Annotated in this window: 110 protein-coding genes, 1 pseudogene and 1 riboswitch (2 of these 112 only partly in view); of the genes and pseudogenes, 53 read left to right on the forward strand and 58 right to left on the reverse strand. The window is 64.5% G+C overall.

Annotation, left to right across the window (positions count from 1 at the left end; translation table 11 throughout):
• The 16 genes from ACYG9R_RS01125 to ACYG9R_RS01200 all read right to left on the reverse strand — a co-directional run.
• Positions 1–1,306, reverse strand: the 5' portion of a protein-coding gene (locus ACYG9R_RS01125) for an AAA family ATPase (protein ID WP_023824468.1). It extends 1,856 nt beyond the left edge of the window; the window shows 1,306 of its 3,162 coding nt (coding positions 1–1,306); its start codon is at positions 1,304–1,306; the stop codon falls past the left edge of the window.
• Positions 1,307–1,608: 302 nt separating this feature from the next.
• Positions 1,609–2,592: a substrate-binding domain-containing protein gene (locus ACYG9R_RS01130; RefSeq protein WP_023689831.1), complete on the reverse strand. Its 984-nt coding sequence runs from the start codon at positions 2,590–2,592 to the stop codon at positions 1,609–1,611.
• Positions 2,593–2,712: 120 nt separating this feature from the next.
• Positions 2,713–3,765, reverse strand: coding sequence for an ABC transporter permease (locus ACYG9R_RS01135; protein WP_031199588.1), 1,053 nt, complete (start codon positions 3,763–3,765; stop codon positions 2,713–2,715).
• Positions 3,765–5,282: a sugar ABC transporter ATP-binding protein gene (locus ACYG9R_RS01140; protein ID WP_023824467.1), complete on the reverse strand. Its 1,518-nt coding sequence runs from the start codon at positions 5,280–5,282 to the stop codon at positions 3,765–3,767. Before ACYG9R_RS01140 ends, ACYG9R_RS01135 begins: the two co-directional genes overlap by 1 nt.
• On the reverse strand, positions 5,279–6,292 hold the full coding sequence (locus ACYG9R_RS01145) for a LacI family DNA-binding transcriptional regulator (protein WP_023821226.1): 1,014 nt from the start codon (positions 6,290–6,292) through the stop codon (positions 5,279–5,281). Before ACYG9R_RS01145 ends, ACYG9R_RS01140 begins: the two co-directional genes overlap by 4 nt.
• Before the next feature lie 262 nt (positions 6,293–6,554).
• Positions 6,555–7,019, reverse strand: coding sequence for a GFA family protein (locus ACYG9R_RS01150; RefSeq protein ID WP_023824466.1), 465 nt, complete (start codon positions 7,017–7,019; stop codon positions 6,555–6,557).
• Positions 7,020–7,051: 32 nt separating this feature from the next.
• Positions 7,052–7,588, reverse strand: coding sequence for an isochorismatase family protein (locus ACYG9R_RS01155; protein WP_031198053.1), 537 nt, complete (start codon positions 7,586–7,588; stop codon positions 7,052–7,054).
• An 80-nt stretch (positions 7,589–7,668) separates the two neighbouring features.
• A complete protein-coding gene (locus tag ACYG9R_RS01160) occupies positions 7,669–9,675 on the reverse strand; it encodes an amidase (RefSeq protein ID WP_031198054.1) in 2,007 nt (668 codons plus the stop codon).
• Between the two features lie 234 nt (positions 9,676–9,909).
• Positions 9,910–11,292: an SEL1-like repeat protein gene (locus ACYG9R_RS01165; RefSeq protein ID WP_155921579.1), complete on the reverse strand. Its 1,383-nt coding sequence runs from the start codon at positions 11,290–11,292 to the stop codon at positions 9,910–9,912.
• Positions 11,293–11,372: 80 nt separating this feature from the next.
• Entirely contained in the window at positions 11,373–12,944 is a 1,572-nt protein-coding gene (locus tag ACYG9R_RS01170) for a WD40 repeat domain-containing protein (protein WP_023824465.1), read from the reverse strand.
• A 106-nt stretch (positions 12,945–13,050) separates the two neighbouring features.
• Positions 13,051–13,821 carry an exodeoxyribonuclease III gene (locus ACYG9R_RS01175; RefSeq protein ID WP_023821231.1) on the reverse strand — a complete coding sequence of 257 codons (771 nt, stop codon included), beginning with the start codon at positions 13,819–13,821 and terminating at the stop codon, positions 13,051–13,053.
• 7 nt (positions 13,822–13,828) lie between these two features.
• On the reverse strand, positions 13,829–14,473 hold the full coding sequence (locus ACYG9R_RS01180) for an alpha/beta hydrolase family protein (RefSeq protein WP_023730397.1): 645 nt from the start codon (positions 14,471–14,473) through the stop codon (positions 13,829–13,831).
• Positions 14,474–14,494: 21 nt separating this feature from the next.
• Positions 14,495–15,622, reverse strand: coding sequence for a tetratricopeptide repeat protein (locus tag ACYG9R_RS01185; protein ID WP_023821232.1), 1,128 nt, complete (start codon positions 15,620–15,622; stop codon positions 14,495–14,497).
• Positions 15,619–16,524 carry a non-homologous end joining protein Ku gene (gene ku / locus ACYG9R_RS01190; RefSeq protein WP_023685883.1) on the reverse strand — a complete coding sequence of 302 codons (906 nt, stop codon included), beginning with the start codon at positions 16,522–16,524 and terminating at the stop codon, positions 15,619–15,621. Before ku ends, ACYG9R_RS01185 begins: the two co-directional genes overlap by 4 nt.
• A gap of 448 nt (positions 16,525–16,972) precedes the next feature.
• Positions 16,973–19,465: a DNA ligase D gene (gene ligD / locus ACYG9R_RS01195; protein WP_023824464.1), complete on the reverse strand. Its 2,493-nt coding sequence runs from the start codon at positions 19,463–19,465 to the stop codon at positions 16,973–16,975.
• A 117-nt stretch (positions 19,466–19,582) separates the two neighbouring features.
• Positions 19,583–19,807 (reverse strand): hypothetical protein, encoded by a 225-nt coding sequence (locus tag ACYG9R_RS01200; protein ID WP_023673483.1) that lies wholly within the window; start codon positions 19,805–19,807, stop codon positions 19,583–19,585.
• Positions 19,808–19,852: 45 nt separating this feature from the next.
• On the opposite strand from ACYG9R_RS01200, the gene ACYG9R_RS01205 reads away from it, so the two are divergent.
• The 6 genes from ACYG9R_RS01205 (at position 19,853) to ACYG9R_RS01230 (ending at position 25,893) form a co-directional block, all read left to right on the forward strand.
• Positions 19,853–20,209 (forward strand): hypothetical protein, encoded by a 357-nt coding sequence (locus ACYG9R_RS01205; protein ID WP_155921580.1) that lies wholly within the window; start codon positions 19,853–19,855, stop codon positions 20,207–20,209.
• The gene (locus ACYG9R_RS01210) at positions 20,206–21,213 is read left to right on the forward strand and encodes an aldo/keto reductase (RefSeq protein WP_023819071.1); all 1,008 of its coding nucleotides are present in this window, start codon (positions 20,206–20,208) and stop codon (positions 21,211–21,213) included. Before ACYG9R_RS01205 ends, ACYG9R_RS01210 begins: the two co-directional genes overlap by 4 nt.
• A gap of 407 nt (positions 21,214–21,620) precedes the next feature.
• On the forward strand, positions 21,621–22,568 hold the full coding sequence (locus tag ACYG9R_RS01215) for a substrate-binding domain-containing protein (RefSeq protein WP_023673481.1): 948 nt from the start codon (positions 21,621–21,623) through the stop codon (positions 22,566–22,568).
• Positions 22,569–22,739: 171 nt separating this feature from the next.
• Positions 22,740–24,371, forward strand: coding sequence for a sugar ABC transporter ATP-binding protein (locus ACYG9R_RS01220; RefSeq protein WP_460221801.1), 1,632 nt, complete (start codon positions 22,740–22,742; stop codon positions 24,369–24,371).
• The gene (locus ACYG9R_RS01225) at positions 24,368–25,384 is read left to right on the forward strand and encodes an ABC transporter permease (protein WP_460221802.1); all 1,017 of its coding nucleotides are present in this window, start codon (positions 24,368–24,370) and stop codon (positions 25,382–25,384) included. The genes ACYG9R_RS01220 and ACYG9R_RS01225 overlap by 4 nt, the downstream gene beginning before the upstream one ends.
• 11 nt (positions 25,385–25,395) lie before the next feature.
• Positions 25,396–25,893, forward strand: a complete 498-nt coding sequence (locus ACYG9R_RS01230) for a GNAT family N-acetyltransferase (protein ID WP_023814844.1) — start codon at positions 25,396–25,398, stop codon at positions 25,891–25,893.
• 66 nt (positions 25,894–25,959) lie between these two features.
• On the opposite strand, the gene ACYG9R_RS01235 is transcribed toward ACYG9R_RS01230, so the two are convergent.
• The gene (locus ACYG9R_RS01235; protein ID WP_031193476.1) at positions 25,960–26,193 is read right to left on the reverse strand and encodes a hypothetical protein; all 234 of its coding nucleotides are present in this window, start codon (positions 26,191–26,193) and stop codon (positions 25,960–25,962) included.
• A 145-nt stretch (positions 26,194–26,338) separates the two neighbouring features.
• The gene (locus tag ACYG9R_RS01240) at positions 26,339–26,968 is read right to left on the reverse strand and encodes a glutathione S-transferase family protein (protein WP_023703088.1); all 630 of its coding nucleotides are present in this window, start codon (positions 26,966–26,968) and stop codon (positions 26,339–26,341) included.
• 210 nt (positions 26,969–27,178) lie between these two features.
• Here ACYG9R_RS01240 and ACYG9R_RS01245 point away from each other — a divergent pair, with 210 nt between their 5' ends.
• The 7 genes from ACYG9R_RS01245 (at position 27,179) to ACYG9R_RS01275 (ending at position 34,672) form a co-directional block, all read left to right on the forward strand.
• Positions 27,179–28,165 (forward strand): tagatose kinase, encoded by a 987-nt coding sequence (locus tag ACYG9R_RS01245; RefSeq protein WP_023814845.1) that lies wholly within the window; start codon positions 27,179–27,181, stop codon positions 28,163–28,165.
• Positions 28,162–29,439 carry a D-tagatose-bisphosphate aldolase, class II, non-catalytic subunit gene (locus ACYG9R_RS01250; RefSeq protein WP_023673474.1) on the forward strand — a complete coding sequence of 426 codons (1,278 nt, stop codon included), beginning with the start codon at positions 28,162–28,164 and terminating at the stop codon, positions 29,437–29,439. The genes ACYG9R_RS01245 and ACYG9R_RS01250 overlap by 4 nt, the downstream gene beginning before the upstream one ends.
• 52 nt (positions 29,440–29,491) lie before the next feature.
• On the forward strand, positions 29,492–30,082 hold the full coding sequence (locus ACYG9R_RS01255) for a DUF922 domain-containing Zn-dependent protease (RefSeq protein WP_023673473.1): 591 nt from the start codon (positions 29,492–29,494) through the stop codon (positions 30,080–30,082).
• A gap of 194 nt (positions 30,083–30,276) precedes the next feature.
• Positions 30,277–31,362, forward strand: coding sequence for an ABC transporter ATP-binding protein (locus ACYG9R_RS01260; protein WP_023673472.1), 1,086 nt, complete (start codon positions 30,277–30,279; stop codon positions 31,360–31,362).
• Between the two features lie 39 nt (positions 31,363–31,401).
• Positions 31,402–32,727 (forward strand): ABC transporter substrate-binding protein, encoded by a 1,326-nt coding sequence (locus ACYG9R_RS01265; protein ID WP_023693796.1) that lies wholly within the window; start codon positions 31,402–31,404, stop codon positions 32,725–32,727.
• 141 nt (positions 32,728–32,868) lie between these two features.
• The gene (locus tag ACYG9R_RS01270; RefSeq protein ID WP_460221873.1) at positions 32,869–33,768 is read left to right on the forward strand and encodes a carbohydrate ABC transporter permease; all 900 of its coding nucleotides are present in this window, start codon (positions 32,869–32,871) and stop codon (positions 33,766–33,768) included.
• 1 nt (position 33,769) lies between these two features.
• Positions 33,770–34,672 (forward strand): carbohydrate ABC transporter permease, encoded by a 903-nt coding sequence (locus tag ACYG9R_RS01275; RefSeq protein ID WP_023824463.1) that lies wholly within the window; start codon positions 33,770–33,772, stop codon positions 34,670–34,672.
• A gap of 31 nt (positions 34,673–34,703) precedes the next feature.
• Here the strand turns inward: ACYG9R_RS01275 and ACYG9R_RS01280 are convergent, their stop codons facing one another.
• Entirely contained in the window at positions 34,704–35,408 is a 705-nt protein-coding gene (locus ACYG9R_RS01280; RefSeq protein ID WP_023673468.1) for an SDR family oxidoreductase, read from the reverse strand.
• Between the two features lie 131 nt (positions 35,409–35,539).
• On the opposite strand from ACYG9R_RS01280, the gene gcvA reads away from it, so the two are divergent.
• A complete protein-coding gene (gcvA, locus tag ACYG9R_RS01285) occupies positions 35,540–36,439 on the forward strand; it encodes a transcriptional regulator GcvA (protein ID WP_023824462.1) in 900 nt (299 codons plus the stop codon).
• A 57-nt stretch (positions 36,440–36,496) separates the two neighbouring features.
• Here gcvA and ACYG9R_RS01290 read toward each other — a convergent pair whose 3' ends face one another.
• Together ACYG9R_RS01290 and ACYG9R_RS01295 are read right to left on the reverse strand one after the other, a co-directional pair.
• The gene (locus ACYG9R_RS01290; protein WP_023699144.1) at positions 36,497–37,600 is read right to left on the reverse strand and encodes a flavin-containing monooxygenase; all 1,104 of its coding nucleotides are present in this window, start codon (positions 37,598–37,600) and stop codon (positions 36,497–36,499) included.
• Positions 37,601–38,057: 457 nt separating this feature from the next.
• Positions 38,058–38,474, reverse strand: coding sequence for a winged helix-turn-helix transcriptional regulator (locus ACYG9R_RS01295; RefSeq protein WP_023712523.1), 417 nt, complete (start codon positions 38,472–38,474; stop codon positions 38,058–38,060).
• A 136-nt stretch (positions 38,475–38,610) separates the two neighbouring features.
• Here ACYG9R_RS01295 and ACYG9R_RS01300 point away from each other — a divergent pair, with 136 nt between their 5' ends.
• Complete coding sequence (locus ACYG9R_RS01300) at positions 38,611–39,198, forward strand: dihydrofolate reductase family protein (RefSeq protein ID WP_023699142.1); 588 nt, start codon at positions 38,611–38,613, stop codon at positions 39,196–39,198.
• 95 nt (positions 39,199–39,293) lie between these two features.
• On the opposite strand, the gene ACYG9R_RS01305 is transcribed toward ACYG9R_RS01300, so the two are convergent.
• Complete coding sequence (locus ACYG9R_RS01305; RefSeq protein WP_155923302.1) at positions 39,294–39,722, reverse strand: VOC family protein; 429 nt, start codon at positions 39,720–39,722, stop codon at positions 39,294–39,296.
• 247 nt (positions 39,723–39,969) lie between these two features.
• On the opposite strand from ACYG9R_RS01305, the gene ACYG9R_RS01310 reads away from it, so the two are divergent.
• Positions 39,970–41,178: an MFS transporter gene (locus tag ACYG9R_RS01310; RefSeq protein ID WP_023824461.1), complete on the forward strand. Its 1,209-nt coding sequence runs from the start codon at positions 39,970–39,972 to the stop codon at positions 41,176–41,178.
• A 30-nt stretch (positions 41,179–41,208) separates the two neighbouring features.
• On the opposite strand, the gene ACYG9R_RS01315 is transcribed toward ACYG9R_RS01310, so the two are convergent.
• Complete coding sequence (locus ACYG9R_RS01315) at positions 41,209–43,503, reverse strand: cation:proton antiporter domain-containing protein (protein WP_023735438.1); 2,295 nt, start codon at positions 43,501–43,503, stop codon at positions 41,209–41,211.
• Between the two features lie 238 nt (positions 43,504–43,741).
• On the opposite strand from ACYG9R_RS01315, the gene ACYG9R_RS01320 reads away from it, so the two are divergent.
• Positions 43,742–44,473, forward strand: a complete 732-nt coding sequence (locus ACYG9R_RS01320) for a DUF2270 domain-containing protein (protein ID WP_023673885.1) — start codon at positions 43,742–43,744, stop codon at positions 44,471–44,473.
• A 37-nt stretch (positions 44,474–44,510) separates the two neighbouring features.
• On the opposite strand, the gene ACYG9R_RS01325 is transcribed toward ACYG9R_RS01320, so the two are convergent.
• A complete protein-coding gene (locus ACYG9R_RS01325; RefSeq protein ID WP_023673886.1) occupies positions 44,511–44,855 on the reverse strand; it encodes a PQ-loop domain-containing transporter in 345 nt (114 codons plus the stop codon).
• Positions 44,856–45,138: 283 nt separating this feature from the next.
• On the opposite strand from ACYG9R_RS01325, the gene ACYG9R_RS01330 reads away from it, so the two are divergent.
• Positions 45,139–45,444, forward strand: a complete 306-nt coding sequence (locus ACYG9R_RS01330; RefSeq protein ID WP_023689804.1) for a hypothetical protein — start codon at positions 45,139–45,141, stop codon at positions 45,442–45,444.
• Between the two features lie 52 nt (positions 45,445–45,496).
• On the opposite strand, the gene ACYG9R_RS01335 is transcribed toward ACYG9R_RS01330, so the two are convergent.
• Together ACYG9R_RS01335 and ACYG9R_RS01340 are read right to left on the reverse strand one after the other, a co-directional pair.
• Positions 45,497–46,129, reverse strand: a complete 633-nt coding sequence (locus ACYG9R_RS01335) for a Vgb family protein (protein ID WP_023730380.1) — start codon at positions 46,127–46,129, stop codon at positions 45,497–45,499.
• Between the two features lie 29 nt (positions 46,130–46,158).
• Complete coding sequence (locus ACYG9R_RS01340) at positions 46,159–47,379, reverse strand: hypothetical protein (protein WP_023685490.1); 1,221 nt, start codon at positions 47,377–47,379, stop codon at positions 46,159–46,161.
• A 389-nt stretch (positions 47,380–47,768) separates the two neighbouring features.
• Here ACYG9R_RS01340 and ACYG9R_RS01345 point away from each other — a divergent pair, with 389 nt between their 5' ends.
• The 3 genes from ACYG9R_RS01345 (at position 47,769) to ACYG9R_RS01355 (ending at position 49,933) form a co-directional block, all read left to right on the forward strand.
• Entirely contained in the window at positions 47,769–48,521 is a 753-nt protein-coding gene (locus ACYG9R_RS01345; RefSeq protein WP_023695474.1) for a DUF899 domain-containing protein, read from the forward strand.
• A gap of 86 nt (positions 48,522–48,607) precedes the next feature.
• A complete protein-coding gene (locus tag ACYG9R_RS01350) occupies positions 48,608–48,880 on the forward strand; it encodes a hypothetical protein (RefSeq protein WP_023672530.1) in 273 nt (90 codons plus the stop codon).
• A 48-nt stretch (positions 48,881–48,928) separates the two neighbouring features.
• Entirely contained in the window at positions 48,929–49,933 is a 1,005-nt protein-coding gene (locus tag ACYG9R_RS01355; protein WP_023672529.1) for a zinc-dependent alcohol dehydrogenase family protein, read from the forward strand.
• An 18-nt stretch (positions 49,934–49,951) separates the two neighbouring features.
• On the opposite strand, the gene ACYG9R_RS01360 is transcribed toward ACYG9R_RS01355, so the two are convergent.
• The 3 genes from ACYG9R_RS01360 to ACYG9R_RS01370 form a co-directional block, all read right to left on the reverse strand.
• Positions 49,952–51,814, reverse strand: coding sequence for an ATP-binding cassette domain-containing protein (locus ACYG9R_RS01360; RefSeq protein WP_081726142.1), 1,863 nt, complete (start codon positions 51,812–51,814; stop codon positions 49,952–49,954).
• A 71-nt stretch (positions 51,815–51,885) separates the two neighbouring features.
• Positions 51,886–53,031, reverse strand: coding sequence for a sugar ABC transporter substrate-binding protein (locus ACYG9R_RS01365; protein WP_032886623.1), 1,146 nt, complete (start codon positions 53,029–53,031; stop codon positions 51,886–51,888).
• Positions 53,032–53,189: 158 nt separating this feature from the next.
• On the reverse strand, positions 53,190–53,846 hold the full coding sequence (locus tag ACYG9R_RS01370) for an SGNH/GDSL hydrolase family protein (protein WP_023705133.1): 657 nt from the start codon (positions 53,844–53,846) through the stop codon (positions 53,190–53,192).
• A 166-nt stretch (positions 53,847–54,012) separates the two neighbouring features.
• Between ACYG9R_RS01370 and ACYG9R_RS01375 the strand changes: the two genes are divergently transcribed.
• The 3 genes from ACYG9R_RS01375 (at position 54,013) to ACYG9R_RS01385 (ending at position 58,362) form a co-directional block, all read left to right on the forward strand.
• Complete coding sequence (locus ACYG9R_RS01375; RefSeq protein ID WP_023824459.1) at positions 54,013–55,248, forward strand: ROK family protein; 1,236 nt, start codon at positions 54,013–54,015, stop codon at positions 55,246–55,248.
• A 244-nt stretch (positions 55,249–55,492) separates the two neighbouring features.
• Complete coding sequence (locus tag ACYG9R_RS01380; protein WP_023824458.1) at positions 55,493–58,042, forward strand: caspase family protein; 2,550 nt, start codon at positions 55,493–55,495, stop codon at positions 58,040–58,042.
• 14 nt (positions 58,043–58,056) lie between these two features.
• Positions 58,057–58,362: a hypothetical protein gene (locus ACYG9R_RS01385; RefSeq protein ID WP_023824457.1), complete on the forward strand. Its 306-nt coding sequence runs from the start codon at positions 58,057–58,059 to the stop codon at positions 58,360–58,362.
• Positions 58,363–58,386: 24 nt separating this feature from the next.
• Here the strand turns inward: ACYG9R_RS01385 and ACYG9R_RS01390 are convergent, their stop codons facing one another.
• Entirely contained in the window at positions 58,387–58,749 is a 363-nt protein-coding gene (locus ACYG9R_RS01390) for a hypothetical protein (RefSeq protein WP_023824456.1), read from the reverse strand.
• A 134-nt stretch (positions 58,750–58,883) separates the two neighbouring features.
• Here ACYG9R_RS01390 and ACYG9R_RS01395 point away from each other — a divergent pair, with 134 nt between their 5' ends.
• On the forward strand, positions 58,884–60,980 hold the full coding sequence (locus ACYG9R_RS01395; RefSeq protein WP_032886696.1) for an alpha/beta fold hydrolase: 2,097 nt from the start codon (positions 58,884–58,886) through the stop codon (positions 60,978–60,980).
• 9 nt (positions 60,981–60,989) lie between these two features.
• On the opposite strand, the gene ACYG9R_RS01400 is transcribed toward ACYG9R_RS01395, so the two are convergent.
• Positions 60,990–61,607, reverse strand: a complete 618-nt coding sequence (locus tag ACYG9R_RS01400) for a TetR/AcrR family transcriptional regulator (protein ID WP_032886693.1) — start codon at positions 61,605–61,607, stop codon at positions 60,990–60,992.
• Positions 61,608–62,066: 459 nt separating this feature from the next.
• Between ACYG9R_RS01400 and ACYG9R_RS01405 the strand changes: the two genes are divergently transcribed.
• Genes ACYG9R_RS01405 through ACYG9R_RS01415 form a run of 3 tightly spaced genes read left to right on the forward strand, consistent with a single transcriptional unit; the run spans position 62,067 to position 65,820 of the window.
• The gene (locus ACYG9R_RS01405; RefSeq protein WP_023742406.1) at positions 62,067–62,543 is read left to right on the forward strand and encodes a (2Fe-2S)-binding protein; all 477 of its coding nucleotides are present in this window, start codon (positions 62,067–62,069) and stop codon (positions 62,541–62,543) included.
• Positions 62,540–63,523, forward strand: a complete 984-nt coding sequence (locus ACYG9R_RS01410) for an FAD binding domain-containing protein (protein WP_023805585.1) — start codon at positions 62,540–62,542, stop codon at positions 63,521–63,523. The genes ACYG9R_RS01405 and ACYG9R_RS01410 overlap by 4 nt, the downstream gene beginning before the upstream one ends.
• The gene (locus ACYG9R_RS01415; RefSeq protein WP_023824454.1) at positions 63,520–65,820 is read left to right on the forward strand and encodes a xanthine dehydrogenase family protein molybdopterin-binding subunit; all 2,301 of its coding nucleotides are present in this window, start codon (positions 63,520–63,522) and stop codon (positions 65,818–65,820) included. The genes ACYG9R_RS01410 and ACYG9R_RS01415 overlap by 4 nt, the downstream gene beginning before the upstream one ends.
• 183 nt (positions 65,821–66,003) lie before the next feature.
• Here the strand turns inward: ACYG9R_RS01415 and ACYG9R_RS01420 are convergent, their stop codons facing one another.
• Positions 66,004–67,014: a zinc-dependent alcohol dehydrogenase family protein gene (locus tag ACYG9R_RS01420; protein WP_023712504.1), complete on the reverse strand. Its 1,011-nt coding sequence runs from the start codon at positions 67,012–67,014 to the stop codon at positions 66,004–66,006.
• Positions 67,015–67,120: 106 nt separating this feature from the next.
• Between ACYG9R_RS01420 and ACYG9R_RS01425 the strand changes: the two genes are divergently transcribed.
• Positions 67,121–68,068: a LysR family transcriptional regulator gene (locus ACYG9R_RS01425; protein ID WP_023824453.1), complete on the forward strand. Its 948-nt coding sequence runs from the start codon at positions 67,121–67,123 to the stop codon at positions 68,066–68,068.
• Between the two features lie 95 nt (positions 68,069–68,163).
• Complete coding sequence (locus ACYG9R_RS01430; protein ID WP_245260094.1) at positions 68,164–68,664, forward strand: hypothetical protein; 501 nt, start codon at positions 68,164–68,166, stop codon at positions 68,662–68,664.
• Positions 68,665–68,804: 140 nt separating this feature from the next.
• On the opposite strand, the gene ACYG9R_RS01435 is transcribed toward ACYG9R_RS01430, so the two are convergent.
• Genes ACYG9R_RS01435 through ACYG9R_RS01445 form a run of 3 tightly spaced genes read right to left on the reverse strand, consistent with a single transcriptional unit; the run spans position 68,805 to position 71,565 of the window.
• Positions 68,805–69,695, reverse strand: a complete 891-nt coding sequence (locus tag ACYG9R_RS01435) for a ribokinase (protein WP_023824452.1) — start codon at positions 69,693–69,695, stop codon at positions 68,805–68,807.
• Positions 69,692–70,567, reverse strand: a complete 876-nt coding sequence (locus ACYG9R_RS01440) for a MurR/RpiR family transcriptional regulator (RefSeq protein ID WP_023824451.1) — start codon at positions 70,565–70,567, stop codon at positions 69,692–69,694. The genes ACYG9R_RS01435 and ACYG9R_RS01440 overlap by 4 nt, the downstream gene beginning before the upstream one ends.
• A complete protein-coding gene (locus ACYG9R_RS01445; protein WP_023824450.1) occupies positions 70,564–71,565 on the reverse strand; it encodes a sugar phosphate isomerase/epimerase family protein in 1,002 nt (333 codons plus the stop codon). The genes ACYG9R_RS01440 and ACYG9R_RS01445 overlap by 4 nt, the downstream gene beginning before the upstream one ends.
• A 238-nt stretch (positions 71,566–71,803) precedes the next feature.
• Here ACYG9R_RS01445 and ACYG9R_RS01450 point away from each other — a divergent pair, with 238 nt between their 5' ends.
• Genes ACYG9R_RS01450 through ACYG9R_RS01475 form a run of 6 tightly spaced genes read left to right on the forward strand, consistent with a single transcriptional unit; the run spans position 71,804 to position 77,690 of the window.
• Entirely contained in the window at positions 71,804–72,406 is a 603-nt protein-coding gene (locus ACYG9R_RS01450; protein ID WP_023824449.1) for a CDP-alcohol phosphatidyltransferase family protein, read from the forward strand.
• Between the two features lie 41 nt (positions 72,407–72,447).
• Complete coding sequence (locus tag ACYG9R_RS01455) at positions 72,448–74,229, forward strand: bifunctional alpha/beta hydrolase/class I SAM-dependent methyltransferase (RefSeq protein ID WP_031199579.1); 1,782 nt, start codon at positions 72,448–72,450, stop codon at positions 74,227–74,229.
• A 4-nt stretch (positions 74,230–74,233) separates the two neighbouring features.
• Complete coding sequence (locus tag ACYG9R_RS01460) at positions 74,234–75,604, forward strand: phosphatase PAP2/dual specificity phosphatase family protein (protein ID WP_023824447.1); 1,371 nt, start codon at positions 74,234–74,236, stop codon at positions 75,602–75,604.
• A 10-nt stretch (positions 75,605–75,614) separates the two neighbouring features.
• Entirely contained in the window at positions 75,615–76,049 is a 435-nt protein-coding gene (locus ACYG9R_RS01465) for a hypothetical protein (protein WP_023751873.1), read from the forward strand.
• A gap of 3 nt (positions 76,050–76,052) precedes the next feature.
• On the forward strand, positions 76,053–76,721 hold the full coding sequence (locus ACYG9R_RS01470) for a lysophospholipid acyltransferase family protein (protein ID WP_023672504.1): 669 nt from the start codon (positions 76,053–76,055) through the stop codon (positions 76,719–76,721).
• Between the two features lie 39 nt (positions 76,722–76,760).
• Positions 76,761–77,690: a phosphatidate cytidylyltransferase gene (locus ACYG9R_RS01475; protein ID WP_031199577.1), complete on the forward strand. Its 930-nt coding sequence runs from the start codon at positions 76,761–76,763 to the stop codon at positions 77,688–77,690.
• Positions 77,691–77,700: 10 nt separating this feature from the next.
• Here the strand turns inward: ACYG9R_RS01475 and ACYG9R_RS01480 are convergent, their stop codons facing one another.
• The 6 genes from ACYG9R_RS01480 to ACYG9R_RS01505 form a co-directional block, all read right to left on the reverse strand.
• The gene (locus ACYG9R_RS01480) at positions 77,701–79,308 is read right to left on the reverse strand and encodes an FGGY-family carbohydrate kinase (protein WP_023824445.1); all 1,608 of its coding nucleotides are present in this window, start codon (positions 79,306–79,308) and stop codon (positions 77,701–77,703) included.
• Positions 79,309–79,434: 126 nt separating this feature from the next.
• On the reverse strand, positions 79,435–80,163 hold the full coding sequence (locus tag ACYG9R_RS01485) for an SDR family oxidoreductase (RefSeq protein WP_023672501.1): 729 nt from the start codon (positions 80,161–80,163) through the stop codon (positions 79,435–79,437).
• 28 nt (positions 80,164–80,191) lie between these two features.
• Complete coding sequence (locus ACYG9R_RS01490) at positions 80,192–81,451, reverse strand: sugar ABC transporter permease (protein WP_023742395.1); 1,260 nt, start codon at positions 81,449–81,451, stop codon at positions 80,192–80,194.
• The gene (locus ACYG9R_RS01495) at positions 81,448–82,272 is read right to left on the reverse strand and encodes an ATP-binding cassette domain-containing protein (RefSeq protein WP_023824444.1); all 825 of its coding nucleotides are present in this window, start codon (positions 82,270–82,272) and stop codon (positions 81,448–81,450) included. Before ACYG9R_RS01495 ends, ACYG9R_RS01490 begins: the two co-directional genes overlap by 4 nt.
• Positions 82,273–82,423: 151 nt before the next feature.
• Positions 82,424–83,488 carry an ABC transporter substrate-binding protein gene (locus tag ACYG9R_RS01500; protein WP_023672498.1) on the reverse strand — a complete coding sequence of 355 codons (1,065 nt, stop codon included), beginning with the start codon at positions 83,486–83,488 and terminating at the stop codon, positions 82,424–82,426.
• 229 nt (positions 83,489–83,717) lie between these two features.
• On the reverse strand, positions 83,718–84,602 hold the full coding sequence (locus ACYG9R_RS01505) for an AraC family transcriptional regulator (protein WP_023824443.1): 885 nt from the start codon (positions 84,600–84,602) through the stop codon (positions 83,718–83,720).
• A 309-nt stretch (positions 84,603–84,911) separates the two neighbouring features.
• Here ACYG9R_RS01505 and ACYG9R_RS01510 point away from each other — a divergent pair, with 309 nt between their 5' ends.
• From ACYG9R_RS01510 to ACYG9R_RS01525, 4 genes are all read left to right on the forward strand, one after another.
• Complete coding sequence (locus tag ACYG9R_RS01510) at positions 84,912–85,973, forward strand: maleylacetate reductase (protein ID WP_023824442.1); 1,062 nt, start codon at positions 84,912–84,914, stop codon at positions 85,971–85,973.
• Between the two features lie 301 nt (positions 85,974–86,274).
• A complete protein-coding gene (locus tag ACYG9R_RS01515) occupies positions 86,275–87,156 on the forward strand; it encodes a metal ABC transporter solute-binding protein, Zn/Mn family (protein ID WP_032886616.1) in 882 nt (293 codons plus the stop codon).
• 26 nt (positions 87,157–87,182) lie between these two features.
• Positions 87,183–87,977 carry a metal ABC transporter ATP-binding protein gene (locus ACYG9R_RS01520; RefSeq protein ID WP_023685455.1) on the forward strand — a complete coding sequence of 265 codons (795 nt, stop codon included), beginning with the start codon at positions 87,183–87,185 and terminating at the stop codon, positions 87,975–87,977.
• A complete protein-coding gene (locus tag ACYG9R_RS01525; protein ID WP_023685454.1) occupies positions 87,961–88,788 on the forward strand; it encodes a metal ABC transporter permease in 828 nt (275 codons plus the stop codon). The genes ACYG9R_RS01520 and ACYG9R_RS01525 overlap by 17 nt, the downstream gene beginning before the upstream one ends.
• Positions 88,789–89,481: 693 nt before the next feature.
• Here ACYG9R_RS01525 and ACYG9R_RS01530 read toward each other — a convergent pair.
• Positions 89,482–89,835, reverse strand: a complete 354-nt coding sequence (locus ACYG9R_RS01530; protein WP_023824440.1) for a cupin domain-containing protein — start codon at positions 89,833–89,835, stop codon at positions 89,482–89,484.
• Positions 89,836–90,294: 459 nt separating this feature from the next.
• Between ACYG9R_RS01530 and ACYG9R_RS01535 the strand changes: the two are divergent.
• A pseudogene (locus ACYG9R_RS01535) lies at positions 90,295–92,249 on the forward strand (acyltransferase family protein).
• Positions 92,250–92,441: 192 nt separating this feature from the next.
• Here the strand turns inward: ACYG9R_RS01535 and ACYG9R_RS01540 are convergent.
• Positions 92,442–93,287: an HNH endonuclease gene (locus ACYG9R_RS01540; RefSeq protein WP_031199575.1), complete on the reverse strand. Its 846-nt coding sequence runs from the start codon at positions 93,285–93,287 to the stop codon at positions 92,442–92,444.
• Between the two features lie 243 nt (positions 93,288–93,530).
• Here ACYG9R_RS01540 and ACYG9R_RS01545 point away from each other — a divergent pair, with 243 nt between their 5' ends.
• Complete coding sequence (locus tag ACYG9R_RS01545; protein WP_023824439.1) at positions 93,531–94,805, forward strand: DUF763 domain-containing protein; 1,275 nt, start codon at positions 93,531–93,533, stop codon at positions 94,803–94,805.
• 147 nt (positions 94,806–94,952) lie between these two features.
• Positions 94,953–95,720: a COG3904 family protein gene (locus tag ACYG9R_RS01550; protein WP_155923295.1), complete on the forward strand. Its 768-nt coding sequence runs from the start codon at positions 94,953–94,955 to the stop codon at positions 95,718–95,720.
• A gap of 57 nt (positions 95,721–95,777) precedes the next feature.
• Here the strand turns inward: ACYG9R_RS01550 and ACYG9R_RS01555 are convergent, their stop codons facing one another.
• Entirely contained in the window at positions 95,778–96,662 is an 885-nt protein-coding gene (locus tag ACYG9R_RS01555) for an NmrA family NAD(P)-binding protein (protein WP_023819108.1), read from the reverse strand.
• A gap of 202 nt (positions 96,663–96,864) precedes the next feature.
• On the opposite strand from ACYG9R_RS01555, the gene ACYG9R_RS01560 reads away from it, so the two are divergent.
• Positions 96,865–97,173: a hypothetical protein gene (locus tag ACYG9R_RS01560; protein ID WP_023693854.1), complete on the forward strand. Its 309-nt coding sequence runs from the start codon at positions 96,865–96,867 to the stop codon at positions 97,171–97,173.
• 65 nt (positions 97,174–97,238) lie between these two features.
• Here ACYG9R_RS01560 and ACYG9R_RS01565 read toward each other — a convergent pair whose 3' ends face one another.
• Together ACYG9R_RS01565 and ACYG9R_RS01570 are read right to left on the reverse strand one after the other, a co-directional pair.
• Positions 97,239–97,838 (reverse strand): DUF6456 domain-containing protein, encoded by a 600-nt coding sequence (locus tag ACYG9R_RS01565; protein WP_023824438.1) that lies wholly within the window; start codon positions 97,836–97,838, stop codon positions 97,239–97,241.
• Positions 97,839–98,166: 328 nt separating this feature from the next.
• Positions 98,167–98,859, reverse strand: coding sequence for a GcrA cell cycle regulator (locus ACYG9R_RS01570; RefSeq protein WP_023824437.1), 693 nt, complete (start codon positions 98,857–98,859; stop codon positions 98,167–98,169).
• An 80-nt stretch (positions 98,860–98,939) separates the two neighbouring features.
• On the opposite strand from ACYG9R_RS01570, the gene ACYG9R_RS01575 reads away from it, so the two are divergent.
• Complete coding sequence (locus tag ACYG9R_RS01575; protein ID WP_023709399.1) at positions 98,940–99,140, forward strand: hypothetical protein; 201 nt, start codon at positions 98,940–98,942, stop codon at positions 99,138–99,140.
• Positions 99,141–99,397: 257 nt separating this feature from the next.
• Complete coding sequence (locus ACYG9R_RS01580) at positions 99,398–100,060, forward strand: LexA family transcriptional regulator (RefSeq protein ID WP_023672482.1); 663 nt, start codon at positions 99,398–99,400, stop codon at positions 100,058–100,060.
• A gap of 172 nt (positions 100,061–100,232) precedes the next feature.
• Here ACYG9R_RS01580 and ACYG9R_RS01585 read toward each other — a convergent pair whose 3' ends face one another.
• The 4 genes from ACYG9R_RS01585 to ACYG9R_RS01600 form a co-directional block, all read right to left on the reverse strand.
• Positions 100,233–101,240 carry an ABC transporter substrate-binding protein gene (locus ACYG9R_RS01585; RefSeq protein WP_023693858.1) on the reverse strand — a complete coding sequence of 336 codons (1,008 nt, stop codon included), beginning with the start codon at positions 101,238–101,240 and terminating at the stop codon, positions 100,233–100,235.
• Positions 101,237–102,019 (reverse strand): ABC transporter ATP-binding protein, encoded by a 783-nt coding sequence (locus ACYG9R_RS01590; protein ID WP_023824435.1) that lies wholly within the window; start codon positions 102,017–102,019, stop codon positions 101,237–101,239. Before ACYG9R_RS01590 ends, ACYG9R_RS01585 begins: the two co-directional genes overlap by 4 nt.
• Positions 102,016–102,858, reverse strand: a complete 843-nt coding sequence (locus ACYG9R_RS01595) for an ABC transporter permease (protein ID WP_023693860.1) — start codon at positions 102,856–102,858, stop codon at positions 102,016–102,018. The genes ACYG9R_RS01590 and ACYG9R_RS01595 overlap by 4 nt, the downstream gene beginning before the upstream one ends.
• 255 nt (positions 102,859–103,113) lie before the next feature.
• A complete protein-coding gene (locus tag ACYG9R_RS01600; protein ID WP_023824434.1) occupies positions 103,114–103,722 on the reverse strand; it encodes a YkoF family thiamine/hydroxymethylpyrimidine-binding protein in 609 nt (202 codons plus the stop codon).
• A riboswitch (TPP riboswitch) is annotated at positions 103,713–103,825 on the reverse strand. It overlaps the preceding gene by 10 nt.
• Before the next feature lie 357 nt (positions 103,826–104,182).
• Here ACYG9R_RS01600 and ACYG9R_RS01605 point away from each other — a divergent pair.
• On the forward strand, positions 104,183–104,434 hold the full coding sequence (locus ACYG9R_RS01605; protein ID WP_023824433.1) for a hypothetical protein: 252 nt from the start codon (positions 104,183–104,185) through the stop codon (positions 104,432–104,434).
• A 156-nt stretch (positions 104,435–104,590) separates the two neighbouring features.
• On the opposite strand, the gene ACYG9R_RS01610 is transcribed toward ACYG9R_RS01605, so the two are convergent.
• The 4 genes from ACYG9R_RS01610 to ACYG9R_RS01625 all read right to left on the reverse strand — a co-directional run bounded on the left by ACYG9R_RS01610 (position 104,591) and on the right by ACYG9R_RS01625 (position 106,212).
• A complete protein-coding gene (locus tag ACYG9R_RS01610; protein ID WP_023684825.1) occupies positions 104,591–104,830 on the reverse strand; it encodes a DUF2934 domain-containing protein in 240 nt (79 codons plus the stop codon).
• 92 nt (positions 104,831–104,922) lie between these two features.
• A complete protein-coding gene (locus ACYG9R_RS01615; protein WP_023670360.1) occupies positions 104,923–105,138 on the reverse strand; it encodes a hypothetical protein in 216 nt (71 codons plus the stop codon).
• Between the two features lie 98 nt (positions 105,139–105,236).
• Complete coding sequence (locus ACYG9R_RS01620; RefSeq protein ID WP_023670359.1) at positions 105,237–105,566, reverse strand: DUF1236 domain-containing protein; 330 nt, start codon at positions 105,564–105,566, stop codon at positions 105,237–105,239.
• Positions 105,567–105,909: 343 nt separating this feature from the next.
• On the reverse strand, positions 105,910–106,212 hold the full coding sequence (locus tag ACYG9R_RS01625) for a hypothetical protein (RefSeq protein ID WP_023730342.1): 303 nt from the start codon (positions 106,210–106,212) through the stop codon (positions 105,910–105,912).
• A 161-nt stretch (positions 106,213–106,373) separates the two neighbouring features.
• On the opposite strand from ACYG9R_RS01625, the gene ACYG9R_RS01630 reads away from it, so the two are divergent.
• Positions 106,374–106,700 carry a hypothetical protein gene (locus ACYG9R_RS01630; protein WP_023730341.1) on the forward strand — a complete coding sequence of 109 codons (327 nt, stop codon included), beginning with the start codon at positions 106,374–106,376 and terminating at the stop codon, positions 106,698–106,700.
• Between the two features lie 140 nt (positions 106,701–106,840).
• The gene (locus ACYG9R_RS01635; protein WP_023702926.1) at positions 106,841–107,071 is read left to right on the forward strand and encodes a hypothetical protein; all 231 of its coding nucleotides are present in this window, start codon (positions 106,841–106,843) and stop codon (positions 107,069–107,071) included.
• A gap of 20 nt (positions 107,072–107,091) precedes the next feature.
• On the opposite strand, the gene ACYG9R_RS01640 is transcribed toward ACYG9R_RS01635, so the two are convergent.
• From ACYG9R_RS01640 to ACYG9R_RS01650, 3 genes are all read right to left on the reverse strand, one after another.
• Positions 107,092–107,313, reverse strand: coding sequence for a hypothetical protein (locus ACYG9R_RS01640; protein ID WP_023693867.1), 222 nt, complete (start codon positions 107,311–107,313; stop codon positions 107,092–107,094).
• 266 nt (positions 107,314–107,579) lie between these two features.
• The gene (locus ACYG9R_RS01645) at positions 107,580–107,987 is read right to left on the reverse strand and encodes a heme-copper oxidase family protein (protein WP_023693868.1); all 408 of its coding nucleotides are present in this window, start codon (positions 107,985–107,987) and stop codon (positions 107,580–107,582) included.
• Between the two features lie 154 nt (positions 107,988–108,141).
• Positions 108,142–108,378: a hypothetical protein gene (locus ACYG9R_RS01650; protein WP_023824432.1), complete on the reverse strand. Its 237-nt coding sequence runs from the start codon at positions 108,376–108,378 to the stop codon at positions 108,142–108,144.
• A 233-nt stretch (positions 108,379–108,611) separates the two neighbouring features.
• Between ACYG9R_RS01650 and dinB the strand changes: the two genes are divergently transcribed.
• The 4 genes from dinB to ACYG9R_RS01670 all read left to right on the forward strand — a co-directional run bounded on the left by dinB (position 108,612) and on the right by ACYG9R_RS01670 (position 110,559).
• Complete coding sequence (gene dinB, locus ACYG9R_RS01655) at positions 108,612–109,853, forward strand: DNA polymerase IV (RefSeq protein ID WP_023824431.1); 1,242 nt, start codon at positions 108,612–108,614, stop codon at positions 109,851–109,853.
• Positions 109,854–110,137: 284 nt separating this feature from the next.
• Positions 110,138–110,236 carry a hypothetical protein gene (locus ACYG9R_RS01660; protein WP_023824430.1) on the forward strand — a complete coding sequence of 33 codons (99 nt, stop codon included), beginning with the start codon at positions 110,138–110,140 and terminating at the stop codon, positions 110,234–110,236.
• A 58-nt stretch (positions 110,237–110,294) separates the two neighbouring features.
• Positions 110,295–110,393 (forward strand): hypothetical protein, encoded by a 99-nt coding sequence (locus ACYG9R_RS01665; protein ID WP_023684816.1) that lies wholly within the window; start codon positions 110,295–110,297, stop codon positions 110,391–110,393.
• Positions 110,394–110,466: 73 nt separating this feature from the next.
• Positions 110,467–110,559: a hypothetical protein gene (locus ACYG9R_RS01670; RefSeq protein ID WP_023689018.1), complete on the forward strand. Its 93-nt coding sequence runs from the start codon at positions 110,467–110,469 to the stop codon at positions 110,557–110,559.
• 91 nt (positions 110,560–110,650) lie between these two features.
• On the opposite strand, the gene ACYG9R_RS01675 is transcribed toward ACYG9R_RS01670, so the two are convergent.
• Positions 110,651–111,086 carry the 3' end of a hypothetical protein gene (locus ACYG9R_RS01675; RefSeq protein WP_023824429.1) on the reverse strand. 740 nt of this gene lie beyond the right edge of the window, so only the last 436 of its 1,176 coding nucleotides appear in the window; the start codon falls outside the window, past its right edge; it ends in the stop codon at positions 110,651–110,653.

Below are 111,086 nucleotides of genomic sequence, written 5' to 3' on the forward strand. Positions count from 1 at the left end.
GCGGCTTTAGCGAGATATGCCTTGGATTCGATGCTGCCAGCCAGCTCCCGGATTCAGGGCGCGTGGTCACGATGACAAGCGCCCGGAAGTGACGGGCCGACTGTGCAAGCTCAGCCAACAATTGTCTAGACGTCAGGTCGATCCAATGGATGTCCTCGACCACCAGGACGATCGGTCCGCTGGCGCACAGGGCTTCGAGCGAGTGGCGAACCGCCCAATTGGCTTTCGCGCGCATCGCCTCGGCGTCGATTTCCTTAAGCATCGGATCGGCTCCCGCAGCGCCGAGCAGGAACGAGAAGACGTCTATAATTTCAGGATCGCGGACGTCATGATCGCGGAATACTTCTGCCACAGCGGCAGCGCTCAGCTGTCCTTCGTTGCCGGCGAAATCGCCGCGTACGTTCTGTAGCAGCGGATGCAGCGCCGAGCGGAAGCCGCCGGGCGTGCACTGGAAGAGCAGCAGTTTCGCGCGCTGGTGACGCGTGCGCCGGCGCACTTCGTGAAGAATGCGCGACTTGCCGATCCCGGCCTCGCCCTCGATCACCACCACGCCGCCGTTTCCTGCAACGGCGCTGTCCCATGCTTCGGCGATCGTGGCAAGTTCGGCCTCGCGATCGACGAGCGGACTGCTCAGCCGCCCGAAGGCGAAGAAGCGGTCGACCTCGCGCTTGTGACTCAGCGCGCGCCAGACCAGCTCCGGCTCGGCAAAACCCTTGATCGTATGGCTGCCCCTAAAGCTGAACACATGCGACCGTCGCGCCAGGTTGCGTGTCGCCTCCGAGACTAACACCGTATCCGGCTGCGCGATGGCCTGGAGCCGCGTGGCCATCGCGAAGGCAGGGCCGGTGACATTGTCACGACCCGTCTCGGCGTCACCCTTCTGGATCAGGGTCATCGATGTCGCGATTCCGACCCGGACATGCAAATCGGCGCGGCCTTGGTTCGAACCGACGCGCCTGCAGGCGTCGATGATTTCGAGCCCGGCCCGGATCGCCAGCGATGCCGCATCCTTGGCGTCTATTTCGGCAGGAAACAAAGCAACGCCGCCATCGCCGACCTCGACCTCTACGGCACCCGAGCACGACGCGACCGCCTGTCTCGCCGCCCGCTGGAAGGCTGATATCAGTTCCTCGAACTCTTCAATGTCCAGGATGCCAAGAAGGTCAGTCGATCCGACCAGGTCGTAGCAGAGCGCGGTCAGGATCCGGCGCTCATGCCGGGCTTCCGACGCATTGTTACCGTTGCCGCCCAGAAAACCTGTTGCCACCGACGCCGCCGGCAACGCGACCGGACTCTTCTCCGACATGCTGGGATTTCCTCGCCGAGCACAGTGACGGCAATATTAGCAAAGTGCGATGCTGTTCACAAAACACTTGATCAGTAGGGAGGGCAGGAAAAAGCCGATGCTGGGATCATTATGGAGAGAAATGCTCACGGCGCAAACTCCCCATGGCGTTGACACCAACTGTGACCGCTTTTGGCGGGCGGCCGGGATGACTTCGATGACCGAGATGAGGCGCGAAGCGGCCGTTCCCATACGTTGCCGCAATGCAACAAGGCCCCTCGGGGCCTTGCGCATCACCTCAATAGACGCGCTCTGCCCGCCCCTCACTTCCCCATCAGCTGCTTGGCATTCTCGGCCGTGATCGCGGTGGTCTCCACCGTCACCGTCTTGTCCACCTCGGTCGCGCAATCGAGCAGGATCTTTTTCGACATCTCGATCGCTTCCTTGGCGCCCGTCGGGTAGGTGAAGGTTGCGACCCAGTCGCCCTTGGCCACCGCCTCGATGCCGCCAGCCGGGCCCGGCAGGCCGTCTGTGCCGATGATCTTGACGTCCTTGCCCGCCCCCTTGGCGGCGAGCAGCGCGCCGGCGGCCATCATGTCGTTGGAGGCGTAGAGCACCTTGATGTCGGGGTGCGCCTGCAGCATGGCGGCGAAGGCGACTTGCGCCTTGTCCGGCACCCAGTCGGCGGCCTGCTCGGCGACGATCTGGACCTTCGGGTTGCCTTTCACGCCTTCCTTGAAGCCGTTGAGGCGCTCCACCGCCGGCGTCGAGCTCGGCAGGCCTTGCAGCACCGCCGCCTCGCCGCCATCGGGCAGCAGCGTCTTGGCGGTGTACTTTCCGGCTTCCTCGGCGATCTTGAAATTGTCGCCGCCGATGAAGGCGGTGTAGTCCTTGCCGGGGTCGCCGACCGTCTTGCGGTCAAGCTCGATGACCGGGATGCCGGCATCCATGGCGCGCTTCACCGCCGGCGTCAGCGGTGCGGCCTCGAAGGGCGAGATCAAAAGGATATCGACCTTCTGGGTGATGAAATTGTCGACCTGCGAGGTCTGCGTGTTGACGTTGCCGGCGCCGTCGGCGATCTGCAGCGTGAAGCCGGGCACTTCCTTGGCCGCCGCCTCAAGCTCGTCATTGACGTGCTGGCGGTAGGGCTCGGCATTGTTGGCCTGCGAAAAGCCGATGACGAACTGGCCGTCCTTGGCGCAGGCTTTCACCAGCGGCTCGGCGGCGTAAGCGGAGCCTGCAATGCACAGGCCAGCGCCTGCCAGCAGGACGGCCTTGAGGGTCGATCCTCTTAGTGTCGTTTTCATAACTCACTCTCCTCCTCGTCTGGCCGGGGGGCCAGACCTTGGTTTGACGTTCACGTGTTGCCGTCTCCTCCTTGTTTGTTGGTGCATGTCGTCATCGCAAAACCTTTTGCGCGACATGCACTAACGACCCAACCCCTCGCGGCGGCGAACGAGGGATTGAAGCACTGCCGCCAGCACGATGATCGCGGCGGTCGCGAGCAGCTGCATGGCGGGCGTGATGTTGTTGAGCTGCAGGATGTTGGCGAGCGCGCCAAGCATGATGGTTCCGGCGACGGTGCCGACCATCGAGCCGGCGCCGCCGAACAGGCTGGTACCGCCGATGACCACGGCGGCGATGGCCGTCAGCTCATAGCCCATGCCGTCATTGGCGCTGCCGAAATTGAACTGGCCGGCATGGACGATGCCTGCGAGTGCAGCGGCAAAGCCGGTGATGGCATAGACCGATATCTTCACCATCGAGACCGGCACGCCGGATATGCGCGCGGCGCGCTCATTGCCGCCGACGGCAAAAACATAGCGGCCGAAGCGCGTGGTGTTGAGCACGATGGTGGCGATCGCGGCAAAGACGACGAACACAAGCGTTGCCACCGGCACGGTGTTGTTGAACAGCCGCTCGCCCAGCACGGCGAACACCGGCGGCGCCAAGCCCGGCCCTTCGCCGTAGGAAATGTTGATGTACTGGTTGCCGGAGACGACCAGCGCCAGCCCGCGCGCGGCCTGCAGGCCAGCCAGCGTGACGATGAACGGCTCCAGCCGGAAGCGCGTCGAGATGGTGCCCTGGATGGCGCCGAAGACGATGCCCAAAGCGAGCACGGCGAGGATGGTGGGGATCAGGCCGAAGCCGCCGGAGATCATCATCGATGCGGTGACGACGCTGGACAGGCCAAGCACCGCGCCGACGGAGAGGTCGATGCCGGCGGTGATGATGACGAAGGTCATGCCGATGGCGATGATGCCGGTCTCCGACACCGCGCGCACGATGTTGGCGATGTTGTCGGGGTTGAGGAACAGGATCTCGCCGTGGCGGCGCGGCGAGAAGATGATGCCGCCGATCGCCACCAGCACCAGGCCGATCAGGCTCTGGAAGCGCACGATCAGCGCCAGCGGGTCGCGATGCTTTTGCGCTGCTGCTGTGACTGGGCTTGCTGCCACGGAAATCTTCTCGTCAGACATCAGGCCTCCCTGCCGTTAGCCGCGGCAAGCACCGTGTGCTCGTCGACGCCGCCCAAAAATTCCGCCACATTGCGCCCCTGGCGCAGCACCACGATGCGGTCGCACAGACCGATCAGCTCCGGCATCTCGCTGGACGCCACCAGAATGCCCAGCCCTTGCGCGGCGAGTGCCCTGAGCCGCTGGTAGATCTCGCCCTTGGCGCCGACATCGACGCCGCGTGTCGGCTCGTCGAGAAGCAACAGGCGCGGGTTGCCGAGGATTTCCTTGGCCAGCACCACCTTCTGCTGGTTGCCGCCCGAGAGCGCGCCGACGGCGATATCGGGGTTCTTCGGCCGGATATCGAACTGACCGAAGGATTCCTTCACCGCCTCGGCCTGGCGGCGCGGCGAGACCAGCCAGTTCGGCGAGATTCGGGATATGACCGACATCACCAGATTGAGGCCGACGGCCATGCGCAGCATCAGGCCCGAGCCCCGGCGGTCGTCGGTGACGAAGGCGATGCCGGCGTGGCGGGCAGCACTGATCGAATCCAGTTTCACCGGCTTGCCGCCGACAGCGACCTCGCCCTCCCAGCGGCCGGACAGGCCGGTGCCGTAGAGCGCGGACAACAGTTCGGTGCGCCCTGCCCCCATAATGCCGGCCAGGCCGACGATCTCGCCTTCATGGACATCGAGCGAAACACCTTGCGGCGCCTGCCAGCCGGCGCTGTCGCGGGCGAGCTTGAAGCTGGCGTTCCTCAGGCTGAGCAGCGGCTTGCCCGCGGCCTTGGCGCGTTGCGGATAGAGTTCGTCCAGCGGACGTCCGACCAGCAGCCTGACCAGCTCGGCCTGCGGCGCGTGCGGCTCGGTGATGCCGGCGACACGGCCGTCGCGCATTACCGTCACCCGGTCGGCAATGCCGGGCACTTCCTCCAGCCGGTGCGAGATGTAGACGATGCCGACGCCGGTGGCGGCGAGCTTGCGCATGATATCGAACAGCCGCTCGACTTCGCCGACGGTGAGTGCGGCCGTCGGCTCGTCCATGATCAGCACGCGCGAGGCGTAAGACAGCGCCTTGACGATCGCCACCACCTGGCGCTGGCCGATCGACAGATCCGCCACCATGGCGGCCGGATCGATGGCGATCTCGATGGCTTCCAGCCGCTTCTTGGCCTCGCGGCGCATTGCCGGCACGTCGAGGAAGCCGCCCGGACGCATCAGTTCGCGGCCGAGGAACAGATTGGCGGCGACATCCAGCGACGGCACCAGGTCGAGCTCCTGGAAGATGGTGGCGATGCCGGCCGCTTGCGCCTCACGCGGGTTGTTGAAACGCACGGGTTTGCCGTTGATCTCGATCGTGCCTTCGTCCGGCGTGTAGACGCCCGACAACAGGTTCATCAGGGTCGACTTGCCGGCGCCGTTCTCGCCGAGCAGCGCGTGGATCTCGCCCGCCTTGAGGTCGAAGTCGACACCGCGCAGCGCCTGCACGCCGCCGAAGCGTTTGACGGCGCCGGTCATCACCAGCAGCGGCGCGGTCATGTTAGCCTCGTGTGGGTCGGCCTCCCGCAGGAGGCGCGCGCCCGCAGCGTCGCCTGCAGCCGCACCGAACGCGGCGCGGAACCGGTCGCCGCGATGCGGGCGCTGAGCAGGGCCGCGGCCTGCCTGCCTATCTCGGTGCAGGGCTGCGCGACCAGCGTCAGGCGCGGTTCGAAACAATCGGCCCATTCGAAATCGTCGAAGCCGGCCAGCGACAGATCGCCCGGAATGGTGAGGCCTTTTTCGCGGATGGCGCGGACGGCTCCGATCGTCGTCATGTTGTTGCCGGTGACCAGTGCGGTTGGTGGCGACGGCAGCGACAGGATGGCGTGGGTGGATGCGGTCGCCGCCGCCGTGTCGACATTCTCGGCCGAGAGATAGTGCGGCACGCTTTCAAGTCCATTGGCGGCGAGCGAAGCCTGGAACGCCTCGATGCGCTCGCGCGTCGTCGTCAGGCCCGGCTGTCCGGCGATATAGCCGATGCGCTTGTGGCCGAAGGAGGCGACATGGTCGATCAGCGCGCGCATCGACGTTTCGTTCTCGACGCCGATCTGATCGAAGCGCTGGTCGGCGAAACGGTCGATCAGAACGCATGGCATCTTCTTGTCGGCGAGGTAATCGATGGCGCGCTGCGGCGAGCCCGACGGGGCCAGGATGACGCCGTCGACGCGGCGCTGATGGAAAGCGCGCACCACCTGCAGTTCGCGGTCGGGATCCTCCTGGGTATCCGACAGAAACACCATCAGCCCAAGCCGTGCGCATTCGGCCTCGACCGCGCAGATGATGTCGGTGAAATAAGGGTTGGAGATCGCCGAGATCGCCAGGCCGACGCTGTTGGTGGTCGAGGCCTTCAGCGAGCGCGCCAGCTCGTTGGGCTGGTAGCCCATGGCGGCAATGGCGTCGTTGATCAGCCTCGCCTTTTCCAGCGAAACGAAGCGCGTGTTGTTGACGACATGCGAGACGGTCGACACCGACACGCCGGCGCGCCGCGCCACTTCAGCCATTGTCGGCAAGACATATCAGCGCCTGCAAGCGCTCCTCCCTTCTGCGTTCCCGTCCGCTCTGATGGCGGATTTCAAGGGAGCTTAGTGCGATCGAAACGTTTGCGCAATCGATTCGATGAAATTGTTAGCGGGGCTTATCTCCCCCCTCGAGGGGGAGATGTCGCCGAAGGCGACAGAGGGGGTCGGTTCGACTAGGCTCGGCCTCATGCGGCAGATGGAGGTTGGCGCTTCACGCGATGCGACCCCCTCTGGCCTGCCGGCCATCTCCCCCTCAAGGGGGGAGATTCGCAGTTTCACCGAACTCCGCCACCAGCCCCTCATATTCCTCAAAGGCCGGCAGCGCCTCGTAACTGTGCACCGCAGGCGTCGTTGCCCAGGGGAGTTTCTCGCTGGTCCATGTCTCGATTAACGGCGTGAACCAGCCGGGCTCGTCGAGCATGGTGGGGCGCAGATTGACGAACCAGTCGAGCTCTTCGGGCTGGGTGAACATCCAGCTCATGCAATGCGGGCAGAAGTAATGACGCGAGGCGCCGTGCAGCCCGCCGATCACCGGCTCGCCTTGCATGATTTCGAAGCCGTCCGAGGGAATGGCGGCGCTCAGTGAATAGGCGCTGGCCGACATGCGCTGGCAGCCGGTGCAATGGCAAGCCATGGTCAAAAGCGGTTTTGCGGAAATCTTGAGCCGCACACGTCCGCAGCGGCACCCGCCTTCGGCCGGCAATTTCAGGGTTGGCACGGTAGTCTCCCAGTATTCGAAGCGCCGGCGCTTCAGTCGCCGGTCAGCGCCTTCGTCGTCACCAGCGTGACGCCGGCATCGGTGAAGTCCGCATTGTACCGGGCGATGATCTCGGTCGCGGTTTCGCCTTCAGTGTCCAGCGTCGAGTGCGCATCGGAAACGACAGTGACGCCGAAGCCTTCGGCCAGGGCGCCCTTGACGGTGCCGGCGATGCAGAAATCGGTTTGCGCTCCGGCAAGCACGACTTCGCCGGCCCCTTGCCCGGCCACCCAGGCGCCAAGCTCGGCATTCGAGAAGGCGTTACGGACGGTCTTGGAGAATGTCGGCTCGTCCTTGGCCTGGCCGAGTTCCGGCCATACCGGCCAACCCGGCTCGCCCGGCGCCAGCGGATCGCCGGCCGGCCCGTCATGCCGCACGAACGCTATCCGGCGCCCCTCGCGCCGCGCCCAGCCGACCAGCGAGCGGGTACGCTCGGCTATGCCCGGCGCATCATGGATCGGCGGCTCGACGCGCCCGTCGAACATGTTGGTCTGGAGATCGATGACGATGAGGGGAGCGAGGTTTGACATGGCGCGAAGATAACGCGGGCGATGGGAGGGTCAAGACGGCGAAGCTGCTGATCTCCCCCTTGGGGAGATTACCTGTACCCTCACCCGATTCCACCCGCGACCACGTAAGCACCAGCCGTGCGTCCATCCTCCAGCCGCATGACGGCCGTAACGATCGACCCGTAAGCGCCTCGCCACACACTGTGCATTCTTTCGTGCTCGCCGGCCGGCACCAGGATGCGACCGTGAAAGCTTGTGCCGCTGCGCCGCAGAGCGACCGGTTCGCCATTGACGTGAACCTTGACGCCAGCGGTCTCCGCATCGAGTTCAACCGTCACGGCGATCTCGGCCTGGTCTCCTCGCCGCATCGTCTCGGCAACAAGCGTAAGCCTCGGCGCCGGCGCATCGCTGGCCCGCAATCCACCAGGCCGCCCCGCAAAGACATCGTCCGGCAATTCCGGCGTGCGCGGCGGGCTGGTGCGGCGTTGGGTGGCGCGCTCGTAGTCGCCGGCGAGCCGCAGCAACTCCGCATCATCATAGACCTTGCCCGCAAAGGTCAGCCCGACCGGCATGCCGATATCGGCCATCGTTCCCATCGGCACGGTGACGGTCGGGATGCCGAGATGACGCCAGACCAGATTGCCGTTGGCAACCCAGGTGCCGTTGCGCCAGGCGATTGCTGCAGAGGTCTCGTTGACGTCGGCATCGGCCGGCCCGACATCGGCGACCGCCGGCAGCACGACGGCGTCGAGCCGGTTCGCGTCCAGCCAGTCCTCGAAGTCGATGCGCCGCGTCGCCTCCAATCCCTTCAGACCTTCCGCCAGCGTTGGGATATCCAGCAATGGCATCACGCCCTGCTTGGCGCTCGTGACGTAGTCGGCCAGATCGAAACCGTCGTCGCCATAGCGGTCCGGCAGCGCGCCCGGCGGCTGCGGGAAAATCTTTGGGCCGTCGACCGCAGCCAGATCGGGGATCGCCGGATCGGCATTGGCGCGCAGGAAATCGTCCCAGCCCCAGAGGCAGAGATCCCAGATTTCGCGCTCGGCGAAGGCTTCCGGCACCAGCCCGCGTTCGACCATGGTTTTTGTGCCCGGACGGTCGCGCTCATAGTTCGAGACGACGGGGAAATCGACCTCGACCACCTCCGCGCCGAGCTTTTCCAGGTCACGCGCTGCCTGCCGCCAGAGGTCGAGCACCGGGGCGCGGGTCTCGATCGGGCGTTCAGCGCCGCTATCCCTGCCGATATACATTTTCGGCACGCCGAGGCGTTTGCCTTGTAATGAGCCCTCCAACGCGAGTGTAGTGTAGCTTGGCGGCCTGAGATCAGCGCTTTTCGCGATCGACACCCAAGGCTGCACACGCCAGAAATCGCCGCGCGTCTCGGTATCGTCGGCGACGATCACATCCAGCAACTCCAGCATGTCGGCAATGCCGCGCGTGTGCGGCACCACCACATCCATGGTCGGCACCAGCGGCCAGTTGCCCCTGACCGAAATGACGCCGCGCGACGGCGTGTAGGCGACAAGTGCATTGTTGGACGCCGGCGCGCGGCCGGAAGACCATGTCTCCTCGCCCAGCCCGAAAGCGGCAAAGCTGGCGGCGGTCGCGGTGCCGGAACCGTTGGACGAGCCGGAAGCGAAGGCGGCGGTCAGGTAATCTGCATTGTAGGGGCTTTCGGCCCGGCCATAGACGCCGCGCTGCATGCCGCCATTCGCCATTGGCGGCATGTTGGTCAGCCCGATCAGCACAGCACCACCGGCCCTCAGCCTGGCAATGGTGAAAGCGTCCTCATTGGCGACGAGATGCTCGAAGGCGGGCGAGCCAGCAGCCACCGTCAGGCCCTTCACCTTATAGCTGTCCTTGGCGGTGTAGGGGATGCCGTCGAGCGGCCCGAGGGTGGCGCCATTGCGCCGCCGCAGGTCGGACGCCGCCGCCTCCTCGAACATTGCCGGGTTAAGCACCGGCACGGCATTGAGCGCGATGCCATGGCGGTCGTAATGCGCGATGCGCCTGAAATACGCGCCGGCCAGCTCGACGCTGGTGACGGTACCGTCTTCCAACGCGCGCCGCAGATCGGCAATCGAGGCTTCGACGATGTGGAGGGGCATGGGATTCTCGAGATGCAGCGGCAAATGAGTCTTCGCATCGTGCGATACGAGTGTCACGCCTCAAACGGAAGGCGTGACGGCGACGCTGCTGGTCTCCCCCCAATTTAGGAGATGGGCCGGTAGGCATAAGTGGCCTCCGAAATTGACTGATGAAAGACAGTTTTGGTGTCCGCTGCTGCATGTCCGTTATATGACACGATCTCGGCGATTTCAGCGGAGTTGCCTGACCTCAGCTCACAGCGTCTTGCTGTCGAACTGGCCTTTTTCCTTCATCATTTCGAGGAAGATCCTGGCCTCGGCGTTTCCGTGGCTTGCCGATGTGGAAAACCACTTGGCAGCTTCCGGATAGTTCGGCTTGCCGTCGATGCCGGTGTAATAAAGCTTGCCAAGGTTGAGTTCTGCTTCGACATTTCCCACCTTGGCTGCCTCCAGCAACCAGAATTCGGCGGATTTGTCATCCTTGGCTATCCCTCTGCCGCGGGCATAGGCAACAGCCAGGTACAGTTCAGACGAAACGTCCCCCTGCTTTGCGGCCTTGAGCCACCACGAAACGGCATCGGCGTCGCTCTGGATCAGTCCGGCGCCCGTCCAATATGCAAGGCCGAGGTTCGCCTGCGCATAAGCGTCTCCCTGGCTCGCCGCCTTCAGCCACCAGGACGATGCTTCGGCATCACTTTTGGCAGTGCCCTTGCCCGTAGCATAGGCATAGGCCAGCGCAGACTGCGCCGGGACATTGTCCTGTTCCGCCGCCTTGACCAACCAGGCGAACGACTGGGCGTCGTCCTTGCCGATGCCTTTTCCCAATTCATACGCGTTTGCTAAGGAGTATTGCGCTTCCGGCACACCGGCGACCGCGGCCTTCATCCACCATTCGAAGGCCAGGCGGTCATCCTGACCGACGCCGTGGCCAAGCGAATACAGCGTGCCCAACAGAGACTGGGCATTCGGCTCACCCTTGTCGACCGCCTTTCGCACCCACGTCACGGCGAGCTGATCGTCCTTCTCAACGCCTTCACCGAGATAATAGGACCGACCGATGCAGTAGGCAGCTTCGGTACTGCCGCCATCGGCTGCCTTGCGCCACCAGGAGAGAGCTTGCTCATAGCTTTGCGGAACACCTTGGCCCTGCGCGTACAGGGTGCCGATGGCATAGTAACCATTCGCGTTGCTCTTGTCGGCCGACTGTGTGGCAAATTTTAACGCCAGTTGGTCGTTTCTTTCGACACCTCGGCCATGGGAATAGGCCTGGGCGAGCAAGGATGCCGCATCTGCATTTCCTTGCTCGGCTGCTTTGCCCCACCAGTAGGTCGCCTGCCTGTCATTTTGGGCAATACCCTGGCCACGCCAGTACATTAATCCCAGATTGTACTGTGCGTCAGCATTTCCCATGTCGGCCAGCACGGAGATCTGATGGAATTGCTCGCGATAATCCTTTGCCAGGACAGCCGCTTGAATCTTCTTAATGGCTGACCACTGCACATAGTAATTTCGGCCAGGACCGAGCAGCACAAAAGCCGCCAGCAACACCAGAACGACGGTAAGGACCCCTCGGCGACGCGACGTGGGCGGGCTGTAGACAGGTGTATCCACTTTGGGCGCCCAGTCGTTGTTGCTCACCGTCCCCAATCCATTTGCAGCCACCAGTAATCCATAGCGCAAGCCAGGCTGTTCTGGAATATCCAAAGCATTTGATGTCGCTACTGCGGTGCGCCGGCGAACAGGATTTCGCCATCGCCGCCAGCCGCCGGCCAATCCCTGATGGTGCGATCGTCGCCGCCGGTGAGCAGCGTGCCGTCGGTGGCGAAGGCAACGGCGTAGATCGGGCCGGTGCGGCTGTCGAACATGGCGATCTGGTTTCCAGTGCCGAGATCCCACAGCCGCGCAGTGCCGTCGAGCGAGCCGGAGGCCAAGCGCTTGCCGTCGGCCGACAGCGCCAGCGTATAGACGGTGCCTTCGTGACCCTCGAAGCGGCGCAATTCCCTAAACGTGTCGAGGTCCCAGAGCTTGATCGTGTAGTCGCCGCTGCCGGTGACGACATGATGGCCGTCGGCGGTGAAGACGGCGCCGTAAGTGCCCTGCTCGTGGCCGTGCCAGCTTCGCAATTGCTTGCCGCTTTCGACGTCCCAGAATTTCAGCGTGCCGTCGATGGAGCCGCTCAGCGCGCGCGTGCCGTCGGGCGAGATTGCGACCGTGCTGATCGGCCAGTCATGTCCGGTCATCACATGCAGCACCGATTTGTTGACGAGATCCCAGACGATGACGTTGCCGGTGTCGTGGCCACTGACGGCGCGCTTGCCGTCCGGGCTGATCGCCAGCTTACGCACGCCGCCATTCGCGCCCGACGAGAAGACATGCAGCACCGCGCCGTCGGCAAGCTTTCGCAGCACGATCTCGCCATCGTCGCCGGCGGTCAGCGCGGTTGCGCCGTCGGGCATGAACAGCGCCGTGCGCGCCATGTCCTTGTGTTCGCCAAGGTTGCGGATCAGCCGCTTGCCGGCGATGTCCCAGAGCTTGATCATGTGGTCGGTGCTGGCGCTCATGACGTCGCGGCCATCGGCCGAGACGGCGAGCCAGACGACGGCGTCGCGGTGGCCGTCGGGCTGGGTCGGCAGCGCCGGCGGAGGCGGCGGCAACGGCGCGACGGTTTGCGGTGGCGGTGTCGCCGGAGCGAGTGCGACTTGTGGCGGCCGAGGGGGAGCAGCCGGAGGCGTAGGCTGCGCCGGTTCCGGCGGTTTGGCAGCCTGCTCAGGCGGGGTTGGCTCGGGAGGCGTGGCGAGCGGCGGCGAACTCGGTGGAACCGCCGGCGTCGCCAGGTCCGGTGGGACGCCGGCGATATCCTGGCCCTTCGGCTCGGCTTTGGGCTCCCTCGGGGCGACGACCTCAGCGCCCGGGCCGGCGTCACGCGCCCAAGGGAAGTGGTCGGCCAGCAGCGCCAACACGGCGAGCACCGGCAACATGAGGAAGGCGCGCCGCCAGCCCGGGCGACCCTTGGATTCCATCTCGGCGTCGCGGCCAAAAAGCGGCGTTCCAGCAGGCTGGCTTCGCCGACCCGGCAGCAGTCCGGCCCAGAACAACAGGGCGCCAAGCAGGCAAAGCCCGCCGACGGTCAGGAACACCACCGGTCGCAGCGTGGCTGGGCCGTGCAGCATGTGGTCGATCCCGCTCCAGCTGAAATCTCTGTCGCCGAGCAGCAGATACGCCCGCACCAGACAAGCCAAAGCGGCCGCCAGCAGCGGAAGCGCAAACAGCCTTTCGGCCAACCTGTCCATCGGACTCCCCCTCCGGTGCCGCACCTTGCTCATCATGCGGCCGCCGCAGCGAAACAAATAGCGCAAAACTGCGCCCACGAAAGTGGGCGCGATCACGCAGCCAAATTCACTTCAATTCGACCCATACCGGCGCGTGGTCGCTGGCGCCGTCCTCACCTCTGACATCGCGGTCGATGCCGGCAGCGGTGAGGCGGCGCGCCAGTTTCTTCGACAGCAAGATGTGGTCGAGCCGCAGCCCGGCATCGCGCGGCCAGCGGTTGCGGCGGTAGTCCCAGAATGTGTAGAGCGTTTCCTTCGGATGCTTCTTGCGCAGCGCATCGGTCCAGCCCTGCTCGAGCAGACGCTGGAACGACGCCCGGCTTTCCGGCTGCACCAACGCGTTGTCGTCATAGGAGCGGGTGGCGTAGATGTCGCGCGGCTCGGGCACGATGTTGTAGTCGCCGACCAGCGCCACCGGCAGGCCGGTGTCGAAGAGTTCTGCGGCATGCGCCTCCAGCCTTTCATGCCAGGCCAGCTTGTACTGGAATTTCGGCCCCGGCTGCGGGTTGCCGTTGGGCGCGTAGAGACAGGCGATGACGACGCCCGACACCGCCGCCTCGATGTAGCGGCTCTGCTTGTCGGCGGTATCGCCGGGCAGTTCGTCACGGGTCAGCACCGGCTCGGCTCCTCGCGCCAGTATGGCAACGCCGTTCCAGGTCGGTTCGGCCTTCCACACCGCGCCATAGCCGGCCGCCGCAAGCGCCGTGCGCGGAAACTGCGTGTCGCGCGCCTTCAGCTCCTGCAGGCAGACGACATCGGGCTTGGCTGCCGCCAGCCACGCCAGCAGGTTTTGCAGCCGGCTGTTGACGTTGTTGATATTGAAGGTGGCGATTTTCATTTGGCGATCAGGAAACGATCCGCCCTGTCCACGCCTTCACCGTCCCGGCCAGCGTCTTCAGATGATCGGCGGTCGAAAACCCCGACACGCTCTTGCGCGGCTTCAGGTCGTGGTCGCCATCCTCCAGCCAGATCACCTCGATGGCTTTGGAAAGGCCGTAGGTCGCGACCTCTTCTTTCGTGCCGAACTCGTCGCGGGTGCCCTGGAAGATCAGCGTCGGCGTCTTGAGGTCGGCGAGATGTTTTGTCCTGAGTTGCTCGGGCTTGGCCGGCGGATGAAAGGGATAGCCGAGGCAGACGAGGCCCGAAATCTCGCCCTTGGCGAACATCTCGTCGGCGACCATCGAGGCGACGCGCCCGCCCATCGACTTGCCGCCGATGATGAGCGGACCAGCGACGCCCCTCGCCCTCAGATCGGCGATGGCCTTGATGTATTCCGGGTTGACCGTTTCGGCGCGCGGTGGCGGCTTGCGCTGGCCATAGCGGCGGGCCGCCATATAGTGAAATTCGAAGCGCGCGACCTGGAAGCCGGCGGTGGCCAGCGCCTTGGCGGTGGCGGTCATCGAAGGCGAATCCATCGACGCGCCGGCGCCGTGGGCTAGCAAGATGGTGACCGCGGCGGTTTCGTTACCGTCGAAGAGGAAGGCGGTCATGGGGTGCGCTGCCATTGCGCCTCACCCCGCCGTCCGCGCCAGCTGCAGATCGACGAACTGTATCCCCTTTTGCGCAGTGCGCGCCCATTCGCTGTCAGCATCGAGTTCGAGATAGCGCACCCAGTGGCGGCGGGCTTCGGTCAGATTGCCGGCGTCGAACTCCAGCCGGGCAAGGTTGAACACCGGATCGGCGTAGCTCTTGTCGAGCGCGATGGCCTTGACCAGATGCCGGCGCGCCGAGGCGATCTTGCCTTCGTCGCTCATCAGCCCGGCGAGGTTGAACCAGGCCTCGACGAACGCCGGATCGAGCTTGATCGCTCTTGCATAGTCATGCGCCGCGTCGGCCACGCGACCGGCGCCACGCAAGCAATTGGCGCGGTTGAACGCGGCGATGGCGTCGCTCGGATCGATGCTGAGGCAGCGTTGGTAGAGCGCCGCGGCATCGTCGTGCCGGCCCTCCTGTTCCGCGCTTTCAGCCTCGGCGAACAATTCTTCCAGCGTGTCGTCGCCGGCGGCGCTTGCGCTGCCGAGATCGAACAGCAGCTGGCCGTCGAGTTCGCTCTGGCCATCCTCGAGATAGATCTGATCGGGCCGGCCATGCTGCGAGCCGACATTGAGCGATTTGGCGGTGAGCGAAGCGACCGGACCGGAGCGATGCACGGAGCGCGCGATCGCGCCCCAGGATGCACCGCCGGCGACCAGCCCGGCATATTTGCGGGCAAGGATCAGATCGCGGAACGAGTAGGGTTCACAATCGTGCTCGAAGGCGTCGAACAGGCTGAGCAGGTCGAGGTCGGCACCGGACAGTCTGGACTGGTCGACGAGAGACTGCCTGGACAGCGAAGACGCCTCCGGCGCCTTCATCAGACCAAGCAGGCGCAGGAAGCCATTTTCGCTAAGGAGTGTTCGGCCAGCGGAGCCCTCGGCTGCAACCCGGCGCTCGATCTCGGCATCGCCGCCCTTCGCCGTGCCGGCCTTGGCGATCAGCGTTCGGCCGAACACAACATGGCTGGTGCGCCTGGTGACGCCGCGCCGCAACTGGCCGTGCTGACGCTCCACCTCACGGGCCGCGAGCCGCAGCGGAAATGCCGCCAGCGCGCCGATGGCGCCGAAAACGGCGCCCGGGATTATACCGGTCGGCGCCGTCACCCCTTGCTCTTGCCGACGGCCTTGAGCAGATTGGCCTTCAACGGGTTTTCCTTGGCCGCACCCGCCTTACCCTTGGCGGCAGGTTTTTCAGCGTCGTCGGCCTTGCTCTTCGACTTGGCCGGCGGCTTGGCTGATTGCGACAGGCTCGCCTTCAACGCGTCCATGAGGTTGATGACATTGCCACGCTCGGGCGCCGCCGCAATGATCGGCTTATGGCCCTTCAGTTTCTCGCGGATCATCGTCATCAGCGCGATCTCGTAGCGGTCCTCATAATTCTTCGGATCGAAGGTGGTTTCCTTCTGCTTGATCAGCGCTTCGGCCAATTGCAGCATTTCGGGATCCGGCTTGCCAGCCGGGATGTTGCCGAAATATTCAGCCGTGCCGCGCACTTCGTTCGGGTTCCTCAAGGTGCAGACGAACATGCCGTTCTCGCGCGCGCCGATCGTCACCACGCGCTCGCGGCTGGACAGGACAAGGCGGGCGATGGCCAGCTTGCCGGATTTGCGCATGGCCTCGCGCAGCACAGCGAAGGTTTCCTCTGCCATGGCGCCATCCGGCGCCATGTAGTACGGCGCATCCTGATAAATGACGTCGACCTCGTCTTCGTCGACGAAGGCCTCGATGTTCATCGTGTGATTGGATTCGATGCGCACTGCTTCGAGGTCCGCCTCATCGATGATGATGTACTGCTTGTCCTCGTATTCGTAACCCTTGACCAAGTCCGCGCGCTCGACGAGGCCGAGTTCAGGGTCGACCGGCTTCATGTTGATGCGGTTGTGGGTCTTCTTGTGCAATTGGTTGAACGATATGCGCTCGCTGGTCGTCGTTGCCGGATAGAGCCGGACCGGACAGCTGACGAGGCTGAGCTTGAGGTAACCTTTCCAACTTGCCCTGGGCGCCATGATACTCTCCTACGCGGCCACGCACTGACATTTCAGACTGAGCATGATCTTAACCGAAAATCGGTTCCCACGTTTCGGGATCATGCTTACTGCAGCGCTTCGTCCAAAGGACGAATGGTGCTGCGGAAATCCTACACCGGCCCCAAACATACCGGCAAATTCCTGACGAAACCTTCCAGGTGAGCTGGAGGGCACCGACGGAGGATAATTCAAATTGTCCGCATGGTCGATGGACTTGGGGAAGTAAGTCATGCCGGAGGGACAGCACCCCCCTCTGTCCTGCCGGACATCTCCCCCGCAAGTGGGGAGATTGGCAGCTTCAACCTTATCGCTCCTCTTGCAAGGTTTGCGATTGGCGAAAGCAGAGGCGACATCCGATCTCCCCCCTTGCGGGGGAGATGTCCGGCAGGACAGAGGGGGGTGTGCCGGATCGCCAACACCTCCCGATCTACTTCCCCGAAAACAACGGCAAATCTCTTGCGAAATCCTCCATGTCCGCCCACGGATCGCCCGACGTCGCCAACAGCCCCGGCAAGGACGAATAGTTCAGATCCTGCGGCGCATCGATCGTCTCAAGGTCTGCCCAACTCACCGGCGTCGACGCCGGCAGGTTGGTGCGGGCGCGCAGCGAATAAGGCGCCGCGGAGGTGTGGCCGCGCGCGTTGCGGTGATAGTCGATGAAGATGCGGCGCTTGCGGTTTTCCTTGCCCATTGTGGTGGTGAAAGTGTCGGGCGCGGTGGCCGCCAGGTGCGTGGAGATGGCGCTGGTCGCCTGGTGCAGCTTCTTCCAGTTCTGCTTTTGCGTCACCGGCACGGTTATGTGGATGCCGCTGCCGCCGGATGTCTTGGCGAACGGCACCAGGCCGAACCGCTCCAATTCGCCCTTGATGTGGACGGCGGCCTCGACCACCTCGCGCCAGGCGATGCCCTCACCCGGATCCAGATCGAAAACGATCTGGTCGGGCTTGTCGAGGCTCAAGCGATGCGTGCCCCAGGTGTGGAACTCAACGACGCCGAACTGCGCGAGTGCCAGATAGCCTTTTGCTCCCTCGACCGACAGATAGGATTTGGTTTCACCTTCGGAGTTGGTGGCGTCAAAAGTGACCACCGACGGCGGCATGCCGGTGAAGGCGTGGCGCTGGAAGAAACAGTCCTTCGGCAGGCCCGTCGGGCAGCGCACCAGCGACACCGGGCGGCCCATAATGTGCGGCAGCATGAAATCGCCGACCAGCGCGTAATAGACGGCGATGTCGAGTTTGGTCGGTCCGGTCTTGCCGAACAGCCGCCGCTCCGGATTGGTCACCCAGATGGTTGCGAGATCAGCTTCGGCGATCAGCCGCTTGCGCTTCGGCGACACCGGCGTCGACAGGCCGACATCGCGCAAGCCCCGAAACACACCGTGGCGCAGCGAATTGTCCGCCGTTCGGTTGGCGTAGTGGATGCGGGCCGACAGCATCGGCCGCACCCATTTCATCTCGCGCATGATCTCGCGCGGCACACCCTCGGGTGCTGTCGCGCCGTCGCGCAGCGGCTGCAGCCGGGCCAGCAAGTCGCCCGCCGTAGCGGCATCGAAGCCGGTGCCAACCTTGCCGCGATAGTGCAGTTCGCCATCCGCGAATTCAGCCATGCCGAGTGCCGCCAGTCCTTCGGCCGCGTCGGAAACGGTGTAGCCGGCGATGATGAAATCGCCGGTCTCCAGCGCCTTGACCTTGGTCCAGCTCTTCGTGCGGCCGCTCTGGTAGATGGCGTTGGCGCGCTTGGAGACGACGCCTTCCAGCCCAAGGATCGAGGCCTGATCGTACAGCCCCTGTCCGTCGCCTTCGACATGGTCGCTCAGCTGGATGGCGGAGTTGGCGCCCTGTCCGGCTAGCAGTTCGGCGAGCAGGGCCTTGCGCTTTGCGAGCGGCGCCTTGCGGAGGTCCCAGCCGTCGAGATGCAGCAGGTCGAAGGCATAGAAATGGAGCTTGCTGCCCGCACCCGCCGACAGCGCATCCTGGAGCAGCGCGAAACGCGAGATGCCCTTCTCGTCCAGCACCATGATCTCGCCGTCGATGATCGCCTGGCTGAGGGGCAGCCGGGCGAATGCCTGCGGCAGGTCGCCGTAACGCTTCGTCCAGTCGATGCCGCCGCGGGTGATCAGCCTGACCTCGCCATCGGCGATATGCGCCATGGTGCGGTAGCCGTCGAATTTTATTTCGTGCAGCCAGAGTTCACCTGTGTCTTCCACTGGCCCACCCGGTGGCTTCGGCACCTGCGTGGCGAGCTGCGGCTCGATGCGCGACGGCGGATCGCCCCTGGCCGCACCGGGCAGCGCGCCGGGTTTCAGCGCGCCGGGCTTGGGCGGCAGGCGGGCCGGCTTCTTCGGCGGCGCCACCAGCTCCTCGATCCGCTTGCCGGACTTCACGCTTTCCGGCCGCGCTTCCAGGATGTCGAGGCCGGTATCGGCGGCGAGATCGCGCTCCTTGAACAGCAGCCAGTTTTTCTTCTCGCTGTCTTCGCTGGGCTTGGGCTTCAGACGGGTCAGCATCCAGCCGCCATTCAACTTGTCGCCGGCCAGCCGGAACTTGAAGGCGCCGGTGCGCAGGCTCTTGTCGACATCGTCCATCGGTGCCCAGGTGCCGGTGTCCCAGACGATCATCGGCCCACCGCCATATTCGCCTTCGGGAATGACGCCCTCGAAGTCGATATATTCGAGCGGATGGTCCTCGGTCTCGACTGCAAGCCGCTTGTCGGCCGGGTTGAGCGAAGGCCCGCGCGGCACCGCCCAGCTTTTCAGCACGCCGCCGACCTGCAGGCGCAAATCGTAATGGTCGGCGGTGGCGTGATGCTTGTGGACGACGAAGCGGTTGCCGTCGCCTGAAATGAGCCCGCCAGCCGGTTCCGGCGTCTTCGTAAATTCGCGCTTGGCGCGATAGGCCTTGAGTTTTGGCGGGGTTGGCATGGGTCAGGCGGGAGCGGCGGCGGCGGACGAACCTTCCCTGCGCCGCGTTCCTGCACAGTGCTGTCCCGCCAACATTTCAGATTTCCCAGCGTGGTGCGAAGAATGTGGAGATCACGCTCAATCGTCTGAGGCGGGCGTCAGGTCTAGCTCGGCCGGGGACAGCCCTTGTTGGAGCTGGCTCAGCCGGAACTCGTCGACCCAGTAGGCCTCGCCGTCGACCAGCACGCGGGCCGAGTAGACGCCGCCGGAAAAGCTTTGCGCGGTGACGTAGACCTTGTGGCGGTCGAGCGCCTTGCGCACCGCGGCGCGCTTGGAATTCTGGCTGGTGACGGAACTGGCCATGGCTCACTCATACACAAGACCGCAAGACATGGCGGCGGCATAAGGATGCTGGAGATCGGCCGCTCTGTCAATTTTGACCGCCTGCTTCTGGCAGCGCTACGATCCGACGGCAGCAAAAAACCGCTGCGCCTCGGCAGCGGACTTTGCAATGGCGACGACAATATTCGGTTAGTGGTCCGAAGGAATTATGAGCGCGGTGACGCGCGAGAGCTGCTGACGCCGGTTCAGCGTCGGCTTCTCGTAGATCTTCTTCATTGGTATCCCATGGCCCCCAATGGCCGCCGGCAAAGGCGCTTGCGGCTGGGTTTTGTCAAGGGAAGCGCTGTTCTTCCGCCGAACAGCTATGGAAACTGGAGGAGCGGCCGCTACAGTTTTCCTCAGCCCCAAGGAGAACGGCAATGACCCTCAGCACCCGCAAACTCGGCAGCCAGGGGCTGCAGGTCTCGGTGATCGGCCTCGGCTGCATGGGCATGAGCCAGTCCTACGGCCCTGCCGACGAGGCGGAATCGATCGCCACCCTGCACCGAGCCATCGAACTCGGCTGTACCTTCCTCGACACGGCGGAAGTCTACGGCGCCTATGCCAATGAAGAACTGCTCGGGCGGGCGCTGAAGGGCCGGCGCGATGAGGTGACCCTTGCCACCAAATTCGGCTTCCGCATCGAAAACGGCAGACAGGTCGGCACGGAGCGTGACAGCCGGCCCGACCATATCCGCGAGGCGCTGGAGGGCTCGCTGAAGCGGCTCGGCACCGACCATATCGACCTTTACTACCAGCATCGCGTCGATCCGGCGGTGCCGATGGAAGACGTCGCCGGCACGGTCGGCCGGCTGGTTGCCGATGGCAAGGTGCGCTTCTTCGGCCTGTCGGAAGCGGGCGCGGCGAATATCGGCCGTGCGCATGCCGTGCACCCTGTCTCGGCGCTGCAGAGCGAGTATTCGCTTTGGGAGCGCAATCTGGAGCCGGAGATCATCCCGCTGCTCAAAAAGCTCGGCATCGGCCTGGTGCCGTTCGCGCCGCTCGGCCGCGGTTTCCTCGCCGGCGACGTCAAGCGCGCCGAGGATTATCCGGAAGGCGATTTCCGCCGCGGCGACCCCCGCTACCAGGGCGCCAACTACGACGCTAATGTCGCGGCTGCGGCTGCGGTGCAGGAGGTGGCCGCGGCCAAAGGGGCAAAGCCCGCACAGATCGCGCTGGCCTGGGTGCTCGGCAAGGGCGACGGTTTCGGCATTGACATCGTGCCGATCCCGGGGACAAAGCGGCGCAAGTATCTGGAGGAAAATGTCGCTACCGCAGCGATCACGCTCGAAGCCGCCGAGATGGCTGCGCTCGACGCGGCACTTGCGCCGGGCAAGGTCTCAGGGCCGCGCTACAATGAGCGGGTGATGACGACCATCGACAGGTAGAGGCGTCTAAGCTGCCAATCTCCCCCCTCGTGGGGAGATGCCTGGCAAGGCAGAGGGGGGGCGCGAAGGATCGCCCGCATCAAGTATTCTGCGTAGAGGTTAGCTCAAAGATGTAAGTGAAATTGGCCAATGTCGGCGGGACAGCGCCCCCCTCTGTCCTGCCGGACATCTCCCCCACAAGGGGGGAGATTAGCAGTTTCAGCCCCTCGCCTCACCTTGCGTAATCGATTTTCCTTGGCTAGCATCCTCCGGTCGGCGCCGTGCGGAGGAGAACGTTGCGGCGGACCGGCTGGAGCGCCTCGCGTCCCCTCGGGGCGTTCACAGGACACTCCATTTTTGAATTGACGCAAGGACCGTCCCGAGCCGCTCCCGGTTTCGGGCTCCTGCGTTCATGTGGAGGATATCTGATGAACAGACGCGAATTCCTGTTGTCGACCGTGGCGACCGGCGCCATGGCGCTGGCCGCGCCCATGGCCTTTGCCGCCGACAAATTGACCATATTGGGCTCGGTGCCCAATCTCGGCTTTCCGTTCTTTGTGCACATGCTGAACGAGATCAAGGCGGAGGCGCAGGCGCAAGGCGTCAATCTGACCGAGAGCGACGGCCAGAACTCGGCGCCGAAGCAGACCGCCGACATCGAGGCCGCACTTGTGCAGAAGGTCAACGCCATCGTGATTTCGCCGCTTGACGTCAACGCGCTGGCGCCGGCGATCGAGGAAGCGGTCAAGGCCGGGGTTCCCGTGGTCACTATCGACCGCCGCGTTGACGGTGTCGAGGGCATTCTGGCCCATGTCGGCGCCGACAATGTCAAGGGCGGCGAGGCCGAGGCGCAGGCCATGGTGGCGGCGTTCCCGAACGGCGCCAAGCTGTTCCATTTGCAGGGCCAGCCGGGTGCCGGGCCCGCGATCGACCGCAACAAAGGCGTCCACAATGTGCTCGATCCGCTCAAGGACAAGTACCAGATCATCTTCGAGCAGACCGCTAATTTCGCCCGCGCCGAAGCGCTGTCGGTGACCGAGGCCGGGCTTGCCGCCAACGGCAAGCCGGACGCCATCATCTGCGCCAATGACGACATGGCGCTCGGCGCGCTCGAAGCCTGTGCCGCGCGCAACTTCACCGACGTCAAGATCTACGGCTTCGACGCGCTGCCGGAAGCGCTGGTCGCCGTGCGCGACGGCAAGCTCGCCGGCACGGTCGAGCAGTTCCCCGGCGAACAGTCGCGCAAGGCGGTGCAGATCGCGGTCGCCTTCGCCAGGGACAAGACCGAGCCGAAGGAGAAGCTGGTGCTGTTGACGCCGATCGTCATCGGCAAGGACAATCTCGACAAGGCGGAGAGGTTGAACGAGACGAAGTGAGAGTAGGGCCCATGACGGGTGGAGGTCGCGCTCTGTCGCGCCCCCCTCTGTCCTGCCGGACATCGCCCCCACTTGGGGGGAGATTGGCCGTCACGTCTGCTTTCGCCAATCGCCAACGTTATAGAAATAGTGCTGCCGGCAAAACTGCTGATCTCCCCCCGTGTGGGGGAGATGTCCGGCAGGACAGAGGGGGGCGCTGTCCCGCTGCCTATCGCAATCCGGGAGCAATGCTTGTCCGCCGTTGAACCCACCGCATCATCGCCCCCGCTCCTTTCCGTCGAAGGCGTGACCAAGCATTTTTCCGGCGTCACCGCGCTCATCGACGTTTCGCTCGAGGTGCGGCCCAGTGAGATCCTTGGCCTGCTCGGCGAGAACGGCGCCGGCAAGTCGACGCTGTTGAAAATCCTGTCCGGCGTGATGCCGCAGTCAAGCGGCCGCATCGTCTTCGACGGCGCCGACTACGCGCCGTCCAGTCCGCAGGATGCGAAGCGGCATGGCATCGTCACCATCTATCAGGAACTGAGCCTGATCCCGACGCTGACGGTTGCGGAAAACATTTTCATCGGCCGCGCGCCGCTCGGGCCGCTCGGGCTGGTCAGCTGGCGCAGGATGGAGGACGCCTCGCGCGCGATCATCGCCCGCGTCGGTCTCGACATCGATCCGGCGACGCCGGTGTCCTCGCTGTCGGTAGCCGAACAGCAGCTGGTCGAAATCGCCCGCGCTCTGTCGCTGGAAAGCCGCCTGATCATCATGGACGAGCCGACCTCGGCGCTGACCGAGACCGAGGTGCAGAAACTGATGTCGATCATGGACAGGCTGCGCAAGGACGGTGTCGCCATCATGTTCGTCACCCACCGGCTGGAAGAAGCGTCCGCCATTTGCGACCGCATGACCGTGCTGCGGGACGGCAGGCTGGCCGGTCATCTCGACCGCGACGGCCGGCCGATCCAGATTCCGAAGATCATCGAGAAGATGGTCGGCCGCGCCGCCTCCGAACTCTACGCGCGGCCGACGCAGCGCGACGTCGCCGGCGAGGTCCGGCTCTCGGTGCGCGGGCTGCGGACGGTGCGCGATCCGCTGGCGCCGCACGCCATCGTGCTCGAAGGTGTCAACCTCGATCTGAAGGCCGGCGAAATCCTCGGCGTTGCCGGTCTCGTCGGTTCCGGCCGCACCGAGCTTGCCCGCGCCATTTTCGGCGCCGACCGCATCGCGGCTGGCACGATTGCGCTCGACGGCAAGCCGATCGCCCTGGCTTCGCCCGCCGACGCCATCAAACTCGGCATCGGCCTGGTGCCGGAAGACCGCAAGCACCAGGCGATTTTTGCAGCACTTGGCATTCTCAACAATTTCTCCATCGCCTCGCTCGGCCGCTACAGCAATGGGGCCGGCTTCATGGCCGAACGGCGCGAGCGCGAGGCGCTGGCCGGCTATCGCAAGGCACTGTCGATCCGCATGGCCTCGCCCGAGCAGGCGATCGAGGGCCTGTCCGGCGGCAATCAGCAAAAGGTGATCCTGGCCCGCTGGCTGGCGCGCGACCCGAAAGTACTTATCGTCGACGAGCCGACGCGCGGCGTCGATGTCGGCGCCAAGGCCGAAGTGCACCAGATCCTGGTGCAGCTTGCCGCACGCGGCATCGCCATCATGATGATCTCGTCGGAGCTGCCGGAGGTGCTGGCGGTATCGGATCGCATCGTCACCATGCGGCGCGGCCGTATCACTGGCGAAATGCCGGGCATCGAAGCGACCGAGGAAAAACTGATGGAACTGATGGCGCTCGACCGCAAGCAGGACGCAACGCAATGACCAGCACCACCGAACAGACCCAGCGCAGCGGCATCAACATCGCGCGGCTTCTGATGAGTTTTGGGCCGCTGATGTTCCTGGCGGTGTTGATCGTCATCTTCACCGTGCTGAAGCCTAGCTTCATCGATCCAATCAACCTGTTCAACATTTTGAGGCAGATCTCGATCACCGGGCTGATCGCGCTCGGCATGACCTTCGTCATCCTCACTGCCGGCATCGACCTGTCGGTCGGCTCACTGCTCGCCTTCTGCGGCATGGTGGCCGCGGTGGTGGCCAAGGGCGGCACCGCCAACACGCTGTCGCTGTCGACCACGGGCACGCAAGGCTATGGCTGGTTCGCCGCCTTGCTTGCCGCCGTCATCGTCGGGGCGCTGGCCGGCGGCGTCCAGGGCTTTGCCATCACCCGGCTGAAAGTACCGCCCTTCGTCGTCACGCTGGGTGGTCTCACAGTGTTTCGCGGCCTGACGCTGACCATCTCCAATGGTGGACCGATCTCCGGTTTCGACGCCTCGATGCGCTGGTTCGGCACCGGGCTCATCGGACCGGTGCCGGTGCCGGCGATCATCTTCGCGGCGGCGGCCATCCTGTGCCACATCGTGCTGCGCTATACGCGCTATGGCCGCGCCGTCTATGCCGTCGGCGGCAATGCCGAGGCCGCACGCCTGTCGGGCCTGCGCGTCGACCGCATTCTGATCTCGGTCTATGTCGTCGTCGGCTTCTTCGCCGGGCTGGCCGCCTTCGTTTTGTCAGCACGGCTCAACTCCTCCGAAGCCGTGGCCGGCATCGGCTACGAGCTTACGGTGATTTCGGCCGTGGTCATCGGCGGCACCTCGCTATTCGGCGGCATCGGCTCAGTCGGCGGCACGGTGGTGGGCGCAGCACTGATCGGCGTGCTGCAGAACGGGCTGCAGTTCAACAATGTCTCGTCCTACACACAAAGCATCGTCATCGGCCTGATCCTGATCCTCGCCGTGGCCTTCGATCGTTGGCTGAAGTCGCGGGTGAGGCGGTGAGGATTTAGGCCATGGTTCAGATCAGGGCGATGACCGAGAAAAATATAGCGGCGGTGTCGCGGCTGTTGGGGGAATCCTGGCGGCGCACCTATTCGGCGATTATGGGGCCAGAGACCACTGCGCGGCTCTCGGACGACAAGCATGCGCCCGAGCGGCTGGCCGAGGAACTTGCGGACGACAACAAGATGTCGTTCGTGGCCGAACGGCCGGACGGTTCGATCGCCGGCTACGCGATGGCGGCGATGGACGATCGTGGCGATGTCCTGCTCGACCGGCTGCACATCGACAAGACAGAGTTCGGCAGCGGGCTCGCCACCGACCTGCTGCACGCGGTGCTTGTCGCGCATGCCGGCATCCCCAGCATTGCGCTGGAAGTGATCGAGGGCAACGACCGGGCGATCGCCTTCTATCGCAAGCACGGTTTCGAAGTGGTCGAGCGCCGCACGGCCGCGCACGGCGTTGGCGGCCACGCCTCGCTGATCATGCGCCGGCTGCTGTCGAGGGCGTAAGGGGAGGGAATAGGCCGTAGGGAATAGGGAATAAGGTGGCGCAGACCGATACCCTACGCCTACAGCCTACTGCGCCGCCGCTTGCCGGCCGTCCTCGTCGTCCGGCATATCGAGAATTTCGATCAGCCGCGCCACCTTCGTTCCCGGCAAGGGGCGGCCCTCGTTGACCAGCGCCTCGTCGGCACCGAGCCAGGCGAACGCCTCGCGCAGTTCTTGAAGGGTGGCGCCGGTCAGCGCGATGTCGGCTATGACCGCCTCGTCTACCGGCCCCAACACCGAAATGATGTCGTCGCGTGTCATGGTCACCTCCATGCTAAGTGCCGGCAGGTCGTCGAGTTGACGCCGGGATCCGGCCATCCAGTCAACGGATTGCGAGCGAAAGCCGCCGACAAAGCAGAATCTGGGTCTTCTTTTCGACTAAGCAAGGTGAACGCGCCTTTTGCCTTCAAGCAGCCGAATGCCGATCGATGCTGTAGAGATGCACGGGATAGCCGGGACCGATGGCGTCGCGTACCCGGCCCGTCCAGGCACGAACCGCCGGATAAGCCGCCAGCGCAAAGCCGCAATCTTCGGCACGGTGGCCGTAGGCATAGACAGCAATGTCGGCGATGGTGAGCATGTCGCCGACAAGGAACGGCGTGTCGTTCAGGCTGCGCTCCAGCGCTGCCAGCGTGCGGGCGCCGGCTTCGCGCTTGGCCGGAAGCGTCGCCTGGTTGCGCTCCAGCCTTCCGGCCAGCGTCCAGAAGCGCAGGGAGCCGATGACCGGCTCGACATGGTACTGTTCGAAGAACAGCCATTGCATAACTTTCGCGCTGACATAGCGATCCGCCGGCAGCAAGGGCGTGCCTTCGGCGAGATAAATGAGGATCGCATTCGATTCGGCGATAGCACGGCCATCCTCGAGTTCGAGCACAGGAACGGCGCCGGCCGGGTTGAGCTTCAGGAAGGCGTCGGTGTGGCTCTCGCCCTCGAAAATCGACACCAGGCGGCTTTCATAGGGAATGTTGAGCAGGCCGAGCACGACCCTCGCCTTCCAACCGTTTTGCGACGGCAAATAATCATGAAGCGTGAGCATGGCTGTCCTTTCGCTGCGGTCGACGCCTGATTTGCACGGTGCCACGATACCAGCCACCCGAATCCTGCAATGTGTACGCGCGGAAACAGATAAACTATACGCATGTAGAGTTTTATTGACTTCGCTGTATGTGCGATTTACCCGATAAACACTTGCGTCGGATAACTGCGCGGGCAAGCAATCAGTTTGCGTGTGAGAGGAATCGCAAGCATGAGCCTTTCGCGCCGAAGCGAGATCGCCGCCGAGGCCGTGGGGCCAACGATTGTCGCCGGCGAAATCCTGGTCGAGATCATGGCGACGGAACGGGGTTTCGGCTTCCTCGAGCCGCAATCGCTTGTCGGGCCATTCCCCAGCGGTGCGCCGGCGATCTTCATCGATCAGGTCGCCCGGCTGGGAGGCGGCGCCGGCATTATCGGCTGCGTCGGCCGCGACGATTTCGGCACGCTCAACCTGGACAGGCTGGAGCGCGACGGCGTCGACGTCTCAGCCGTCGATATCAGCGACCGCTTCCCGACGGGATGCGCCTTCGTGCGCTACCGGCCCGATGGTATCAGGGACTTCGTCTACAACATCGCCGAATCCGCCGCCGGGCAGATCCACCTGACCACTGCTGCGCGCCTGCTGGCGGACAGGGCCGGCCATCTGCATATCATGGGATCGACGCTGTCGGTGGCAGGGCTGAAGGAGATCGTCAGCTACGCAGTGAAGGCGGTTCGTGCCCGCGGCGGCTCGACCTCATTCGACCCGAATGTGCGCAAGGAGCTGATCGACGGCTCCGACGGCGCACTGTTTTCCGCACTCATCGACGATGCCGACCTGCTGCTGCCGTCCGGCGACGAATTGCTCGCTACGGCGGGCGTCGATGACGAGCACCGGGCGGTGGCGGCGCTGTTTGCCAGGGGCGTCGGCGAGATCGTGCTGAAGCGCGGTGCTGACGGCTCTTCCTGGTTCGGCGCCGACGGCGCCAGGATCGACTGCGCCGGTTTTCAGGTCGAGGAAGTCGACCCGACGGGCGCCGGCGATTGTTTCGGCGCCACCTACCTGACCTGCCGCCGCCAGGGGATGGAGCCCGGCAAGGCGCTGCTTTATGCCAATGCCGCCGGCGCCCGCAACGTCACCCGGCGCGGCCCGATGGAGGGCGTCACCAGCTTCGACGGACTCGATCAATTCATCAAGGGAACAGCGAGACGGACATGAGCGCCAACCCGCTTGCAGGCCTCGCCAGCGCGCGCAAAAACGGCTCGCCCTACGGCATCACCTCGATCTGCTCCGCGCATCCGCTGGTGATCCAGACGGCGATCAGGCGCGCCGTTGCCGACAGGGAGAAAAACCTGCTGATTGAGGCAACCTGCAATCAGGTCAACCAGTTCGGCGGCTATACCGGAATGACCCCGGCGCTGTTCGTCGCCTTCGTGCTGGAGATCGCCTGCCGCGAGGGGCTGGAAGCCTCGCGTATCATCTTCGGCGGCGACCATCTGGGACCGAACCCGTGGCGCGCAGAGCCGGCGGCGCAGGCGATGGACAAGGCCGAGGCCATGGTCGGCGCCTATATCGCGGCCGGCTTCACCAAGATCCATCTCGACGCATCGATGGGCTGCGCCGGCGAGCCGGCGGCGCTTGACGACGAGACCATCGCCACCCGGGCGGCGCGGCTGGCAAAGGCGGCCGAAACGGGCGCGCACGCCGCAGGCAGCACCTTGCCGGTCTACATCATCGGCACCGAAGTTCCCGCCCCCGGCGGCGTCGACCATGCGATCAGCGAGTTGAAGCCGACCGAGGCGGCGGCGGCGCGGCGCACGATCGAGGTTCACCGGGAGATCTTTGCCCGCGAAGGCCTGACCGAGGCGTTCGGCCGCGTCATGGCCGTGGTGGTGCAGCCGGGCATGGAATTCGGCAGCCAAAATGTCGTCGCCTACGCGCCCGAAAAATCCAAGGGCCTGACCGGCTTGCTCGATGAGCAGCCGTCGCTCGTCTACGAGGCGCATTCGACCGACTACCAGACCCGTGCGGCTTTGACCGCGCTGGTCGCAAACGGCTTTCCTATCCTCAAGGTCGGCCCCGGCCTGACCTTCGTCTTGCGCGAGGCGCTTTACGGGCTCGACCTGATCGCCTCCGAAATGGCCAGGGACTATGGCGACCGGTCGCTCGCCCGGACCATGGAAAGCGCGATGCTGGCAGCCCCCGGCCATTGGCACAGCCACTATCACGGCAATGAAGCAGAGCTCTATGTGCAGCGGCATTACAGCTACAGCGACCGCATCCGCTATTATTGGAGCAACCCCACCGCTGTCGCGGCCGTCGAGCGCCTGCGCAAGGCGCTGGACGACGTTGCCATTCCCGAAACGCTGATGCGGCAATTCCTGCCGGCGCTGCCGGCCGAACTCGGGCCGGCGGGCAATCCCGAGGCTATCCTTCTCGAAGCTGTCGATCAGGTGCTGGCCGACTATGACGCGGCCTGCCGTGGGACCTGAGTGCATTGCGCCGGGTTGATCTTTGCCTCAGCCCAGTGTCTCTGACGTTTCCATGAAACCAGCCATGTTCTTTCTCCTGTTCGCGGCCTCCCTGCTGGCGTCGCCGGCACGGGCCGACTGGAAGCCGGTCGAAAAGGTCGAGACCTACGCCATCGCAGGGCGGACCGGCCCGGAACTCTATGCCGCGATCGGCGAAGCCGGCCCCTTGCTCGGCAAGGGTCGGGTCATTGCGCACACCAATTTCAAGCTGACCTGGACCAGGGACTACAGGCCGCAAGGCGACGCCTGCGTGCTCAAATCGGCGCGCCCGAAACTGATCATCACCTACACCTTGCCGAAGCCGGCCGAACCGTTGCCGGCTTCCGTCCAGAAGAACTGGACGGTGTTCATCGCCGGGCTCGCCGCCCACGAGAGAGTGCATGGCGCAGCCATCGCCGAGATGGTGCGCAAGATCGAGGCGGTGAGCGTCGGCCTGACCGTTACTGATGACCCCGCCTGCAGCAAGATCAGAACCGAGCTGACGAGGCAACTCGCCCAGATCTCGCTGGCTCAGCGGCAGGCGAGCCGCGACTTCGACCGGGTCGAATTCGGCCCCGGCGGAAACCTGCAGAAGCTGGTGCTGGCTTTTGTGAATGGGGGGTAGTTTGCCGGCGAACCGGTCATTGCGCCGGTGTTCCGAATGACAAGAGCACCGGCCGCATGGCCGCTTTACAGGCAGGCTTGGTAGCGCTACCGTCTGATCGTCACGCGACCTGTTGGGGGAATGGGAGACGGTCGCGAGGCGGGAGAGGAGCGGTTTCCTTCGGGGCGTCGCAAGAAGCATTCGGGAGGAGATCGATGGCGTCTGTCGCGATCGGCGATGTTTACAAATCGTTCGGGACCGTCGAGGTCCTGCATGGCGTCAGTGTGGATATCGACGACGGCGAATTCGTCACGCTGGTCGGCCCGTCGGGTTGCGGAAAATCGACCCTTCTCAGGATGATCGCCGGCCTGGAAAAGATTTCTCGGGGCGAGATCGCGATCGGGGATCGGGTCGTCAACAACGTTGCGCCGAAAGAGCGCGACGTTGCCATGGTGTTCCAGAACTACGCGCTCTACCCGCACATGACGGTCGCCGAGAACATGGCGTTCTCGCTCATGCTCAAAGGTGTTTCGAAGGCCGATTGCGCTACCAGCATTCAGCGCGCCGCCGAAATCCTCGGGCTGGTGCCATTGCTGACGCGATATCCGCGCCAGCTTTCCGGCGGCCAGCGCCAGCGCGTCGCCATGGGCCGGGCGATCGTGCGCGATCCACAGGTTTTCCTGTTCGACGAACCGCTCTCCAATCTCGACGCCAAGCTCAGGGTGCAGATGCGCGCCGAGATCAAGGAACTGCACCAGCGGCTCAAGACGACCACAGTCTATGTCACCCACGACCAGATCGAGGCCATGACCATGGCCGACAAGATCGTCGTCATGCATGACGGCATCGTCGAACAGATCGGACCGCCGCTGGAGCTCTACGACAGGCCAAACAATCTCTTCGTCGCCAGTTTCATCGGCTCGCCCGCCATGAACCTGATCAAGGGCGAGATCGTCACCGACGGGTCTCCGTCCTTTCGCGGCGCCGGGGGAATTTCCGTGCCGCTGGCCGGCGCGCCGGCCGTTGGCAACGGTCATCCGGTGGTGCTGGGAATACGGCCCGAGCATTTGCGGCTATCGTCAGACCAAGGCATTCCAGTCACCGTCGCGGTGGTCGAGCCGACCGGGTCGGAAGTGCAGATCATCGGCCGCACCGCCGGCGGCGACGAGATCGTCGCCAATTTCCGCGAACGCCATGCCTTAACACCGGGCGAATCCATACGCCTCTCTGCCGCGCCTGGCCTGATTCATCTCTTTGACGGCAAGACCGGAACACGATTTGAAACGCGTAACGGATGGTAAGGACCGCATAGCAAGGAAGATAAACCGGAGGAGACGACCATGAAATTCACGAGACGCGATGTAATCCGCACGACCGCAGGTGCCGCGGCGGGAGCTCTGGGAAGCCGGTTCGTCGGCTCGCCGGCTTTTGCCCAGGAGGGCTTGAAATACAAGCCCGAGGAAGGCGCAAAGCTGCGGCTGCTGCGCTGGTCGCCCTTCGTCAAGGGCGATGAGGATCAATGGCTGGCCAACACCAAGCGCTTCACCGAGGCGACAGGTGTCGAGGTTCGTGTCGACAAGGAAAGCTGGGAGGACATTCGCCCCAAGGCAGCGGTCGCCGCCAATGTCGGTTCCGGCCCGGACCTCATGTTCGTCTGGTTCGACGACCCGCATCAATATCCCGACAAGCTGCACGACGTGACCGAGCTCGGCGAGTATCTGGGCTCGAAATATGGCGGCTGGCACGACGGACCAAAGCAATATGCGACGCGGGACGGCAAGTTCGTCGGCCTGCCGCTGGCCACGATCGGCAATGCCATCGTCTATCGCGAAAGCTGGGTGAAGGAGGCCGGCTTCTCCGAATTTCCGAAGGACACGGCAGGCTTCCTCGAGCTTTGCAAGGCGTTGCAGGCGAAGGGACATCCGGCTGGCTTCACGCACGGCCACGGCGTCGGCGACGGCAACAATTACGCGCACTGGCTGCTGTGGAGCCATGGCGGCCAGATGGTCGACGAGAGCGGCAAGGTGGCGATCAACAGCCCCGAGACGCTAAAGGCGATCGGATACGCGCAGGAACTCTACAAGACCTTCATTCCCGGGACCGAAAGCTGGCTCGACGTCAATAACAACCGCGCCTTCCTGGCCGGCGAACTCGGCGTCATCGCCAACGGCATTTCCGCCTACAATACGGCCAAGATCAACAAGGACAACGATCCGAAGCTGGCTGAGATCGCCAAGGACATCCGCACCACCAACCTGCCGATCGGTCCCGTCGGGAAATCGGTCGAACTGTTCCAGGTGACCACCGCCGTCATCTTCAACTACACGCCCTACCCCAATGCGGCCAAGGCCTATCTGCAGTTCATGTTCGAGGATCCGCAGATGACCGACTGGATCACCTCCTCGGCGGGCTATTGCTGCCAGACGCTGAAGGCCTTCGACAACAATCCAGTGTGGACGGCCGACCCGAACAATGCCGCCTATGCCAAGGCCTCGGCGACGCTGCGCCCCAACGGCTATGCCGGGCCGCTCGGCTATGCCTCGGCGGCGACCATGGCCGACTATGTCCTGGTCGACATGTTTGCCAAGGCGGTGACCGGCCAGGCGACGCCGCAGGAGGCGATGGAGGAGGCGGAGAAGCGCGCCAACCGCTACTACCGCGTTTGATCACGGCACCGCCGGGCAGCGTCTAGTGCGCTGCCCGGCCCGTCGCACAATCCCATGGCGGCCGTTGACGCCGTGACCTGATTCCCCGATGAGGAGCCCTCCATGGCCGTGCCGTCCGTTGCCGCCCAGCCGCGTCCGTCGATGCTTTCGCGGATCTCCGAAAGCCGCAACGCGCTGGGCTTCGGCTTCATGCTGCCGGCGGCGGCGCTGCTGCTGGTCTTCCTGACCTATCCGCTCGGGCTGGGCGTCTGGCTCGGTTTCACCGATGCCCGGATCGGCCGCCCCGGCATCTTCATCGGCGTCGAGAATTATCAGTACCTTTGGAATGACACCGTCTTCTGGCTCTCCGTCTTCAACACGCTGCTCTACACGGTCAGCGCCTCGATCCTGAAGTTCGTGCTCGGCCTCTGGCTGGCGCTCATCCTCAATGAAAACCTGCCGTTCAAATCGTTCTTCCGCGCGATAGTCCTGCTGCCGTGGGTGGTGCCCACCGTACTGTCAGCCATCGCCTTCTGGTGGATCTACGATTCGCAGTTCTCGATCCTGTCCTGGGCGCTGCAGCAAATGGGCCTGATCGACCACCGCATCAACTTCCTCGGCGATCCGGAGAATGCGCGCGCTTCGGTTATCGCCGCCAACGTCTGGCGCGGCATTCCTTTCGTCGCCATCACGCTGCTCGCCGGCCTGCAGACCATTCCGCAGTCGCTCTACGAGGCGGCCACGCTCGACGGCGCCAGTCGCTGGCAGTTGTTTCGTTATGTGACTCTGCCGCTGCTGACGCCGATCATCGCCATCACCATGACCTTCTCGGTGCTGTTCACTTTCACCGATTTCCAGCTGATCTACGTGCTGACCCGGGGCGGACCGGTGAATGCCACGCATCTGATGGCGACATTGTCTTTCCAGCGCGGCATTTCCGGCGGCCAGCTTGGCGAGGGCGCGGCCATCGCGGTGGCCATGATCCCGTTCCTGCTGGCGGCGATCCTGTTCAGCTATTTCGGCCTGCAACGCCGCAAATGGCAACAAGGCGGCGGAGACTGACATGGTCAAGACGGCCGCGACAAGGAAGGCGAAACGTGGGGATATCGACGAAGGCGGCATGGGCTACCTGCAGAGCCTGCCGCGCCGCGTGGTGACGGTCTATCTGCCGCTGCTGGTGTTCGTCTTCGTGCTGTTGTTTCCGTTTTACTGGATGACGATCACGGCGGTTAAGCCCAATCTCGAGATGACCGACTATGCGCAGTTCAATCCGTTCTGGGTGGTGCATCCGACATTGGAGAATATCCGCTATCTCCTGTTCGAGACCTCCTATCCGGGCTGGCTGCTCAACACGATCATCATCTCGACCGCCGCTACTTTCCTGTCGCTGCTGGCGTCGGTGTTCGCCGCCTATGCGATCGAGCGGCTGCGGTTTTCCGGGGCGCGGCAGGTCGGCCTCGGCATCTTCCTCGCCTATCTGGTGCCGCCCTCGATCCTGTTCATTCCGCTGTCGGTAATGGTGTTCAACCTCGGGCTCTACGACACGCCCTTCGCGCTCATCCTTACCTATCCAACCTTCCTGGTGCCGTTCTGCACGTGGCTGTTGATGGGTTACTTCCGCTCCATCCCGTTCGAACTGGAAGAATGCGCGCTGATAGACGGAGCGAGCCGGTGGCAGATCCTCACCAAAATCGTGCTGCCGCTCTCGGTGCCGGGCCTGATCTCCGCCGGCATATTCGCCTTCACCCTGTCATGGAACGAGTTCATCTACGCGCTGACATTCATCCAGTCCTCGGAAAACAAGACCGTGCCGGTGGGTGTGCTGACCGAGTTGGTGCGCTCCGACGTCTACGAATGGGGGGCGCTGATGGCGGGAGCGCTGATCGGCTCGCTGCCGGTGGTGGTGCTCTATTCGTTCTTCGTCGAGCACTATGTCTCGTCGATGACCGGCGCGGTGAAGGAGTGACGCGCCGGCTCACGCAAGGCGACCGGCGCGGTCAGATCGCGCCGATGATGCCGCCGTCGACGCGGATGTTCTGGCCGGTGATGTAGCCCGCACCTTCGGAAGCGAGGAAGGCGATGGTCGCGGCGATCTCCTCCGACGTGCCGTAGCGCTGCATCGGCACGCTGTCGCGGCGCTCCTCGGTGGCCGGCAGGCTGTCGATCCAGCCGGGCAGCACATTGTTCATGCGCACATTGTCGGCGGCGTAGGTGTTGGCGAAGATCTTGGTGTAGGCGGCAAGCCCGGCGCGGAACACGGCGGATGTCGGGAACATCGGGCTCGGCTCGACCACCCAGGCGGTCGAGATGTTGATGATGGCGCCAGCCCTCTGCTTGACCATCTGCGGCGCCACGATGCGCACCGGCCGGATGACGTTCATCAGATAGACGTCGAGACCGGTGTGCCACTGCTCGTCGGTGATTTCGAGGATCGGCGCGCGTGGCCCGTGGCCGCCGCTGTTGACCAGCACGTCGATGCGGCCGAAGCGCTCGAGCGTCAGATCGGCGAGCCGCTGCAGATCGTCATTCGACTGGTTGGAGCCGGTGACGCCGAGGCCGCCAAGCTCCTTGGCCAGAGCCTCGCCCTTACCGGAGGACGACAGGATCGCGACCTTGAACCCGTCCGCTGCCAGCCGCTTGGCCGCCGCCGCGCCCATACCGCTGCCACCGGCGACGACGACTGCTACTTTTTCTACACTCATCTCGATTTTCCTTCGCACGGGTTGGCGGGACTCTGAAGCCCATGTTTCCGACCTTCGAGCAATGCTATAAACGGTGTTGCCATCTGGTTCGAACCAGAAAGCCTGAAATCAAGCTGTAGAAAAACTCCTGCATGCCTGAAGCCTTCCTGAGCCTGCCACCATTGAATGCGCTGCGTGCCTTCGAAGCCGCCGCGCGTCATCTCAACTTCCGCATCGCCGCCGAAGAGCTGAACGTGACGCAAGGGGCGGTGGCGCAGCATATACGCGGGCTGGAGGCCGATCTCGGCACAAAACTCTTCGACCGGCTGCCGCGCGGCCTGGCGCTGACCGATGAGGGCCGTGCCTATATGCCCAACATCCGCCGCGCCTTCGAGCTGATCTCGGAGGCCACCTTGCTGCTGCGGCCCGAACCGGCGCGGCTGACGATCAGCGTCACGCCGAGCTTTGCCACCAAATGGCTGATCCCCAAACTGCCGGAGTTCGTCGCGCACAACCCGCTGGTCGATTTGCGAATCCTGGCCAGCGAAAGCCTGTCGAGTTTTCAGGCCGATGGCGTCGACATTGCGGTCAGGCAAGGCCGCCTGCCCTCCGGCGCCGGCCTGATGGTGGATCTTTTGTTTCCACAGCAGATCATCGCCATCTGCAGCCCTGCCCTGCTGCCGACCGGCGCGAACGAGATCGCGGCGGCCGATATCCAGCATCACGTCCTGCTGCACGACGCGCACAATCTGTGGCCGGAATTCATGGAGAGAGTACTCGGCCTGAGGATGGCCACCGAGGCCAAACGCATGCGCTTCAACCAGACAGGCCTCGCGATCGACGCCGCCATTGCCGGCCAGGGCATCGCGCTGGCCAGCCGGTTTCTCGTATCCGCCGACATTGCCGCCGGCCGGCTGGTGCAGCCGATCAACGCGGAGATGCGGGGGACGCACGATTTCTATGTCGTGATGCCGCGCAAGAAACGGCACCCAGAACCGACGCAAGCCGTGCGGCAATGGCTGCTGGATGAGGGCGATGCGGCGCGGCTGTGATGGATAGCCGATCTCGCCGCAAGGCGGGAGATCCGCAGCTTGGCCGACGCCGCCCCTTCAGCCTCGCCGAGCAATGTCGGCCGCCACTGCCTTCGCCTCGCGTCCAATTTCCCTGAGCAGACCGGTGACCGGATTGTAGAAGCCGACGAGGTAGAGGCCGAGTTGCGAGGCGCGGGCGTTGACGCCACTGCGCTCCGGCTGCAATTCCACGGGCAGAAACTTTTCGTAGCCCGGGCGATAGCCGGTGGCGAGGATGACGGCGTCGAAATTTTCCTGACTGCCGTCGGTGAACGCAGCGCTGCGCTCGGTGAAGCCCGCTATGTCGGGCGCGATCTTGATGGCGCCTTTGGTGATGGCGTCGACCGTGCCGACGTCGATGACCGGGATGCGGCCGACTTCGTCGATCTGTTGCAGGATGCCCTGCTTCGGCCTGACGATGCCGTATTTCTCGAGCTTGCCCAGCGCGAAATCGAGGATGATCGGAAACATCCAGTCGTTCAGCGCCTGCGGCATTGGCCGGCTGGCGATGCCGACCATCTGGATCGGCACGCCAAACAGCTGGCGCGGCACGATGTGGACGCCCTTGCGCACCGAAATGGTCGGACGCGCGCCACTTTCCGCCAAGTCGAGCGCGATCTCGGCGCCGGTGTTGCCCATGCCGACGATCAGCACCGAGCGGCCGGCAAAAGGCGCCGCTTGCGTATAGTCGGCGCTGTGCAGCACCTCGCCCTTGAAAGCCTCGATGGCAGGGAGCCGGGGGATGATCGGCTCGGCATTGTTACCGCTGGCGATAACGACATGGCGCGCCTTGAGGTTGTCCGATCCTGTCTCGACCAGAAAACCGCCGTCCCCGAGGCGAATGGCTTTCACCGTCACACCGAAGCGCGGGCGCAGATCGAATTTTTCCGCGTAGTCGTCGAGATAGCGGACCACCATTTCGCGCGGCACGTAGCGCGGATAATTTTTGGGAAAGGGCAGGAACGGCAGCGACGAGAACGACTTGACCGTATGCAGATGCAGCCGCCGATAGTGCCGCCGCCAGGCGGGCGCGATCTCCTGCGATTTTTCGAGCAGGATGAAATCCACTCCTGCCCGCTTCAGGCAGGCACCGACCGCAAGGCCGGCGGGCCCGGCGCCGACAATAACGACAGTGGTGTCCAAGCGATTCTCCTCCCGCTAGCTCCTTAGGCTACGTGTAGAAGCGCAGGCGGGACAAGGCGCGCCTCACCTTCTCCCCTTGTTGGAGAAGGTGGATCGGCGCGCTAGCGCCGAGACGCCTTCGCATCGCGGCGCGCACGCTGCGCATCCTGTCCGGTCTCGGCTCACCCCCGGTGACGAATGTCTATCCCGGCAATCGCCCATGCTGTCGGACGGGCTGCCTGTCGCCGGCCGCACCGCGGTCGAAGAGCTCTACGTGCATGGCGGCATGGGGCCCAATCGGCATGCATGCCGCCCCCGCCACCGCGCGCTGGCTGGAAGAGGCCGTGGTTCGGGCGATGGCAATCCGAAGCAGACATGGCTCCGGCCACAGCGATTTGCGGGATGGGAAGGGTGAGGCTGCGCGACGTCGTGTCGATCTAGCCCGCCATCGGCCCGAAGGGAGGGCTGGCCTTGCTCGCTAGCCGATATGCTCGGCGCGCAGCTTCTTCTTTATCTGCTCCATGCCCGCCTCGCCGCCCGCGGCCAGTTCGTCGGCGATCCTTGCCAGCTCGTCATCGGCGTTGCGGTACTTGCTGCCCCAGGCGCCGAGCGTCGCCAGCACCGGCAACAGGTCGATGCCCGCCTCGGTCAGCTTATAGATCGCCTTGAGCTTGTGCGTGGGGTCGTCGCTTCTTGTGACGATGCCCTCATCCTGCAAGGTCTGCAGCCGCTCGGCCAGGGTGCGCGACGAGATGCCTTCGCCTGATAGCAGGAACTCCCGGAAGTGCCTTTTTTCCGCGAAAATCATGTCGCGGATGATCAGCAGCGTCCAGCGGTCACCGAGCAATTCGAGCGACAGGCTGATGGGACAGCCGGATCTTTCCCTGGTCGACATTTAAATGCTTCCATTTTTAAATCACTTTACTATTGACATCATTTTTCACTCATGTCAATGGTTCCGAAAGTAAAGCAATAACCAACGCCGCCTGACCTGGCGCTGGTGACACCAGAGCTCAATCAGGAGAACGACGATGAGAAAACTGATCCTGCAGATGCAGATATCGGTCGACGGTTTTGTCGGCGCGGCCGGCGATGAGCACTGGCAGCTCTGGGAATGGGGCGCCAACTGCCCGTGGGACGACGACTTGAAGCAGGATTTCAACGCGGTGTTCGCCGGCATCGACACCATTCTGCTCAGCCGCAAGATGGCCGAAGAAGGCTATCTAACCCATTGGGGCAATGCGGCAAAAAACTATCCGCGCGATCCCTTCTACGCCTTTGCGCAGCGCATCGTCGAGGCGCGCAAGGTGGTGCTGAGCGACAAGCTCGCGGCATCGCGGTGGGAGCGCACGACGCTTGCCAGCGGCGACCTGCCGCGCGAGGTCAAGGCGCTGAAAGCTGAAGGTGAAGGCGACATGGCGGTGTTCGGCGGCGCCGGCTTTGCCTCGGCGCTGATTGCAGCGGGACTGGTCGATGAGTTCCAGCTGTTCATCAATCCGGCCGCGCTGGGCGACGGCGAGCGGATTTTCGACCGTGGCGGCTTCCGGAAATTGCGCCTGCTCGGCTCTAAAGCCTATGCCTGCGGAATGGTGGTGAACCGCTACGCGCCGCCAATGTGAAGCAGTTCAGCGATTGAATCCGTGGACCGCTTCAACTCTTTGTTTTTACGAGAACTCCGGACGGATCACCGCAACCCACTCCTCGTGAACCTGCGCTAGAAATTGATCTCGACCGAAGCGGCACTTCGCTTTGCCGGCCCGTGAAACACCGCCTCGATGTTGTTGCCGTCGGGGTCGAGCAGGAAGGCGGCGTAATAGCCGGGGTGGTAGGGCCGCTCACCCGGCGCGCCATTGTCGGCCCCGCCGGCATCGAGGCCGGCCCTATAGAAGGCATCGACCATGGCGTTATCCCTGGCCTGGAAGGCCAGATGATGGCGCCCGGTCAGTTGTCCCCTCGCCGCCCGGCTGTCGAGGCTTGAGATGAAAAGCTCGTCGGCCCAGAAATAGTCCTCGGCCTCGCCGCCGATCGGAATGCCGAGCATCTTGAAGACGGCTTCATAGAAGCGCCGGCTCGCCGCGAGGTCCCTGACCACCAGCTGGACGTGGTCGATGAGGCGGCCGCGATGCAGTTCCATGAGCGATATCTCCCGTCGCGAGACCACAAAGCTAGTGCCGCGGAGCGGCTCGTCAATTCGGCAGTCTATCTTGTCGGCGCGCTTGGCAGCCTTACGCCCCTGCTTTTGTCATATCCGCATGGACTTCCACGCAGACCGGATAAAAAATGCAACCGGATTGTCGGATTCGAAATCCCGCCAACGTCCTTCGGACGCAAGCGGCGCAACGGAGCTGGAGCGAGTGGCGCCGCATCGAAACCGATCTCGGGAGAAGAGCATGAACAATTCCTACCGTTGGGTGATCGTCGCGTGCGGCGCGCTGATGACCTGTGTGGCGCTCGGCGCGATGTTTTCGCTGGCGATCTTCCTCGAGCCGATGGCGCTCGACACCAACTGGTCGCGAACCGGCATTTCCAGCGCCATGACGCTGAATTTCTTGGTGATGGGTGCAGGCGGTTTCGCCTGGGGCGCCATCTATGACCGTGTCGGCGCCCGCCCGGTGGTTTTTGCCGGCGCGGTGCTGCTCGGCCTGTCGCTGGTGGTGGCGAGCCGAGCCCAATCGCTGCTAGTCTTCCAGCTGAGCTATGGCGTCATCGTCGGGCTGGCGGCCAGCGCCTTCTTCGCGCCGATGATCGCGCTGACCACCGCCTGGTTCGAGACCCATCGCAGCCTGGCCGTGTCGCTGGTCTCGGCCGGCATGGGCGTGGCGCCGATGACCATCTCGCCCTTCGCGCGCTGGCTGATCACCGCCTACGACTGGCGCACCGCCATGTTCGACATCGGCATCATGGCCTGGGTGCTGTTGCTGCCGGCCGTCTTCCTGGTGCGCCAGCCGTCGACGGCGGTCGCGGCAGCGGATGGCAGCGCGCCCGCGCCTGCCGCGGCCCCCGGCATGTCAGTCGGCCAGGCGCTGCGCTCGCCGCAATTCCTGGTGCTGGGCATGACCTTCTTCGCCTGTTGCGCGGCGCATTCGGGGCCGATCTTCCACATGGTGAGCTATGCCATGTCGTGCGGCGTGGCGCCGATGGCAGCCGTGTCGATCTACAGCGTCGAGGGCCTTGCCGGCCTTGGCGGGCGCGTGCTCTACGGCGTGCTCGGCGACAGGTTGGGCGCCAAGCCGGTGCTGATCGTGGGCCTCGCCATCCAGGCGGTGGTGATCGCCGCCTATCTCGCCGTCGGCAATCTCGAGCAGTTCTATCTCCTGGCGATCATCTTCGGCGCCACCTATGGCGGCGTCATGCCGCTCTATGCGGTTCTGGCGCGCGACTATTTCGGGCCGCGCATCATCGGCACGATACTTGGCGCCGCGACCCTGTTGTCCAGCCTCGGCATGTCGTTCGGCCCGCTCGCCGGCGGCATGATCTTCGACGCCTATGCCAGCTATTCCTGGCTGTTCATCGGCTCGGCGCTGATCGGCCTCGGTGCTGCCGGCATCGCCATCGCCTTCCCGCCGCAGCCCGGCCGAGAGAGGCTGCAGGCGGCATGAGCGAAATTTCCCCTCGAGGGGAAATACTCATCACCCTGTCCCCGTTCCCGAGCGCAGCTCTTCCCTGCCCTCGTCGTCGCGGCTGAGCCTGGCGTCCGAGATCAGCACCACCGGGCATTGGCAGCGCTGCAGCACGCCGGTAGTCGTCTCGCCGAAGAAGAGTTCCTCGCCAGGGCGCCGCGCCACGCCCATGACGATCAGCGCCGCCCCCCTGCCGGCCTGGCGGGCAATGGCATCGGCGGCGGCGGCCCGGCTGCGGATGGCCGTCTCGATCTCGACGCCATAGCGGTCGGCTAGTGCGACGGTATCCTTCAGCACCGCCTCCCTGCGGCGATGCGAGACAGTGTCGCGCGGTTCGTCGCGGCCGACGCGCGCGACATAAAGTATCTTGACCCGCGCACCCGTGACCGCTGCAATCGCCAGCGCCATTTCGGCACCCCGGCGGGCGATCGCGGTGCCGTTGACCGGAACCAGAATCTTCCCGCCTTCAGGTCCTAGCCTTGGCATCTGGCGGCCGGCGCCGGTCGCCTTCAGCACCAGGCATAGCGGGCCCTCGAAGGCGCCGGCGATCTCATTGATGCGGCGGGCAAACCCACCTTTCGACGTGACCGCGCGGCCGAGCCCGATCAGCAGCAGCCCATAGCCTTTGCGCGCCTCCTTGGCAACCGTTTCGGCCGAAAGCTCGGCCTCGTGGCGCCGCGTGACAGGCGCCGCGCGGGCCAGCTCCTCGTCCGAACTCCTGGCGGCCTCGCGGCTGTCCTCGGCACCCTTTTCGATCGGCTCGAGCTTCGCATCCGTGCCGGGCTCGGCCTCCTCCCCCTCGCCTCGGGCATGCAGCACCGTCGTCGGCCTGCCGGCGCCCACGACTCCGGCGAGGTAAGCAGCAAAGCGGCCGACAACGCCCTCATCGGTCACCACCAGCAGTCGTTCCAGGTTGGCGATGAAGCCGCGTTGGTCGATCTCCTCGCGCTCCAGACGCTTCTTCTCGTTCTCGCCCATCGGCAAGCGGCCGAGTGCCCAACGCAAGGTCGGCGGCATGGCGAGCGTGGTGATGACGGCCATGGTCACGATCATGGTGAAAAGATCGTGCGACAGAACGCCGATCGACAGGCCAATCGAGGCGACGATGACTTCGGTCGAGCCGCGCGCGTTCATGCCGCAACCGACGGCGATGCCTTCCTTGCGGCTCATGCCGGCAAGCTCGGCGCCGATGAAGGCGCCGGCGAATTTGCCGAAGCTGGCGATCAGCACCAAAGCGGCCGTGAGTAGCGCAAGCTCGTGGTCGACAAGCACGGTGAGATCCGCCGAAAGGCCGGCGACGCCGAAGAAAACCGGCATGAACAGCGCCATGATGACGCCGCGCAATTGCCCTTCGATATGACGCGACAGGATCGGCGATTCCCCAACCAGTATGCCGGCGACGAAGGCGCCGAGCACGGTGTGGACGCCGATCAGATCGGTGATCAGCGCCATTGCGCCCATGATGGCGAGAATGACGGTGACGACGGCGTATTCGCTGCGGAACGTATCGTTGGTCCAGCGGATGGCGTCGAAGACGATGCGGCGGCCAATCGTGAAGGAAAACCCCATGAAGGCGGCAACGCCGACAATGGTGAAGGCAAGGCTGCCGAGCTCGAAGCGCCCCTTGGTGGCGATGCCGATGGTGATGGCGATGATCACCCAGCCGATCGTGTCCTCGATGATGGCCGACGAGACGATGGTCTGACCGAGATCGCGGCGCATGAAGTTCATCTCGCGCACCACCATGGCGACGATCTTGACCGAGGAGATCGACAGCGCCGTGCCGAGGAAGAGACCGGCGACAATGCGCTCGGTTCCGTCGGCCAGCAGCGAGGCCGGCATGAGCTGTGCGGCGGTGAAGCCGAGCGCGAAAGGCACGGCGACGCCCGCGGCGGAGATGGAAAAGCACGCACGGCCGACCCTGCGCACCAGCCGCAGATCCGTCTCCATCCCGGTGAGCAACAGAAGCATCAACACGCCGAGCTGTGCGATGGCGCTGATCATGCTCTTTTGGGTGGCGTCGCCTGAAAAGATCACGCGTTCTGCTTCCGGCAATAGCCAGCCGAGCAGCGATGGCCCGAGCAGGATGCCGCCGATGAGCTGACCCATCACCGCCGGCTGGCCGAGACGCTCCAGCAATTCGCCGATGCCGCGGCCGACGAGAAGCAGAAGGAGGATTTCGAGAACGAAAATGCCCTCGCTGGACATGCCGGTCTTTTCGGCTGCCAACGATGCGGCCGGCATGAATGCGAAGGCTGCCGCGGCAAGCGCGACCGACCGGCGCCGGTTGACCACGAAGGACATGCACCCCCTCATCGTGCCCGGTATAACGTTTGCGGGCGAGATCGGTTGCACGCCACGCTCCCTTGGCGCGCCGCAGGTTCCTCCTTACCTGAATCGCATAACGGGCCTATCTGACTGCGGATAAACCGCCGAGACCCGGGCCGGCGACGGAACATTTTCAACCGATTGCGCGTTGCGCGGATGGGGATGACCGGCGTCGTTTCGGCCGGCCATGGCGTTGGGAGGCGCGTGGCAAGGGATGTCCCAGGTCAAGACCGTGAAAACCGACGAAGCGGCTGCAGCGCCGCGGGCCTCTGATGCGTTCGCGCTGAAGCTCACCTCATCGGAATTCGTGGCCACCATGTCGCATTTCCACCGCGCCGAAATCGCCCGCATGGCCGGCTGGCGCGACCGGCTGGACCGTACCAGCAACTGGGCGATTACTGTCGTCGCCGCCATGCTCTCAGTCTCACTCTCGACGCCCAGCGCCCATCATGGGGTGCTGCTCTTTGCCATGCTGCTGACCACGCTGCTGCTATGGATCGAGGCGCGGCGCTATCGTTTCTTCGACGTCTACCGGGCCAGGGTGCGCCAGTTCGAGCGCTATTATTTCGCGCAGATTTTCTCGCCGCAGCCCGACTACGCCTCCAACTGGCTGGCCATCGTCGGCGAAGGCCTGCGTTCGCCGCGCTTCCTGATCTCGCAACGCGCGGCGTTGGTGCGCCGGCTGCGCCGCAACTACATTTTCATGTACACGATCCTGATGCTGGCGTGGGTGCTGAAGATCACGACGCCCAGTCTGCAGCGCGAAGGGTCGCCGATAGGCTTGGGCGCGTCATTTCTCGACGCCGCGCGCGTGGCGCAGCTCGGCCCGGTTCCAGGCATCTATGTCGTGTGCATGGTCGGGCTGTTCTATGTCGGCCTACTCGCAGCCGCTTTCCTCATCTCAAGCGACGAGGGCGAGCTTTCGCATGGCACCGTGCATGTCTGAGAGCGGCCTCGAAAAGCGCAATCTGCCGCGGTGATCTTCAGCAGACATTGTCGACCATCAGAGCGGTCGCTTCCGACCGGCTTGCGGCTTCCTCAACCGGAAGCCGTGCGCGATGGCGCTTGTAGGCGGTGAGCGCGATGACCAGCACGCAGCATACGGCGTTCAGCCAGTTGATCGCCGCCAGAGCGGGATCGTTCAGATTGATGTGGGCGTAGAGTCCCGTCGTGGCGTTGGCGCCTGTCCACAACAGCCAGGTCGCGTAGGAAATCGCCGACGCCCCGTGCCTGTCCCGGGCCACCCGCACGATCTGCGGCAGGTAGGACACCACCCGCAAGCCATTGAAAATAGTGAAAAGATAAAAAGACAGATCAGCAAGTGTCATCCGAAACCCCTGTCATGGCCGGACGTCCCATAGCGTTCCTTGCAGTGGCGGCATGTGAGCCCGTTCACATGCCGGTTTCGATTTTCCTGTTGCGGCCCGCATCCGGATTCTTTCGCCATGGGGGCGTTCGCCGTGAGCCAGCCCGACGAGGTCGACATGAACCAGATCTTGTTTCGGCCGACGGCGCGGGAGTGCTAAACAGATCTCGTGCTTGGGCAAAGTTCGGGTTGACCGCTGCCAAGCGCGCGGCGACTATCCCTGCAACGTGCAGGAGGACATGAGAATGGACGAACCCGATCGCTGGCGGCACATGGCGAGCGCCCCCAAGGACGGCAGCCGCATCCTGGTCACGGTCAGGCCATCGGAACAGGGGCCGGCCGAGGTCGACCTCGCTTACTGGTCGCGCGCCGACCAGTTCGGCACGGAGGGCTGGCGCTCTTCCGATTCGTCGCCAGGACGGGTGATCGAATACCCCGAACCGGAGTTGAAATGCTGGATGCCGCTGCCGACGGCCAATCTGAGCCGGGCTTCAATGCCAAGTCCGTGGCAAGGCGAAGACGTCCCGCTGCTCGACGGCTCCGGGATATGATCTCGGCGGGATGACCGTAGGAAATACGCTGCCGGCCCAATACTTGACGGCCTTACTTCGGCCGACGCACCGATCGCACCATGCCGCCAGGGCCGCTGCCGCAAAAGAAGCGGTCGCCGCCGTCGGATTCGAGCCCGGAAACGCCCACCCCCGCCGGCATGTCGAGCCGTTCCAGCACCTTGCCAGTTTGCGGATCGACGCGCCGGACATCGCTCTGGTCGCCTTCCCAGGTGCCGTGCCAGAGCTCGCCATCGACCCAGGTCACTCCGGTGACGAAGCGGTTTGAGTCGATGGTGCGCAGGATTTTCCCGGTCTCGGGATCGATCTGGTGGATCTTGCGCTCCCGGTTCTGCCCCACCCAGAGCGTGCCCTCGGCCCAGGTCATGCCGGAATCGCGGCCGCCGCCGGGCGCCGGGATGGTGGAGAGCACCTTGCCGGTATCGGGGTCGATCTTCTGGATGCGGTCCCCGGCGAGCTGGAACAGATGCCGGCCGTCATAGGCGGTGCCGGCATGTGCCGCGACATCGATCGAGCGCAGCGTCTCGCCGCTTGCCGGATCGAAGGCGGTCAGCCGCTCGCCCGTCGCAAACCAGACATTCTGTCCGTCGAAGCTCACGCCGTGCACGGTGTCGACATCAGGAAAGGGCCCGTATTCGCGCAGGATTTCCGCTGCTGAATGTTTCATGTCCTGGTCCTCGATCATGGTCACCTTTCCTAGCCGTTCGGCAGCGGCGACGGGAGTAACAAGGTGGTCGTGAAACCAGCGACCGGTGGCGTCATCCAGCGCCGCGCCCGGCCGTGGCCGAAGGACTGCACTTTGCCGGTCTCGGCCAACTGCTCGAGCGCCCGCTGTACGCTGCGCTGTCCGGCGCCCAGCGCCAGCGCCAACGCCGAGCTGGCCCAGGATTCACCATCGGCCAGGAAGGCCAGCACCGCGGCGTGCCGCTCCTCGATCGGCCGCGCCAGCACCGCCACGGAGCCTGCTTCGCGCGGCTTTAGCGCAAAGCCCTGGCTGGTCGCGCCGATGCCCGCCAGCGGCCGCAATTCGGCGCGCAGCCGGCCGATCTCGACCCGCAGCCTGGCGCGATGCGATTCATCGGCATGCCGGCCGCCAAAGGCGCGGGCAATCAGCGTCGCCCTCGGCACATCCGCCGGCCAGGCTTCGGCAAGCGCGCGCGCCAGCGCAAACAGCACCGGCCGCGTTGCCAGCGAGATCGTTGTTTCCTGCTTGTGCACGATATAGCGGAACGTATCGACGACCAGCGCGCGCGACGCCTGCAGCGCCTCGACTTCTTCGAGCAACAGCGGATGCTCCTCGCCGCCTGCGATCAGCCGCGCCGCCGGCGTCTCCAGCGCCAGGAAGGCGCTGTCGACCTCCGCCATGAGACCCGGAATGCCGGCCCGGCGGGCGGCATGGCGCGCCCACTCAAGGGCTGCGCGCGCGGCCTTCGTCTTCAGGCGCCGCATGGCGATGCCGGCAACCGCGAGTTCATGCGCGGCGCGTGAGGCCGGCGGAAGCGGCGACGGATCGAGCCCAGCCAGCACGTCTTCAGCCTCGTCGAGGCGGCCGATCAGCAGCAGGCGGCGCACTTTGAGATGCCCGGCATGCGCCGCGTTCAGCCGGTCGCCATGCTTTTCCAATGTCGACCGCGCCGCGTCGAGCGCCTTGGACGGCCAGCCGAGATCACGCGAAACAAGTGCGATCTCGGCTTCGGCGACAACGCACCTGGCGCGCGCCACCGCCTCCTTTGGACCGAAGGCACGGCCGGCCCTACGCAACAGTACTTTGGCGCGATCGAAATCGCCGAGCTGCGCCATGGCAATGCCGCGCAACGCCAGCGCCGGGGCATCCTCGCGCAAGGCGACGCGGTCGAGTGCCGCCAGCGGATTGCCCGCCGCCAGCGCCAGCCCTGCCGCGGTGATCAGCGAGTCCATGCAAATCCCGTCACATTTGTAACTCCCACCGCTCCCCTTATCGGCCCTAACTTAAGTCACCACCGCCAAGCAGCAAGCCGCGGACGGCGACCTAGCCATCTGGACTGGTTGAAGACGCCCAGGCCTGCGTTGACGGCAATATTCGCATTCGCTAGCCTGAGCATCTCAGACAGTCGCGTTAAGCTTCTCAATAAGGAAAAACCGACCATGCCTGCTTCCGAGGACTTCGAGCCCACCGTGCGGCCTCGCCACCCCTGCTGCGGTGGCCCGCCTGCAAATGCCGTCACATTTGTAACTCCGCCCTCGCCGCCTCGCGGCCCTAGCCTGCCTCACGATCAACAGGCAACGACAAGCCACAACGGCTCAACAACTGGCAAAGGAAACAAGCAATGACCAAGCACGTGGCAATGAAGACCCCACCGGTCGTTTCAAGGCAAGAATGGGAAGCCGAGCGCGAAAAGATGCTGGTGAAGGAAAAGGCAACGATGCGCGCCAGGGACGCGCTGTCGGCCGAGCGCCGGCGCATGCCATGGATGGAAGTAGACAAGGCCTATGTGTTTGAAGGTCCCAACGGCAAAGCGAGCCTGCTCGATTTGTTCGAGGGCCGGCGCCAGTTGATCGTCTACCGCGCCTTCTACGAACCCGGCGTCCACGGCTGGCCCGAACATGCCTGCCGCGGCTGTTCGCTCGGCGCCGACCAGGTCGGCCATCTCGCCCATCTCAACGCCCGCAACACCACGCTTGCCTATGCCTCCCGCGCGCCGCAGGCCGACATTGCCAGCTTGAAGCAGCGGATGGGTTGGGAGATGCCCTGGTACACAATCACCGACAGTTTCGACAAGGATTTCGGCGTCGACGAATGGCACGGCCACAACGTGTTCATCCAGGACGGCAAGAAAGTGTATCGCACCTACTTCATCAACAACCGCGGCGACGAGCAGATGGGCACGGTCTGGAGCTACCTCGACGCAACGCCGCTCGGCCGCCAGGAAATCTGGGAGGATTCGCCCGAAGGCTATCCGCAGACCGAGCTCTACAGCTGGTGGAACTGGCACGACAATTACGACGCCGCACCCGACAAGACGTGGGAGGAAGTGTCGGCGGCCGGCGAAGCCGCGTTCCGCAACAAGGACGGCAAGTAAGGACCTGGAGCGGCGCCCATCCAGCTTGGTTTCCTGTCCCTCACGGGACAGGAAACCCGGGCATTGATCATCAAGGGATTACGACCATGAGCGATATCGGCACAGGGACCGACAGTGAGGTCCCTAAACGCTCCGATGCAGTTTCTCTCCGCACCGCCGACTGGCTGTGCCTCGCCGCGGCCCCTGTTTTCGCCGTGATGGCGCTGCTTACCTGCATTCACGCTGGCGACGGCGTCATGTCGTGCCTGGGGGCCGATGCCTCCCCGCTCACCGGCATGCCGCTGATGTATCTCTTGATGAGCGCCGTCCATCTGGCGCCTTGGCTGCGCGTGATTTCCGGCCGGCCGGTCCGGCGATAGGCTGGACCGCCGCCGCCATGCTAACGCTCTTTACGTCGGAGAGAGACTATGAAGCTGGTCAGGCTGAGAGCGCCGGGCGGGTTGGACAAGCTCGACCTGGTCGAGGTGGATCAGCCCCGGCCTGGGCCGGGAGAAATGCTGGTCAGGATTCGCGCCTGCGCGCTGAACATGCGCGACGATTTCGCCGTACAAGGCAAGGTGCCGCTCGCCGAAGGCCGCGTGCCGCTGTCGGATGGCGCCGGCGAGGTGATCGCGATCGGTGACGGCGTCGACACGTTCAAGCCGGGCGACAGCGTCGTCAGTGTTTTCTACCCCTGGTGGCTGGCCGGCGACATGAGATCCGATACAAGCCGCGACATTCCCGGAGACAGTTTCGACGGCTTCGCCAGCGAGTATGTGTGCATGCCGGCGCACGCATTCACCAGGGCGCCGGCGGGCTATACGCATCTCGAGGCGGCAACGCTGACCTGCACGGGCGTCACCGCCTGGCGCGGGCTGGTGACATGCGGCAAGGTAAAGCCCGGCGACACGGTGCTGATCCTTGGCACCGGCAGCGTGTCATTGTTTGCGCTGCAATTTGCCAAGGCCGCCGGCGCAAGGGTCATCGCCACCTCGTCCGATGAAGGGAAGCTGGAGAAGCTCAGACGACTCGGGGCCGACAGCGTCATCAACTACAAGGCGGTGCCGCAGTGGGGCGGCAGGGCCAGGGAACTGACGGACGGACGCGGCGTCGATCATGTGATCGAGGTCGGCGGACCGGCGACGCTGGCGCAGTCGATAGCGGCCTGCCGGACAGGCGGGCATATCGCACTCATCGGCGTCCTGACCGGCTTTGCAGCAGAAGTTTCAATCCCGGCGCTGTTTTCAAACCAGATCCGCATCAGCGGAATTTCCATCGGCAGCAAAGCCGACCAGCAGGACATGATCCGTGCGATAGAGGTCAACCGCCTGAAGCCTGTCATCGACAGCAGCTTTCCACTGCAGGATATCGCCGCCGCCTTCAGGCACTACGAAGCGCAAAGGCATTTCGGCAAGGTCTGCCTCGAGCTTTAGATCCTGCGATCGGCATTCCTACCCAGCGGCCGGCGCCAGCGTCCCGCTTGCCATCAGGCCCCAGAGCTGATCGGCGGTCAGCTGTTTGGCCGAGCCGTCGTAAGCCACCCTGCCGAGGCTGAGCACGACGATCCTGTCGGCCAGCGCCCTGACCGTCGACAGGTCGTGCGTGACCAGGATGACGCCGGTGCCGCTGGCGGCGATCGAACGGATCAGCTTGACGACCTGCGCGGTCTGCTTGACGCCGAGCGCGGCGGTAGGCTCGTCGAGGCAGATCAGCTTGACGTGATCGGCAAGCGCGCGGGCAATGGCGATGGACTGCCGCTGGCCGCCCGACAGCGAGCGCACCAGAACGTTTTCGTCGCGAAGCGTGACGCCCAGCGCGGCAAGCCGGGCACGACACTGCTCGGCGGCCTTTCGGTCGTCGCGAACCGGGAAGACACCGAGCCAACGCCGCGTTTCCTCACGCCCGAGGATCATATTGTGGGCGACGCTGAGGTTCGGGCAGAGCGCCAAATCCTGATAGACGGTCTCCAGGCCGGCGCCGCGTGCATCCTGCGGGCTCCTGAAGGAAATCGGCTGGCCCTCGAGGGTCATCGCGCCGGCATCGGGCTGGATGGCGCCCGAAATAATCTTCACCAGCGTCGACTTGCCGGCGCCATTGTCGCCGAGCAGACAGACGATCTCGCCTTTGCCGACCGTGAAACTCGCCTCTTCCAATGCCGTCAGCGCGCCGTAGGATTTGCGGGCGCCGGCAATCGAGAATGCCGGACCTTGCGGGGCCTCTCCATTGCCCTCCGTCACGGCAGGGCCGGCCGAGGCGACGGCACCATTGTCCGCCACCGTGAAGTTGGTCGCGGCGGCCCGAGCGCGCCGGCCGCGAAAACCGATCGCAGCCTGGTCGGCCACCAACGCCAGCAACAGCATGCTTCCCACCGAAATGGATTGCCACCATGATTGCAGGCCGACGAAGATCAGTCCTGCATTGAGGATGCCGATGGTGGCAACGCCGATGGCGATGCCGAGCGGCCGGCCGGAGCCGCCGGAAAAAGCGACGCCGCCAAGGATCGCGGCGGTGAGCACGTCGAGCTCGAAGCGAACGCCGATGGTCGGCGTGATGCTGCCGAGACGACCGGCGATCAGAACCGAGACCAGGCCGATCAGCAAGCCATTGGCGGCGTAGAGGCCAACCACCGTGCGCCCCACCGGAATGCCGCAGAGTTCGGCTGCGCGCGGGTCGCCGCCTATGGCGTAGAGCCTCAAGCCGGTGACCGTGCTGGTCAAGATAAAGGCTCCGATGACAAAGACAGATGCGGCGATGATCACGGTGTACTGGATGCCGAAGATCTTGCCCCGCCCCAATTCGAGCAGAGCCTCGGGAAAACCATAGACCGCGGTGCTGGAGACGACGAAGGCAAGGCCGCCATAGAGCGCCAGCATCGCCAGCGTGACGATCAACGGCGAGATGCTCAGCCTGCGCACCAGCAGACCGTTGAGCAGACCGAGCAAAAGGCCGAGACCCAGGCCGACGCAGATTGCCAGCGGCGCGCTCTGCGTCGCCACCGCAACCTTGGCAGTGATGATGCCGATCAAGGCGACCATGCTGCCGATGGAGAGGTCGACATAGCCGGCGATCAGCAGCGCGGAGGTGCCGAGCACGGCGATCAGGATCGAGGTCGAGTTGACGCCGATGACGACGAAATTGTCGAGGCTGAAGAACGATTTGTTCAACAGCGAGAAGGCGATGATCAAGCCCAGCGCGACCAGCGCCAGCCCGATGCGGCCAGACGCTTCGCCCGGCGCCTTGACGCCCGGCAGCAAGGATGAAAACCGGCCCGTTTGCAGCGGTGTCGTCCCCGTTCGAAGGCTGTCTGTGCTCATGCTTGCCTCTCACTGAAGCGGGCGGTTTCAGGTCAGGCTGAACCGCCCGTATCGCGCGGGAAAAACAGGCGCTACTTTGCCTCGGATGACCAGGGGAAATTCACATACTGGTCGCGCGTATCGTAGCAGATGTTGCCGTACATCCTGAGATAGATATCGCGGCGCTTCGGGTCCTTGTAGACCGCGGCCGGGTCGGCGACATCGGCCTCGTACTGGGCCATGTAGTCGCTGGTCAGCGCCACGGGCAGGATATCCATCGCCTGCGGGATGCTCTTGCCCTCCAGCCAGTCGGCCGCGTGCTGGCCCATGGCATAAGCGAAGACCGGCGACGCCAGGCTGATGCTTGCCTTGTAGGGACCGCCGCCTTTCTTGATCGCGGCGACTGCCTCCGGTTCGCCGTCGATGCCGCCAAGGAACTGGTCCGGCCGCGCCTTGCCCGCCGCTTCCAGGGCAGCCAGCGCGCCGAGCACGACCGTGTCGGCGCCGAGCACGACATCGACGTCGGGATGGGCCTGGAGAATGGTGCTCATCGTGGCAAAGCCGCCTTCCTTGTTGACGGGATTGGGTGAGATGTCGGCGACGATGGTGACATCAGGCATGGCCTTGAAGATGTCGCGCATGGCGGCAAAGCGCGGCGCCAGGAATTCCATGCTGTCATGGGACAGGATGACGACATTGGCCTTGCCGCCGAGCTTGTCCTTTATGTAGGCTGCGGCCGCTTCGGCCAGCACCTTGCCGGTCTCGTATTGCGGCGCATTGAGCAGCGACGTGGCTGGCGGCGGCACGATGGTGCCGACATAGGCGCCCGACCAGATAAGCTCCTGCAGGCTGCGGCTCATGGAGGCCGGGTCCACAGGCGCCGCCACCAGACCGCCGATCTTGGAGGCGAGAAACAATTGCACCTGCTCGACCCCCTTGGCGGCGTCATTGTTGGCAAGCGCGCGGCGATATCCCAGCCCGCGATCCTTGGCGGCGGCGGCCAGGCCGCGGTCGACGCCCTGCATGAATTCACGCTCGTTATCCTGCGCGAAGGCCAGCACCTTGTTCAGGCCGGGCGGTGGGCTGCAGGCCGGCGCCTTCGGATCGAACGGCGCAAATACCGCCGGCTTGGTGAGCCCGGCCGGGCCGTCCTGCGCGCCTGCCAGAATGGTACCGCCCGCGAGCACACCGGCAACGCCGAGCAGCGTCGCCAGCATCATGTTCCTGTCAGATCGCATTTCACTTCCTCCCTGTCGTTGATTGTTGCCGCGCATCGCAAGCCTCGCGGTCGCTACTCTTCCCAGTCTCCCCAGATACCCACCTTCCCGCTCGCAAGTCAAAACTTTTTCCAGTGGAATTAATTAATCAGAGATAGTCGGGTGACTCGCCCACGCGATCACGCCTTGCCGATCAGCGACTGGACGACTTTGGCCAATTCCGTGCCGAGCACGCGATGCGCGTCGCTGTCGAGGTGAATGCCGTCTACCGCGCTCGACTCGACGACATCGCCGGCGTTGAAGAACGCGGCGCCGGCGCGCCGGGCGGCATCACGGAACAAGCCGGCAAAGTGCATCGACTTTGAAGCGCCGCCCAGGAACATCTGGCCGAACCAGTCGACCTCCAGCATCGGCGGCGGCGCAACAATCAGGACCGCGGGCGCCACGCCTGCGGGGCCAGCTTCGCTGCGCAGCACAATTCTGGCCAAGATCTCAATAGAATCAGCGACATCGTTCGGCGTTACCGAGAACCTATGCTTGAGATCGTTGGTGCCGAGCATAAGGATGACGAGGTCGAGCGGCATATGCGTTTCCAGGCACACCGGGAGCGATTTGAGCCCGTTCTTGTGGAGACCTTCGATCGGATCGTCGTGCACGGTGGTGCGCCCGCCCTGCCCTTCTTCGATCACATCCCATCCGCTGCCGAGCTGGCGGCGCATGATGCCCGGCCAGCGCCGGTCGGGCGTGAAGCGGCGCCGTCCGACGCGGGCCAGGGTGGGAATGGCGCCATAGGTATTGGAATCGCCAAAGCACATGATTGTCCGGGTCTGCGTCACGGCATTGCTCCTCCAGGCTTGCATACTTTGAACGACAGCAGGCCGGCCGGCGTCAACTACATTTTTCCATCGGGTGGATTTAAGTGTTGCCTTGCCGTTCCCGCATTGCTACGTCAGCGCTTTGATCGGCTCGCCTTGCGGCCAACCTCCTTGCGCAGGGGAAAGCGTGACCGGCACCAGCTTCTTCAGTCTCGAAAAGATCGCCGAGGGCCGCAGCGGCGGAACCACGCAGGCCGAGAGCCGCGTCTACAACGAACGCCTGATCGTCTCGCTGATCCGCCGGCACGGCCAGCTGGCCAAGACCGATTTGACGCGGCTGACCGGGCTGGCCGCGCAAACCATCACCACCATCGTCAACCGCGCCGCCGACAACAAGCTGCTGCTGCGCCTGGAGCCTTTGCGCGGACGGCTGGGGCAACCCTCGGTTCCCTATGCGTTGAACCCGAAAGCCGCGTACGCCTTCGGCCTCAAGGTCGACCATCGCAGCGCCGATGTCGCGCTGGTCAATTTCGTCGGCGACGTGATCGCGTTCGAACGCACGCTGTTCGACTATCCGACGCCCGTCGAGGTGATGAAATTCGCCAGGGGCGCCATCGCGCGCATGTGCCGCAAGCACAAATCGATAGAGAAAGACCGCATCGCGGGTCTTGGCATCGCCTCGCCATTCCATCAGTGGAACCTGAGCGAAGAGGGCGCGGTGCCGGCGAGCAGGCTGGATGCCTGGAAGGAAATCGACATTCGCGCCGAACTGGACCGGGCGTTCGACTGGCCGGTGTTCCTCTACAACGACGCCACGGTGTCGGCCGCGGCCGAACTGATGTTTGGCGCCGGCGGATCCCGCGCCGACTTTCTCTACGCCTATGTCGGGCACTTCATCGGCGGCGGCCTGGTGCTCGATCATCACTTGTTCCCCGGCCGCAACAAGCTGGCCGGGGCGCTGGGCGACATGCCGGTGCCCGCGCCGGGGCGCAAGGGCGACCAGATGACGCCGTTGCTGCGCGTCGCTTCGCTGCATTCGCTGGCCGGCAAGCTCAACGTCCAGGACAATGGGGGCGAGGACGCCGGCCGCATCTGGTCGTCGCCCGACGACTGGGGCGACCTTGGAGAGCCGCTCACCGCGTGGATCGATGAGGTTTCGGACGGGCTTGCCTATGCCGCCCGCAGTGCCGTTGCCTTGCTCGACATCGACAATGTGGTGATCGACGGCGCCATACCGAATGGCGTGCGCAAGGAGATCGCCAAGGCCATGCGCAGAAAGCTGGCACGGATCCTTGTCGATCGCCCCGAGCCGTTCTCCGTCATCGAGGGGACGTTTGGCCATCTCGGCCCCGTTATCGGCGGCGCCAGCATTCCGTTGCTGGTGAAATATTCGAACGACAAGGAACTGCTCTTCAAGGAATAGGCGCGCAGCCGCCGGCACCAGGCATTTCCCCAAAGCAGCGAACTGTGAGACTTGTCACATACCTGCTCGTGAAGCGCGTGCTACTTGCACTCTGCGGTCGGTCGACGCCGAAAGAAATCGCCTGCCATGGTCTGGCGGTGACGGGCCTTTCACTTTATGCTGTGGCAGGTTGCATACTCTCAACGGACCTTGATGCCGCAAGCGGTGTTCTCGTCGGCGTCAGGCCGCGACCAGGAGTTTTGTCATGCTCCGACTTTGCGGATTCATCGCGGCCTTCATCCTTGCCGGCCTCACAAGCTTTGAGGCCTGCGCCGATCGAAGGGTCGCGCTCGTCATCGGCAATTCCGATTATCGCGACATCCCGGCGCTGAAGAACCCGGCCAAGGATGCCCAGGACGTATCAGCCACGTTCCGGCTGGCGGGCTTCGAGGTTTTCGTCGCCGAGAATCTCACCAAGCAGCAGTTCGAAGGCCAGTTCCGGGACTATCTGGCCGCCGCCGACGGCGCCGATCTCGCCGTCGTCTACTATTCCGGGCACGGCTTTCAGATCGGCGGCGAGAATTTCCTGATACCGGTCGACGCCTCGTTGAAGAAGGCGGCCGATATCGAGGTCCAGGCCATCAAGCTCAACGACGTGCTGGAGCAGCTGCGCTCGAAGTCGAAGATCCAGGTGATCATCCTCGATGCCTGCCGCAACAATCCCTTCCCGCGCAACAATTACTGGCTGCGCGACCAGCTTGTCACCGCCGGCAATACCGGGCTGGCGCAGGTGCGAAGCTCGCTCAACACGCTGATTGCCTTCGCCACCGAACCAGGTGCGGTCGCCTATGACGGCAGCGGCGACCTGAGCCCGTTTTCATCGGCGTTTTCGCGGCGCGCGCTGGCGCCGAACCAGGAGATCCGCACGGTCATGTCAGCGGTGCGCCGCGATGTCGTGCAGGCCACCAACGGGATGCAGGTGCCCTGGGAAAATTCGTCGCTGATCGATGACGTGGTGCTGGTGCGCCGCAACAACCGGCCTTCGCTGCCGCCAGTGCTGGAGAAGGTGGTGCTGTCGGGGGTCGGTCCTGTCGCTCTCGGCCTGCCGGAGCCGGTCGATGTCGATGGCGGCGCTATCAGCGTCAGCATCGAACGTCCGCCAGCAATGGGCCGTCTGGTGCTGGACGGCAAAGACGTCGCGGTGGGCGAACCGATCGCCGGCAAGGACCTGCCGCGCCTGCAAATGGATGTCCCCAAAGGGGCCGCCACGCAGGACGAGGTGGATATGCTTGCCTATGCCACGCATGACAACTGGGGCGGCGGAAGCCAGGGCATATTGGTGTTCCGCGTCAAGAGCGGCGAAGGTGCGGCGGGTCAGCAGATCATGGCTTCGCTCGAGGCCGAGCAGAAGCAGCAGGTGCTGGAGCGCGGCATCCACATCACCGGCGCTGCCGAAGCAATCGAGAACCGCAAGCTTGATATTCCCGTCGGCGTCGGCCCGGTCGCGCTCAATCTGGATTTCCCCACCGACGATCCGGCGGTCAGCCTGAAGGTCTCGGGGTATCCGGCAACGGGAACGCTGTCATTGCCTGATCGAACCTTGTCGCCGCAATCCAGCCTTCTGGCCGGTGAAGTCGACCATCTCCGTTACGAGCCGCAGATCGGCGCCGGCGCGCCGGTCGAGGTCGGCTTCGAAATCCGCGCCGACAGCAGCTCCGCCAAGCCGGCGACGATGAAACTGTCGCCGACGGTCGAGGCTTGCGACACCGCCGCCGGCGAGCCTCTCGACCTGCAAGGCGTGGTGCCCGGCCTGCTGCCGAACGAGATCGGCGCCGGTGCGGTGGCAGCCTGCGAGGCGGCGGTGAAAACCTATCCAGACGTCGCCCGCTTCCACTACGAGCTCGGCCGCGCGCTGCTTGCGGCAGGCCAGGTTAGAGAGGCCAGGACAGCCATCGAGGAGGCCGCCAAGAAAGGCCATGTCCGCGCCGTCTTCGAACTCGGCTATCTCAACGCAACCGGAACCGGAACGGCCATCGACCGCACCCAGGCCAACGCTCTCTACAAGGCTGCCGCAGACAAGGGCGATCCTTACGGCATGACCTCGTGGGGACGCGCGCTGTTCAATGGCTATGGCGTCAACCGCGATACGGCCAAGGGCCTCGACCTGCTGCTCAAGGCGGCGGCCATGGGGCACACCTATGCCATGAACGATCTTGCCGCCATCTTCACCGAGGGCCGCAACGGCGTGCCTGCCGATCCGGCCCGCGCCGTCGCCTTCCTGCAAGCGGGGGTGCAGCGCCAGGACATGTATTCGATGAACCTGCTCGGCCGCAATTACCTCGCCGGCCAAGGCATCGACAAGGATCCGAAGACGGCGCAGGCGCTGTTCCAGCAGGCCACCGATCTTGGCCAGCCCTACGCGCCCGGCAGCCTCGCCCGCATGTACAGGGATGGCGCCGGTGTGCGCCAGGACCCGGCGGAAGCGCAAAGGCTGTTCGAACTGGCGACCACGCGCGGCGATCCGTCGAGCGCCTATGATCGCGCGGCGCTCGAAATGGCGAAAGGCGACAAGGCCGATCAGGCTGTCGCGGTGCGCTTCCTGGCATTCGCCGTCGCGCTCGATCTGCGCAAGGAGCTGCCGGACGCCAAAAAGGGCCTGGCGCAGTTCGGCACCAAGCCGAAAACGGCAGCTTTGGACGCCCTGCGTCGAGAGCTCAAGTCGAAGATCCCCCCGTCCGGTTCGCTGGACACGCAACTGGTCAATGCGGCCCGGGGGGTCTGGGAAGAAGCCAATCCGCGTCGGGATTTGTTCTGAACAATAAGGAGGCCATGGTGGGCAAGGCATTCAAGCAGACATTCGGGCAGGCATTCATCGGGATAATTCTATCCGGCGTTCTGGCCGGGCTCATGGGCTGCACCTCGGTATCGCCGATGTTTGAGCCGGCACCGCCGGCGAAACACCGCAAGGTGGTTCGCGTAGCACCTCAGCCAAAGGTGGTCAGATACAACAAGGCGACCACCGGCAAAGTGATCAAGCCGGCGGAAGAGACCCCGCAAAAGCCGCCCGTGATTCCTTCTCTCGGCGGCAGCGGAGGCGGCGGTGGGGCTGGCGGCGGCGGCGGCGGTTGGGGATGAGATCGTCGACCAAGGGCGCTGCACTCAGCGGCCCCAAAGGTTCTTGCTAAGATCCGCATGAGCCTTGGACAACGTCAAGCCGAAATCGTCCATCCCTGTCGCGGCATCGGTTGGCCAGCGGACAATTCGGCGCAGCGCTGCACGGAAAAGGCAGCGGACGAACGCTGCCAGTGCAGAGGCCACGACCGCCGCCGGATCGAGTCTGCGAGCCGCCAATGCCCGATGGGCCTGTTGTGTTTCGAGATAGCGGGCCAGCGCAATATCGTGACGCGATGGTGCGCCAAGCTCCTGCCGGTCGCGCCCGGGGTCGTCATGCCAGATGGGCCACTCGGTCGGGCCAGGGTGATGCACGGTATCCTCCTGCGAAAAGAGATCCAGTGCGAACAATCTCCTCAAGCGCCGTGAGCAACGCGTGGGAACCTGCGTGATGGAATCGTGAAAAGCGCCTCGGCGGCGGAATAAGTGTTGAAATGGAGTGAGCTTGAGCGGATCGTCGTCGCGCTGTGACCGTGGCGGATCCGATGACCGGACCTTATCTTCACCTGCTGGGTGGTTTCGACTTTGCCGGCGTCGGGGCCACGGTTCCAGCCATCAGCCGCAAGGCGCGTGCGATGGTCGCCTATCTCGCGCTGCAGTCGGGGCATTCGCAGTCGCGCGAGAAGCTGGCGACCCTGCTCTGGGGCATCAACAGCGAGGCGCAGGCGCGAATGAGCCTGCGGCAAGCGGTATCGTCTGTCAGGAAGGCCATGCAGACGTGCGGCGGCGGCCGCTTCCTCACCGATGGCAACAGCGTCGCTCTGCATCTCGACGGCCTTGATTTCGACGTCGCGCGGTTCGAGGCGCTGGTCGCCAGCCCGGCACCCGAAGACCTCGAACTGGCGCTCAATGTCTACCGCGGCGACCTGCTCGACGGCTTCGGCCTGAAGGAGGAGCCATTCGAGGACTGGCTGAGGATCGAACGCGAGCGGCTGCGGGCACTGGCCGTCGTGGCGCTCGACAGGCTCGTCGCGCATTATGCAGCGACGAACGATCCTGCCGCATGCGTGCGCGCGGCGGCGCGCCTGCTGGCCATGGACCCGTTGAGGGAGGATGTCCACCGTGCCCTGATGCGCGCCTATGCGGCGCAAGGCAGGACCAATCTCGCGCTGAAGCAATATGAGCACTGCCGCACCGCGCTTCTACGCGATCTCAAGCTGCAGCCGGAGCCGGAGACGCGGCAATTGTTCGAGACGCTGCGCACACGCCGCACAATGGCGCCGGCACGGCCACCCACGACTGATGCGGATGACGCTACCGGCTTCAGCCACGAACTCGCGCCCCCCCCGACCCACTATGTCAAATCGGCCGGGATCAACATCGCGTATCAGGTGACCGGCGACGGTCCGGTCGACCTGATCCATGTGCCGGGATGGGTCTCCAACCTCGACCACGCCTGGGGCTCGCCGCGGCTTTCGCATGTGCACCGGCGGCTCGGCACTTTCTCGCGCCTAATCCGCATGGACAAGCGCGGCACCGGGCTCTCGGACCGCAATGTCGGTCTGCCGACCCTGGAAGAGCGGATGGAAGATGTGCGGGCAGTGCTGGATGCGGTTGGCTCGAAGCGCACGGTGCTTTTCGGCAGCTCCGAGGGCGGCCCGATGTGCATGCTGTTCGCGGCGACCTATCCCGAGCGCACAGCGGCACTCGTGCTCAATGGGGCCTACGCCCGCGGCAGGTGGTCACAAGACTATCCGTGGGCGAAGACAAGCGAGCAGGTGGAAGAGGATCTGGCGATCGTCGAGAAAGAATGGGGAGCGGCGGCGGATATGAGCAACGCGGCGCCCAGTCTGATGAGCGACACGTTCGAGACAGAATGGTTCGCCGCCTATCTCAGGAATTCTGCCTCGCCCGCCGACGCGATCGCCCTGTGGCGCTGGGGAGCCGAAATCGATGTTCGCGACATTCTGCCTGCTGTCCATGTTCCGACACTGATCATGCAGACGACTGGCGACGGCTGGGTGAAGCGGGAAGAAGGACGTTACCTGGCGACGCACATCGAGGGCGCCCGATACATTGAGTTCGCCGGCCGCGACCACGTCATCTGGGGCGAGAATTCCGATCGGATCGTCGACGAGATCCAGGCTTTCGTCACCGGCGCCTTGCCGGCGGCCCCAGGCGAACGGCTGCTTGTGTCGGTGCTGTCCCTCGACATGACGGGTTCGCCTTTCGGCATCGACCCGGCCGAGCGGCACGCCGAAGCGCTCCGTGGCGAACTCCTCGCGGCCGAAGGCAGAGAGATCAGCCGATCGGACGGCAAGGTGCTCGCGGTGTTCCAGCGGCCAACGCGGTCGATCCAGTGCGCGATCGCCATCCGCGATCGCTTGCGGCAATCCGGTGTCGAGGTCCGCTCGGCGGTGCATATCGGCGAGTGCGAGCAGCGGGGCCATCAATTTTCAGGCGCGGCGATCGAACTGTCATCGCGTCTGCTTGACCATGCGCGGCCGGGCGAAATCATCGCATCAAGGACGGTGCGCGATCTCGTGGTCGGCTCCGGCCTGCGGTTCGAGGAGCGTGGCGAAATGGCGGCAAGCGGGCTGCCCGGCGCGTTTCGGTTCTATGCGGTCGATGGTTCGGCTTGAGCCGCTAGGTCACCTCTTCCCTGCCCCGAACCGCAGCCCGTCCATCAGCAGCTTGACCAGCCGGCGCGAGCGGTCGCGCCAGTCCTTGGTGTCGGGGGCCGAGTAGATGCCGCCGAGTGCGTGCAGCACATCGGAGGCGTCGACGTCGCTGCGGATCGAGCCTTCGGCCACCGCCGCCTCGACCAGTTGCCGCAAGGCCAGCGACACCCGGCCCGACATGTCGGAGAACACGGCGGAATTGGTGTTGAACAGGATGCGCAGGCTGGCCGCAAGGCCGCGCTTGGTGGCGATGTAGTCGACGAAGCGCTGCATCCACTGTTCCAGCGCCACATCGGCCGAATGGTGGCTGGCGAGATCATCGGCCGCCGCGCAGAGCGCCTCGACTTCACGCCGATAGACCACCTCGACCAGATGCTCGCGGGTTGGAAAATGCCGGTAGAGCGTGCCGATGCCGACGCCCGCCTGGCGCGCGATCTCCTCCAGCGAGGCATCGACGCCGTGCTCGGCAAAGGCCGCTGCCGCAACCTCGACCAGCCGGTCGCGGTTGCGCTGCGCATCGGCGCGCAGCGGCCTTGGCGCTGCGGCTTCGCGCCTCTCGTCGGCAATTGCTTGCGACTGCTCGGTCAATTTTTTCTCCACTGTCGAAATATGGGGCTTGAACCCAAATGGGTAAGCCCCCAACTGAATAAACGGAGGCGCCTCCGTTTTAGTGGAGCAGCCTCATCATATAATCAGGGGAGCCGGTATGTCACGTGTTGAGATTGTGAAGACTGAAGCATCCCCTGCCCGCTGGAAAGTCAGGGCGGCCGAGCTGTCAATCTCCCCCCTCGTGGGGGAGATGTCCGGCAGGACAGAGGGGGGCCCTGTCCCGCCAGCCTATCGAGGCCTGACCAACACCCGCTTGGAAAAGGTCTATTTCGATGGATGTAAATCGGGAACGTCGCATTCCTTCGCGCCCCCCTCTGCCCTGCTGGGCATCTCCCCCACAAGGGGCGAGATTAGGCGCACCGTCGCCTCTTCCCTTTTCCTCTCCCACTCGGACGCCATTTCAATCCCCTAGCGTCAAGCAACTGGAGCCAGACGCCCATGACCAGCCAGACCATCCACCTCACCATCAACGGGCACGACCATGAACTGCAGGTCGAGCCGCGCGTCACGCTGCTTGACGCCTTGCGTGATCGCCTCGACCTGACCGGCACCAAGAAGGGTTGCGACCAGGGCCAGTGCGGCGCCTGCACGGTGCATGTCGAGGGACAGCGCGTGCTGGCCTGCCTGACGCTTGCAGCACAAGCCGAAGGCCGCGAGATCACCACCATCGAAGGATTGGCCGGCGACGACGGCACGCTCAACGCGGTTCAGGCTGCTTTCCTCGACCAGGATGCTTTCCAGTGCGGTTACTGCACGCCCGGACAGATCATGTCGGCGGTGGCCTGCATCCGCGAGGGCCATGCCGGCTCGGATGACGAAATCCGCGAATACATGGCAGGCAATCTCTGCCGCTGCGGCGCTTATCCGCACATCGTCGCCGCCGTGCGCCAGGCGGCACTGGAGGTCGCGTCATGAGGGATTTTTCGTACATTCGCGCCGATACACTCGACGCCGCACGCCAGGCAGCCGCCGTGCCCGGCGCCATGCTGCTTGCCGGCGGCACGACGCTGGTCGATCTCGCCAAATGCGGCGTGGCCGAACCCGAGAGCCTGGTCGACATCACCCATCTCAAAGGGCTCGACGCCATCAAGGTCGACGCTGACAGTGCCATGATCGGCGCGCTGGCCAAGATGAGCCTCGTCGCCGACAATGCCGAGATCAAGAGCCGCTTTCCCGCGGTCTCCGAAGCGCTGTGGCAGGCGGCTTCCGCGCAGCTGCGCAACATGGCGACCATCGGCGGCAATCTGATGCAGCGCACGCGCTGCCCCTATTTCCGCGATCCCGCGAATTTTTCCGCCTGCAACAAGCGCTCGCCCGGCAGCGGCTGCTCGGCGATCGGTGGCGTCACCCGCGGCCATGCCGTGCTCGGCACCAGCGACGCCTGCATCGCCATGTATCCCGGCGATCTCGCCACCGCGCTGGTCGCCTTCGACGCCGTGGTTCATCTTGGCGAACGCCAGGTTGCCGTCGACGACTTCTTTCCCCTGCCCGGCGCCACGCCCGACAGGGAACATGCCATCCAACCGGGCGAGATGATCACGGCCATCAGCATCCCGGCTTCAGCCGCCGCCCGGCGGTCGACCTATCTCAAGGTTCGCGACCGGCAGTCCTATGAGTTCGCCGCTGCAAGCGCCGCAGTCGGCATCGACTTCGAAGCCGATGGCCGCACCATTCGCGACCTGCGCGTCGCGCTGGGCGGCGTCGCGACGAAGCCGTGGCGGGCGCACGCCGTCGAAGCGGCGCTGAAGGGCAAGGTGCTCAGCGAAGACAGGGTGCGGGCGGCCAGCTTGCTCGCCGTGGAAGGGGCCATCGACCACGGCGCCAACCACTACAAGATCGAACTGGCGCCGCGCGTCGTCGCCCGCGCCATCCTCAAGACGGGAGCCATGGCATGACCATTCACGACCCCAGGACACGGCACGGCGATGCTTCGGACGGCACTGCCGATCAGGTTGGCGGGCGGCTGTCGCGCGTCGACGGCCCGGCCAAGATTACCGGTGCGGCAAAATACGCCGTCGAGCAGCAGCTCGACGGGCTAACCTACGGCGTCCTGGTCGAAAGCACGATCGCGTCAGGCAAGGTGCGCTCGATCGACACGTCAGCCGCCGAGGCGGCACCTGGTGTGTTCAAGGTGCTGACGCCGGACACCATCATGCCGCTGAAGACTGCATCGGACTGGTTCGGCACGCCGCCGCCGGACAAACCCTACTGCCCGCTGGCGCGCGACATCACCTTTTCGGGCCAGCATGTCGCCGCGGTCATCGCGGAGACTTTCGAGCAGGCCGTCGCGGCAGCGGCGATGGTCAAGGTCAGCTATGACCAGACGCCGGCCATCGTCGACCTCAGCGACGCCAAGGCCGGCGACGGCATTCCGATCGCCGCCATGACCAAGGAATGGGGCGATGCGCAGGCCGCTTTCGCCGCTGCCCCGGTGCGCGTCTGCGGCGCCTATAACACGCCGCGCGAATACCAGGCGCCGATGGAGCCGCATGGCCTCATCGCGCGCTGGGAGGGCGATCGGCTGACCGTGTGGGAACCGAGCCAGTGGCTCGACGGCATGGCCCGCACCTATGCCGAATGGTTCGACGTGCCGTTCGAAAATGTACGGCTGGTCTCGCCCTATATCGGTGGCGGCTTCGGCTCCAAGGCATTGGCGCTCGGCCATGGCGCGGTGGCGGCTGCCGCAGCAAAAATGCTGGGACGGCCCGCGAGGGTGGTGATGACGCGGCCGCAGACTTTTACCGGCTATGGCGGCCGCGCCGCGACCCGCCAGACGGTGACGATCGGCGCCGACCGTGACGGAAAGATCCAGTCGATCGTGCATCGCGGCGTCAACGAAACATCCATAGACGGAATGTGGGTCGAGCCGTTGGGCGTCGTCACCTCGATCATGTATGCGACGCCCAACTTCTCCTCGAAGCAGAATGTCGTGCGGGTGAATTCGGTGGTGCCCGGCGCCATGCGCGCGCCGGGCGAAAACCCTAGCGCCTTCGGCATCGAAAGCGCCATTGACGAGCTCGCCTATGAGGTCGGCATCGATCCGCTGGAGATCCGGCTGAGGAATTACGCCGAGCAGGATCCGCACGCAAAAAAGGCTTGGTCGACGCGGCAGTTGCGCGAGGCTTTCGCGGCTGGCGCCGAACGCTTCGGCTGGGCCCAGCGCACGCCCAAACCGCGTTCGATGCGCGACGGCAACCAGCTGATCGGCTGGGGCGTCGCCGCCGGCACCTATCCCGTGCGGCGCGCTTACGGCGAGGCCATCGTTCGTATCCTTGCCAACGGCTCGGTCGAGGTCGAAAGCTCCTCGATCGACATGGGCCAGGGCACCTACACGATCCTGGCGCAGACGGCGGCCGAAACGGTCGGCGTGGCGGCCGACCATGTCGTGGTGAAGCTCGGTGATTCCCGGTATCCCCGCGCCGGCGTAGCCGGCGGGTCGCGGCTGGCCGGCGTGATGACGGGCGCGGTCTACAAGGCGGCGACATCGGCGCTCGACCAGCTTGTCGGGCTGGCGATCAGCGATCCGCGCTCGCCCTTCCACGCGCTGCAGGCCAACACGCTGGTCGTCGCCAATGGCCGCATCAGGTCGCCGCGCGGCGATGGTCCCGATGTCTCGATCGCCGACCTGCTGGCCAGCGTCGGCCGCGACCGCATCGAGGCCACAGGCGACACCATGCCGGCGAACTCGACCGCCGAGGATCGCTACAAGAACTACACCACCATCGCGGCGGCGCTGCCGCACACCGAGGGCGACTATTCGCGCCACTCCTGGTGCGCGCATTTCATCGAGGTGCGCGTCGACGAGGATTTCGGCACGGTGCGCGTGTCGCGCGTGGTATCGGCGCTGGATTCCGGCCGGCTCTACAACCCCAAGCTGGCCGAAAGCCAGTGGAAGGGCGGCATCATCATGGGCATCGGCCAGGCGCTGCTTGAAGAAGGCATTGTCGACCGCAGGCATGGCCGCATCGTCAACAACAATCTCGGCGACTATCTGGTGCCGACCAATGCCGACATCCCCGATATCGAGGTCATCTCGGTCGGCATTCCCGACCTGCACTCCTCGGTGCTCGGCGGCAAGGGTGTCGGCGAACTGGCCATCGTCGGCGTAGCGCCGGCGATCGCCAACGCGGTGTTCCACGCAACTGGAAAAAGGATACGCGACCTCCCGATCACGCTGGAGAAGTTGATCTAGGAAGCGGCGTGCGTAATCTCCCCCCTCGAGGGGGAGATGTCGCCGAAGGCGACAGAGGGGGTCGCCTCTCGTAGAGCGCCAACCTCCTTCCGCCGCAGTAGGTCGAGCCCGGTCGGACCACCCCCTCTGCCCTGCCGGGCATCTCCCCCTCAAGGGGGGAGATTGGCAGCTCGCGCGCCTCGGCTACCAGTCGAGCTTGAACGCAAGTTTGCCGAAATGCTGCCCGCCTGCCGACATGTGCGCGTAGGCTTCGGCCGCCTGCTCCTGGCTGAACACCTTGTCGACGACCGGGTCGATGCGGGCGGCGGCGATGGCGCGGACGGCGGCGCGAAGGTCAGATACCGACCCGGTGTTGTTGCCGACCACCTTCAGCGCCTTGATGATGATCGGCAGCAGGTCGACCGTGGCCTCGGCGCCGGTGACGAAACCGATGGTGAACAGCGTGCCGCCAGGCGCGGTGGCGTTGACGGCGCGGGCGAAGGTGGCGGTGCCGGCGGTCTCGACGACGAGGTCGGCGCCGAGGCCGCCGGTCAGTTCCAGCACCTTGCCGTCCCAGTCGGGCGTCGCGCGGTAGTTGATGAGATGATCGGCGCCGAGTGCCTTCGCCCGCTCCAGCTTCTCGTCCGACGAAGAAGTGATGATGACGGTTGCGCCGGCGGCTTTCGCCAGCTGAAGGGTGAAGATGGAGACGCCGCCGGTGCCGAGCAGCACGACGACCGAGCCCGGCCCGACATCGGCGGCGCGGACGGCGTTCCAGGCGGTGGTCGCGGCGATCGGCAGGGTCGACGCCGCCTCGAAAGAGAGACGAGCCGGTACCGGCACGAGCGAGTTGGCCGGCAGCGCGACATATTCGGCGAGCGACCCCGGCAGCGAAATTCCGCGCATCTGCGTCATCTCGTTAGGCCGGGGCGGACCGCCGATCCAGCGCGGCTTGGCATGGGCAACGACGCGATCGCCGACGGCGAAATCCGTAACGCCCTCCCCCAGCGCGACGATCTCGCCGGCGCCGTCGGCGACGGGAATGAGCGGAAAGCCGGGCACACGATAATTGCCGCTGGCCACCGCCACATCGACGAAATTCAGGCTCGCGGCGCGCTGGCGGATCAGCACTTCGCCGCGCTGCGGTTCAGGCGTGGCAATGGTGGTGGCGCGAAAGGCGTCCAGCTTGGCGGCGGTCAGTTCGATGGCTTTCATGGCTCACGCATTCCTGTTTAAGGGGTCAATCGTCAGGATTGAGTGAAGCTATCTGCTGCGCTACAAGCAGATAATCCGGAATTTTTACATTTGAGTCCTGTGCTTTATGCAGCAATCACACAACCCCGCCAGCCTTGCCGAAATGGCCGCCTTTGCGGCCATCACCGAAGCGCGCTCCTTCACCAAGGCAGCGTTGCGCGTCGGGCGCGACTCGACGGTTCTGTCACGCCGCCTGCAATCGCTGGAGCAGCGGCTCGGCGTGCGGCTGCTGCACCGGACCACCCGAAGCGTATCGTTGACGGAGGCGGGAGCGGAGTTCCTGATACGCGTCCGCGCCATCCTGGCCTCGGTAGACGAAGCCGAGGCTGCTGCTTCCGCGCATGCCAGCGGGACGCCGCGCGGCTTGCTGCGGCTGGCGCTGCCGGGAACCTTTGGCCGTATGTGGATCGGGCCGCTGCTGCCGCAATTTCTAGCGACGTTCCCGGATGTCAGCATCGAGGCCGAGTTCTCCAACCGGTTAGTCGATCTCGTTGCAGAGAACTTCGATGTCGCCGTCCGTCTCGGCGCGCTGGAGGACTCGCGCCTGGTGGCGCGCAAGATCGCGACACGGCGGCGGTTGCTGTGCGCTGCTCCCTCCTACCTCGCCCGCCGGGGCACGCCGGAAGCGCCGGAAGCGCTCACAGAACACGCCTGCCTCGGCTTCTCCGGCTTCCAGACCTTTCCAACCTGGGAGATGACCGACAGTTCGGGACGCCGCGTCAACGTCGACGTCTCGGGGCCGATGGTGTGCGACGATGCCGAGGTGCTGGTCGAAGCCGCGGTGCAAGGCCTCGGCCTGATGATGAGCACCGACTGGCTTGTCGGACGCGAACTCGCCGACGGACGGCTGGTGCCGGTGCTGGCGGACTGGACGCTGGCCGACGAAGGCGCGGTCTATGTCGTCATGCCCTCGGCCAAGGGACAAGCCGCCAAGACACGCGCCTTCGCCGAGTGGATCGGCAAGCGCTTCGCGCCGGAGCCGCCCTGGACGTCGAGGCCGGTCTCAAAGGCTTGATCAATGGGGCGCGCCGGGGGCTAAGACGGCATATGCCGCTGTCACCAGGCCTTTTGTCCTGTATGATCTCGTTGAATGTAGCTTGGGAGGGGATCATGCAAAGTGCATTGGCGAAGTTCATGATGGCAGGTTCCGTTCTGGCCGCGCTGCAAGCCGCGCAGCCGGCTTTTGCCGCGTCCTGCAACTGGAGCGCCAAGATGGAAGAAGACGAAGGCGGCAGCGTGCTGACGGCTTCGGTGTGCGGCGGACCGAAGGCCGATGCGCATCTGATGCTCGTCTGTTTCGACAAGCCGGTGCTGAGCTACGATCTGGGTGCGGCCGGCCAGCAGCTGGAACCCGGCATCAGCGCTTCCTTCACCTTCAAGGGCGGTGACAAGAGCGTGACCAAAAAGCTCGACCTCGAGGCCATGTATAATTACTTCACGGCTGAGCTGAGCAAAGACGATCCACTGCTCGGCCTGTTGCGCAGCAAGGGCGACGTCACGGTTACGGCCGACAAATATGGCGAGAACAGCTTTCCGCTGACGGGCTCGAGCGCTGCGATCGGTAAGGTGCTGGCGCAGTGCGGCAAAAGTTCGGCCGGCGAAGCGGACTGAAGCTCCCTACTTTCGACCACGCAGCTTGGTCCCGCGCCTCCATCAGGGCAAAGCCAAGCAGGTTCTCGCCGCGCCCGGTTTGCCGTTTCGCTCATCGACGGGGGCACGGGTTTGGAGGCGGCAATATGCGGCCTGAGTTTTCAACGCGAGCTGCGCTTTCCCTCCGGTGTCGCCACCAGCGAGGCGGCGGCGGCATTGGCCGTGGCGATCGCCGCTTCCATCGGATGGCCACGGGCGAGGCCTGCCGCGAAGGCGCCGACGAATTCGTCGCCGGCGCCATGGGTGCTGACGACCTTGACCGGGACGGCCGCCAGTGCGAAGGCCGCGCCGGTCCGGTCGCAATAGGCGACACCTTCGCCGCCGGCGGTGACGATCGCCGAGGGGTAGGCATCGATCAGCCGCCGCGCGGCTTCGGTTGCGCCGGCGAGCGTATCGACAACCGGAACGCCGGCCAAAAATTCCGCTTCGATGGCGTTGACGATGACGATGTCTATCAGCGCGGTCAATTCGGCCGACAGTGTTCGCGCCGGTGCGGCGTTGAGCACGACGCGGCCGCCGGATGCCTTCACCGCGCGCGCGGCAGCGATGTTTGCGGCGTCGGGCACTTCGTTTTGCAGCAACAGCACTGCCGTCTGTACCACCACCTCCCTTGCTGCCACGACGTCATCATCGTCCAGCGTGAGATTGCTGCCGGAGACGATCACCGCACCATAGTCGCCATCGCTGTCGAAGATCGCCACGCTCATGCCGGAGCCTGCGCCTGCCGCCACGCGCACGAAGCGGCGATCGAGGCCAGCGCGATCGAGATTGGCCAGCAGCGCCGTGCCGAAATCGTCGTCGCCGACGGCGCCGATCATCGCCGCGCGCACGCCGGCGCGTGCCGCCGAGACCGCCTGGTTGCCGCCCTTGCCGCCGCATTTCGGCTGCCAGGCATGGCCGGTCACAGTCTCGCCCTTGCGCGGACGGTCGGGCGCGTCGACCATGATGTCGTAGTGCAGGCTGCCGAAGACGGTGACCAGCGGAACCGTCATGTGCCCCGGTCTTTTCGTTTCGAGGTGACCGCCGACATGGTGCGGCCGAGATTGCGCTCCGCCGCCTGGTAGTCGCGCTGCGCCACCGCCACGAACAGCGCGTCGAGGATGTTGAGCTGCGCGATGCGCGCCGCTGCGTTTTCGCCCATCAGCGGCGATCCCTGCGCCGTCGAGCACAGCACGATGTCGGCAATCCGGGCCAGCGGCGAGTTGTCGTAGTTGGTGATGGCCAGTGTGCGGGCGCCGCTCTTGCGGGCAAGATGGATAGCGTCGATGACGGCCGACGTGTTGCCGGAATGCGAGAAGCCGACGGCGATGTCGTCGGCGCCGAGCAGCGAGGCCGACATCAGCATCATGTGCGAGTCATCATAGACAGACGCGCGGATGCCGATGCGCAGGAATTTGTGCGAGACGTCGCGGGCGATCTGGGCGGAGCCGCCGACGCCATAAAAATCGCGGTTCCTGGCGCGGTAGAGCAGATCGGCGGCACGGTCGAAATCGTCCATGTCGAGGATCGCGAGCGTCTCCTCCAGCGCCTGGATCGAGGTGCGGAACACTTTCTGCACGATCTCGGCCGAGCTGTCGTCGACCGACAGTTCCTGGTGCATCTCGGCGGTCGGGAGGCGGCTGTATTCATAGACGGCGGTGCGGAAGTCGCGGTAGCCGGAGAAGCCGAGTTTCTTGGCGATCTTGACCACCATCGCCTCCGACACGCTGGCCTCCTCGGCGATCTGCTTCAGCGGAATGGTCTGGTCGAAACCGCGCCGGCCGAAGACGGTTTCCACCACCTTGGCCTCAAGCGGGGTGAGATGCGGCATCATCATGCGGATGCGCGGCCCCACGGCTTTCAGATCGAGATTGCTCAACGTCATCCACGTCCCCTCGTCTCCGGCCCGAGCATGGCTTCCTGGACGATAGCCTGCGACGTCACGGCGTCCTGACTGTCCATGGCGGCGGACAGGCGGTTATCCTTCTCCAGCCGGTCGACAACGCGCAGCAGGCGCTTGACGGTGGCGATGTTGACTTCGCATTCGCGCACCGGATCGAGCCCGGTCATGTCGGGGAAGGTGTCGAAGTAGATGGCGCCGGCGTAGCCGTCGCGGCGGATCTGGCGCAGCAGTTCGATGGTCTGCAGCGTGTGCACCGCGCCGACCATCAGGCCGTCGTCGCGCTTGGCATAGCCATCGTTGAGATGGACGCCGAGCAGCTTGCTGTGGCGAGCGATCAGCGCCGCTGCGAAGGCCGGCTGTTCGTCGGCATAGAGCACATGGGCGAAATCAAGCGTGACGCCGAGATTGGGTAGGCCGACCTCGCGGATCGCCAGCAAGGTGGTCGCGGCATCCGGCATCAGCGAGTAGGAGCGCGGTTCGTTCGGCTTGTACTCCAGGCTGATCTGGCAGCCGGGATCATGCGCGGCAACTTCACGAACCCCATCGATTTCGTGTTGCCAGAGCGTCGCATAGTCAGTTTGAAATGCATAGTCGAAGCCATCCTGGCCCAGCCACAGCGTCATCAGACTGGCGCCGGCCGCGCGCACCGCATCGATACCGGCCTTGGTCAAGTCGATGGCTTCGCGGCGCACCGCCGGGTCCGGATTGGTGAAGGCGCCGAGCTTGAAGGCCGGATTGGAGTAGTAACGCATGGCAAAGCCATTGATGGAAAGCCCGAAATCGCCGAGCTTTCGGGCGATTTCAGCCGGCTTTTCACTGACATGGTCGGGGAAATTAAGATCAAGGTCGGTCAGCCCGTCGACCTTGGCCGCGCGGGCTGCCATCTGCAGCATGGACGGCTTGCCGGTAAGATCAGGCCATTCGGCTTGCGGCCGCGAGGCGAAGGAATTCAGGCGGGTGGCGAAGCGACTGTTTGTCATGATGGACCTTTCAGTGATTTACTTCATATAAATACGAATATTTGTAAAGTTCTCATTTGCGAGGCGGTTTGTAGCGCGCAACATCCTGCTTGGCCGAGATCTTCGGCTGCGCCTCTGCGTCCATGCCGGGAGTTTCGAGTCCCGCAACGGTGCGGATGCTGGTGCAAGCCCTTGCGCCCTGCCTGCCGATTGACCAATCTCGCCGACACTGTCATGAGCCGCGGTTGGGGGATCGCACATGCCAACGCTTTATCAACTGAAACCGGCCTTTCAGGCCAGGCTGCGGCCGCTGGCCGACCGGCTGGCCGATGCCGGCGTCACCGCCAACCAGATCACGCTTCTCGCCGCCGCGCTCTCCACCGCCACAGGCCTGGTGGTCGCGGCCTTTGCCTTCCATCTCCTGGTGTTCCTGTTGATGCCGGTGGTGCTGTTCGTGCGCATGGTGCTCAACGCCGTTGATGGGATGCTGGCCAGGGAACATGGACAAGCATCAAAACTCGGCATGTATCTCAACGAACTCTGCGACGTCGTCTCGGACCTGGCGCTGATCCTGGCCTTTGCCACCTTGTTCCCGGCCTGGGGTGTCGTCGCCTTCGCTATTACCGCCATGCTGGTCGAGTTCGCCGGCGTGCTTGGCGTTGCCGCAGGCAGCGGGCGCAACTATGCCGGGCCGTTCGGCAAGAGCGACCGAGCCCTGGTGCTCGGCGTCATCGGCTTTCTCCTCGCTTGCGGCCTGTGGGTGGCGGGGATCGCGCCGTTTGTGTTTCCGATCATGGCTACACTGTCGGGGATAACCGCCATCAACCGGATACGCAGCGGCCTTAGAGCGGGCGGCACCTGATGCCAAAGCGTCAGGCACCCGACCGCCAGAGGGAAACCATGATCCACCAGACCATCGCCGCCGTAGCACCGGCAAGCCTCGAGCGCGTCGCGCAGGAGCGCACCTTCAAGAGCCATGACGGCACCGAGATCTTCTACCGCTACTGGCCGGCCGTTGGGCAGACGCCAAAGGGTGCGATCCTTCTGTTCCATCGCGGCCACGAGCATGGCGGCCGCATGGCGCATCTGGTCGACGAACTCGCCATGCCCGATCATGCCTTCTACGCCTGGGACGCGCGCGGCAATGGCCGCTCGGCCGGCGAGCGCGGCTATGCGCCGTCCTTTGCCGCCCTGGTTCGTGACATCGACTGCCTGGTGCGTGAGATCGGCCGGGATTGTTTTGGCCAGCGCGACATCGCGCTGATCGCGCAGTCCTTCGGCGCCGTGCTGGCCGCTGCCTGGGTGCATGACTATGCGCCCGACATCCGCGCGCTGGTGGTGGCTTCACCGGCCTTTTCGGTCAAGCTCTACGTGCCCTTCGCCAAAGAGGGCATTGCGCTGTGGCAGAAGCTCAAGGGCCGCTTCTTCGTCAATTCCTACGTCAAGGCGAAGTTCCTGACGCATGATGCCGAGCGCATCGCTTCCTTCGACGCCGATCCGCTGATCACGCGACCGATCGCCTCCAACATCCTGGTCGAGCTTTACGACCACGCTGCCCGCATCGTCTCGGACGCGCGCGCCATCACCGTGCCGACGCAGCTCTTGATCTCCGGCAGCGATTGGGTGGTGCGGCATGGACCGCAGCACGAATTCTTCGTCAATCTCGGCAGCAGCGCCAAGGAGCGGCATGTGCTGCCCGGCTTCTTCCACGACACGCTGGGCGAGCGCGATCGCAAGCAGGCGCTGGACTTGATCCGGCCGTTCCTCGAAAAGCAATTTGCCACGCCGGAGAAAACCATCGACTTGCTTCAGGCCGACCGCGCCGGCTACACCCGCGACGAGGCCGAGAGGCTCGCCTCGCCGCTGACGCTGTTGTCGCCCAAGGGAATTTTCTGGGCGATGAGTCGCGCCTCGATCCGCATGGGCGCCTGGCTGTCTTCGGGCATGAAGATTGGCATCGCCACCGGCTTCGATTCCGGCTCGACGCTCGACTATGTCTACGAGAACGACGCGCGCGGCACCGGCTTCATCGGCCGCATGATCGACCGCACCTTCCTCGACGCGATCGGCTGGCGCGGCATCCGCCAGCGCAAGCTGCATCTGGAAGAGCTGATCGGCAACGCCGCCGCCAGCCTGATGGCAGCCGGCCGTCCCGTCCACATGCTCGACATCGCCGCCGGTCACGGCCGCTATGTGCTCGATGCCGTCACCAAATGCACTGAACCGCCAGCAAGCGTGCGGCTGCAGGATTATTCCGAGCTCAATGTCGGGTTGGGTTCGAAGCTGATCGCCGAGCGGCAGCTGCCGACCAGCGTCACCTTCCATCAGGCCGACGCCTTCGATGCCGACATGCTGGCTGGGTTGACCCCGGCGCCGGACCTCGCCATCGTCTCCGGGCTCTACGAATTGTTCGCCGACAATGCGCTGATTTCCCGTTCGCTCGGTGGACTGGCCAGCGCCATGCAACCCGGCAGCCTGCTCGTCTACACCAACCAGCCGTGGCATCCGCAACTGGAGATGATCGCGCGCAGCCTGACCTCGCATCGCGGCGGCCAGGCCTGGGTGATGCGGCGGCGCACGCAGGGCGAAATGGACCAGTTGGTGACGGCTGCCGGTTTTGAGAAGATCGACCAGCGCATCGACCAATGGGGCATCTTCACCGTTTCGGTTGCACGGCGCGTCTGAGACCATGGCCCTGCCTGTCACTGACCCTGCCCCGGCGCGGGAACCCTATTTGGGCATCGTGCTGAGGGCCGCCCTTTGGCTGGCGCTGCTGGCGCCGTTCTTCTATTCGACCTATGGCTTTGCCAACTGGCTGGCGTCGCGGCGCGACCATGTCGGCAGCATCGTGTTTGCCTGGGAACACGCCATCCCTTTCGTCGCCTGGACGATCGTGCCCTATTGGTCGATCAATCTGTTCTACGGCCTATCGTTGCTGCTCAACACGACCAGGCGCGGTGTCGACCGGCTCGCCGGCCGTTATCTCTCGGCGCAGATCATTGCCGTCGCCTGCTTCATCGCGTTCCCGCTGACGGCGACATTCGTGCGGCCGGAAACCACCGGCCTGCCGGGTTTCCTGTTTGCAGTGCTCGGTGGTTTCGACAAGCCGTTCAACCAGGCGCCATCCCTGCACATCGCACTCCTGGTGATCATCTGGGACCATTGGCGTCACGTTCTGGCACGTCACCGTCTCGGCGGCATTCTCCGCCCGGTCTGGCACGTCTGGTGTTTTCTCATCGGCGCCTCGGTGCTGACGACCTGGCAGCATCATTTCATCGACATTCCGACCGGCGCCCTGCTCGGCCTGTTTGCGCTGTGGCTGTTTCCGTCCAAGGGCGAGCTGCCATTCTGGGGTTTTCGGTTGACCGCCGACCCAAGGGCGCGGCGGCTGGCGGGTTATTACGGGCTGGGGGCGGCCCTTGCCCTGACCGGCGCTGCCGAGGGCGCGTTGGTCTCCGCCGATTTTCTCATCCTGTTGTGGCCGGCATTGGCGCTGGCCATCGTCGCCTTCGGCTATGCTGGGGCCGGCGCCAAAGTGTTCCAGAAGGCAGCCGATGGTAGCGTCTCACTGGTCAACCGTATCCTGCTCCTGCCCTACCGGCTTGGCGCCCGGATCAATGTGTGGGTATGGACCCGCCAACTGGCGCCGCAAGCGGAGATCACCGACGGTGTTTTCCTCGGCCGGTTTCCGAGTGCCGACGAGGCCAACCGCTTCGGCACAGTGATCGACCTTGCCGGCGAGATGGAACGGCCGCGCGGCGTGACCTGCCGCTGGATCAGCTACGCGATGCTCGACCTCGTGGCGCCGCCTCACGACAGGCTGGAGCGAGCGGTGGCGGCGATCGAGCTGGCGCGCCGGCGCGGCACCGTCCTGGTCTGCTGCGCGCTCGGCTTCCAGCGCAGTGCAGCCGTCGTCGCCGACTGGCTGGTGGTGACGGGGCGCTCGTACACAGCTGCACAGGCGCGCAAGAAACTCGCCGCGTCGGGCAGGCCCGTGCACCTTCAGATCGGGCTGGATGAACCGGGGCTGGAAGAACCGGGGCTGGAAGAACCGACATGAGTTGGCCGGCATGAGTGGCGACAATTTTCCCGAGAAGGCCGAAATATTCGCCGCCGGGCTGATGGTGCAGGCGGTGTGGCCGATCCTGCTGGTGGTCGCGGCTGTGATGGCAGCGCCGGTCATCGGCCTGGTGGCCGGACCGCAGACGACAGCGCTGTCGGCGGCGGCCTGGCTGGTCGCGGCGGCGAGCGCCGTGGCCACGCTGGCTCTTTCGGCCTTGCTTTTGTTCGATGCGCTGCTGTTCCGGCTGATGGCAAGCCACGCCAGCGAGGCCGCCGGGGGTGCTGCGGTCGACGATGTGCTGACGCGCATGCGCCTGAAGCCCACCGCTGCCGGCGGCCGCTCGCTTGACCGTCGCATTGCAGGCACGCGCCGCCTGCTGACAAGGCAGCGCATAGCACTCGCCATGTTTGCTGCGGCATCCCTTTTCGCAGCGTTTGTTTGAGCCATGACAAAGCTCCACCTTCGCGCCAACACCTTCACCTTGCTGCAGACGGTGACCTCGGTCGGCCTGTCGGCGGCGGCCTGGGTGGTGACCGGCGTCAGGCCAATCTGGAACGGCAGCCAGCCGTCGGAGCGGCAGCGCATCTACTTCGCCAACCATGCCAGCCATGGTGATTTCATCCTGCTGTCGGCCTGTCTGAGCGAGAAGGTGCGCGCCCGGACCCATGCGATCGCGGCGGCCGAATATTGGGGCAAGTCGCGGCTGCGCCGCTTCATCGCGCAGGACATGCTGTCGTCCGTGCTCATCCACCGGCAGTGGACCGACGAAACGCAACACCCGATCTCGATCATGCTGTCGGTGCTCGACGACGGCCACTCGCTGATCCTGTTTCCCGAAGGCACTCGCAATACGACGGAGGCGGATCTGCTGCCGTTCCGCTCCGGCCTCTACAATCTGTCGATGGCGCGGCCCGATGTCGAACTCATCCCGTGCTGGATCGAGAACATGTCGCGCGTGCTGCCCAAGGGCCAGTTCCTGCCGGTGCCGCTTCTGTGCCGCGTCGTCTTTGGTCCGCCGGTGGCGATCGCGCCCGGCGAAGAACGCCGCACCTTCCTCGAGCGCGCGCGCCAGACGCTGCTGTCGCTCAACCCGCGTCCCGATCGGGACCACTAGCATGACCAGGCAAAGAGACTTCGTATGACACTGCCGCCAATGCATGAAACCGTCATCCTGCTGGCCGGCCTGATCTGCGTGCTGACCATGGCGAGCATCGTTGCCGGTATCCTCTCATGGCGGGCGCCGAAGCCGCTGCCCTCGACGCTCGTCAACTTGAACCAGCGCATCAACGCCTGGTGGGTGATGGTGCTGGCGATCACCGTCGCCTTCTTCTTCGGCCGCACCGGCATGACCATCCTGTTTGCGCTGATCTCGTTTGCCGCGCTGCGCGAGTTCGTGACGCTGACGCACAGCCGGCGCAGCGACCACTGGGTGCTGCTCGGCATGTTCGGCATCATCATTCCCTTCCAGTACTGGCTGGTGTGGACCGCCTGGTACGGGCTCTTCACCATTTTCATCCCCGTCTACTGCTTCCTCTTGATGCCGGCGGTCACCGCGCTCAACGGCGACACCGAGCGCTTCCTCGAGCGCGTGTCCGCGCAGCAATGGGCGGTCATGATCTCGGTCTACTGCGTCAGCCATGTGCCGGCGCTGCTGACCCTCAACGTGCCCGGTTTCGAGGGCCGCAACCTCCTGCTCATCGCCTTCCTGATCATCACCGTGCAAGGCAGCGACGTGCTGCAATACATTTTCGGCAAGCTGTTCGGCCGGCATCCTTTGTCGCCGTCCGTTTCGCCATCAAAGACTTGGGAAGGGCTGATCGGCGGGCTGGTGTCATCGAGCCTGCTCGGCGCCCTGCTGTCGTTCCTGACGCCGTTCTTGCCGCTTGCGGCGGCAGGCGTCGCCCTCATCGCCTGCCTGATGGGGTTCCTCGGCGGGCTGGTGGCGTCGGCGATCAAGCGCGACCAGGGCGTCAAGGACTGGGGTCACCTGATCGAGGGTCACGGCGGCATGATGGACCGGGCCGACAGCCTGGTCTTCGCCGCCCCGGTGTTCTTCCACATCGTCCGCTATTTCTGGACGTGAGCTAAGCCGTTCAACCGCGGATGGCGCGGCCTGCCTGCTGCAGCAATTCGAAGGCGGCGAAGCGCTTGTCGTGCCAGGGCACGAGGTCGCCACCGGCCGGGCGATAGATGTCGCCGATGCGCGACATGCCGGTCATCGCCGCGATCGCATCGGGAAATTTTTGCGCCGCCACCGCAGCCAATATGGCTGAGCCGAGCAGCACCGGTTCGGGCGAGGTCGAACCGGCGACGGTCAGGCCTGTGGTGTCGGCCAAAAGCTGACGTACCAGCTCGCTTTGCGCCGCACCGCCGCTGACGACGATAGTGTCGATGGCAATGCCTTTTTTGGCCATCGCCGCCAGGATCTGGCGAACGCCGTAGCCGATGCCCAGCAGGCCGGCGACATAGAGCGCGACCAGACTGTCGAGGGACGTGTCCATGCCAAGCCCGGCGATCAGGGCCTTGGACTCGGGATCGGCGAAGGGCGAGCGGTTGCCGAGGAATTCCGGCACGACATGCAGTCCATCGGCTAGGTGCGCTACTGCGGACAGGTCGGTGGACTGTTTCGCCGCCTGCTGACCAAGCCAAGCGGTCAGGCCGAGACCTTCCGCCTTGGCTTTTGCGGATGCCTCAGCCGTGGCCGGATGGAAAGCGACGAGGTGGTCGATTGCAGCACCCGCCGCCGATTGCCCGCCTTCATTGAGCCAAAGCCCCGGCACCATCGAGGAAAAATACGGACCCCAGACGCCGGGCACGAAGGCTGGCTCGCTGGTGCTGGCCATGGTGCAGGCCGAAGTGCCGAACACATAGGCCATGCGCGACTGCAAGGTGCCGACCGAGCCCTGCCCGCCAACCGTGCCGACGCCGCCGGCATGGGCATCGATCAGGCCGGCCGCAACCGGCGTTCCCGGCAGCAGGCCGAGATCGGCCGCGGCGGCCTCAGTCAGGCCTTGGGCAAGTGCCGTGCCGCCTTCGACGATTTCGGTGCCGATGCGGGCAAAGCCTTCATCGGCGAGCGCGCCGAGGCCGACGGCACGGAAATAGGCGTCGTCCCAGCGCCGCTCATGGCCGAGATAGGTCCATTTGCAGGTCAGCGTGCAGATCGAGCGGGCCAGGCTGCCGGTCGAGCGCCAGGTCAGATAGTCGGTCAGGTCGAAGAAATGCTCGGCCGCGGCAAAACTTTCGGGCAGGTTTTCCCGCAGCCACAGCAGCTTCGGCGTCTCCATCTCCGGCGAGATGGTGCCGCCGACATAGTCGAGCACGGCGTGCTTGCCGGCATTGATGCGCTGCGCCTGGTCGAGCGCGCGGTGATCCATCCAGACGATGATGTTGCGCTGGCTGTCGCCGGAACTGCCGACCGGCAACGGCGCGCCGTCCTTGCCGACCACGACCAGCGAACAGGTGGCGTCGAAGCCGATGCCGGCAATGTCGCGCCCAGCGAGCCCCGACTTCGTCACCGCCTCGCGCACGCTGGCGCAAACCGCACGCCAGATGTCCTCGCTCGACTGTTCGGCGATTTCACCCGGCTCGATGAACAAAGCAATGTCGCGCTTCGCCGAGGCAAGCATGGTGCCCTTGCTGTCGAACACCCCCGCCCTGGCACTGCCAGTGCCGACGTCGATGCCGAGGAAGTGGGACATGGGGAACCTCAGAAGTTAGGCAGTAGGCAGTAGGCAGTAGGCAGTAGGCAGTAGGCGAGATGGTCAGCAGTGAACCGTCAGTTGCAAGAGCCTCTCCCCATTCCCTGCTGCCTAATGCCTATTGCCTCACAAATCATTGCTCTGCGGCAGGATCACCAGGTCCCGGATGGTGACGTTGCGTGGCCTAGTCAGCATGAACAGCACGGCTTCGGCGACCTCGACCGGTTGTATCAGGCCGCCCTTGGCCAGTTCATCCTCAAGCTTGTCCTTTGGCCAATCGCTGATCAGCGCTGTCACCACCGGCCCCGGCTGCACCGCGCCGACGCGCAGGCCATGCGGGGCGACCTGGCGGCGCACCGTATGCACGAAGGCCTGCACGGCGTGTTTCGAAGCTGTGTAGATCGGCTCCCAGACCACGGGCACCAGTCCGGCGATCGAAGACGTGACGATGATGTCGCCGGTCTTGCGCTCGACCATGTGCGGCAGCACGGCGTGTATGGAACGGAACACCGCATTGATGTTGAGATTCAGCATGCGGTCCCACACATCGGGGTCGCCTTCGAGCACCGGGCCTCCGACATAGGCGCCGGCATTGGCGTGGAAGATATCGAGCTGGCCGGCCTTGTCCAGGATTTGCGGCATCATCGTCGCGACGCTGGCCGGCTCCATCAGATCGATCACCAGCGGGATCGCGTTGGGACCGAGTTCGGTGCAGACGCTTTTCAGCGCGTCGGCGGCGCGGTCGACGAGCACAACGCGAACGCCGGCGGCAATCAGCGCTCTCGCGCATTCCAGGCCTATGCCCGACGCGGCGCCGGTGATCGCCGCGACCTTTCCACTCAAATCCTGAGCCATTCTATCCTCGTATCGATTGCGGTTGCGTTCAGGCGCGGCCGTGGGAAACCCGCGAGCGGCGTGCCAGGGAGTCGACGATGACCGCAATTGCCAGAACGGCGCCGGTGATCATGTAGCGAAGCGACGATGACAGATCGAGCAAGGTCAGCCCGCTGGCGATCGACTGGATGACGATGATGCCGAGCAGCGCGGAATAGGCGCTGCCACGGCCGCCAAACAGGCTGGTGCCGCCTATGACCGCCGCCGCAATGGCGTTGAGGTTGACGTCGCCGGTGCCGGCCTGCTGGCTGGCGGAGGCCAGCCGCGCCGCCGACAGGACGCCGCCGAGGGCGGCAAACATCGAGCACATGACGAAGGCGCTGAGGTAGATCGAGCGCACCTTGATGCCGGCCCGGCGCGCCGCTTCGCGGTTGCCGCCGACGGCGGTCATCGAGCGGCCCCATTGGGTGCGGGTCAGCGCATAGTTCATCGCCACCACCAGGCCGACGAACAGGCCGAACATCCACGGTATGCCGCGCGCCTGGTTGAGATAACCGACGATCAGTTCGAGCAGGATGGTCAGGGCGGCGACGCGCACGATGAGGCCGCCGACAGACGGCGCCGACAAATTGACGGCCCGGCGGCGGCTGACGGTGCGCAGGCCGCTGATCAGCATGATGATGCCGGGCAATGCCGCCAGTGCATAGGACAGCCAGTCCGGCATGACCAGCAACTGGCCGAAATTCACCAGGTTCGAGCCATAGGGCAGATTGATCGAGCCGGTGGAGCCCAGAATATACAGCTGCAGGCCGAGCACGGCGAGCAGGCCGGCGAGCGTCGAGACGAAGCTTGGCATGCCGAGCCGGTTGAACAGCAAGGCATAGAGCGCGCCGATGAAACCGCCGACGGCAACCGCGGCGAGGATGGCGAGCGCCACCGGCCAGCCCTGGTTGACCCACAGCGTGCCCACCATGGCCGAGGCAAAGCCGCTGATCGAGCCGACCGACAGGTCGATCTCGCCGACCATCAGCACGCAGACGATGCCGAGCGCGATGACGCCGACGGTCGAGCAGTCGAACAGGAGATTGACCAGATTGCTTGACGAAACGAACACCGGGTTGAGCGCGGTGAACACGCTCCAGATGATGACCAGGCCGACGATGACCGGCAACGAGCCGAGGTCGCCGGAGCGGACTCGGTCGAAGAAGGCGCTGATGGCGCCACCGACGCCGGCCTGGTGCTTGACGCGGACGTCGCTGCGGTCGAGCGCCGTCGACGAAGAGGTGTCCTGCTTGGGCTCCGCGCTCATGGCCGCTGCTCCTGGTTGTGCGCTTGTTCGGCGGCCTTGCGCCGTTCGGCGCGGCGCGACACTGCATTGTTGGCGGCGCCGGTGATGGCGCTGACCAGTTCCTGGTTCGAGGCGTCGGGTTCGAAGACGCCGTTGTTGCGGCCGAGCCTGAGCACCACGATGCGGTCGGCGACGGCGCGCACGTCCTCCATATTGTGACTGATCATCAGCACGCCGAGCCCACGCTCGCGCACCCGGTCGATGAGGTTCAGCACTTCCGCCGTCTGGGCGACGCCAAGAGCGGCGGTCGGCTCGTCGAGCAGGATGACCTTGGGGTCGAGCAGCAGCGAGCGGGCGATCGCCACGGTCTGGCGCTGGCCGCCGGACAGCGAGGCGACCGCCTCGCGGACGCTTGGAATACGCGCCGACAATTCGTTGAGCAGCGTCCAGGCGCGAATTTCCATCGCCACCTCGTCCAGCCGCAGCGGGTTGATCTCCTTGCCGAGAAAGATGTTGGCGACGACGTCGAGGTTTTCGCACAGTGCGAGATCCTGGAAGACGGTGGCGATGCCGAGCGTCAGCGCCGCACTCGGGTCAGGCATGGTCACTTGCTTGCCACGGAAATTGATGGTCCCCGAGCTCGGCTGGTGAACGCCGGCCAGAATCTTGACCAGCGTCGACTTGCCGGCTCCATTGTCGCCGACCAGCGCCACCACCTCGCCGGCATGGACATCGAGATCGATATCGGTGAGCGCCGAAACGGCGCCGAAATTCTTCGAGATGCCGCGCAGGCTGAGCACCAGCTCGCCTGCCGAAACCGGTCCGTCAGAGATGTCAGACATGGTGGCAAACCTTTCCGGATGGGCGGTCAAGAGTGACTGCGGACTTCCGGCCGCCGCAAGGGCGGCCGGAAAGCAGGATCAGGATTCTAGGTCATCTTTTATGCATGTCGTTATCCCAAAACCGCTGCGCGATTTTGGGCGACCTGCATTGTCACTTTGTGATGCCGAGCTTCTTGCAGCCTTCGGCATAGCGGTCGACGCAAAGCTCTTCGGCGGTGTTGATCTTCTTGTCGATGATCTCGGCCTTGAGGTTTTCCTGCGTCACCACCGCCGGCGTGAACAGCTGCGACGGGGTGTCGTAGAGGGTCATTTCGGCCTTCGGCGTCTCGCCCGACAGAAGCTGGACGGCGACGTTGGCGGCAGCCGCCGCAACGATCTCGCTCGGCTTGGAGATGGTGTTGTACTGGTCGCCGGCGATGATCAGCTGCAGGGCGGCGATGGTCGCGTCATTGCCGGTCACCGGCGGCACCGGATCGACTCCGGCGGCCTTGAAGGCGGCGATGGCGCCACCACCGGTGCCGTCATTGGCCGCAACAACGCCGACGATCTGCGTGGAGAAGCGGGTGATCTGGCCGCTTGCCCATTGCTGCGCCTTCGGCGGCGCCCATTCCGGCGTGTCGTATTCGGCAAGGATCTTGTAGCCGCTGTTGTCGAGGCTGGAATGGATGCCCTTCTTGATCAGCCCGGCGGCCGCGTCGGTCGGCGATCCGTTGATCTGCAGCAGGCCGCCGCTGGCGGGGTCGACCTTCAGCGCCTTGAGGTGTTCGACGAGCGAGTCGGCAATGGCCTTGCCGATGCCTTCATTGTTGAACGAGACGTAGAAGTCGGCAGGTGCGGTCGGGATCGGGCGATCATACGCGATGACCTTGACGCCCTGGCTCTGCGCCAGCTTGACCAGCGAGGCGGCGGCAGTCGAGTCGACAGGGTCAAGCACGATCGCCTTGGCGCCTTGCGAGATCACCGAGTTGAACTGCTGCTGCTGGCGCGAGGCGTCGGCATCGGCGTTCTGGTAGATCACCTTGCAGCCGGGGCAGAGTTTTTTCATCTCGGCGACGAAGCCGGGATAGTCGTGCTGCTCGTAGCGCGTCGAGGCCTGGTCGGGCATCAAGAAGGCGACCGTGGCGTCGGTAACCGGGGCGGCAAAGGCAGCGGTGCCGCCAAGAAGAGAAAGAGTGAGCGCGATGGCTCCCGTCGATTTCCAGGCAAATCTGGTCATTTCGATAGCTCCGTTTCAAGGAATGGTTTCATGAAGCCCTGGACACCACATGGCGCCGGGCCTTGACTGCAGTCGGGCTGTTGCGAGGAACAACGGAGCACTTGATCCGTGCTGCGCATCCTCTTGATATCTCTGGATTTCGGGACAAGCGATCTCCAGCACGGGACGCCTCCAACGCACCCCGCGTTCTTACCTCAGTAAATGTCTAGGCTCCTCCCGGTCCTCCCTGTTAGGCGGCAATCTCCGCGCTGATGTTTTCCGCCAGCAGGGCCCTGAAGCGCGAAGGCGACATGCCTTTCTGGGTCAGGAACTGGCGGTTGAAATTCGAGATGTTGTTGTAGCCGGCGGCATAGCAGATCTCGGTGATCGGCATGTCGGCCTCACTCATCAGCAGCTGGCAGGCAAGGTTGATGCGCAGCCGGTTGACGTACTGAACCAGCGCCATGCCGGTATGACGGCGGAAGCTGCGCGAAAACGCGCTCGGGCTGCGCCCGGCAATCGCCGCCAGATCGCTTTCGCTGAACGGCTCGGTCAGGTTGGCGTTGATATAGGCAAGCGCCTTGTTGACGCCGGCCGACATGAAGCCTGAGGGATCTGGCAGATAGCTGGCGCTGGTGAGCGTCCGCACATCGGCGGCGCGGCTCAGAATGTCGATGAGCTCCATGAACAAAGCGATGCGACGCACGCCTTGCGCTTCGACCAGTTCGGCCAGCACAGGTGCGGTGAGCTTGGCGGTAGCGATGGAGAACAGCGCGCCGCGGCGGCTGAGCTCGAGAATGTTTTCACAACCGGCAAGTTCCGGCAACGCGGCGGTGGCGTCGGCAATGAACTCTTGCGAGAACTGCACGACGCGGCCGCGCAGCGGCACGCTGGCGCCTGCCGGCACGTCGCTGACCCAGTTGTGCGGCAGGTTCGGGCCGGTGAGCACGAGATTGCCGGGCTCGAACTCGCCGATGAAGTCACCGACGAAATAATGGCCCGTGGTGGCGACGACGTGATGGATTTCGTATTCGGGGTGGAAGTGCCAGCGCACGGTATGGAAGGGGTAGCCGTGGGCCCAGGCCTTGAACGACTCGCCGCGTCTGATCTGGACGACTTCCAAGTCCGGATTCATGTCAGTTCCTCCCGGCGCCGGTCCGGTCATGCGACCAGTTGCAGTGCCATCTCCCGCAGGCCGCGTTTGCCGCTCTCTGCAGTGATCGAAGCTTAGGCGGCAATTCATGCAGCCGCCACCACGGTGTGTCCACCTCACTGATACTTTTTTGACGTTTTTGTGGTCAAGGCGATACGTTTGCGAGTACGCGGGAGAGATCAGGCCCCGCTTGCGAGACGGTGACGACGCAAACGATGTCGCCGGCGGCGAGAGCTGGTCGCTCGATTTCGGCTCCGTCACAGTGATAATATGCAAAGGGAGCGGATCGGCATGACAAGGACGTTCACCTATTCCGGCAGCCCTGCGCATATTGTCTTCGGCAATGGCGCGTCGTCCGAGGTGGGCACCTGGATCGAAAAACTCGGCTGCAATCGCGCGCTGGTGCTGTCGACGCCGCATCGGGCTGCCGACGGCGAGGCGCTTGCCAAATCCCTCGGCGCGCTGGCGGCCGGCACCTTTTCGGGCGCCGCCATGCACACGCCGGTCGAGGTAACCCAAACGGCAATGGCCAAGGCGACCGAGGTCAACGCTGACTGCGTTGTCGCGCTTGGCGGCGGCTCGACCACCGGTCTCGGCAAGGCGATCGCCTGGCGCACCGACCTGCCGCAGATCGTCATCCCGACCACCTATGCCGGCTCGGAGGTGACGCCGATCCTCGGTCAGACCGAGAACGGCGAAAAAACCACAATGCGTGACGCAAGTATCCTGCCGGAAGTGGTGATCTACGATCCAGAGCTGACCGTCGGCCTGCCGATAGCGATGAGCGTCGCGTCAGGACTCAACGCCATGGCGCACGCGGCCGAAGCGCTTTACGCGCAGGATCGCCATCCGATTTCCACCCTGATGGCGAAAGAAGGATTGCGCGCCATGACGGCGGCGCTGCCGGTGTTGACCAAGGAGCCTGGAAATATCGATGCACGCGGCGATGCGCTTTACGGCGCCTGGCTGTGCGGTACGGTGCTCGGCGCCGTCGGCATGGCGCTGCATCACAAGATCTGTCACACGCTGGGCGGCTCTTTCGACATGCCGCATGCCGAGACGCATGCGGTGATGTTGCCGCACACGATCGGCTTCAACGCCGCCGCGGTGCCCGACTTGTTGAAGCCGGTCGCCGACTTGTTTGGCGGCAGCGCCGGTAGCGGTCTCCAGGATTTCGCCAAGGCGGTCGGCGCGCCCCTTACATTGAAAGAACTCGGCCTCAAGCAGGCCGATCTCGACCGCGCCGCTGAGATTGCGACCAGGAACCCATACTGGAATCCGCGGCCTTTCGACCGCGCCGCAATCCGCGCCCTGTTGCAGGACGCGTGGGAGGGAAGGCGCCCGCAAAACTGACGGCAACAAGCAGGAACTTACCCGCCGCGAATTCATCAGGATACCGCCACGACCGGTGTGCTCGCGGCGGCCTCGCGGTGCCGGCGATCGCCTGCCCTTTCGCATATAGCCGACAGGCATGAGTGGCTCCGCCTGATCGGCGCAGGCCGCTCACGGTTTTGTGCGCGTGAAAAACTGGGCGGCTCGAAAAGCCCATTGACATCAGCCGTATTTTCGACGCAAACGTTATATTGTTACTGTTATACAGTTACACAGCCCGCCTCTCCGGCGACATACATTTCAGACTGCAAGGAGACCACGGATGCGTCGCATTCCCTTTCTCGCCGCGCTGCTCGTCGCGGTGCCGCTTTTGACCGGCACGGCTGTCGGCGCCGAAGACAAGCTGACCATCGTGGCGGCCGAGAATTTCTATGGCGACCTTGCCCGCCAGATCGGCGGCAGCAACGTCACCGTCACCAGCATCCTGGCCAATCCCGATGACGATCCGCATCTGTTCGAGACCAGCCCGTCGACGGCGCGCACCATCGCCGACGCCAAGATCGTCATCTACAACGGCGCCGACTACGATCCGTGGATGGACAAGCTGCTGTCGGCCTCGACAGCCAAGGATCGCACGACCATCGTCGCCGCCGACCTGATCGGCAAGAAGTCGGGCGACAACCCGCATCTGTGGTACGACCCGGCGACGCTGCCGGCCATCGCCAAGGCGCTGAGCGCCGACCTTGCCAAGCGCGATCCGGCCAATGCCGTGCATTATGAGGCGAACCTGAAGGCATTCCAGACCTCGCTCGAGGTCATTGACAAGGAAATCGCCGACGTCAAGAACACCTATGCCGGCACCGAGGTGACGGCTACCGAGCCGGTCTTCGGCTACATGGCGGAAGCGCTCGGTCTCAAGATGCTGAACTACGATTTCCAGGTGGCCTTGATGAACGATGCGGAGCCGAGCGCCACGCAGGTGGCGGCGTTCGAAAACAGCCTGAAGGACGGCTCGGCCAAGATCCTGTTCTACAATTCGCAGGTGACCGACGAGGCAACGACAAGGCTGCTCGACATCGCCAAGCAGAACAAGGTCACGGTCATCGGCGTCACCGAGACGGAACCGGCGGGCCAGACGATCCAGACCTGGTTCGGCGGCCAGATCGACGCGGTCCAGAAGGCGCTCGCCGCCCGCACACAATGAATGTGACTGCGAATGAATGTGACTAAATGAACGCAATCGAATTCGACAAGGTCACGCTGACCTATGGGGGACGCCGGGTTTTATCCGACGTCTCCTTTTCTCTACCGCAAGGCGCCTTTGTCGGCCTGCTCGGCGCCAATGGCGCCGGCAAGACGACGATGCTGCGCGCCATTCTCGGCCTGATCAAACCGGCCGGCGGCGCCATTTCGGTGCTTGGCAAATCGCCGACGCGCGGCAACGCCGACATCGGCTATATGCCGCAGGCGCGGCGCGCGCTTGGCGATGTCGGCGTCAGCGGCCTCGACTTCGTGCTGAGCGCCGCCGGCGGGCATCGCTGGGGCTGGCCCGTCGCATCGGCTGCCGAGAAGGAGGCGGCGTGGAAGGCTCTTGAAGAGGTGGGCGCCGGCGACCTTGCGCGGCGGCCGCTGGGCGAGCTTTCCGGTGGCGAGCGCCAGCGCATCCTGATCGCGCAATCCTTGATCGGCAATCCGCAACTGCTGCTGCTAGACGAGCCGCTGATCAGTCTCGATGCGGGCCATCAGCGCGCGATCATCGACCTGGTGCATCAGATCGGCGAACGGCTCGGCATTGCCGTGCTGTTCTGCTCGCACGAGATCAACCCGCTGCTGCGCGCCGTCGACCGCGTGCTCTATCTCGGCAACCGCAAGGCGGCGATCGGCTCCGTCGACGAGGTCATCAGCGGTCCGGTGCTGTCGAAACTCTACGGCACGCATATCAATGTGGTGCGGGTTGCCGGCCGCATCTTCGTCATGGCCGACGATGTCGAACTGGAGAGCGGGGCGCATGTCCACGATCTTTGACTATGAATTCATGCGCAACGCCTTCTATGCCTGCACCATCGTCGGCATCGTTTCGGGCGCGGTCGGCTATTTCCTCGTGCTCCGGGGCCAGACCTTCGCCGGTCATGCGCTCTCCCATGTCGGCTTTCCCGGCGCCACGGGCGCCGGCCTGATCGGGCTGTCGCCGTTTCTGGGTCTCACCGTGTTTACCGTCGCCGCCGGCATCGGCATCGGCCTGCTTGGCGAGCGCGCGCATCGCGACGTCGCCATCGGCATCGTCTTGACGCTGTCGCTCGGCCTCGGCTTGCTGTTCCTGCATTTCTACACCGCCTTCGCCTCGCAGGCGACCAACGTGCTGTTCGGCAATGTGCTGGGCATCAGCCTGCGCACCGTTATCGTGCTTGCGGTGCTGGCGGTGGCGATCCTTGTCGCGCTTTTGCTGATCGCGCGCCCGCTGCTGTTCGCCAGCCTGCAGCCGGAACTCGCCGAAGCGCGCGGCGTGCCGCTCACTCTTGTCTCGACCCTGTTCATGGTGCTGGTCGCCGTCGCTACGTCCGAGGCGGTGCAGATCGTCGGCGTGCTGCTCGTCTTCGCGCTGATGGTGGCGCCTGCAGCCACCGCGCTCAGGCTTACCAGCGGCGTCGGAGCCGGCGTGCTGACGTCCATCGCGCTTGCCGTGATCATCGCCTGGATCAGCCTGACGCTCGCCTTCCTGACCGACTGGCCGACGAGCTTCTGGATCACGGCGCTGGGCGCGGCGGCCTATGTCGTCAGCGGCATGGTCCGGCGCCCGTCGGTCCGAGAGACTCAGAGCGCCGACGCCGGCCCCTGAGGCTTGCCCTCCGGCAGGTCGATCGGGCCGGCTGGGGTGCAAAACTGACGTGAGGGAAATACACCCAAAAAAAGTCAGGTCTACAATCCGGCTCCTGAAACGTTTCAGCCGCGAAAGACAAATTCATCCAATCGCCTAGATCGCGACCTCTGTCGCGCCAAAGGTCCCCTCCGGAGCGGCCGGAACACCCGGAAAACCGCCATTTCAAGCGCATTTTGCAGCGGCGAATGGCTTGCGCGAGGCCGGCTGGAAAGCTGGCCGGGAGGCGCAAAAGGGACCTCCCGCGGCCATTGCGGGCGGCGTTGACAGACCGCGGTGCTGCATGCGTATAGCAAGCCATGGGTCACGCCATGGCCGTGGCGGTTGAGACGGGGCTGGGGGGTTTCGTAACAACAGCATTGACGGCCCGGCGCCGGACGGGCGGCATGCACTCTCGAAGTGCGCCGCTCGCTCTTGGCTGACGCGCCGGCGACCCGGCAGCAGTCCTGGCCTGCGTTCTCTCGACCAGGCTCCGCAGAACGCCATCGTCTCAGCTTTTCGATCCGCATCGGTTCGAAGCGAACGAGGTGACGCCCTCTTAACCGATATTCGCTTCGCTACGCCCCCTCCCCCTGCTGGGCGAGGGGGACGCTGGCGATGAACCGCGCCGGCCGACGTGTATCGGCACCGATCAGGCAAGCCTGACGACGTCGATCAAGTAAGCTTGACGACGAAGTGCTTGGTTACCGGCTCGATGATCTGCCAGGTGCCCTTGAAATCGGCTTCGACCACGAACGCATCGCCCGGACCGACCTCGACCGGCGTGCCGCCATCGGGCGTGATGATGATGCGGCCGGCGATCATGTGCACGAACTCATAGTCGGTGTAGGTGGCGTGATAAGTGCCGGGCGAGGCCCGCCAGGTGCCCGACAGCACCTTGCCGTCGGCGGTGGTGTGCTGCACGGCGGTCTGCATGGTCGGCCGGCCCGCCACAACGATCCAGCCCGGTAAGTCGCCGCCCTCGGCATGCTCGACAGCGCCGAATTTGAAAATGGTGGTGTTGGTCATGGGAGGCTCCGTTTGAATTGCATGGCTGCCGGTTGGATAGCCGATGCGTGTGACGGGAGCAACGCAAGGGCCGACCCCGGATGTCGGAGATTTGGCGAAGGAGGCGGGGAGCTAATCTCCCCCATCGAGGGGGAGATGTCGCCGAAGGCGACAGAGGGGTCGCCGCGCGTGGAGCGCCTGCCTTCACTTGCAGGATTGGGCCAGTCCGGTCGAACCGACCCCCTCTGGCCTGCCGGCCATCTCCCCCTCAAAGGGGGAGATCAGCGGCGTCGCCTCCTCCAATGTTGCACTGCGTTAGATTTGTTGCATTGCGATATCGACCCATAGGGCGGAGTCTTGGTCCGACTGTCAACGGTTGCAGCGCCGTGTCCCGTTGGGCGCAAAGCTGCCGCACGTATGATCCCGGCGCGATCGTTACTCGCCGAGGCGGGGTCATGCACCAGCACGAGGTGGCAAATCGTGTCAGCATCGTTCCGGCCCGATATCGAAGGACTGCGTGCCTTGGCGGTGGCAGGCGTGATCGCCTTTCATTTCGGCTTCACCGGCCTGCCCGGCGGCTTGACCGGCGTCGACATCTTCTTCGTCATCTCGGGCTATCTGATCACAAAACACCTGCTTGCCGAAATCACCGAGACCGGGCGGCTCAACCTGTGGCGCTTCTATGCCAGGCGCGCTCGGCGGCTGTTGCCGGCGTCGCTGTTCGTCATCCTCGCCACACTGGTGGCCGGCGCCTTCATCCTGTCGCCGGAGGAACAATCGCTCTATTCCAAAGGCGCCATGTTCGCCTCGGCCTACATGATCAATCTGTGGCTGATCCGCTGGTCGTTCGATTATTTCGCCGCCGATACGGCCAGCAACCCGTTTGTCCATTTCTGGTCGCTGTCGGTGGAGGAGCAGTTCTATGTCGCCTGGCCGGCGCTGCTTGTGCTGGCGGCATGGCTGCGCCCGGGCAAGCGCGGCGCGATCCTGGTGATCGGCATTGCCGGCCTCGTCTCGTTCGCCGTCTGCGCGTGGCTCACCACGGTCTCGCAGCCCTGGGCCTTCTATTTCTCGCCGCTACGCGCCTGGGAGTTCGCCGCCGGCGGGCTGGCCAGCATGGTGCCGCAGCAAGTCTGGCAAACCGCCCGCGGCTCGCCACGCCGCTGGCGTGGCTCGGCCTAGCGCTGATTGCCGGCGCCTATCTTTCCTTCAGCGACGAAACGCCCTTCCCGGGTTTCCTCGCCCTGGTGCCGGTGGCCGGCACCGTGCTGTTGCTGCTGGCAGGAGCGGCGCACGCGCAGCAGGAGAGCGCTAAGAAAAGCCCGATCGAGGCACTGGCGCTGGCGCCGCTGCAATGGGTCGGCAAACTCTCCTACTCGCTCTATCTCTGGCACTGGCCGGTGATCGTGTATGCCACGATGCTGACGCCGGAACTTTCGCCGCTGCAGCGGCTCGGCTGCTTGGCGCTGACGCTGGCGCTGTCGGGGTTCACCTATCATGTCATCGAAAACCCGATCCGCCGCAATGGCTGGCTGATGGCCAGTGCGGCGCGGGCGCTGGTGCCGGCCGTCCTCCTGACCGGCACCGGCGTCGCAGCCGCCTACGCCAATGCCAGGCTTGCCGTCCACGATCTGGACCCTGAGCAGCGCAGCATTGCCGCCAGCGCCGCGCAGCCGTCCACGGCGCGCGCGGCCGGCTGTATTCTCTCCTTTGAGACGGTGACGCCGAAGGCCTGCGTGTTCGGCAACAAGGACGCCGGGCGCTCGATTGCGCTGTTCGGCGATTCGCATGCCGACCACTGGTCGACGCCGCTGATCGAGGCGGCGGCCAAGAACAATTATCGCCTCGTCACCTATCTCAAATCGTCCTGCCGTGCCTCGCGGGTGACGACCTGGAACTGGCGGCTGAAGCGCGACTACACCGAATGCGACCAGTGGCGGGAGCAATCGGTCAAGGACATTATCGCGTTGCACCCGCACATGGTGGTGATCTCGGAATTCTCGATCGGCAATGTGATGAAGGAATCGCCCGAGGAACTGAAGCACGCCGATTGGAACGAGGAGTGGAAGGCCGGCCTGCGCTGGACGCTGGCGGCATTCAGCCGGGCCGGGATCAAGGTCGCGGTAATCCGGGACGTTCCCTACAATGGAAGCTATGCCGACAAATGCGTGGCGCGGGCGCTGTGGCGCGGGCAGGTGCCTGAAGTCTGCGACACGCCGAGGGACGCGGCGGCGAACGACGACATCGCCGCGGCCGAGCGCGACGTCGTGCGCAGCGTGCCCGGCGCCACCTATGTCGACCTGACCAGCCAGTTCTGCGACGCCCAAACCTGCCACGTGTTCATCAACGGCCAACTCGCCTTCCGCGACCGGCACCACCTGGCGACGCCATTTGCTGAATCACTGGAGCCGGTCTTGGAGAAGGCGGTGTTTTAGGGGGCGGCGAGGTAGGGGGACCTGACGGCTGACCGCTCAGTTGATGCGAGCTATGCCACAAACACATCCTCTCGATGGTGAGCGAGGTAAGCCTGCTGCGGCGGGGTGAAGGTGCTAGTGCGCCAGACGGCGGGGGCTTCGGCAAAGCCGAAACTCTGCATCACCAATTGCTCGAAACCGAGCCGCCGCAAATCAGTCTTGTCGCTGGGATATGAGGACCTGCCCGCTATCTTCAAAACTGATGAAGCCACGGTCAAAGAGGTGGTCGGCATCAGGCGTGAGGAGCAGCCCGTTCATGCCGTCCAAGCGCTCCTGCGCGGAAGCGCATAGGCGCCAAGGCTTGATGTGGCTTGCAATCAGCAACGAGGGATTGGTGACCCCTGTGAGTCGGCACGAGCGCTCCATGGCTTCGACATTGGAACGAAATTTACCTTGGCCGCGACGAGCTTGAATGACGCTCGTTTTTACAGTGTCCTCGAGTTGGAGGTCGTCTCGGATACGGCGCTCAACGACGTCCTCTAAAATTTCATTGACGACTTCGAAAGTGAGACTGTTTGCGCCACCACGCCTCAGAGCTTCGCGGTCGAAAGCTGTACCCGCGACAATGGTGTGAAACACCTCTTCCGATACGCTCGCGAGATAGGCGTTTTGACGGCCTGATCCGGAGTTTGGGTCGATGGGCGAGTATCGGGGAGGCAGAAGCGGACCCAATTCGCCAATTATGTCCGACGGGCGCACCGTCGGCAGGAGCGGCGCCCAATACACCGGGAGAAGCCAACCTTCCTCGTTCCAATTGGCTCCAGTGTTCTTGAACTCCGGTGGTTTCGGTGCTGTGAATGCAAACTCCGCTACCCGACCAATATAGCGCACGGCTTGACCGAAAAAAGACAACACGAGGTCACCAGGTGTCGCCCGACGCATATTTTTGTAGGACTCGCTGCGTGCCCCATTCTTCCGAGTTTTGGGCGACCAGAGATATTGCCCGTCGATCTCTTGGCGGGCGGTCTGACTGTGATTTACCCACCAGAATTGCGACATCGTTTTGGTTTTAATAGTTGCCGTCGGTTGGATAAGCTCTATTCGAGACCTGTCTCGCCTTCAAGCAGGGAGCCGACCTTATTGCCAGGTGCGACAGGCGGCGTAACTGCATCTTTCGGCGAGACACCAAGAAGAGCGTAGGGCGACGATAGTCGCCGCCCCCACCCCGCTTGCAAATCGCCCCCCAAATGCCATCTACATCACAGGCGCACCGCCGGTGCGCGGCATCCACGGAGCATTCACTTGACGCAGCGAAGCGGCAGTGCGGACTTGCCGCTGCATGGCGGGCGGGTTCCGAAATGGCTGGGCGATCGTATGACGCGGCTGGGTGCGGTGTTGTGCGAGGCGATCATCCATCACTATGGCCGCGACGAGCTGTTGCGGCGGCTGGCGCATCCGTTCTGGTTCCAGTCCTTCGGCGCCGTCATGGGCATGGACTGGCACTCCTCAGGCATCACCACCTCGGTCGTCGGCGCGCTGAAGCGCGGGCTGAACCCGATGTCGCGGGAGCTCGGCATCCATGTCTGCGGCGGGCGCGGCGCGCATTCGCGCAAGACGCCGCAGGAGCTGATGGCGATCGGCGAGCGCGTCGGCATCGATGGTGCGGCGCTTGCCACCGCCAGCCGCTTGGTCGCCAAGGTGGACAGTGCGGCCGTGCAGGACGGTTTCGACCTCTATCTGCACGGCTTCATCGTCACCGACGACAGCCGCTGGGTGGTGGTGCAGCAAGGCATGAACGGCGACAGCCGCCAGGCGCGGCGCTATCACTGGCTGTCGGAAGGGCTGACAAGCTTCGTCGACCAGCCGCATGCGGCGATCGAGGGCGAGCGGCAGGGCGAGATCGTCAACCTGACCGACCATCGCGCCGCGCCGTCACGTAGCGGCCAGATCGACCTGTTGAAGACCATGAGCCCGGAACGGATCCTCGACGAGCTTGCCGTGCTGGAGCCGCCGCCGAAAGCAGCGCCTGCGAAACCGGCGGCGCAGCCGATGCTGCCCAATCTGGTGATGCCGGCGCATCACGACGTGCGCGAGAGCGACATCGTCATGCACCGGCTGCACGGCAACATTTCCGCCGCCATCGAAAGCGGGCCGGCCGACTTTCCCGAGCTGCTGCTGGTGCCCGGCGTCGGCGCGCGCACGGTGCGGGCGCTGGCCATGGTGGCGGAAGTGGTGCATGGCGCGCCCTGCCGCTTCTCCGATCCGGCGCGCTTCTCGCTCGCCCATGGCGGCAAGGACCGCCACCCCTTCCCGGTGCCGCTGAAAGTCTATGACGAGACGATCGCGGTGCTGAAATCGGCCGTCGGCAAGGCCAAGCTCGGCCGCGAGGAAGAGCTCGGCGCGCTGCAGCGGCTGGATGGCGAAGCGCGGCGGCTGGAGCGCTACGTCACCGGGCCAAGCCTTAAGGAGATCGTCGCCGGCGAGTTCGACCAGTCGCATCTGCTTGGAGGGCGCAGTGTGTTCGGGTGGGAGGGGGCGGCGGAAAGCGACGACGGTTCAGACAGGGGCCGCCAGTAGCTGCCTGTCCATCATGCAGAGATAGTGCGCGGCCCATAGAAACACGTGCTCGGCTTGTTTTGATAATGCTTGCAAAGACCCATTTCTCAAGTGATGCTCTGCCAGGCGAGGCTCGGCATGAAGACATTCGCATGGACGTTGGTTTTCGTGCTGCTGGCGATTGGCGGCGCGATCGCCCAAACGACGCCTGAGCCTGCCATACTGGCATATACACCGCCGATGCACTTCGTCGTTGTACGCAACAGCACGCCAGGATGCGAGCCGACATGCCCGGAATGGATTTCGGCGGAAGGTCACATCGTGGCCGGCACGCCAGCTTTGCTGAAGGCTTTGCTGAAAAAACTCGGCCCCCGCAAATTGCCTTTGGCGTTGAATTCCCCGGGCGGCGAGACCGATGCGGCGATGGCGCTTGGCCATATGATCCGCGCCAGCGGGCTCGACACGATGGTTGGCAAGACGGAGTTCTCCGAATGCGCGCCAGACACAAAAGCCTGCGGGCCGGGCGACCTCCGCTTCGGCGTCGCCAACCCCGTCGGCGCAGTCTGTTCGTCAGCTTGTACGATGGTTCTTGCGGGCGGCGTACGGCGCCTGGCAGACAGCCGCGCCTTTGTCGGCATTCACCGGATCATGCTGCCGGCCGCCAAGAAAATCCACGGCAAGAAGACCATCGTCCTCGTTCCGATACCCAAATGGTATGAACGCAAGGTCGACAGCTATTTCACCGAGATGAAAGCAGGTTCGTGGATCGTATCGGCCATGCAAAAAATACCCGACGACAGCATACGATACCTCGTGACATACGAACTTTTGGACCTGAATCTGATAACCGAAACCGGTCACGGCGACACCCGCACCTCCATCGATATCTGCAAGACCACGCCGCCGGCGGGCAACTGCCGAACGGTCAGGCAATAGGAATAGCGGGCCACGTAGGTCGTCGAAGCGCCTGTTTCTCAACAGCAACCCTTCACTTTACGCTGCGCCCTTCAACAGGTCTTCCGGCCGGCCCTCGACGAGCGCAGCAATATAGCTTTCCAGGCTGGTCGTGCCGCGCTCCGGGTTTTCCGGCTGCATCGGCTTGTCCAGCGTGGCCCCGGTCATGCGGGCATAGGACTCGGCCGCCGCTTTGGAGAAGCCTAGTTTTTCGTAGGTTTCTGTCCAGCGCTCCCGCGGCACCGTGACCACGCGCACGTTTTTGCGCAACGCCGCACTGAAGGCTGCGGCGACATCGGCGGCGGAGTAGCGCCGAGGACCCTCGATATAGTGCGTGCCGGTCTTGTCCGCCGGCTCCAGCAGACGTCTCGCCGCGGCCTCGCCGAGATCCTGCGGCGCCACCATCGGCAGCTCGAAATCCGCCGGGAAGAAGGAGGTGATGACGCCGTCGCGCCGCGCCGTCTCCAGGGCCTGATCCCAGTTGCTCATGTAATAGGCGGCGCGGTTGATGCTTGCCGGAATGGCCTGGGCCTTCAGCTTCTGCTCGAGGCCGTAAAGGACGGTGAGATCGCCGACACCCTCGCCGGCCTGCGCGCCGTAGGTCGATTCCGCCACCAGCTTTTCGAGGCCGGAGCCCTCCAGCGCCGCCGCAATGGCGCCAACCGTCTTGCGCTCCTCGGCGTCGGTGTCGGTCGATGGATCGGCCGGCGGGTTGAGCAGAAACGCCCGCTTGCCGCGCCGCAAGACTTCACGCAGCGCCTCGACATCGAGCACATCGGCAACCGCGGCCTCCGCGCCCTGTTCAACCAACCATGCGGCCTTCGACTCGTCGCGCGTCACCACCGTGACATCCTCGCCCTGCCGCAACAGCGCCATTGCCGCCGCCGAGCCGACATGGCCGGTACCTCCAAGAATGACATGCATGGTCTCGTCCTTCCCTTGCTGATTCATGCCGGATTAATGGCTGGGGCGGCGAAGGGTTCAAAAATCGGGGACGATGCTGACAGGAGGTGACGCTGAACTTCCTCGCAATGCACGGCGCAGGGGTCGTTCGCATCTTGCAAAATTATGGAACGAGGTCGTGCCCAGCGAGTTATATTAGCGCAAGGTTGAATAGGAGGCAGCTATGAGAAAGCTCCTGCTTGCTTCGGCTATCGCTATCACTGCGGCGGCGGCGATGATCGCCCCGGCGAATGCCGGCGGGCGCGTCGTGATCGGCATCGGCAACGGCTACTATGACGATGACTACAATGACAGCTATGGCGACTATTACGATCGCTACGCTCCTCGCCCCTACTACCAGTATGATGCCTACGATAACGGCTTCAGGTACCACAGGTATCACAGGCACCATCGCCATTGCCGTATAGAGTTGGTCAAGCATTGGCGCCATCATCACAGGATCGTCGAGGAAATTCGCGTTTGCGAACGGTGATCCGATAGGGTGAAACCGGTCGGCCGGCATCTGCCGGCCGGCCGCTTCCTGCGCGGCTGCCGGCCTTATCGCGGCTTCCGCATCAGCATCATCCCGTAACCCACGGCCAAAAGGTCGAGCCCGACCTTCAACAGCTTCACCACCACATCTCGTCCCTCGCCGGTGCGTTCGGCGAGCGCCTTCACCGACTGGCCTTCGAGGCAGATCTGGCGGACCACTTCCGCCACTTCCCAGTGGGCCAGGGCGGCGACGGCGTGAGCATGAGCGCGGCCGTCGTTGAGCACGCGGTCGGGGATGCCGCCATTGATGCGGCCGCCGTCGATGCGCTCTTCCCACGGCATCGGCCGCAGCCCGTCACGCGAGGCGCGCTCGAAATCGTCGCGAAACCGCTGGCCGGCCTCGCGCTGCTGGCGGGTCAGCGAGGTGATGCCGACCAGCGGATCGACATTGCGCACCCGCACGATGCCGCCGGTCGCGGTGTAGCCGTCATTGGAGACCTCGTAGACGCGCCGCGCCTCTTCGGTGCCGACGCTCAGCCGCTTGCGGCCGAAGCGATCGTCCTTCAGCGCGAAATCATGGCCGATCTCGCGGCGGATGCGCACCTGCTCGACTTCGCCCGCCGGCAGCTTCGGCGGTTTGGCTTTCTGCGCGGTTTTTTTGCTCATGGCGTGGTCCTTGTGGAGATTGGGTTGTTGAGCCGGAAGGTTGGCGTTCCTTCGCGCCCCCCTCTGCCCTGCCGGGCATCTCCCCCACGAGGGGGGAGATTGGCAGTTTCGGCGGCTGCGCCTCTGCAACGTTGGCAATTGGCGAAATCGGCGGCGATATCCGATCGCCCCCCTCGTGGGGGTTGAGGAGTGGTCCGCGAAGCGGACGGAAAGCCAATTGCTTGGCTTCCCGAGCGACGAACGTCCGGCAGGACAGAGGGGGGCGCTGTCCCGCCGGCTTTCGATCATTGGTGGGGTCGTCCGGAGGCGAGGAACGGAGCCCAGCCGCTCACACCACCTCCGCCACAGGCCCGTGGAAGCGCGCCTGGTGGTATTCGCAGTAGCTTTTCAGCGCCCTTGTGCGCAGGCCGCAGCACAGCATCTCCAATCCCGGCCGGCTGCCGGGAGGGTCTTTGTCGGGGTCTTCCTCCAGCGTCAGGTCGAGCGGCGCGCGGCAGCGGTTGAACAGGCAGTCGATGAAGCGCATGGCGGCGACATGCGGCTGACGCCCGAGCGAAGCAGGGCGCGGCGCCGGCACATTGAAGCGATAGACTTCGCCGTCCACCACCAGCCGTCCTTCGCCCGGGATCGAGGGCGCCGGACGGGCTGGCAACAAAGGCCTGGCCGATGGCTGACGGCTCGGTTTGGCGGCCGGTTTGACCGGCGCGGCCTGCTTCGAAACTCCTACTTCCCTTACGAGCTTGCTTGGCTGCGCCGGCGGATTCCTCTTGGCGGTATTCTCGTTTGCCGCAGTCTTCCCCGTCGCATTCTTCCTCGGTCGGCCGCCGGACCTGCCGCCTCTTGGGTTGGCGAAGCCGATGGTCTTCAACGCGCTGTTGCGGTGGACGATGCCGATGATGGCGTTGCGCGAGACCGGACTGCCGCGCAGCGCCGTGAAGCGGACGGCGATCCCTGTGGCCGACAGGCCATCCCTCAGCCAGACGGCGATCTCCTGCAATTCGGTGTCGGTATAGGCAGTCATGTCGGTATCCATTGATTGCGCGCGCAAAGGCCGAGCGCCGGCCCCGAGGGCCCACGGGAAAAAATCAGAGCGGATGGTCGGTGCGGTCAGCCGATACTGGCGGCCGGCAGCGAGCCGGCGAGATGCCGCAAGGCGGCTTCGGCGGCCGCTTTGGTGAGGGCGGAAACCGCCCTGCCCGTCAGCCGGTCGAACAGGATGACGGTGCCATCTTCCGTGCGGATGCAGGAAATACCCTGCCCGCCGGAGACAGCCCTTGGCGCACCGGCGGCGCCATGGGCTGAAGAGGTGGCCGGAGCCGGGAGAGGAGCGGCTCCGGCCGTTCCGGTCGATCGGGGGGACGACGGTTCGACCTCCGGGGCAGAAGCCCCGGTTTGCGTCCGGACCGGGGAGGAGGACAGCCCGGACGATGGGAGAAAGCTGAGGATGTCTGCGGAAACGCTTGCGATTTGTTCGATCATGCGCTAAGCGTACGATATGTACGAAACGTACGCAAGCGAAATCGTACATATTGGACGATAAATTTCAGGCAATTTGTACGATGCAGGAACCGAGGCACAGATTGCAGCAGGCGCGGGCGGAGGCGGGCTATGCCTCGCCGAGCGACGCTGCGCGGGCATTGCGCGACATCAACAAGAACACGCTGATCAGTCATGAGAACGGTAACCGGCCGCTGTCGCGCAAGGCGGCGGAGAAATACGGCCGCCTGTTCGGCGTCGATCCCGGCTGGCTCTTGTTCAACGGTGACGGCGGCAGCCTTGCGGGGGGCCATTTCGGCTTTGACGAGTCGGGCCGGCAGATCCCGATGCCGTCGCTGGCCACCGTCGATGTGCCCATCGTCTCATGGATCAGCGCCGGCGAACTCGGCAGCCAGGACATGGTGGTCAATCTCAGCGACTATCCGACCATCCCCACCACCGATCTGGAGCAGGGCCAATGGATTGCGCTGCGCGTCGACGGCCCGTCGATGAACAAGATCTCGCCACCGGATTCGATCATCTTCGTCAACCTCAGGGACAAGCGGCTGGTGACCAATGGCTGCTACGTCATTTCGGACGAATCCGGCCAGGCCACCTACAAGCGTTACCGCCCCAACGAGAACCCGCCCTTCCAGCCGGCCTCCTACATGGACATCCCGCCGCCGGCGCTGGAAGGCGCCATCACCATCATCGGCCGGGTGAAGCGCTCGATGATCGATATGTGAGGGAGAAGGCGGTGAGGCGCAATCTCCCCCCTCGAGGGGGAGATGGCCGGCAGGCCAGAGGGGGTCGCCGCGCGTAAGGCGCTGACGTCCTCTGTCCGCGATAGGAAGTCGCGTCAGGACGTACCGACCCCCTCTGTCGCCTTCGGCGACATCTCCCCCTCGAGGGAGGAGATTACGCGCCCAAAAACTCGTTCGTAAAATACCCCCCGAAATCCGGCTTCTCCTTCAGAACCTTGCCATCGCCATCGAGCAATATGCCGGCCCTGAAGAGGTAGGTTCCGATCGCCTCGATCTTGGCCCTGGCGATGGTGCCGATGACGCCGTCCTGGCTGCGCAAGAAGTGTCCGTCGACCAGCATTTTCAGCGAAGCGTGGATCAGCGCCGGGTCGGTCAGCGCATCCCTGTTGGAAGCGATCAGCAGATCGCCGGCTTCCTGCGGGTGATCGCAGGCAAATTGGTAGCCGCGCCGCGTTGCCTCGACGAAGGCCGATGCGGCCTTCGGGTTTGCCTGGAGATATGCATTGCTGGAGGCGATCAAGGTGGTGTGCTCGTCGGGGACGCCGTAGTCGGCGTAGCGGAAGCCGCGCTGCCTGACGCCTTTCAACTCGGCAGCGACGCCTTCCCAGGTCGAGACCTCCAGCGTGAAGTCGACCGAGCCGTTGGCCAGCGCCTCATAGGCCGAGGTGCCTAATGTCACCGTCTCGAAAACGCCCTTGCCGCCATCGTGGCGGATGATGGTCGAGATCAGCGTGTTTTCCCAGGCGCTGCCGAAGCCGCCATAGGTCAGACCGTCGAGATTCCTGGGACTCTTGATCTCGCCGCGATCCGCGTTGAAGACCAACCGGCCGGTCTCCTGCTGGACCACGGCGTAGACCGCCTTGAGATCGGCGCCGGCAGCCCGCTGGGTGAACAGGCCGACGCCGGCAATGCCGAAATCGGCGATGCGGTTGGCGACCAGCGTGCCGGCGCCAGTATCGCCATAGGGCAGGATCTCAACATCGAGCCCGGCCTCGTGGTAGAACCCTTTGTCGCGGGCAACGAACAGGCCGACATGGTTGGTGTTGACCGTCCAGTCGAGCGCGACGGTGATTTTTTGCGTAGCCGCATGAGCGCGAGAGGCAAGCGGCAGTCCGGCAGCCAGCGTCAGCAGCAAAGCCTGCCGGCGTGTGAATTCGGTCATGAAAAACTCCTTTGAGCGGTCTGCGGAAACAAGCCCCGGTCAGTCCCGGGATTGAGCAGCGTGTCGAGGATGTCGGCTTCGAGCGCGGCGGCCTGGCGCGCGGCATCGCTGCCGGTGGTGCGCGGGCGCGGCAGCGGCACGGCAATCTCGCCGATGATGCGGGCCGGCCGCGCCGACATCAGATAGATTCGATCGGAGAGGTAGACGGCTTCGCGCACGTCATGGGTGATCAGCAGCGCGGTCCAGCGGTGGCGCTGCCACATGCCTTCCAGCCAGCGCTGCACACCCGCGCGGGTCAGTGCATCCAGCGCGCCAAAGGGCTCGTCGAGCAGCAGCATGTCGCGCTGCTGCACCACGGTGCGCAAAAGCGCCGCGCGCTGGCGCATGCCGCCGGAAAGTTCCGCCGGCCAGGCGCGCTCAAAGCCGGCAAGGCCGAACTCGGCAAACAGCGGCGCGACGTGCTCGCGTGCCGCCTTGCGGCCAAGACCCTGAACTTCCAGCCCCAGCGTCACATTGTCGATGACGCGTCGCCACGGCATCAGCGCGTCGCGCTGCGGCATGAAGGCGAAGGGGCTGCCCTGCAATGGTGCGCCGTCGAAGCGCATGTCGCCCTCGCCTTTCAGCGCGCCGGTCAGCAACTGGAACAGCGTCGACTTGCCGGCGCCGGAAGGGCCGAGGATGGAGACGAACTCGCCGGCCGCGACATGAAGCGAAATGCCGGCGAGCACCTCAAGCGCGCCGAAGTTCTTCCTGATGTCCCGGAGTTCGAGCCGCGTCATTGACGGTTCTCTTCTGCAGCTTCAACCTTGCCGTCGCGGCTTTCGCTCCCTGCATTCTCCCAAGGCATGGCGAAGCGCTGGACGAGCACGGCAATGCCGAACAGGATCAGCGTGAGCGCGGCGCTGACGGCGACTGCGGCGAGCACCAGATCGGGCCGAAAGTTGTTCTTGGCATTGAGCATGTAGATGCCCAGCCCCTTCGCCGCCCCCGCATATTCGGCGAAGATCGCGCCGACGACGGCGTAGGTGATGGAGATGCGCAGCCCGGCGAAGAAATAGGGCAGCGCCGAAGGCAGGCGCGCCAGCCAGAAGATGCGCCAGCGCCCTGCCCCCATGGTGGCGAGCATCTGCGAAATCGCCTTGCTGGTCGCGGCAAAACCCTCGACCAGCGCCACCATCATCGGGAAGAAGGTAACGAGCGCCACAAGCAAGATTTTTGGCATCAGCCCGAAGCCGAACCACAGTACGATGAGCGGCGCAATCGCGACCAGCGGCAAGGTCTGGCTGACAATCAGCAGCGGAAACAGCGCGCGGCGCAGCGGGGCCAAGAAATCGACCAGCGCCGAAAGCACGAAGGCAGCGACCAACGAGCAGGCGAAGCCGGCTGATGTGGCGCGGATGGTGGGCAGCGTGTTGTCGGCAAGGGCAGCGCGATGCTCCCAGGCCTGCTGCAGCACGCGCGACGGCGCCGGCAGCATGGTGGGCGCAGCGCCACCATAGCGGGCGTAGAGCTCCCACGCCGCGAGGAGCAGGGCGGAGGCGCAGGCGGCGGGGATGGTCTTGGCGATGGCTGCGGCTAATCTCCCCCCTCGAGGGGGAGATGTCGCCGAAGGCGACAGAGGGGGTCGCCTCGCATAGAGCGCCCACGCCTTGCCGATGCGAAAAGGACGTCGGCGCTCCACGCGCTGGGACCCCCTCTGGCCTGCCGGCCATCTCCTGCTCGAGGGGGGAGATTCGTGGGCATCGCGGTCTTCGCCAATCGCCAATGGCTCCCCTCCTCTTTGTGCTGAGGGGTCAGAGGCATCTCCTCCACGCAATGGGTCAGATAAACCAGCCACGGCAATATCCTCAAGGAACGACGCTTGAGCCGCGGCTCAGACGGCGCTCGGGCTGTTCGCCGAGATCGTGATGTCGAGGGCGACGTGGCCGGCGCCGGGGCCGAAGCGGCAGAAGGCCTCGTTGAGCGTGGCAAACACCGCACCGGCATCGCCACGCAATTTGGTGCAGAAGTTCTTTGAGCGCTCAAAGACGCCGGACTGTTTCAGGAAATCGATGCAGCCGTAGATCTCGTCCATATGGTCGCCCGTGCCCATAACGTAGAGCGAGAACTGCGCCGCCACCGGCTGGCCGGTCGACGGCGTGGCCTGGACAGCGCGGATCGCGGCGATCTTGCGCTCGTCCAGCGGAATGGCGGGGCCGCCGGTCTCGTCGGAGCGGCAGATCGGATCGTCGGGCTCGCCCGGACAGCCGCGCGAGACCGCCGCCGAAAGCACGCAGTGCTTGCCGCTTTTGGCCGCCGCGACGAACAGGTCGCGCATGGCGGGAAACAGCACCTCGGGCGGCCCGACCATAAGGGTCGAGATGTCATCGGTTTCGATCCGCAGCCGGTCGCGCCAGGGATCGAGCGCGCCGAGCGCGCCGAGGATGACGCCGACGAAATCGTCGGTCATGGGATAAAGGGAAATCTGTGCGCCTGAAAACATCGCCCGCCTCGCTCCGCTGGTATTATCCAGATCAGCTTTAGGGTCCGAAGGCTTGCCGCCCTCATCTCAGCCCCGACGATACGGAGCACCCCTGTGGATGGGCGGGTTAAAGCACCGTTCGCGGCATTGGGGAAGCCGTTTGTTGAGGCACTGCGGGAAAGTGTTTTGGGCCAGACGTGCCGGGCGCCCGGGCGTTAACAGACGACTCGTCAGTTCGTTGCGTTATCGTCCCAACCGTACGAAATTGGCTTGACGCTCATTCGTACATAAAGTACGATATCTCTTTTCGCAGAGAGGAATGTCCTTGAACACAGCGAACCATGTTGCCTTCGCCGATCTCTCTCGGCCTCTGCTGTCACCCCCGTCGTTGCCGCCGCCTTTGTTGCCGCCGCCTTTATTGCCGCCCCCTTTGTTGCCCTTGTCATTCGATCAGTGCGAACGCCTCGCCGGGGCCTGGCGAATGGCCAGCCAGGACATCGCCGACGACATCCGCTTCATCCGCCAATATCTGAAAGTCGTTGTCGAGAAGGACGAGAGGCTGTCGACCGGCACCCTTGTTCACAGCCGCGCCTATGTCGAGGCCTGCGCCGGCTGGCTGCCACAGACCGTGACGCGCTATCTGCGCCACCTACGCCAGATCACCGAATGCGAACTGGCCATGACAGCTGCCGGGATTCGCTTTGCGCTGTCGAGTTATGCCTGGGAGGCATGAGGGGCGGCTGTCGCCAAACACAAGGAATTGCGCTGCCCGTCGCAGGCGCAATTCGTCAGGTTGAGAGGCTCGGACGCGCCTGAACGGCGGGCGCCAAGGATGGCCCGGCCAGCGAATTCCGGCCTTGCTTTATTTCGACTGGCCTTATTTCTGGCCTTATTTCGATTTGGCTTTGCCGGACTTTGCGGCGGCAGGCTTCGCTGCCTTTGGCTTGGCGGCTGCCTTGGCGGGCTTGGCGTCAGCTTTCTTCGCCGCCTTTTTGGGCTTGGCGACCGCGCCATCGACTTCAGCCGTGGCCTGCTCCCAGTGTTCCTGATGCGCGCCTTCAGGCCGGCCGGCCTTTTCCCAGATCTCGTGCGCGCGCTGGCGAATGCGGTCCTGTTTGTCGTCCGTCACTTAAGCCTCCGTGGTTGGGTCCGGTCGGTTGGTCCAGATTCCACGAAAACATTAGCCGAAAATTCGGCCGGCGTCTTGAGTGACGAGACATCTCAGCGCGGGTCGGAAATCACCGCAACGCCGAGCAGCGCCGCTTTCTTGACGATCAGCCCCGCGAGGTCGGCATCCGAACGATCGGTGCCGGTGCGCTCCCGCAGGAGCGCGATCGCTTCCTTCATCGATAACAGCGCCGTGTTGCGCTCGGCCAGCAACTTGTCGCAACACGCCGCAACATTGGCGGAGTTCGGGGTCTCGACATGCGGCAACATGGCAATTCTCCTTTCATCATGTTCGTCATTCGGCCCTGCCGCCCTTTTGGGAAGAACGACAGGGCCGTATCACCGATGAATGGTTAGGTTGTCGAGCGTTACTCGACCACCTCGACAATCCTGCGCGTGCTGGGGTCGACCAACACGGTATGGTTGTCGACGACGGCGTATCTGTACTGAACGTCGGGAACCTCCTGCAGCTCGACAGTGTCAGGCAAGGCAGTGCCGACATTCAATTCGACGCCGAGCAGATTGACCGAGGCAAGCGGATGTTTCTTTACGTACTGGTGCACGACCGTGCGCTGTTCCGGGGTGATGATCACCTGCTGCTGTGCCGGCTGCGTGACGATCACCTCGTCGGCGGCGGCAATGCCGATACCAGCGATCATGGCGAGCCCGGCGACGGCGGGAATAAGGATGGTTTTCATCTTCGTCTCCTGTCGTTGTTGGCGAGCTCCGCCGTGTTCCCGCATGAGGCGAAAACAGCGCAGATCGAGGTGGCGGGCTCCTGGAGGCAAACGCAGCCGGTACGGTCTTGTTCCGCAAGCGGAGACTAAATTGATCGGCTTCCCGGTCATGCCAGCAGAACCCGCACCCGCAAGATTCGCATTGAAGCACAATCCCTCAGGAGACCTTCGACATGGATGATGCACGGCTCGAATTCCTCGGTGGCGATTGCGGCCGGCGCCGGCATTGATCCGGTGACCGCGCCGCCCGGCCAAGACCGGAACCGACCGCCTTCGTGCCACGCCGTGAAGTTTCAAGCAAAGGTCATTGCTTCGGCGGCTGCGCAGGCACCTCGCCAGGCTTGATCACCGGCGTCTTGCCCTGATCCGGCGGCGGCTGCGTCATACCCTGGTCACCACTGGGCGGCGGCTGCAGCACGCCGCCGCAGGGACCGAGCGTGCTGGTCGATTCGCCGCCGCCATTGGCGACCGGCGGCTTCTGACCATCGTCCTGAGGCTGCGCCTGGCAAGGCGCGGCAGGGCCGTGCTGGTCGCTATTGTCCTGCGCGGCCGCCGGGTCGACCAGCGCCAAGAGCAGCACGCATGGGATGAGGGGGAAAGTCTTCATGGTCCAGCTCCTCTGGATTCATCTCCTTGGCAAAGCAGACTAGTCCTTGGCAAAGCAGACTGGCGGCAATTGGTTCCACTGAAGCTGGAGTGGTTGCTGGAACCTGGCAGCCGGAAGTGAGTTCCACCTTCTCGACGCTAAGCCGCCCAGAGGAGGCAATCATGGAACGAAACAGAAAACCCAATGACGAGGTCGAGGCGCCACCGAGCAAAAACGATGCCCGCGACAGGATCGCCAATGATGAAGTGGAAGCGCCGACGCCGCGCCGGCAGGATTGGGATGCGCTGCGTGGCGCAACGGTCCTACCCGACGGAGCAGATGAGGAAAGCCTGCCGGACACCACCGGTGTCGAGAAGGAAGGCGAACTGCCCGAGGAGGATGACGACAACCCCTACCAGGACAGTGACGATGCCTTGCCCGACGACGCCGAGGAAGCCGCCATTGGTCACGACCTGGCGAGGCGCGGCGGCCCGTTCGACGACGTGTAAGGCAGCGACCGCGGACTTTCGAGAGGTTTCCCGGGACGTCCACGCCGTCACCAGTTGGACCAAGTATGAGCTGAAGGCGATGCCGGAGCATCGCGATATTTCGAAGGATCCGGCTGGCCGGATCCTTCGTTTAAGGCGCCTTGGCGGTTTGGCTTAGCCCTTGTGGTCAAGGGCTGGACGGCGACAATCTCGGCACCTTCGACAGCCGAGAAGCAGCCGAGAAGCACGAACGCGAAGCCCAATATTTCAAGCGCCGTCGAGGCCGCTCGCCTGAAATCTTCAAAGTGCGCAAGAAATCCCCGCCGCGGGCGGTGCAGACACGCTCCGGCATCGCGGCGCTGCGAACCGGGCCATCGACCGCCGGCACTTGAGTGCCGACGGGCTCTGACCTTCAATTCGACCCGGGATCGCCGAGCGCCTCGGTGACGAAGGACGCCGCGATCAGGTCGTCGGCGTCGAGGCGTAGGGAGCCTTCGACACCTCCCATGATGGCTGCGACCTTCTGGAAGGTCTGCATCTCGTGTTCAGTAACGCTGGCGTCTCGCATCCTGGCTTTCAGATCGGCGATGCGTCGGCCCAGTGAGGCCGACGTTCCGATTTCTCTTTTCGACATGGTGGCCTGCTCCTCCCCCAACCCATGCTGTGGACGTACTCAAGTCTGCCTATATATAAGGCAGCGCGAATACAGTCGCCGCAACGCGCGATATCTGGGAAGGTTCCGGCGCCAAATAGTCACGAAATAATACGTGGTGGGACTCGGGTATGTTAAACGCCGACGCGGCGATAGACACCGCAGCCAGCGGCTGCGGCCATCGGCCTGGCCAACCCGTGTCGCGGGTCGCGAATGCGGGTCGGACTTTGATCGCCGCGCGCGAACAGTCAGCGAGAGGCCGGAACCACGCCGGACACCGAGCGCGCCGTTTCGGGCGAAAACACCACGAAAGCAAAAACCAGAACGGCAGCGGCGATAATGAGCGAGCCGCCGGCGACGATCGGTTCAAGCGCCGGGTTTCCCTGCAGCATCACATACAGCGCCGGCAGCATGATCACCAAGCCGAGAGTGTAGAGCCCGTAGTGGATCATGGCGACGCGACGCGCCGCCTTTTGCGGATTGAGCGCGTAGTAGCCGCCGAAGATGGCGCTCGTCACCCAACCGAGCAGATTGATATGCGCGTGCGCCGGAAAAGCGGCGTGGTCGCCCGAGATCGCCATCTGCAGGCCGGCCGCAATCCCCAACATCAGGAACAAGATGGCAGTTTTGAAAAAGAGTTCTGAAACCCTCGGCATGTCATTTCTCCCCCTATGCGGTCTGCGACCGCTTGCGACCTGGAGAATACACCCACGCGCAGAAATTTTCCACGCCCCGGTTATGGGGCCATGCCTGCACAGCTTTTTGCACGCTGTTCGACTTTTCTGGCTGCCACAACCCGGCGCCGCCGCGCTACGGCGTCAGCAAGATGTCGGCGCCCGCTCGCTCGTCGAACACCACCGCGCAGCCGCGCCCCAGCGCCACTGCCGACAGCGCGTTGGCCACCGTCTCGTCCGGCGATACGAAATCACCGGTCAGCACTCGCAACTCCTCCACCGCCCTGGCCATTGACACGCAGTGCCCGGCAACGCGATCGCTCGTGCAGGCGTCAATGACGCTGACGAGGTCGATCATCGCGAACTGGCCCATACCGGCCTCCACAAAAACAGCGTCCCGTCGCGGATATGAACGCCGAGGCGAGAGACAATGTTCCGCAGGTCCGATGCCCAGGCGGAGCACTCGACAGCCCGACCTGGAACGGGCCGGCCGGCGACAACCACTTCGCTTGACAACAGGCCCTGTTTGTTCTCTATTTGTTCGGCAAAAACGCCTCTCACAACAGACGCGGCTAATGCTGCAACGCCGCAAAGGGAACGGTCGGGATGGAGCCCACCATCCTGCATGCGGATCTCGACGCCTTCTACGCCTCGGTCGAGCAGCTGCTCGACCCGGCGCTCAGGGGCAAGCCGATCGCCGTCGGCGGCGGCGTCGTGCTTGCCGCTTCCTACGAAGCCAGGGTTTTCGGCGTGCGCGGCGGCATGCCCGGACGACGCGCGCGCGAGCTTTGCCCCGGACTGATCTTCGTCGGCGGCCATTTCGCCGACTATCAGCGGCTGGGCGACGCCGCCATCAAGGTGCTCGACGATTTCACGCCGCTGGTCGAGCGGATTTCCATCGATGAAGCCTTTGCCGATGTCGCCGGCTGCACGCATCTGTTCGGGCCGCCGGCCGAGATCGCCGCCACGGTGCGTCGGCGCGTCCGGGCAGAGCTCGGCCTGCCGATCTCGATCGGCGTGGCGCGCACCAAGCATCTGGCCAAGATCGCCTCGCAGGTGGCCAAGCCCGACGGCCTGGTGGTGGTCGATCCGGACACCGAACTTGCCTTCCTGCATGATCTGCCAGTCGGGCTGATGTGGGGCGTCGGCCCGGCGACCAGAGCGCGGCTGGCCGAGATCGGCATCGAGACCATCGGCCAGTTGGCAAAGACGCATAGCGGGGCGCTGCGAAGGTTACTCGGGCCCGCCGCCGGCGAAAAGCTGGCGTCGCTGGCATGGAACCGCGACCCGCGAAAGCTCGAAACCCACAGGCCGTCGCATTCCGCCGGCGCGCAGTCGGCGCTTGGCAGACGGCCGGCCGAGGCGCGTATCTTCGGACCCGTGCTGCTGCATCTGGCAGACCGGGTCGCAAGCCGGCTCAGGGCGAAATCACGGCCCGGGCGCACGGTGACGGTGCGCGTGCGTTTCGCCGATCTGCACGCTGTCACACGCTCGCTGACGCTCGATCAGCCGATTTCGGCAACCGCGATGCTGGCCGAAATCGCCGGGGAGCTGGTGCGCGGCGTGCTGGCCGCCAACCCTCGGGAGAAGACCATCTCGCTGCTGGCGATCTCGGTGTCGCAGCTGGAAGAAAGTGCCGAGCTGCAGTTGGAGCTGCCGCTCGGGCTTGCCGATGAAAAGCAGCGGCCCGGCAGCAGGCAAGGCCTGGCGCGCTTTGGCGCCGACCGCGCCATCGACAAGATCCGCCAGCGCTTTGGCAGAGAGGCTGTCGGCTATGGCGCCGTGGCGCTGGAAGCCCGGCGCTCGGTTCCCGACGCCTTCCGCGAACTGGCGGAGAAGGAACTGTGAGTGCGGCGCGACGGCAAGGCCAATGTTTAGGCTGGACCCCTCCGCGCTGCATTGCCGCTCTGTTTGAGCAGGCCGACCAACCAGGCCAGACCCGCCGCAGTTTCGGACATTTTTCGCACCGCAACCCGGCCAGCCATGCACGCCCAAGAACAACGCTTTGTCGATGAAGGTGGACTTGCAGTTAGCGCATCGGCGCCAAGAAAAACCGGGATGGGACAGCGAGGCCGCGAAGGTTGACAGTGCCGATCCGTCTGGCATTATCGCGTAAGCTTGGAGGATTCACTATGAAGAAAACCTATTCGAAGCCTGTTCTGATCAAAAAAGGCAAGCTTTCGCAGGTTACGGCGCTCGCCAATGGAGCGGGTTCCGGCCCGATCGAGTGAGGTCGTTGAGTCGGACTTTCGCCTGATCTGGCGGCCCGCCTGACACTGGAGATGCGGCATGAAGAAGACCTATTCGAAGCCGGTGCTGGTCAAGAAGGGCAAGCTCTCGCAGGTTACAGCCGACAATGGTAACGGCTCCGGGCCGGTCGCAGTCTAGCAGCCGATTATCCGACGCCTCGTGCCGTCTGGCCGGGAACAGGGCTTTGGGTGCCCGACGTGGAGAGTGGAAAATGAGGAAGACCTATTCGAAGCCGGTGCTGGTCAAGAAGGGCAAGCTCTCGCAGATCACCGCGAACGGCGCTTCTGCTCCTATTCCGGGCTAAACTCGTTCCCCCGGTAGATCGAGATCCTCCTGACAGAGTCGGGCGGCTTGATCGTTTCCAGAGCATGATCTCCCGCAGGCGGCGGGACCGTTCAGCGCACAACCACCAGATCGTCGAGCACGAGCTGCCAATAGTGGCTCGTTGAAAGGCGCACGCGCGTCACCGCCGCCAGCATCGGCGCATAGTGGACGGGCGCCAGTGCCGACAGGACGATCGTGTCGCTGGCGATCAGCCGGTCGCCAAGCCAGCTCTCGACCAGTGCGGTTTCGCCTTCGGACTTCAACCATGCCGCTGTCAGCATCACGGAATGGAACCCGAACGGTTTGTCGCTCGAGAATTCGGCCGGGTGTCCGCTGCTCGTATAGCAGACATGGTCTCCCGAGATATTGCCGTTGACGTAGCCTTCGCTGCCTTCGGTATGATCGCACGCCAGTGCGTTCAGGTTGAACCAAGTCAACCCGGCATAACCGGACGGCACCTTGCGCAGGCCGCGCGTCGTGACATCGTCGAAACCGATGGCCTGCAAG

It is taken from the genome of Mesorhizobium sp. RSR565B, from assembly GCF_054719465.1.

Bases quoted from the DNA above. Each gene is read 5' to 3' on its own strand.
- ACYG9R_RS01130 (WP_023689831.1), bottom strand. From the start codon at position 2,592: ATGAAAACGACACTAAGAGGATCGACCCTCAAGGCCGTCCTGCTGGCA.
- ACYG9R_RS01135 (WP_031199588.1), bottom strand. From the start codon at position 3,765: ATGTCTGACGAGAAGATTTCCGTGGCAGCAAGCCCAGTCACAGCAGCA.
- ACYG9R_RS01140 (WP_023824467.1), bottom strand. From the start codon at position 5,282: ATGACCGCGCCGCTGCTGGTGATGACCGGCGCCGTCAAACGCTTCGGC.
- ACYG9R_RS01155 (WP_031198053.1), bottom strand. From the start codon at position 7,588: ATGTCAAACCTCGCTCCCCTCATCGTCATCGATCTCCAGACCAACATG.
- ACYG9R_RS01160 (WP_031198054.1), bottom strand. From the start codon at position 9,675: ATGCCCCTCCACATCGTCGAAGCCTCGATTGCCGATCTGCGGCGCGCG.
- ACYG9R_RS01170 (WP_023824465.1), bottom strand. From the start codon at position 12,944: ATGGACAGGTTGGCCGAAAGGCTGTTTGCGCTTCCGCTGCTGGCGGCC.
- ACYG9R_RS01175 (WP_023821231.1), bottom strand. From the start codon at position 13,821: ATGAAAATCGCCACCTTCAATATCAACAACGTCAACAGCCGGCTGCAA.
- ACYG9R_RS01180 (WP_023730397.1), bottom strand. From the start codon at position 14,473: ATGACCGCCTTCCTCTTCGACGGTAACGAAACCGCCGCGGTCACCATC.
- ku (WP_023685883.1), bottom strand. From the start codon at position 16,524: ATGGCGCCCAGGGCAAGTTGGAAAGGTTACCTCAAGCTCAGCCTCGTC.
- ligD (WP_023824464.1), bottom strand. From the start codon at position 19,465: ATGCCAACCCCGCCAAAACTCAAGGCCTATCGCGCCAAGCGCGAATTT.
- ACYG9R_RS01200 (WP_023673483.1), bottom strand. From the start codon at position 19,807: ATGGCCAGTTCCGTCACCAGCCAGAATTCCAAGCGCGCCGCGGTGCGC.
- ACYG9R_RS01205 (WP_155921580.1), top strand. From the start codon at position 19,853: ATGCTGGAGATCGGCCGCTCTGTCAATTTTGACCGCCTGCTTCTGGCA.
- ACYG9R_RS01210 (WP_023819071.1), top strand. From the start codon at position 20,206: ATGACCCTCAGCACCCGCAAACTCGGCAGCCAGGGGCTGCAGGTCTCG.
- ACYG9R_RS01215 (WP_023673481.1), top strand. From the start codon at position 21,621: ATGAACAGACGCGAATTCCTGTTGTCGACCGTGGCGACCGGCGCCATG.
- ACYG9R_RS01220 (WP_460221801.1), top strand. From the start codon at position 22,740: ATGTCCGGCAGGACAGAGGGGGGCGCTGTCCCGCTGCCTATCGCAATC.
- ACYG9R_RS01225 (WP_460221802.1), top strand. From the start codon at position 24,368: ATGACCAGCACCACCGAACAGACCCAGCGCAGCGGCATCAACATCGCG.
- ACYG9R_RS01230 (WP_023814844.1), top strand. From the start codon at position 25,396: ATGGTTCAGATCAGGGCGATGACCGAGAAAAATATAGCGGCGGTGTCG.
- ACYG9R_RS01235 (WP_031193476.1), bottom strand. From the start codon at position 26,193: ATGACACGCGACGACATCATTTCGGTGTTGGGGCCGGTAGACGAGGCG.
- ACYG9R_RS01240 (WP_023703088.1), bottom strand. From the start codon at position 26,968: ATGCTCACGCTTCATGATTATTTGCCGTCGCAAAACGGTTGGAAGGCG.
- ACYG9R_RS01245 (WP_023814845.1), top strand. From the start codon at position 27,179: ATGAGCCTTTCGCGCCGAAGCGAGATCGCCGCCGAGGCCGTGGGGCCA.
- ACYG9R_RS01250 (WP_023673474.1), top strand. From the start codon at position 28,162: ATGAGCGCCAACCCGCTTGCAGGCCTCGCCAGCGCGCGCAAAAACGGC.
- ACYG9R_RS01255 (WP_023673473.1), top strand. From the start codon at position 29,492: ATGAAACCAGCCATGTTCTTTCTCCTGTTCGCGGCCTCCCTGCTGGCG.
- ACYG9R_RS01260 (WP_023673472.1), top strand. From the start codon at position 30,277: ATGGCGTCTGTCGCGATCGGCGATGTTTACAAATCGTTCGGGACCGTC.
- ACYG9R_RS01265 (WP_023693796.1), top strand. From the start codon at position 31,402: ATGAAATTCACGAGACGCGATGTAATCCGCACGACCGCAGGTGCCGCG.
- ACYG9R_RS01270 (WP_460221873.1), top strand. From the start codon at position 32,869: ATGCTTTCGCGGATCTCCGAAAGCCGCAACGCGCTGGGCTTCGGCTTC.
- ACYG9R_RS01275 (WP_023824463.1), top strand. From the start codon at position 33,770: ATGGTCAAGACGGCCGCGACAAGGAAGGCGAAACGTGGGGATATCGAC.
- ACYG9R_RS01280 (WP_023673468.1), bottom strand. From the start codon at position 35,408: ATGAGTGTAGAAAAAGTAGCAGTCGTCGTCGCCGGTGGCAGCGGTATG.
- gcvA (WP_023824462.1), top strand. From the start codon at position 35,540: ATGCCTGAAGCCTTCCTGAGCCTGCCACCATTGAATGCGCTGCGTGCC.
- ACYG9R_RS01295 (WP_023712523.1), bottom strand. From the start codon at position 38,474: ATGTCGACCAGGGAAAGATCCGGCTGTCCCATCAGCCTGTCGCTCGAA.
- ACYG9R_RS01300 (WP_023699142.1), top strand. From the start codon at position 38,611: ATGAGAAAACTGATCCTGCAGATGCAGATATCGGTCGACGGTTTTGTC.
- ACYG9R_RS01310 (WP_023824461.1), top strand. From the start codon at position 39,970: ATGAACAATTCCTACCGTTGGGTGATCGTCGCGTGCGGCGCGCTGATG.
- ACYG9R_RS01315 (WP_023735438.1), bottom strand. From the start codon at position 43,503: ATGTCCTTCGTGGTCAACCGGCGCCGGTCGGTCGCGCTTGCCGCGGCA.
- ACYG9R_RS01320 (WP_023673885.1), top strand. From the start codon at position 43,742: ATGTCCCAGGTCAAGACCGTGAAAACCGACGAAGCGGCTGCAGCGCCG.
- ACYG9R_RS01325 (WP_023673886.1), bottom strand. From the start codon at position 44,855: ATGACACTTGCTGATCTGTCTTTTTATCTTTTCACTATTTTCAATGGC.
- ACYG9R_RS01330 (WP_023689804.1), top strand. From the start codon at position 45,139: ATGGACGAACCCGATCGCTGGCGGCACATGGCGAGCGCCCCCAAGGAC.
- ACYG9R_RS01335 (WP_023730380.1), bottom strand. From the start codon at position 46,129: ATGAAACATTCAGCAGCGGAAATCCTGCGCGAATACGGGCCCTTTCCT.
- ACYG9R_RS01340 (WP_023685490.1), bottom strand. From the start codon at position 47,379: ATGGACTCGCTGATCACCGCGGCAGGGCTGGCGCTGGCGGCGGGCAAT.
- ACYG9R_RS01345 (WP_023695474.1), top strand. From the start codon at position 47,769: ATGACCAAGCACGTGGCAATGAAGACCCCACCGGTCGTTTCAAGGCAA.
- ACYG9R_RS01350 (WP_023672530.1), top strand. From the start codon at position 48,608: ATGAGCGATATCGGCACAGGGACCGACAGTGAGGTCCCTAAACGCTCC.
- ACYG9R_RS01355 (WP_023672529.1), top strand. From the start codon at position 48,929: ATGAAGCTGGTCAGGCTGAGAGCGCCGGGCGGGTTGGACAAGCTCGAC.
- ACYG9R_RS01360 (WP_081726142.1), bottom strand. From the start codon at position 51,814: ATGAGCACAGACAGCCTTCGAACGGGGACGACACCGCTGCAAACGGGC.
- ACYG9R_RS01365 (WP_032886623.1), bottom strand. From the start codon at position 53,031: ATGCGATCTGACAGGAACATGATGCTGGCGACGCTGCTCGGCGTTGCC.
- ACYG9R_RS01380 (WP_023824458.1), top strand. From the start codon at position 55,493: ATGCTCCGACTTTGCGGATTCATCGCGGCCTTCATCCTTGCCGGCCTC.
- ACYG9R_RS01385 (WP_023824457.1), top strand. From the start codon at position 58,057: ATGGTGGGCAAGGCATTCAAGCAGACATTCGGGCAGGCATTCATCGGG.
- ACYG9R_RS01395 (WP_032886696.1), top strand. From the start codon at position 58,884: ATGACCGGACCTTATCTTCACCTGCTGGGTGGTTTCGACTTTGCCGGC.
- ACYG9R_RS01405 (WP_023742406.1), top strand. From the start codon at position 62,067: ATGACCAGCCAGACCATCCACCTCACCATCAACGGGCACGACCATGAA.
- ACYG9R_RS01410 (WP_023805585.1), top strand. From the start codon at position 62,540: ATGAGGGATTTTTCGTACATTCGCGCCGATACACTCGACGCCGCACGC.
- ACYG9R_RS01415 (WP_023824454.1), top strand. From the start codon at position 63,520: ATGACCATTCACGACCCCAGGACACGGCACGGCGATGCTTCGGACGGC.
- ACYG9R_RS01420 (WP_023712504.1), bottom strand. From the start codon at position 67,014: ATGAAAGCCATCGAACTGACCGCCGCCAAGCTGGACGCCTTTCGCGCC.
- ACYG9R_RS01425 (WP_023824453.1), top strand. From the start codon at position 67,121: ATGCAGCAATCACACAACCCCGCCAGCCTTGCCGAAATGGCCGCCTTT.
- ACYG9R_RS01430 (WP_245260094.1), top strand. From the start codon at position 68,164: ATGCAAAGTGCATTGGCGAAGTTCATGATGGCAGGTTCCGTTCTGGCC.
- ACYG9R_RS01435 (WP_023824452.1), bottom strand. From the start codon at position 69,695: ATGACGGTTCCGCTGGTCACCGTCTTCGGCAGCCTGCACTACGACATC.
- ACYG9R_RS01440 (WP_023824451.1), bottom strand. From the start codon at position 70,567: ATGACGTTGAGCAATCTCGATCTGAAAGCCGTGGGGCCGCGCATCCGC.
- ACYG9R_RS01445 (WP_023824450.1), bottom strand. From the start codon at position 71,565: ATGACAAACAGTCGCTTCGCCACCCGCCTGAATTCCTTCGCCTCGCGG.
- ACYG9R_RS01450 (WP_023824449.1), top strand. From the start codon at position 71,804: ATGCCAACGCTTTATCAACTGAAACCGGCCTTTCAGGCCAGGCTGCGG.
- ACYG9R_RS01460 (WP_023824447.1), top strand. From the start codon at position 74,234: ATGGCCCTGCCTGTCACTGACCCTGCCCCGGCGCGGGAACCCTATTTG.
- ACYG9R_RS01465 (WP_023751873.1), top strand. From the start codon at position 75,615: ATGAGTGGCGACAATTTTCCCGAGAAGGCCGAAATATTCGCCGCCGGG.
- ACYG9R_RS01470 (WP_023672504.1), top strand. From the start codon at position 76,053: ATGACAAAGCTCCACCTTCGCGCCAACACCTTCACCTTGCTGCAGACG.
- ACYG9R_RS01475 (WP_031199577.1), top strand. From the start codon at position 76,761: ATGCATGAAACCGTCATCCTGCTGGCCGGCCTGATCTGCGTGCTGACC.
- ACYG9R_RS01480 (WP_023824445.1), bottom strand. From the start codon at position 79,308: ATGTCCCACTTCCTCGGCATCGACGTCGGCACTGGCAGTGCCAGGGCG.
- ACYG9R_RS01485 (WP_023672501.1), bottom strand. From the start codon at position 80,163: ATGGCTCAGGATTTGAGTGGAAAGGTCGCGGCGATCACCGGCGCCGCG.
- ACYG9R_RS01490 (WP_023742395.1), bottom strand. From the start codon at position 81,451: ATGAGCGCGGAGCCCAAGCAGGACACCTCTTCGTCGACGGCGCTCGAC.
- ACYG9R_RS01495 (WP_023824444.1), bottom strand. From the start codon at position 82,272: ATGTCTGACATCTCTGACGGACCGGTTTCGGCAGGCGAGCTGGTGCTC.
- ACYG9R_RS01500 (WP_023672498.1), bottom strand. From the start codon at position 83,488: ATGACCAGATTTGCCTGGAAATCGACGGGAGCCATCGCGCTCACTCTT.
- ACYG9R_RS01505 (WP_023824443.1), bottom strand. From the start codon at position 84,602: ATGAATCCGGACTTGGAAGTCGTCCAGATCAGACGCGGCGAGTCGTTC.
- ACYG9R_RS01510 (WP_023824442.1), top strand. From the start codon at position 84,912: ATGACAAGGACGTTCACCTATTCCGGCAGCCCTGCGCATATTGTCTTC.
- ACYG9R_RS01515 (WP_032886616.1), top strand. From the start codon at position 86,275: ATGCGTCGCATTCCCTTTCTCGCCGCGCTGCTCGTCGCGGTGCCGCTT.
- ACYG9R_RS01520 (WP_023685455.1), top strand. From the start codon at position 87,183: ATGAACGCAATCGAATTCGACAAGGTCACGCTGACCTATGGGGGACGC.
- ACYG9R_RS01525 (WP_023685454.1), top strand. From the start codon at position 87,961: ATGTCCACGATCTTTGACTATGAATTCATGCGCAACGCCTTCTATGCC.
- ACYG9R_RS01530 (WP_023824440.1), bottom strand. From the start codon at position 89,835: ATGACCAACACCACCATTTTCAAATTCGGCGCTGTCGAGCATGCCGAG.
- ACYG9R_RS01540 (WP_031199575.1), bottom strand. From the start codon at position 93,287: ATGTCGCAATTCTGGTGGGTAAATCACAGTCAGACCGCCCGCCAAGAG.
- ACYG9R_RS01555 (WP_023819108.1), bottom strand. From the start codon at position 96,662: ATGCATGTCATTCTTGGAGGTACCGGCCATGTCGGCTCGGCGGCGGCA.
- ACYG9R_RS01560 (WP_023693854.1), top strand. From the start codon at position 96,865: ATGAGAAAGCTCCTGCTTGCTTCGGCTATCGCTATCACTGCGGCGGCG.
- ACYG9R_RS01565 (WP_023824438.1), bottom strand. From the start codon at position 97,838: ATGAGCAAAAAAACCGCGCAGAAAGCCAAACCGCCGAAGCTGCCGGCG.
- ACYG9R_RS01570 (WP_023824437.1), bottom strand. From the start codon at position 98,859: ATGACTGCCTATACCGACACCGAATTGCAGGAGATCGCCGTCTGGCTG.
- ACYG9R_RS01580 (WP_023672482.1), top strand. From the start codon at position 99,398: ATGCAGGAACCGAGGCACAGATTGCAGCAGGCGCGGGCGGAGGCGGGC.
- ACYG9R_RS01585 (WP_023693858.1), bottom strand. From the start codon at position 101,240: ATGACCGAATTCACACGCCGGCAGGCTTTGCTGCTGACGCTGGCTGCC.
- ACYG9R_RS01590 (WP_023824435.1), bottom strand. From the start codon at position 102,019: ATGACGCGGCTCGAACTCCGGGACATCAGGAAGAACTTCGGCGCGCTT.
- ACYG9R_RS01600 (WP_023824434.1), bottom strand. From the start codon at position 103,722: ATGTTTTCAGGCGCACAGATTTCCCTTTATCCCATGACCGACGATTTC.
- ACYG9R_RS01605 (WP_023824433.1), top strand. From the start codon at position 104,183: ATGGCCAGCCAGGACATCGCCGACGACATCCGCTTCATCCGCCAATAT.
- ACYG9R_RS01615 (WP_023670360.1), bottom strand. From the start codon at position 105,138: ATGTTGCCGCATGTCGAGACCCCGAACTCCGCCAATGTTGCGGCGTGT.
- ACYG9R_RS01620 (WP_023670359.1), bottom strand. From the start codon at position 105,566: ATGAAAACCATCCTTATTCCCGCCGTCGCCGGGCTCGCCATGATCGCT.
- ACYG9R_RS01625 (WP_023730342.1), bottom strand. From the start codon at position 106,212: ATGAAGACTTTCCCCCTCATCCCATGCGTGCTGCTCTTGGCGCTGGTC.
- ACYG9R_RS01630 (WP_023730341.1), top strand. From the start codon at position 106,374: ATGGAACGAAACAGAAAACCCAATGACGAGGTCGAGGCGCCACCGAGC.
- ACYG9R_RS01640 (WP_023693867.1), bottom strand. From the start codon at position 107,313: ATGTCGAAAAGAGAAATCGGAACGTCGGCCTCACTGGGCCGACGCATC.
- ACYG9R_RS01645 (WP_023693868.1), bottom strand. From the start codon at position 107,987: ATGCCGAGGGTTTCAGAACTCTTTTTCAAAACTGCCATCTTGTTCCTG.
- ACYG9R_RS01650 (WP_023824432.1), bottom strand. From the start codon at position 108,378: ATGGGCCAGTTCGCGATGATCGACCTCGTCAGCGTCATTGACGCCTGC.
- dinB (WP_023824431.1), top strand. From the start codon at position 108,612: ATGGAGCCCACCATCCTGCATGCGGATCTCGACGCCTTCTACGCCTCG.
- ACYG9R_RS01660 (WP_023824430.1), top strand. From the start codon at position 110,138: ATGAAGAAAACCTATTCGAAGCCTGTTCTGATCAAAAAAGGCAAGCTT.
- ACYG9R_RS01665 (WP_023684816.1), top strand. From the start codon at position 110,295: ATGAAGAAGACCTATTCGAAGCCGGTGCTGGTCAAGAAGGGCAAGCTC.
- ACYG9R_RS01670 (WP_023689018.1), top strand. From the start codon at position 110,467: ATGAGGAAGACCTATTCGAAGCCGGTGCTGGTCAAGAAGGGCAAGCTC.